Source organism: Bradyrhizobium sp. 191, from assembly GCF_023100985.1.
Taxonomy (GTDB): Bacteria; Pseudomonadota; Alphaproteobacteria; order Rhizobiales; family Xanthobacteraceae; genus Bradyrhizobium; species Bradyrhizobium diversitatis.
Genome location: NZ_CP064692.1, coordinates 8,110,916 through 8,223,663, shown reverse-complemented (window position 1 = coordinate 8,223,663; position 112,748 = coordinate 8,110,916). Strand labels below are relative to the sequence as shown.

At 64.6% G+C, this 112,748-nt stretch carries 106 protein-coding genes, 4 tRNA genes and 3 pseudogenes (2 of these 113 running past the window's edge); 45 read left to right on the top strand and 68 right to left on the bottom strand.

Translation table 11 applies throughout. The features are described from left to right. The 4 genes from IVB23_RS38880 to IVB23_RS38865 all read right to left on the bottom strand — a co-directional run. Window positions 1-554, bottom strand: the 5' portion of a protein-coding gene (locus IVB23_RS38880; RefSeq protein ID WP_247802096.1) for an NADH-quinone oxidoreductase subunit C. It extends 58 nt beyond the left edge of the window; only the first 554 of its 612 coding nucleotides appear in the window; the start codon lies at window positions 552-554; its stop codon lies beyond the left edge, outside the window. A gap of 11 nt (window positions 555-565) precedes the next feature. Beyond that, entirely contained in the window at window positions 566-1,147 is a 582-nt protein-coding gene (locus IVB23_RS38875; RefSeq protein WP_197966852.1) for an NADH-quinone oxidoreductase subunit B, read from the bottom strand. Next, window positions 1,144-1,509, bottom strand: a complete 366-nt coding sequence (locus IVB23_RS38870; RefSeq protein WP_008136158.1) for an NADH-quinone oxidoreductase subunit A — start codon at window positions 1,507-1,509, stop codon at window positions 1,144-1,146. Before IVB23_RS38870 ends, IVB23_RS38875 begins: the two co-directional genes overlap by 4 nt. A 744-nt stretch (window positions 1,510-2,253) precedes the next feature. After that, window positions 2,254-4,509 (bottom strand): TonB-dependent siderophore receptor, encoded by a 2,256-nt coding sequence (locus IVB23_RS38865; protein ID WP_247802095.1) that lies wholly within the window; start codon window positions 4,507-4,509, stop codon window positions 2,254-2,256. Between the two features lie 539 nt (window positions 4,510-5,048). On the opposite strand from IVB23_RS38865, the gene IVB23_RS38860 reads away from it, so the two are divergent. The 4 genes from IVB23_RS38860 (at window position 5,049) to pepT (ending at window position 7,358) form a co-directional block, all read left to right on the top strand. Continuing rightward, a complete protein-coding gene (locus tag IVB23_RS38860) occupies window positions 5,049-5,252 on the top strand; it encodes a hypothetical protein (protein WP_061877859.1) in 204 nt (67 codons plus the stop codon). Between the two features lie 160 nt (window positions 5,253-5,412). Further along, window positions 5,413-5,489: transfer RNA gene (locus tag IVB23_RS38855), tRNA-Asp, on the top strand. Window positions 5,490-5,674: 185 nt separating this feature from the next. Then, on the top strand, window positions 5,675-6,004 hold the full coding sequence (locus IVB23_RS38850) for an HU family DNA-binding protein (RefSeq protein ID WP_247802094.1): 330 nt from the start codon (window positions 5,675-5,677) through the stop codon (window positions 6,002-6,004). Between the two features lie 103 nt (window positions 6,005-6,107). Continuing rightward, window positions 6,108-7,358, top strand: coding sequence for a peptidase T (pepT, locus tag IVB23_RS38845; RefSeq protein ID WP_061877832.1), 1,251 nt, complete (start codon window positions 6,108-6,110; stop codon window positions 7,356-7,358). Between the two features lie 61 nt (window positions 7,359-7,419). On the opposite strand, the gene IVB23_RS38840 is transcribed toward pepT, so the two are convergent. After that, window positions 7,420-8,310 carry a hypothetical protein gene (locus IVB23_RS38840; RefSeq protein ID WP_197966819.1) on the bottom strand — a complete coding sequence of 297 codons (891 nt, stop codon included), beginning with the start codon at window positions 8,308-8,310 and terminating at the stop codon, window positions 7,420-7,422. Window positions 8,311-8,705: 395 nt separating this feature from the next. On the opposite strand from IVB23_RS38840, the gene IVB23_RS38835 reads away from it, so the two are divergent. Genes IVB23_RS38835 through IVB23_RS38815 form a run of 5 tightly spaced genes read left to right on the top strand, consistent with a single transcriptional unit; the run spans window position 8,706 to window position 15,557 of the window. Next, window positions 8,706-9,068 (top strand): hypothetical protein, encoded by a 363-nt coding sequence (locus tag IVB23_RS38835; protein ID WP_247802093.1) that lies wholly within the window; start codon window positions 8,706-8,708, stop codon window positions 9,066-9,068. Between the two features lie 55 nt (window positions 9,069-9,123). Then, complete coding sequence (gene ihpA, locus IVB23_RS38830) at window positions 9,124-10,398, top strand: divalent metal ion exporter subunit IhpA (protein ID WP_247802092.1); 1,275 nt, start codon at window positions 9,124-9,126, stop codon at window positions 10,396-10,398. After that, window positions 10,395-11,369 (top strand): divalent metal ion exporter adaptor subunit IhpB, encoded by a 975-nt coding sequence (gene ihpB / locus IVB23_RS38825; protein WP_247802091.1) that lies wholly within the window; start codon window positions 10,395-10,397, stop codon window positions 11,367-11,369. Before ihpA ends, ihpB begins: the two co-directional genes overlap by 4 nt. Then, on the top strand, window positions 11,362-14,580 hold the full coding sequence (locus tag IVB23_RS38820) for a CusA/CzcA family heavy metal efflux RND transporter (protein WP_247802090.1): 3,219 nt from the start codon (window positions 11,362-11,364) through the stop codon (window positions 14,578-14,580). The genes ihpB and IVB23_RS38820 overlap by 8 nt, the downstream gene beginning before the upstream one ends. A gap of 2 nt (window positions 14,581-14,582) precedes the next feature. Next, the gene (locus IVB23_RS38815) at window positions 14,583-15,557 is read left to right on the top strand and encodes a cation diffusion facilitator family transporter (RefSeq protein WP_247802089.1); all 975 of its coding nucleotides are present in this window, start codon (window positions 14,583-14,585) and stop codon (window positions 15,555-15,557) included. A gap of 222 nt (window positions 15,558-15,779) precedes the next feature. Here the strand turns inward: IVB23_RS38815 and IVB23_RS38810 are convergent, their stop codons facing one another. Then, window positions 15,780-16,640 (bottom strand): methyltransferase domain-containing protein, encoded by an 861-nt coding sequence (locus tag IVB23_RS38810; RefSeq protein WP_247805032.1) that lies wholly within the window; start codon window positions 16,638-16,640, stop codon window positions 15,780-15,782. A 252-nt stretch (window positions 16,641-16,892) separates the two neighbouring features. Here IVB23_RS38810 and IVB23_RS38805 point away from each other — a divergent pair, with 252 nt between their 5' ends. Continuing rightward, window positions 16,893-17,252, top strand: coding sequence for a hypothetical protein (locus IVB23_RS38805; protein ID WP_247802088.1), 360 nt, complete (start codon window positions 16,893-16,895; stop codon window positions 17,250-17,252). A 205-nt stretch (window positions 17,253-17,457) separates the two neighbouring features. Here IVB23_RS38805 and IVB23_RS38800 read toward each other — a convergent pair. From IVB23_RS38800 to IVB23_RS38770, 7 genes are all read right to left on the bottom strand, one after another. Then, window positions 17,458-17,534 (bottom strand) — tRNA-Val (locus IVB23_RS38800). Window positions 17,535-17,581: 47 nt separating this feature from the next. Then, on the bottom strand, window positions 17,582-17,986 hold the full coding sequence (locus IVB23_RS38795) for a GFA family protein (protein ID WP_247802087.1): 405 nt from the start codon (window positions 17,984-17,986) through the stop codon (window positions 17,582-17,584). Between the two features lie 68 nt (window positions 17,987-18,054). After that, window positions 18,055-20,478 (bottom strand): endopeptidase La, encoded by a 2,424-nt coding sequence (gene lon / locus IVB23_RS38790; protein WP_028181341.1) that lies wholly within the window; start codon window positions 20,476-20,478, stop codon window positions 18,055-18,057. 320 nt (window positions 20,479-20,798) lie between these two features. Continuing rightward, complete coding sequence (gene clpX / locus IVB23_RS38785) at window positions 20,799-22,070, bottom strand: ATP-dependent Clp protease ATP-binding subunit ClpX (RefSeq protein WP_008547851.1); 1,272 nt, start codon at window positions 22,068-22,070, stop codon at window positions 20,799-20,801. A 445-nt stretch (window positions 22,071-22,515) separates the two neighbouring features. Continuing rightward, a complete protein-coding gene (locus tag IVB23_RS38780) occupies window positions 22,516-23,151 on the bottom strand; it encodes an ATP-dependent Clp protease proteolytic subunit (protein ID WP_061877822.1) in 636 nt (211 codons plus the stop codon). A 281-nt stretch (window positions 23,152-23,432) separates the two neighbouring features. Beyond that, window positions 23,433-24,794: a trigger factor gene (tig, locus tag IVB23_RS38775; protein ID WP_247802086.1), complete on the bottom strand. Its 1,362-nt coding sequence runs from the start codon at window positions 24,792-24,794 to the stop codon at window positions 23,433-23,435. 171 nt (window positions 24,795-24,965) lie between these two features. After that, window positions 24,966-25,050, bottom strand: a tRNA-Leu gene (locus tag IVB23_RS38770). 154 nt (window positions 25,051-25,204) lie between these two features. Here IVB23_RS38770 and IVB23_RS38765 point away from each other — a divergent pair. Next, window positions 25,205-26,509 (top strand): multicopper oxidase domain-containing protein, encoded by a 1,305-nt coding sequence (locus IVB23_RS38765; RefSeq protein ID WP_247802085.1) that lies wholly within the window; start codon window positions 25,205-25,207, stop codon window positions 26,507-26,509. A gap of 4 nt (window positions 26,510-26,513) precedes the next feature. Here IVB23_RS38765 and IVB23_RS38760 read toward each other — a convergent pair whose 3' ends face one another. After that, entirely contained in the window at window positions 26,514-26,951 is a 438-nt protein-coding gene (locus tag IVB23_RS38760) for a GNAT family N-acetyltransferase (protein ID WP_247802084.1), read from the bottom strand. Then, entirely contained in the window at window positions 26,951-28,450 is a 1,500-nt protein-coding gene (locus IVB23_RS38755; protein WP_247802083.1) for an NAD(P)H-hydrate dehydratase, read from the bottom strand. The genes IVB23_RS38760 and IVB23_RS38755 overlap by 1 nt, the downstream gene beginning before the upstream one ends. A 380-nt stretch (window positions 28,451-28,830) precedes the next feature. Between IVB23_RS38755 and IVB23_RS38750 the strand changes: the two genes are divergently transcribed. Both IVB23_RS38750 and glnA read left to right on the top strand, forming a co-directional pair. After that, a complete protein-coding gene (locus IVB23_RS38750) occupies window positions 28,831-29,169 on the top strand; it encodes a P-II family nitrogen regulator (RefSeq protein WP_007603495.1) in 339 nt (112 codons plus the stop codon). Between the two features lie 152 nt (window positions 29,170-29,321). Next, window positions 29,322-30,731 (top strand): type I glutamate--ammonia ligase, encoded by a 1,410-nt coding sequence (glnA, locus tag IVB23_RS38745; protein ID WP_247802082.1) that lies wholly within the window; start codon window positions 29,322-29,324, stop codon window positions 30,729-30,731. Window positions 30,732-30,812: 81 nt separating this feature from the next. Here the strand turns inward: glnA and IVB23_RS38740 are convergent, their stop codons facing one another. After that, window positions 30,813-31,574, bottom strand: a complete 762-nt coding sequence (locus IVB23_RS38740; RefSeq protein WP_061877817.1) for a slipin family protein — start codon at window positions 31,572-31,574, stop codon at window positions 30,813-30,815. Further along, on the bottom strand, window positions 31,571-32,953 hold the full coding sequence (locus tag IVB23_RS38735) for a nodulation protein NfeD (RefSeq protein WP_247802081.1): 1,383 nt from the start codon (window positions 32,951-32,953) through the stop codon (window positions 31,571-31,573). The genes IVB23_RS38740 and IVB23_RS38735 overlap by 4 nt, the downstream gene beginning before the upstream one ends. A 38-nt stretch (window positions 32,954-32,991) precedes the next feature. Here IVB23_RS38735 and IVB23_RS38730 point away from each other — a divergent pair, with 38 nt between their 5' ends. After that, window positions 32,992-33,321: a helix-turn-helix domain-containing protein gene (locus IVB23_RS38730; RefSeq protein WP_247802080.1), complete on the top strand. Its 330-nt coding sequence runs from the start codon at window positions 32,992-32,994 to the stop codon at window positions 33,319-33,321. 301 nt (window positions 33,322-33,622) lie between these two features. Here the strand turns inward: IVB23_RS38730 and IVB23_RS38725 are convergent, their stop codons facing one another. After that, window positions 33,623-34,156, bottom strand: coding sequence for a transposase (locus IVB23_RS38725; protein ID WP_197966811.1), 534 nt, complete (start codon window positions 34,154-34,156; stop codon window positions 33,623-33,625). Window positions 34,157-34,311: 155 nt separating this feature from the next. Next, window positions 34,312-35,085, bottom strand: coding sequence for a gamma-glutamyl-gamma-aminobutyrate hydrolase family protein (locus IVB23_RS38720; RefSeq protein WP_061877814.1), 774 nt, complete (start codon window positions 35,083-35,085; stop codon window positions 34,312-34,314). A 279-nt stretch (window positions 35,086-35,364) separates the two neighbouring features. On the opposite strand from IVB23_RS38720, the gene IVB23_RS38715 reads away from it, so the two are divergent. Then, window positions 35,365-36,516, top strand: coding sequence for an AI-2E family transporter (locus IVB23_RS38715; RefSeq protein WP_197966810.1), 1,152 nt, complete (start codon window positions 35,365-35,367; stop codon window positions 36,514-36,516). Window positions 36,517-36,606: 90 nt separating this feature from the next. Here the strand turns inward: IVB23_RS38715 and IVB23_RS38710 are convergent, their stop codons facing one another. From IVB23_RS38710 to IVB23_RS38685, 6 genes and pseudogenes are all read right to left on the bottom strand, one after another. Further along, window positions 36,607-36,903 (bottom strand): antibiotic biosynthesis monooxygenase family protein, encoded by a 297-nt coding sequence (locus tag IVB23_RS38710; protein WP_028155908.1) that lies wholly within the window; start codon window positions 36,901-36,903, stop codon window positions 36,607-36,609. Window positions 36,904-37,018: 115 nt separating this feature from the next. Further along, window positions 37,019-37,254, bottom strand: a pseudogene (locus IVB23_RS38705) (hypothetical protein). A gap of 56 nt (window positions 37,255-37,310) precedes the next feature. Then, window positions 37,311-38,531, bottom strand: coding sequence for a GGDEF domain-containing protein (locus IVB23_RS38700; protein ID WP_061877811.1), 1,221 nt, complete (start codon window positions 38,529-38,531; stop codon window positions 37,311-37,313). A gap of 230 nt (window positions 38,532-38,761) precedes the next feature. Next, window positions 38,762-39,241, bottom strand: coding sequence for a 30S ribosomal protein S9 (rpsI, locus tag IVB23_RS38695; protein ID WP_028178828.1), 480 nt, complete (start codon window positions 39,239-39,241; stop codon window positions 38,762-38,764). Between the two features lies 1 nt (window position 39,242). After that, on the bottom strand, window positions 39,243-39,707 hold the full coding sequence (gene rplM / locus IVB23_RS38690; RefSeq protein ID WP_018642440.1) for a 50S ribosomal protein L13: 465 nt from the start codon (window positions 39,705-39,707) through the stop codon (window positions 39,243-39,245). A gap of 155 nt (window positions 39,708-39,862) precedes the next feature. Then, entirely contained in the window at window positions 39,863-40,291 is a 429-nt protein-coding gene (locus IVB23_RS38685; protein WP_061877809.1) for a PaaI family thioesterase, read from the bottom strand. A gap of 86 nt (window positions 40,292-40,377) precedes the next feature. On the opposite strand from IVB23_RS38685, the gene IVB23_RS38680 reads away from it, so the two are divergent. The 4 genes from IVB23_RS38680 to IVB23_RS38665 all read left to right on the top strand — a co-directional run bounded on the left by IVB23_RS38680 (window position 40,378) and on the right by IVB23_RS38665 (window position 43,897). Continuing rightward, window positions 40,378-41,202 (top strand): enoyl-CoA hydratase, encoded by an 825-nt coding sequence (locus tag IVB23_RS38680; protein ID WP_061877808.1) that lies wholly within the window; start codon window positions 40,378-40,380, stop codon window positions 41,200-41,202. 142 nt (window positions 41,203-41,344) lie between these two features. Beyond that, entirely contained in the window at window positions 41,345-41,929 is a 585-nt protein-coding gene (locus tag IVB23_RS38675; RefSeq protein ID WP_197966807.1) for a CoA-binding protein, read from the top strand. A gap of 138 nt (window positions 41,930-42,067) precedes the next feature. Beyond that, the gene (locus IVB23_RS38670) at window positions 42,068-43,348 is read left to right on the top strand and encodes an O-acetylhomoserine aminocarboxypropyltransferase (protein WP_247802079.1); all 1,281 of its coding nucleotides are present in this window, start codon (window positions 42,068-42,070) and stop codon (window positions 43,346-43,348) included. Between the two features lie 201 nt (window positions 43,349-43,549). Continuing rightward, window positions 43,550-43,897: a hypothetical protein gene (locus tag IVB23_RS38665; protein ID WP_247802078.1), complete on the top strand. Its 348-nt coding sequence runs from the start codon at window positions 43,550-43,552 to the stop codon at window positions 43,895-43,897. Between the two features lie 7 nt (window positions 43,898-43,904). Here IVB23_RS38665 and IVB23_RS38660 read toward each other — a convergent pair whose 3' ends face one another. Next, a complete protein-coding gene (locus IVB23_RS38660; RefSeq protein WP_247802077.1) occupies window positions 43,905-44,987 on the bottom strand; it encodes a COX15/CtaA family protein in 1,083 nt (360 codons plus the stop codon). A 93-nt stretch (window positions 44,988-45,080) separates the two neighbouring features. Here IVB23_RS38660 and IVB23_RS38655 point away from each other — a divergent pair, with 93 nt between their 5' ends. Then, complete coding sequence (locus IVB23_RS38655) at window positions 45,081-45,302, top strand: DUF2842 domain-containing protein (protein WP_061877803.1); 222 nt, start codon at window positions 45,081-45,083, stop codon at window positions 45,300-45,302. Here the strand turns inward: IVB23_RS38655 and IVB23_RS38650 are convergent. Next, window positions 45,299-46,345 (bottom strand): polysaccharide deacetylase family protein, encoded by a 1,047-nt coding sequence (locus tag IVB23_RS38650; RefSeq protein ID WP_247802076.1) that lies wholly within the window; start codon window positions 46,343-46,345, stop codon window positions 45,299-45,301. The genes IVB23_RS38655 and IVB23_RS38650 overlap by 4 nt on opposite strands. Before the next feature lie 129 nt (window positions 46,346-46,474). Here IVB23_RS38650 and IVB23_RS38645 point away from each other — a divergent pair, with 129 nt between their 5' ends. Continuing rightward, window positions 46,475-47,656: a GNAT family N-acetyltransferase gene (locus tag IVB23_RS38645; protein WP_247802075.1), complete on the top strand. Its 1,182-nt coding sequence runs from the start codon at window positions 46,475-46,477 to the stop codon at window positions 47,654-47,656. Between the two features lie 248 nt (window positions 47,657-47,904). Here IVB23_RS38645 and IVB23_RS38640 read toward each other — a convergent pair whose 3' ends face one another. After that, window positions 47,905-50,190: an exopolysaccharide transport family protein gene (locus tag IVB23_RS38640; RefSeq protein ID WP_247802074.1), complete on the bottom strand. Its 2,286-nt coding sequence runs from the start codon at window positions 50,188-50,190 to the stop codon at window positions 47,905-47,907. A 200-nt stretch (window positions 50,191-50,390) separates the two neighbouring features. On the opposite strand from IVB23_RS38640, the gene IVB23_RS38635 reads away from it, so the two are divergent. From IVB23_RS38635 to IVB23_RS38625, 3 genes are all read left to right on the top strand, one after another. Further along, window positions 50,391-51,524: a glycosyltransferase family 4 protein gene (locus IVB23_RS38635; RefSeq protein WP_247802073.1), complete on the top strand. Its 1,134-nt coding sequence runs from the start codon at window positions 50,391-50,393 to the stop codon at window positions 51,522-51,524. 118 nt (window positions 51,525-51,642) lie between these two features. After that, entirely contained in the window at window positions 51,643-53,193 is a 1,551-nt protein-coding gene (locus tag IVB23_RS38630; RefSeq protein ID WP_247802072.1) for an undecaprenyl-phosphate glucose phosphotransferase, read from the top strand. Between the two features lie 166 nt (window positions 53,194-53,359). Continuing rightward, entirely contained in the window at window positions 53,360-54,616 is a 1,257-nt protein-coding gene (locus tag IVB23_RS38625; protein WP_247805031.1) for an O-antigen ligase family protein, read from the top strand. A gap of 100 nt (window positions 54,617-54,716) precedes the next feature. On the opposite strand, the gene IVB23_RS38620 is transcribed toward IVB23_RS38625, so the two are convergent. Beyond that, a complete protein-coding gene (locus IVB23_RS38620) occupies window positions 54,717-55,190 on the bottom strand; it encodes a MarR family winged helix-turn-helix transcriptional regulator (RefSeq protein WP_247802071.1) in 474 nt (157 codons plus the stop codon). 341 nt (window positions 55,191-55,531) lie between these two features. Here IVB23_RS38620 and IVB23_RS38615 point away from each other — a divergent pair, with 341 nt between their 5' ends. Then, window positions 55,532-55,972: a hypothetical protein gene (locus tag IVB23_RS38615; protein WP_247802070.1), complete on the top strand. Its 441-nt coding sequence runs from the start codon at window positions 55,532-55,534 to the stop codon at window positions 55,970-55,972. Window positions 55,973-55,985: 13 nt separating this feature from the next. Here IVB23_RS38615 and IVB23_RS38610 read toward each other — a convergent pair whose 3' ends face one another. The 3 genes from IVB23_RS38610 to IVB23_RS38600 are packed head-to-tail and all read right to left on the bottom strand — an operon-like array spanning window position 55,986 to window position 58,781. Then, the gene (locus IVB23_RS38610) at window positions 55,986-57,164 is read right to left on the bottom strand and encodes a saccharopine dehydrogenase NADP-binding domain-containing protein (protein ID WP_247802069.1); all 1,179 of its coding nucleotides are present in this window, start codon (window positions 57,162-57,164) and stop codon (window positions 55,986-55,988) included. A 9-nt stretch (window positions 57,165-57,173) separates the two neighbouring features. Then, window positions 57,174-57,956 (bottom strand): DUF169 domain-containing protein, encoded by a 783-nt coding sequence (locus IVB23_RS38605; RefSeq protein WP_247802068.1) that lies wholly within the window; start codon window positions 57,954-57,956, stop codon window positions 57,174-57,176. Between the two features lie 57 nt (window positions 57,957-58,013). Further along, window positions 58,014-58,781, bottom strand: coding sequence for a YdcF family protein (locus IVB23_RS38600; protein WP_246515483.1), 768 nt, complete (start codon window positions 58,779-58,781; stop codon window positions 58,014-58,016). Between the two features lie 168 nt (window positions 58,782-58,949). Between IVB23_RS38600 and IVB23_RS38595 the strand changes: the two genes are divergently transcribed. The 3 genes from IVB23_RS38595 to IVB23_RS38585 all read left to right on the top strand — a co-directional run bounded on the left by IVB23_RS38595 (window position 58,950) and on the right by IVB23_RS38585 (window position 60,855). Continuing rightward, window positions 58,950-59,891, top strand: a complete 942-nt coding sequence (locus tag IVB23_RS38595; RefSeq protein ID WP_061877792.1) for an acetamidase/formamidase family protein — start codon at window positions 58,950-58,952, stop codon at window positions 59,889-59,891. A 200-nt stretch (window positions 59,892-60,091) separates the two neighbouring features. Further along, window positions 60,092-60,289, top strand: a complete 198-nt coding sequence (locus IVB23_RS38590) for a hypothetical protein (protein WP_024341172.1) — start codon at window positions 60,092-60,094, stop codon at window positions 60,287-60,289. Window positions 60,290-60,363: 74 nt separating this feature from the next. After that, the gene (locus tag IVB23_RS38585) at window positions 60,364-60,855 is read left to right on the top strand and encodes a GcrA family cell cycle regulator (RefSeq protein WP_061877857.1); all 492 of its coding nucleotides are present in this window, start codon (window positions 60,364-60,366) and stop codon (window positions 60,853-60,855) included. Between the two features lie 274 nt (window positions 60,856-61,129). Here the strand turns inward: IVB23_RS38585 and IVB23_RS38580 are convergent, their stop codons facing one another. Beyond that, window positions 61,130-62,653, bottom strand: coding sequence for a porin (locus IVB23_RS38580; RefSeq protein WP_247802067.1), 1,524 nt, complete (start codon window positions 62,651-62,653; stop codon window positions 61,130-61,132). 404 nt (window positions 62,654-63,057) lie between these two features. Here IVB23_RS38580 and IVB23_RS38575 point away from each other — a divergent pair, with 404 nt between their 5' ends. Then, the gene (locus tag IVB23_RS38575) at window positions 63,058-63,564 is read left to right on the top strand and encodes a MarR family transcriptional regulator (RefSeq protein WP_028178807.1); all 507 of its coding nucleotides are present in this window, start codon (window positions 63,058-63,060) and stop codon (window positions 63,562-63,564) included. A gap of 27 nt (window positions 63,565-63,591) precedes the next feature. On the opposite strand, the gene IVB23_RS38570 is transcribed toward IVB23_RS38575, so the two are convergent. Continuing rightward, complete coding sequence (locus tag IVB23_RS38570; protein WP_061877790.1) at window positions 63,592-64,704, bottom strand: alpha/beta hydrolase; 1,113 nt, start codon at window positions 64,702-64,704, stop codon at window positions 63,592-63,594. 250 nt (window positions 64,705-64,954) lie between these two features. Beyond that, entirely contained in the window at window positions 64,955-65,926 is a 972-nt protein-coding gene (locus IVB23_RS38565; protein WP_247802066.1) for an SDR family NAD(P)-dependent oxidoreductase, read from the bottom strand. A gap of 580 nt (window positions 65,927-66,506) precedes the next feature. On the opposite strand from IVB23_RS38565, the gene IVB23_RS38560 reads away from it, so the two are divergent. Further along, window positions 66,507-66,746 (top strand): hypothetical protein, encoded by a 240-nt coding sequence (locus IVB23_RS38560; protein ID WP_028178804.1) that lies wholly within the window; start codon window positions 66,507-66,509, stop codon window positions 66,744-66,746. Window positions 66,747-66,874: 128 nt separating this feature from the next. Here IVB23_RS38560 and IVB23_RS38555 read toward each other — a convergent pair whose 3' ends face one another. Further along, entirely contained in the window at window positions 66,875-67,849 is a 975-nt protein-coding gene (locus tag IVB23_RS38555; protein WP_061877788.1) for an alpha/beta fold hydrolase, read from the bottom strand. 184 nt (window positions 67,850-68,033) lie between these two features. Here IVB23_RS38555 and IVB23_RS38550 point away from each other — a divergent pair, with 184 nt between their 5' ends. Then, complete coding sequence (locus tag IVB23_RS38550) at window positions 68,034-68,591, top strand: TetR/AcrR family transcriptional regulator (RefSeq protein WP_245311926.1); 558 nt, start codon at window positions 68,034-68,036, stop codon at window positions 68,589-68,591. Between the two features lie 39 nt (window positions 68,592-68,630). Here IVB23_RS38550 and IVB23_RS38545 read toward each other — a convergent pair whose 3' ends face one another. Then, window positions 68,631-69,383 carry a GntR family transcriptional regulator gene (locus tag IVB23_RS38545; protein WP_082821959.1) on the bottom strand — a complete coding sequence of 251 codons (753 nt, stop codon included), beginning with the start codon at window positions 69,381-69,383 and terminating at the stop codon, window positions 68,631-68,633. A gap of 125 nt (window positions 69,384-69,508) precedes the next feature. Here IVB23_RS38545 and IVB23_RS38540 point away from each other — a divergent pair, with 125 nt between their 5' ends. From IVB23_RS38540 to IVB23_RS38530, 3 genes are read left to right on the top strand one after another with little or no spacing between them, the layout of a single operon-like run. After that, a complete protein-coding gene (locus IVB23_RS38540; RefSeq protein ID WP_247802065.1) occupies window positions 69,509-70,897 on the top strand; it encodes an MFS transporter in 1,389 nt (462 codons plus the stop codon). Continuing rightward, window positions 70,894-72,003, top strand: coding sequence for an FAD-dependent oxidoreductase (locus IVB23_RS38535; protein ID WP_197966788.1), 1,110 nt, complete (start codon window positions 70,894-70,896; stop codon window positions 72,001-72,003). The genes IVB23_RS38540 and IVB23_RS38535 overlap by 4 nt, the downstream gene beginning before the upstream one ends. Continuing rightward, window positions 72,000-72,527 carry a hypothetical protein gene (locus IVB23_RS38530; protein ID WP_061877783.1) on the top strand — a complete coding sequence of 176 codons (528 nt, stop codon included), beginning with the start codon at window positions 72,000-72,002 and terminating at the stop codon, window positions 72,525-72,527. The genes IVB23_RS38535 and IVB23_RS38530 overlap by 4 nt, the downstream gene beginning before the upstream one ends. Window positions 72,528-72,762: 235 nt before the next feature. Here IVB23_RS38530 and IVB23_RS38525 read toward each other — a convergent pair. The 7 genes from IVB23_RS38525 to IVB23_RS38495 form a co-directional block, all read right to left on the bottom strand. Continuing rightward, window positions 72,763-72,840 (bottom strand) — tRNA-Pro (locus IVB23_RS38525). 121 nt (window positions 72,841-72,961) lie between these two features. Next, a complete protein-coding gene (locus tag IVB23_RS38520) occupies window positions 72,962-73,540 on the bottom strand; it encodes a MerR family transcriptional regulator (protein WP_247802064.1) in 579 nt (192 codons plus the stop codon). 23 nt (window positions 73,541-73,563) lie between these two features. Then, on the bottom strand, window positions 73,564-73,908 hold the full coding sequence (locus tag IVB23_RS38515) for an integration host factor subunit alpha (protein ID WP_028136003.1): 345 nt from the start codon (window positions 73,906-73,908) through the stop codon (window positions 73,564-73,566). A gap of 133 nt (window positions 73,909-74,041) precedes the next feature. After that, window positions 74,042-75,022: a beta-ketoacyl-ACP synthase III gene (locus tag IVB23_RS38510; RefSeq protein WP_247802063.1), complete on the bottom strand. Its 981-nt coding sequence runs from the start codon at window positions 75,020-75,022 to the stop codon at window positions 74,042-74,044. After that, the gene (gene plsX / locus IVB23_RS38505) at window positions 75,019-76,080 is read right to left on the bottom strand and encodes a phosphate acyltransferase PlsX (RefSeq protein ID WP_061877780.1); all 1,062 of its coding nucleotides are present in this window, start codon (window positions 76,078-76,080) and stop codon (window positions 75,019-75,021) included. The genes IVB23_RS38510 and plsX overlap by 4 nt, the downstream gene beginning before the upstream one ends. A 296-nt stretch (window positions 76,081-76,376) precedes the next feature. Further along, the gene (locus IVB23_RS38500; protein ID WP_247802062.1) at window positions 76,377-76,946 is read right to left on the bottom strand and encodes a DUF177 domain-containing protein; all 570 of its coding nucleotides are present in this window, start codon (window positions 76,944-76,946) and stop codon (window positions 76,377-76,379) included. Next, window positions 76,943-77,506, bottom strand: a complete 564-nt coding sequence (locus IVB23_RS38495; RefSeq protein WP_061877778.1) for a ubiquinol-cytochrome C chaperone family protein — start codon at window positions 77,504-77,506, stop codon at window positions 76,943-76,945. The genes IVB23_RS38500 and IVB23_RS38495 overlap by 4 nt, the downstream gene beginning before the upstream one ends. A 98-nt stretch (window positions 77,507-77,604) precedes the next feature. Here IVB23_RS38495 and IVB23_RS38490 point away from each other — a divergent pair, with 98 nt between their 5' ends. Together IVB23_RS38490 and IVB23_RS38485 are read left to right on the top strand one after the other, a co-directional pair. Further along, entirely contained in the window at window positions 77,605-78,090 is a 486-nt protein-coding gene (locus tag IVB23_RS38490) for an outer membrane protein assembly factor BamE (protein ID WP_061877777.1), read from the top strand. A gap of 216 nt (window positions 78,091-78,306) precedes the next feature. Further along, window positions 78,307-79,308, top strand: coding sequence for a tripartite tricarboxylate transporter substrate binding protein (locus IVB23_RS38485; protein WP_247802061.1), 1,002 nt, complete (start codon window positions 78,307-78,309; stop codon window positions 79,306-79,308). A 174-nt stretch (window positions 79,309-79,482) separates the two neighbouring features. Here IVB23_RS38485 and IVB23_RS38480 read toward each other — a convergent pair whose 3' ends face one another. The 12 genes from IVB23_RS38480 to IVB23_RS38425 all read right to left on the bottom strand — a co-directional run bounded on the left by IVB23_RS38480 (window position 79,483) and on the right by IVB23_RS38425 (window position 90,269). Then, complete coding sequence (locus IVB23_RS38480; RefSeq protein WP_247802060.1) at window positions 79,483-81,603, bottom strand: sodium-translocating pyrophosphatase; 2,121 nt, start codon at window positions 81,601-81,603, stop codon at window positions 79,483-79,485. Window positions 81,604-81,842: 239 nt separating this feature from the next. Continuing rightward, complete coding sequence (gene thiL, locus IVB23_RS38475; RefSeq protein ID WP_247802059.1) at window positions 81,843-82,883, bottom strand: thiamine-phosphate kinase; 1,041 nt, start codon at window positions 82,881-82,883, stop codon at window positions 81,843-81,845. A 143-nt stretch (window positions 82,884-83,026) separates the two neighbouring features. Beyond that, window positions 83,027-83,524 (bottom strand): transcription antitermination factor NusB, encoded by a 498-nt coding sequence (gene nusB, locus IVB23_RS38470; RefSeq protein WP_061877773.1) that lies wholly within the window; start codon window positions 83,522-83,524, stop codon window positions 83,027-83,029. A 4-nt stretch (window positions 83,525-83,528) separates the two neighbouring features. Further along, entirely contained in the window at window positions 83,529-84,020 is a 492-nt protein-coding gene (gene ribH / locus IVB23_RS38465; protein WP_061877772.1) for a 6,7-dimethyl-8-ribityllumazine synthase, read from the bottom strand. 167 nt (window positions 84,021-84,187) lie between these two features. Continuing rightward, on the bottom strand, window positions 84,188-84,811 hold the full coding sequence (locus tag IVB23_RS38460; protein WP_247802058.1) for a riboflavin synthase: 624 nt from the start codon (window positions 84,809-84,811) through the stop codon (window positions 84,188-84,190). Further along, the gene (ribD, locus tag IVB23_RS38455) at window positions 84,811-85,959 is read right to left on the bottom strand and encodes a bifunctional diaminohydroxyphosphoribosylaminopyrimidine deaminase/5-amino-6-(5-phosphoribosylamino)uracil reductase RibD (RefSeq protein WP_247802057.1); all 1,149 of its coding nucleotides are present in this window, start codon (window positions 85,957-85,959) and stop codon (window positions 84,811-84,813) included. Before ribD ends, IVB23_RS38460 begins: the two co-directional genes overlap by 1 nt. Next, window positions 85,956-86,438 carry a transcriptional regulator NrdR gene (nrdR, locus tag IVB23_RS38450; RefSeq protein WP_061877769.1) on the bottom strand — a complete coding sequence of 161 codons (483 nt, stop codon included), beginning with the start codon at window positions 86,436-86,438 and terminating at the stop codon, window positions 85,956-85,958. The genes ribD and nrdR overlap by 4 nt, the downstream gene beginning before the upstream one ends. Window positions 86,439-86,466: 28 nt before the next feature. Next, entirely contained in the window at window positions 86,467-87,765 is a 1,299-nt protein-coding gene (gene glyA, locus IVB23_RS38445) for a serine hydroxymethyltransferase (protein ID WP_061877768.1), read from the bottom strand. A gap of 267 nt (window positions 87,766-88,032) precedes the next feature. Beyond that, window positions 88,033-88,254, bottom strand: coding sequence for a hypothetical protein (locus tag IVB23_RS38440; protein ID WP_247802056.1), 222 nt, complete (start codon window positions 88,252-88,254; stop codon window positions 88,033-88,035). A gap of 37 nt (window positions 88,255-88,291) precedes the next feature. Continuing rightward, complete coding sequence (locus IVB23_RS38435) at window positions 88,292-88,528, bottom strand: hypothetical protein (RefSeq protein WP_061877855.1); 237 nt, start codon at window positions 88,526-88,528, stop codon at window positions 88,292-88,294. Between the two features lie 201 nt (window positions 88,529-88,729). Continuing rightward, window positions 88,730-89,248, bottom strand: a complete 519-nt coding sequence (locus IVB23_RS38430) for a MarR family winged helix-turn-helix transcriptional regulator (protein WP_025036696.1) — start codon at window positions 89,246-89,248, stop codon at window positions 88,730-88,732. A gap of 517 nt (window positions 89,249-89,765) precedes the next feature. Next, a complete protein-coding gene (locus tag IVB23_RS38425) occupies window positions 89,766-90,269 on the bottom strand; it encodes a DUF6163 family protein (RefSeq protein WP_035674874.1) in 504 nt (167 codons plus the stop codon). Between the two features lie 136 nt (window positions 90,270-90,405). Between IVB23_RS38425 and hemB the strand changes: the two genes are divergently transcribed. The 3 genes from hemB (at window position 90,406) to IVB23_RS38410 (ending at window position 93,225) form a co-directional block, all read left to right on the top strand. Further along, complete coding sequence (gene hemB, locus IVB23_RS38420; RefSeq protein WP_247802055.1) at window positions 90,406-91,467, top strand: porphobilinogen synthase; 1,062 nt, start codon at window positions 90,406-90,408, stop codon at window positions 91,465-91,467. Window positions 91,468-91,786: 319 nt separating this feature from the next. After that, window positions 91,787-92,329, top strand: a complete 543-nt coding sequence (locus tag IVB23_RS38415; RefSeq protein ID WP_247802054.1) for an RDD family protein — start codon at window positions 91,787-91,789, stop codon at window positions 92,327-92,329. A 119-nt stretch (window positions 92,330-92,448) separates the two neighbouring features. Then, complete coding sequence (locus IVB23_RS38410) at window positions 92,449-93,225, top strand: arginyltransferase (protein WP_061877765.1); 777 nt, start codon at window positions 92,449-92,451, stop codon at window positions 93,223-93,225. 71 nt (window positions 93,226-93,296) lie between these two features. On the opposite strand, the gene IVB23_RS38405 is transcribed toward IVB23_RS38410, so the two are convergent. Further along, window positions 93,297-94,649, bottom strand: a complete 1,353-nt coding sequence (locus IVB23_RS38405) for an Nramp family divalent metal transporter (protein ID WP_247802053.1) — start codon at window positions 94,647-94,649, stop codon at window positions 93,297-93,299. A 170-nt stretch (window positions 94,650-94,819) separates the two neighbouring features. Here IVB23_RS38405 and IVB23_RS38400 point away from each other — a divergent pair. Next, a pseudogene (locus IVB23_RS38400) lies at window positions 94,820-96,066 on the top strand (MFS transporter). A gap of 19 nt (window positions 96,067-96,085) precedes the next feature. Here the strand turns inward: IVB23_RS38400 and IVB23_RS38395 are convergent. Beyond that, window positions 96,086-97,345 carry an adenylate/guanylate cyclase domain-containing protein gene (locus IVB23_RS38395; RefSeq protein ID WP_197966777.1) on the bottom strand — a complete coding sequence of 420 codons (1,260 nt, stop codon included), beginning with the start codon at window positions 97,343-97,345 and terminating at the stop codon, window positions 96,086-96,088. Between the two features lie 171 nt (window positions 97,346-97,516). Here IVB23_RS38395 and IVB23_RS38390 point away from each other — a divergent pair, with 171 nt between their 5' ends. Next, complete coding sequence (locus tag IVB23_RS38390; RefSeq protein ID WP_247802052.1) at window positions 97,517-98,674, top strand: MFS transporter; 1,158 nt, start codon at window positions 97,517-97,519, stop codon at window positions 98,672-98,674. A 31-nt stretch (window positions 98,675-98,705) separates the two neighbouring features. Beyond that, window positions 98,706-98,897, top strand: coding sequence for a hypothetical protein (locus IVB23_RS38385; RefSeq protein WP_061877761.1), 192 nt, complete (start codon window positions 98,706-98,708; stop codon window positions 98,895-98,897). Here IVB23_RS38385 and IVB23_RS38380 read toward each other — a convergent pair. The 6 genes and pseudogenes from IVB23_RS38380 to dmeF all read right to left on the bottom strand — a co-directional run bounded on the left by IVB23_RS38380 (window position 98,894) and on the right by dmeF (window position 106,439). Next, window positions 98,894-99,772 (bottom strand): DMT family transporter, encoded by an 879-nt coding sequence (locus IVB23_RS38380; protein WP_247802051.1) that lies wholly within the window; start codon window positions 99,770-99,772, stop codon window positions 98,894-98,896. The two genes, IVB23_RS38385 and IVB23_RS38380, sit on opposite strands and share 4 nt — an antisense overlap. Before the next feature lie 99 nt (window positions 99,773-99,871). Further along, window positions 99,872-100,087: pseudogene (locus IVB23_RS38375) on the bottom strand (cation transporter); the annotation flags it as partial. 56 nt (window positions 100,088-100,143) lie between these two features. After that, window positions 100,144-102,144 (bottom strand): hypothetical protein, encoded by a 2,001-nt coding sequence (locus IVB23_RS38370; RefSeq protein WP_247802050.1) that lies wholly within the window; start codon window positions 102,142-102,144, stop codon window positions 100,144-100,146. A 39-nt stretch (window positions 102,145-102,183) separates the two neighbouring features. Beyond that, window positions 102,184-103,197 (bottom strand): hypothetical protein, encoded by a 1,014-nt coding sequence (locus IVB23_RS38365; RefSeq protein ID WP_197969638.1) that lies wholly within the window; start codon window positions 103,195-103,197, stop codon window positions 102,184-102,186. Between the two features lie 159 nt (window positions 103,198-103,356). After that, window positions 103,357-105,189: a tetratricopeptide repeat protein gene (locus tag IVB23_RS38360; RefSeq protein ID WP_197969637.1), complete on the bottom strand. Its 1,833-nt coding sequence runs from the start codon at window positions 105,187-105,189 to the stop codon at window positions 103,357-103,359. A 290-nt stretch (window positions 105,190-105,479) separates the two neighbouring features. Then, on the bottom strand, window positions 105,480-106,439 hold the full coding sequence (gene dmeF, locus IVB23_RS38355; protein ID WP_197969636.1) for a CDF family Co(II)/Ni(II) efflux transporter DmeF: 960 nt from the start codon (window positions 106,437-106,439) through the stop codon (window positions 105,480-105,482). Between the two features lie 196 nt (window positions 106,440-106,635). On the opposite strand from dmeF, the gene IVB23_RS38350 reads away from it, so the two are divergent. Beyond that, window positions 106,636-107,454, top strand: a complete 819-nt coding sequence (locus tag IVB23_RS38350) for a chromate resistance protein ChrB domain-containing protein (protein WP_247802049.1) — start codon at window positions 106,636-106,638, stop codon at window positions 107,452-107,454. Then, window positions 107,455-108,840 carry a chromate efflux transporter gene (gene chrA, locus IVB23_RS38345; RefSeq protein ID WP_061883125.1) on the top strand — a complete coding sequence of 462 codons (1,386 nt, stop codon included), beginning with the start codon at window positions 107,455-107,457 and terminating at the stop codon, window positions 108,838-108,840. Between the two features lie 57 nt (window positions 108,841-108,897). Here chrA and IVB23_RS38340 read toward each other — a convergent pair whose 3' ends face one another. Then, a complete protein-coding gene (locus tag IVB23_RS38340; protein ID WP_197969634.1) occupies window positions 108,898-109,791 on the bottom strand; it encodes an AraC family transcriptional regulator in 894 nt (297 codons plus the stop codon). A 214-nt stretch (window positions 109,792-110,005) separates the two neighbouring features. On the opposite strand from IVB23_RS38340, the gene IVB23_RS38335 reads away from it, so the two are divergent. After that, the gene (locus tag IVB23_RS38335) at window positions 110,006-110,761 is read left to right on the top strand and encodes an SDR family oxidoreductase (protein WP_247802048.1); all 756 of its coding nucleotides are present in this window, start codon (window positions 110,006-110,008) and stop codon (window positions 110,759-110,761) included. A 10-nt stretch (window positions 110,762-110,771) separates the two neighbouring features. Here IVB23_RS38335 and IVB23_RS38330 read toward each other — a convergent pair whose 3' ends face one another. The 3 genes in view from IVB23_RS38330 to IVB23_RS38320 are tightly spaced (each overlapping or abutting the next) and all read right to left on the bottom strand, a layout consistent with a single transcriptional unit that may run on beyond the window. Then, window positions 110,772-111,431, bottom strand: coding sequence for an NrsF family protein (locus IVB23_RS38330; RefSeq protein ID WP_247802047.1), 660 nt, complete (start codon window positions 111,429-111,431; stop codon window positions 110,772-110,774). Further along, on the bottom strand, window positions 111,428-112,054 hold the full coding sequence (locus IVB23_RS38325; RefSeq protein WP_247802046.1) for a sigma-70 family RNA polymerase sigma factor: 627 nt from the start codon (window positions 112,052-112,054) through the stop codon (window positions 111,428-111,430). Before IVB23_RS38325 ends, IVB23_RS38330 begins: the two co-directional genes overlap by 4 nt. Continuing rightward, window positions 112,044-112,748 carry the 3' portion of a hypothetical protein gene (locus IVB23_RS38320; protein WP_082822287.1) on the bottom strand. 39 nt of this gene lie beyond the right edge of the window, so the window shows 705 of its 744 coding nt (coding positions 40-744); the start codon falls outside the window, past its right edge — the gene reads right to left on this strand; the stop codon is at window positions 112,044-112,046. The genes IVB23_RS38325 and IVB23_RS38320 overlap by 11 nt, the downstream gene beginning before the upstream one ends.

Sequence of the window (112,748 nt, the reverse complement as noted above, 5' to 3'; positions counted from 1 at the left end):
GGTGAGAGGAAATCGAACTTGCGGAATTCCTGATTGAGCCGGACTGGCTCGTAGACCACGCGCTTCTCCTGGTCGTCGTAGCGGACCTCGACGAAACCGGTCGTCGGGAAATCCTTGCGCAGCGGATGGCCCTCGAAGCCGTAATCGGTAAGGAGGCGGCGCATGTCGGGATGACCGACGAAGAACACGCCATAGAGGTCGTAGGCCTCGCGTTCGAACCAGTCCGCACCCGGGAATACGTCGATCAGCGACGGCACCTGCGTGGTCTCGTCCGCCTGGGCACGGAGCCGGATCCGCGTGTTCAGCGTCGGCGACAGGAAGTGATAGATCACGTCGAAACGCTTCTCACGATCGGGATAGTCCACTGCCGTGATGTCAGTGATGTTGACGAAACGGCAGCTCGGATCGTCGCGGAGGTACTTGACCACCTCGACGATCTTGACGGCCTCGACATCAACCGTGAGCTGGTTGAAGGCCACCGAATGACCGGTGGCGGCGCCCGGAAGCGCGCTAACGATCGTCTGCCCCAGGGCGTCGAGCTTGGCGTCGTCCATGACGTAAAACCTTAGCGTTCGATGGTGCCGGTGCGCCGGATCTTCTTCTGCAGCAGCAGCACGCCGTAGAGCAGCGCTTCCGCCGTGGGCGGGCAGCCCGGCACGTAGATGTCGATCGGCACGATGCGGTCGCAGCCGCGCACGACCGAGTAGGAATAGTGATAGTAGCCGCCGCCATTGGCGCAGGAGCCCATCGAGATGACGTAGCGCGGCTCGGGCATCTGGTCGTAGACCTTGCGCAGCGCCGGCGCCATCTTGTTGGTCAGGGTTCCCGCGACGATCATCACGTCGGACTGGCGCGGCGAGGCGCGCGGCGCGAAGCCGAAGCGCTCGACATCGTAGCGCGGCATCGACACCTGCATCATCTCGACCGCGCAGCAGGCGAGGCCGAAGGTCATCCACATCAGGGAGCCGGTGCGCGCCCAGGTGATGAGATCGTCGGTCGCTGCCACGAAGAAGCCCTTGTCGGACAGCTCGTGGTTGACCTCGAGGAAGAACGGATCGTTGGCGCCGACCGGCCTGCCGGTCGACGGATCCAGAATGCCCTTCGGGGCCGGCGCAATGACCGGACCGGCGGACGGTGCAGGGGTCAATCCCATTCCAGTGCTCCCTTCTTCCACTCATAGGCGAACCCGACCGTCAGCACGGCGAGGAACACCACCATGGACCAGAAGCCGGTCGCGCCAAGCTTGCCGAACGCCACCGCCCAGGGAAACAGGAACGCCACCTCGAGGTCGAAGATGATGAAGAGGATGGCGACCAGATAGAAGCGGACGTCGAACTTCATGCGGGCGTCGTCGAAGGCGTTGAAACCGCACTCATACGCCGACAGCTTTTCCGGGTCCGGCTGCTGAAACGCCACGATGAAGGGCGCGATCAGCAGCACCAGGCCAATGAGGCCCGCTACCCCTATAAAGACGACGAGTGGTAGATAGTTCTGAAGAATGCCGCTCATTGACGAGCCCTTTTTCCCGCAGCCTCAGGACAGCCACGGATTCGTCCGATTTGGAATTATTCTGAGCCTTAGCGCAGTGCACCAATGGGCGCAAGACACGCTCTTTTCAGGCCCTTTGCCGCTCTCAGAACGGTGAAAATCCCGGAATCACCCCGCGGCTGGTATGGAGCAGATCGCCTGACCCAGCAAGGGCAGTCACGGCTTCGCAGGTCAGCAGTTCTGAGATTGCGGCGCAGGGCCCAAGGCAGCTATCGGCTGCGCCTTGACCGAGCAAAATGTACGGTTTTTCCCGGTGCGGCGGAGCGTCCAACCCCGGCAACGACCGGCGCAGGCACCCTCCGCCGCCTCTTGACATAATTTGCCGAGGGTCGTTTTGCCAGGGGTCCCTAGAGCAGTGCAGCCAAGGAGTCATTGAGGGCGCCACCGCGATCAGGACAGGTGCAGCAAAGCACACCTATCCACAGCTGCGCACGATCACAGAGCCATGCGCCACGAAGGGGCCGGGGTTCGTCTGGCGAATGCGTCGGCGGTCAGCTGCAAACCGGCCGCGAGCGCGGCGACGGCGACTTGCTGGTTGGTCGCTCGCGCCGCGCTCGGATGAGCTTCGGGCCGGGGGGCATAGCCCATGAGCTCATCGATCTCCTGAGGGAAGATCAGTGGCGGTCCGGTCAGGCGAAGCAGATGATCGTCGCGATCGGCCGCCCCCAGAGCCGGCCCGCCACGAGGTCCTGCCCTCGCCTGTCCTCACCATTTGTAGGAGACGCTGGCGGTGACGCGCCGGCGGTCGCCGTAGAAGCAGGATGTGGCTGATGCGCAGCTCGCCACATAGATCTTGTCGGTCAGGTTGATCACGTTCAGGGCCGTGCGCCAGTTCTGCCATTCGTAGTGGACCGCGAGATCGCCGAGCACGACCGCGGGAACTTCGAGGGTGTTGGCCTGGTCGGCCCAGGACGAGCCGACATAGCGCACGCCGCCGCCGAAGCCGAAGCCAGTCAGCGGCCCTTCCTTGAAGGTGTAGTCCGCCCAGCCCGACACCAGCATCTCGGGCGTGTTGGTCGGCGTCTTGCCCACCAATGCCGGATTGAGATCCTTGCTGGTGAAGAGATGATAGGCCGTGAAGGCGCCGATGAACTTCAGCTCCTTCGTGGCGTTGGCCACTGCTTCGAGCTCGATGCCGCGCGAGGTCACCTCGCCGGTCTGGTTCTGCAGCGTGGAGATCACCGGATCGGTCGTCGGTATGTTCTGGCGCTTCAGGTCGAACACCGAGGCCGTGAAATAGCCGTCGAACCCCTTCGGCGCGACCTTCACACCGATTTCGGTCTGTTGGCCGCTCTCAGGCTGGAACAACCGGTTCTGCGCATTGAGGCCGATGATCGGATTGTAGCTGGTTGAATAGGAGACGTACGGGGCGATGCCGTTATCGAAATTGTAGATCAACCCGGCACGGCCGCTGAACCGGCTGTCGTTGATACTGGCCAACGTCGCCCCCGTGTCGCGCGCTTCCTGCGTGGTCTCCACCCAGTCATTGCGCCCGCTCAGGACCAGCGTGAAGTTACCGAGCTTCATCTGGTCCTGAAGGTAAGTGCCGGCCTGCTTCTGTGTGATCAGGAAGTTGCGGAACGGAGCGCCCGCGAGCGGAATGTTAATACCGTAGGCGGGATTGAAGACGTTGATCGGGGGAACGGTCCCGAAATTGAAAGCCTGATAGTCGTCGATCTGGTACCCTCTCAGGTCAACTCCAAACAGCATCGTGTGCCTGACTGCACCGGTGTCGAAGCGGTACTCGAGCTGGTTATCAAGATTGGCTTGGTTCGCGGTGTTCTTCGCATACCAGTTATAGCGGCCCATCGTGGCCGTATTGATGTTGTCCCAACCGTTGCCGATATAGCCGCGATAGCTGATATCGACATGCGCGAAGCGGGCGTTCTGACGAAACGTCAGATCGTCGGTGAGATTGCGTTCGAACTGATAGCCGAGCATCTCCTGCTCGCGCGTGAACTTGTCGACGCTGGGATCGCCGACGAAGAAGCTGGTCGGGATCTTGCCGAACGGCGCATTGGTCACCGTGCCCTGGTAAGGCAGGAAGTTGATGCCGCGGGTGTCCTGCTTCGAGGCCGAGGCCAGCACCGTGAACGTCGTGTCGGCATCCGGCTTCCAGGTGAACGACGGTGCGATGAAATAGTTGTTGTCGGGCGTAAAATTTACCTGGGTGGGGCCATTCTGGACTTGGCCGACGAAGCGGTAGAACAGCTTTCCGTCCTGGGGCTGCGTTGCAACCGGTCCACCGACATCGAAGCTGACATAGGCGTTGCCGAAATTGTTGACGCCGGTCTCGATGTAGCGGATCGGCTCGGCCGGCGGCATCTTGCTGATGACGTTGACGATGCCGCTCGGGCTCGATCCGCCATAGAGCACCGCTGACGGACCGCGCAGCACCTCGACGCGCTCCATGTTGGGCGTCTGCAGCTTCCAGCTCGCATAGGACGTGTAGAACAGCTGCATGCCGTCGAGAAACAGTCCGATGTCCTCGGACTTGAAGCCACGTATCAGCCACCAATCATTTCGTGTATCCGTGCCGAAGGTCCCTGCCCGCACGCCGGCGGTGTAGCGCAAGACCTCATCGAGCTTGTTCGGCTTCTGGTCGCGGATCTGCTCGGCGCCGATGACGGACACCGATTGCGGTGTTTCCATAATCGGCGTGTTGGTCTTGGTGCCCGAGGAGCTGCGGTTTGCGACATAGCCGTGCACTGGGCCGCGCGGCGTCTCGACGAAGCCGACGTCACGCTGCGGCTGGGGCCTGTTCCTGTCGGCGGTCTGCACCGACGATGACCGCGGCGCGCGGCGCTGAGGGGTCGCGGCCGCGCGGCGGCGCACTTCCGGCGCGGTGACGGTCACCGCCGGCAGGTTCTGCGCGCCACTCTGCGTGGACGATTGTGCGAGCGATGCCTGCGGCATCAAGACCAAAGCGGATGCGGTCGCCAACACGGCCGACCGCAGCATTCCAACACTATTCAACGCGCCACCCCAAAACTGCATGTTTGATGCAACATGCCGCCTGTCCCAGAACGGCATGCGCTTGCGATGACGATTATGTGAGAGCGCGCGGAATCCCTAATTGAAAGCTTCTTAGAAAAACTCTTAGAAGCGCTCCAACATTTCCCGTTATTGCAGCGAGATCAGCGCGCATTCTCCTCGCTCTCGAACATCCCGGCGGCGATCGCCGTGAGCTCATGGACCTGTCGCAGCAGTGCAGGGAGCTCTGTGCGCTGAGGCCACCGTGATCAGGGAGGTCAGGTTCTCGCCGCAACTTCGGACTTCGGATTTCACGATCAGCCTGCGCGTCAATGGATCTGCGAACGTGGGGCTGATCTGTTCCTGTCCTGGCCGACGGCCTAAACGCCGCTGTTCGTCCGGTCCCCGGACGAAACCGGCCGGGCGGAGAGATGAAACCATTTTGCGGAACCCGCGAAACGATCCGGAAACAGATCGTCCTTAAGACAAAGCCCATAGACGGCGGCAAAGCCCGTCGGGAGGCTCAGATGAACCACTCAATTCACTCCGCTGATCGTGCGACCCACCTGAAAATCGTGGTGGTGGCGCTGGTGGCCGGTATCGTCGTGGCCGGCTTCGGGATCGCAGCCCGCACCCATGCCGATTACGGCCAGACGGCCCAGTCGACGCCTGTGATCAAGGCCGGCAAGCCGGTGGCGGTCACGAGTGCGGGGACGTCGGAGATTCGCTGATACGTGCCTCTTCCGGGCTGACCAATGGCCGCCCCCGGGCGGCCTTTTTGTTTTCCAGGGCAATGCTTAGCCGAGACAGACAGGTAGAGCGCAACGTCCTTGACTTCACCATGTCCCCCCTTTAAGTCCCCCCTCGTTCCGCGCGCGTCGAGCGAACCACGCGGGAGTAGCTCAGTTGGTTAGAGCGCCGGCCTGTCACGCCGGAGGTCGCGGGTTCGAGCCCCGTCTCTCGCGCCATTTTGGCAATCCCTTCATAGCCTTAGCCCGAATTTCTCCACGCCTGTCGCATCTGCCGGCGTCCGGCGGGAACTCTCGGCATAGTCAGTCCACGTCCGAATCGTCTACGCCTTCCGAGACTTGGAGGGATCCCCCACGCGTTTCCGGCTTTTCCGGGGCTTCCTGTGGAATCGAGGAGGCCTGTCATGGCTAAGAAGGATTTGGCTAAGAAGGATTCGGCGAAGAAGGCAGCCGCTGCCGCGACCATCACGCTCAAGCACCTCGCTGCCGACATCGCGGAGCGCCAGGACCTCTCAAAAAAGCACGCCGAAGCTGTCCTGACCGATATGGTCGAGCTGATCACCAAGTACCTCAAGAAGGGCGACCGTGTCCGTATCGTGGGCCTTGGCATCCTCCAGGTCCGCAAGCGCGCCGCCCGCACCGGCCGCAATCCCGCCACCGGCGAAGCGATCCACATCAAGGCCAGTCGGAAGGTCGCGTTCCGCCCGGTGAAGGAACTGAAAGAGGCGATCTAGCGCTTACGATTCATTAGGCCTGATCGGAGCTCGTTCGGCCGCATCGCGGCCGGCTTTTCTGGTATACCGCCTGCTTCCCTCAATCTCGGCGGTTCGACCAGAAATGTCCTCTCTCACCTTTTCGCACACCGTGACCGAGCGCTTCCTGCGCTATGTCACGATCGACACCCAGTCCGATCCGGAATCCCCCAGCTCCCCCTCGACCGAGAAGCAGAAGGATCTCGGCCGCGTGCTCGCCGCCGAGCTGAAGGCCATGGGCGTCGAGGACGCGCATCTCGACGATTACGGCTATGTCTACGGCACCATCCCGGCCAACACCGACAAGAAGGTGCCGACGATCTGCTTCTGCTCGCACATGGACACATCTCCCGACGTCACCGGCAAGGACGTCAAGCCGCAAATGGTGAAGAACTATCGCGGCGGCGACATCGTGCTGCCCGGCGACACCAGCCAGGTGATCCGCCTTGCCGAGCACCCGGCGCTGAAGAACCAGATCGGCAACGACATCATCACCACCGACGGCACCACGCTGCTCGGGGCCGACAACAAGGCCGGCGTCGCCGAGATCATGGATGCCGCACATTTCTTCCTCAACAACCCCGATGTGAAGCACGGCACCATCAAGATCCTGTTCACGCCGGACGAGGAGATCGGCCGCGGCGTCGACAATGTCGACATGAAGAAACTGGGCGCCGATTTCGGCTACACCATGGACGGCGAGAGCGCCGGCTGCGTCGAGGACGAGACCTTCTCGGCCGACGGCGCCACCATCACCATCAACGGCGTCAGCGCCCATCCCGGCTACGCCAAGGGCAAGATGGAGCACGCGATCAAGATCGCCGCCGCCATCGTCGAGCGGCTGCCGAAGGAAGGCTGCTCGCCGGAGACGACCTCAGGCAAGCAGGGTTTTCTGCATCCGATCGGCATCGAGGGCGCGTTGGAACAGGCGACGCTCTCCTTCATCGTCCGCGACTTCACCGAGGAAGGACTGAAGGAGAAGGAGGTTCTGCTCGAGGGCATCGTCAAGGACGTGATGAAGGACTATCCGCGCTCGACCTACACATTCGAGGTCAAGGAGCAGTACCGCAACATGAAGCAGGTGATCGATCGTCACCCGCACGTTGTCGAGTACGCCGTCGAAGCCATCCGACGCGCCGGCCTGCGTCCGATGCGCACCGCCATCCGCGGCGGCACCGACGGCTCCCGCCTGTCCTTCATGGGCCTGCCCTGCCCCAACATCTTCGCTGGCGAGCACGCATTTCATTCGCGGCTCGAATGGGTCAGCCGGCAGGACATGGAAAAGGCGGTGCAGACCATCGTCCACCTCGCCATGATCTGGGAGGAACGGGCCTAGCGCCCCTCACCATCGTAAATATTGAAACGGCCGGGCTCATGCCCGGCCATTTGCTTCGAGACTACGGCACCGGCATCGCGCGCGGAGTGCGGTGGAAGCGATTTGAACTCGCCATCCAGTTCGGCAGCGGTGCGCCGTCGCGGTGCCGCCCACCGGCGGCCGCCGCCGCCCAGGCCACCACCGCTCCGATCAGGGTCGCGGCTGCGACCGAGAACGCGACGATGATCGAGTTGCGCCGCGCCCGGTTGATGGCCGTCCTGGACTCCGCGATCAGCGCATCGACCCGTTTTTCGGAATCGGGCGCCGCAAGACCCGTGAGCGCGGCCACCTGCTGCACGAGATAGGCCCTGTCGTCGCTGGTGACGCCGCTGTGGCTGGACGACGTCATCAGGATGCGTCCCGCTTCGGCGCGCGGTTCGCGAAGGTCCGTGTTAGGCGGACGCCGCGGCGCACGGAACAGCTTGTCGAGCTCATAGCTCAACAGAGGTTCGGCCACGGACGTGTTGCCGGCCGAGCTGCGCAACGGCGAACGGTCAACCGCAGATGCGCCGAGCAGCGCGAGCAGAGCGGCTCCGAGCAGCACGGCGAGCGCCCAGGACGTCAGCCCATGCAGCCCGTCCCGCCGCTCGCCGTCGTCCTCGATGGTCGCCAGCGCGGGTGCCGGCCGCGTTGTTCGTCCAGCGATGTAGCCGCCGAAACCGAAGCTGATGACCGCCTGGATGATCAGATACAGCCCGGAGAGCAGCGCAAGCGCAGCCGAGGCATCGCGCCAGGTCGGCGAGGCCGAACTGACACCAAGGCCGATCGCAACACCAAAGCCCAGCAGAATGAACGACATTGCGCCCGCCGCAAGCGCGCCTGCGAACACCGAGCTCCACTGGATGGTTCGAGGAGTCTCGCCCTCGATGCCGCCTTCCATGATCTCTTCGCGCATCAGCGTTTCGATCGTCATCGCGGCGCTCTTAGCGCAGGCCGAAGAACGACAGGATCGCCATGATGACGACGATCAAGCCGATCAAATAAATCAGTCCGTCCATTGTTGATCCTCCTCGGTTTCTTCCGGTCCGCTAATCGCGAGGTGTGAGGAACGTTCCTAATTGGACGGAGCGGCGGGAACGAACTGCGGAATGGATGGTTATCGGCTCAAGTCCCAAGGATAGAGATTGTGAGCACACAAGGCCTCAGCCGGTTCGTTCGGGCTGGGGCCTTTTCGCGTTGCAACCAGCTGCCCGTGCCTGTCCTATGCATGCGCCGCGGCAATTGTTCCAGTGACGTAACAATGTTGCGGGTCGACACTGTTCCCGCGCTTATGCTAGGCCGGGCTCAGACCGCAACCAGAGAGACGTCGTGCTCGCAAACCGCCAGCCCTCAGGATCCTGCCGCCCGCGCAACTGGCGCGGGCTGCTGTCCGTGCTGATCGCGGCCGTCTATCTGCTCGCGAGCGCGCTGCACGGCTCGCATGACATCGACGTCACCACGCCCGGCGGCGGCTCCGAGATCGTGGCGGCCCTTGATGGCCCCGCAGGCCATGGCGACCACAAGTTCATCGGCAGCCACCATTGTCATGGCTGCTTCTCGCTCACGGTGACACAGCCGGCACCGTCGACCGCATCGGTCGCGCTTGTTTCGGCACCGAGCCCGCAACATGCACCCCGGCTCGCCGGAATTGTCCCCGACACCGACTCGCCGCCTCCCAAACATATTGCCTGAACGGATTGGTCGGGCGCCCCGCGCCCATTGGGTTCATCCTTTACAGGTCGGCTTGATGTTGTTCAGAGGAATGGCCGCGCGCCTGGCGTGCGCGGCGGCGTGTCTGATTGCCGGACTCGCGATTGCGCCGTCTCACGCCCAGACTTTGACGATGCGGAGCGCGTTGTCGCGCGCGCTGGCCGCAAGCCCGCGGTTGACGGCGGCCGAGCGCGACGTCGGCATCGCCACGGGCCAGCGCATCCAGGCAGGCGCCCTCTTCAACCCGGAACTGTCCTACGAACAGGACGATTCCTTCGGCTCCGGCAAATATCGCGGGACGCGATCGGCCGAGACCACGCTGCAGATCAGCCAGGCCTTCGAGCTGTTCGGCAAGCGCGATGCGCGGATTGCCGCAGGCGTCGCCGGCGTCGAAGTGGCCGCGATCCAGCGCAAGGCCGTCAGGCTGGAGCTGCTGTCGGAGACCGCGATCGCCTTCCTCAGCGTGCTCGGCGCGCAGCGGCGCATTCAGATCCTCGACGAGCAGGTTGCCGCCATCGACCGCCTGACGCCGCTGCTGCGCCGCCGCGTCGAGGCCGGCGCCTCCTCGCCCGCCGAGACCGGCCGTGCCGAGGTCGCCTCCGCGTTGGTGAAAGCCGACCGCGAGCGCCTCAAGGCGACGCTGGCCAGCGCCCGGCGCGAGCTTGCGGTGCTGATGGGCGATCCAGCCGCGAAATTCGGCGAAGTGTCCGGCAGGCTCGATACCACGGGACGGCCGCCCACCTTCCAGGCGGTGGTTGCCGCCATCGATGCCAATCCGCAACTGGTGCGCTGGACCGCCGTTTACGCGCAGCGCAATGCCGAGCTGCTGCTGGCGCGGCTCAAACCCTATCCCGACGTGCGGATCGCCGCCGGCTGGCGCCACTTCAACGAAACGGGCGACGATGCGGCGCGCCTGACCGTCTCCGTGCCGATCCCCGTGTTCGACCAGAACCAGGGCAACATCCTCTCGGCGCAGGAAAGCCTTGCCAAGACCAGGGCCGAGCGCGAGGCCAACCGCAACACGCTGATCGTGATTGCCGGCCGCGCCTATGACTCGGTCCAGGGGTCGCTGCGCGAGCTCGCCGTGCTGCGTGAGACCGCGATCCCCAAGGCCGTCGAGGCGTCCGAGGCGATCTCGCAGGGCTACGGCCAGGGCCGCTTCACCCTGCTCGAGGTACTCGACGCCCAGGCCAGCGTCACCCAGGCGCGGCTGCGCGAGCAGGAGGCGCTGCAGAATTTCCATGCCGGCGTTGCGATCATCGAGGGCCTCGTCGGCAATCCCTTCACGCTGGCGCGGGAGAGCGCACGATGAGGACGTCCTCTACCATCGTCGTTGCCATCGTTGCCGCCGCGCTGGGTGCTTACGGCTATTCCCTGCTCGCCCCGGACAAGCTCGCACACACCGAGCATGCCGAGCATTCCGAAAAGAAGCCGAACGACCATGTCGAGCAGGACGAGCACGGCGCCGACCGCATCCGGATCTCCGACGTCAAGCTCGCGGCCGCGGGCGTCACGCTGGCCGAAGCCGCGGGCGCCACGCTGACCGACACGCTCGCCTTCAACGGCATCCTGCGCGCCAACCAGGAAGCCGTGGTGCAGGTGACGCCGCGCTTTCCGGGCGTCGTCAAATCCATCCTGAAGCGCATCGGCGACAAGGTCGCCAGGGACGATCTGCTCGCGGCGATCGAGAGCAACCAGAGTCTCACCGTCTACGAGCTCAAGGCGCCGATCGCCGGCACCGTCATCGAGCGGCAGATCTCGCTCGGCGAATACGCCTCCGAGCAGAAGCCGGCCTTCGTCGTCGCCGACCTCTCCACCATCTGGGTCGATCTGTCGATCTATCGGCAGGACTTGAGGCGCGTCCGCATCAACGACGAGGTGCTGATCGATCCCGACGACGGCCGCGGCGAGATCAAGGGCACGATCTCCTACATGGCCCCGATCGGCAGCAGCGAGACCCAGACCGCGCTGGCGCGCGTGGTGCTGGCAAATCCGGACGGACGACTGCGTCCCGGTCTGTTCGTCGCGGCGCGGCTGATCCTCGCGGCGCGCAACGTCGCGGTCGCCGTGCGCCGTAGCGCGATCCAGACGCTGGAGAACAGGACCATCGTGTTCGTGCGCGAGGACGGCGACAAGATCGAGGCGCGTCCGGTCGAAACAGGGGATTCCGATCCGAGGTTCGTCGAGATCAAGGCTGGGCTCGCGGCCGGCGAGCACTATGTCGCGGAGAACAGCTTCGTCGTGAAGGCGGAGATGGGCAAGGGAGAGGCCGAGCATGATTGAGCGTCTCATCGCCGCCTCGCTGCATCAGCGCTGGCTGGTCCTCCTGCTCGCGCTCGGCGCCGTCGCCTTCGGCGCCTGGAATTTCCAGCGCCTGCCGATCGACGCCGTCCCCGACATCACCAACGTCCAGGTCCAGATCAACACCCGCGCGCCCGGCTACTCGCCGCTCGAGACCGAGCAGCGCATCACCTTCCCGGTCGAGACCGCCATGAGCGGGCTGCCGAAGCTCGACTACACCCGCTCGCTGTCGCGCTACGGCCTCAGCCAGGTGACGATCGTCTTCAAGGACGGCACCGACATCTATTTCGCCCGCCAGCTCGTGGGCGAACGTATCCAGCAGGTGAAGGACCAGCTCCCGGCGGGCGTCGAGGTCGCGATGGGGCCGGTCTCGACCGGGCTGGGCGAAATCTTCATGTACACCGTCGAGGCCAAGGTGGGCGTAAAGACCCAGGGCGGCCACGACTATTCGCTGACCGATTTGCGCACTGTGCAGGACTGGATCATCCGGCCGCAGCTCCGCAACGTGCCGGGCGTGGTCGAGGTCAACACCATCGGCGGCTTCGAGCGGCAATTCCACGTGCTGCCGGACCCCGGCAAGCTGATGGCCTACCGGCTCGGCTTTCGCGACGTCATGACGGCGCTGGCCGCCAATAACGCCAATGTCGGTGCCGGCTATATCGAGCGCAATGGCGAGCAATATCTGGTGCGCTCGCCGGGGCAGGTCGGCAACATCGCCGAAATCCAGGACATCGTGATCGGCTCGCGCGGCGGCAATCCCGTCAGGATCAGGGACGTCGCGACCGTCATCGAAGGCCGCGATCTGCGCACGGGCGCGGCGACGCGAGACGGCGAGGAAACCGTGCTCGGCACCGCCATGCTGCTGATCGGCGAGAACAGCCGCAGCGTCGCCCGCCGGGTCGCAGCCCGCATCGAGGACATCGCCAAATCGCTGCCCGAAGGCGTCGTGACGCGGACTGTCTACGATCGCACCGATCTCGTCGAGGCCACCATCCGCACGGTCAGGAACAATCTGCTGGAAGGCGCGGCGCTGGTGGTGGCCGTGCTGTTCCTGATCCTCGGAAACATCCGCGCCGCACTGGTCACCGCCTGTGTCATTCCGCTCTCGATGGCGATGACGATCACCGGCATGGTCGAGACCAAGGTCAGCGCGAACCTGATGAGCCTGGGTGCGATCGACTTCGGCATCATCGTCGACGGCGCCGTCATCATCGTCGAGAATTGCCTGCGCATGCTGGCCGAGGCCCAGCGCGAGAAGGGTCGCCTGCTCACGCTCCCGGAGCGGCTGCGGGCGATCCAGCGCGGGTCGAGCGAGGTCATCAAGCCGAGCCTGTTCGGAACACTGATCATCGCCGTGGTCTACCTGCCCGTGCTGACGCTGACCGGCGTCGAAGGCAAGATGTTCACGCCGATGGCGCTGACCGTGCTGATGGCGCTGGGCGCCGCCGTGCTGTTCTCCATCACCTTCGTGCCGGCGGCCGTTGCAATCTTCGTCACCGGCAAGGTGTCCGAGCACGAAAACCTGTTCATGCGGGTCGCCAAGCGCGCTTATCTCCCCCTGCTCCGTTTTGCCATCGACAATCGCGCCGCGGTCGCCATCATGGCCGTGGTCATCGTGGTTGCGAGCGGCATCGCCGCCGCGCGCATGGGTGGCGAGTTCATCCCGAGCCTCGACGAAGGCGACGTCGCGCTGGCCTCGATCCGGATTCCCGGCACCAGCCTCACCCAGTCGCTGGACCTGCAGAAGGCCTTGGAGAAGCGCATCAAGCAGATCCCGGAGGTGAAGGAGTTCTTCACCCGCATCGGCACCGCGGAGATCGCGACCGACCCGATGTCGCCGGCGCAAACCGACGGCTACATCATGCTCAAGCCGCGCGCCGAATGGCCCGACCCGGACAAGCCGAAAGCCGACGTGATCGAGGCGATCGATCATGCTGCTGACGAGATTCCGGGTAGCGCCTACGAGATCTCCCAGCCGATCCAGTTCCGTGTCAACGAGCTGATTTCCGGCGTGCGCAGCGATGTCGGCATCAAGGTCTTCGGTGATGACCTCGACATCCTGCAAGGCGCCGCAAGACAGGTGGAGGCCGCGATCCGGGGAATCCGCGGCGCCAGCGACATCAAGATCGAGCAGGTCGCTGGCCTGCCGATCCTCACCGTGCGGCTCGATCGCCAGGCACTCGCCCGCTACGGCCTCAGCGTCGCCGAGGTGCAGGGCATCGTCGAGATCGCGGTCGGGGGCAAGTCGGCCGGCAAGCTGTTCGAGGGCGACCGCCGCTTCGACATCGTCGTGCGCCTGCCCGAGCATCTGCGCGGCAATCTCGAGGCGATCCGAGCCATCCCGATCCCATTGCCGCCCGGTGAGGAGGCCACGGCCAACACGCCGCTTCGAACAGCATTGTCCGCCTCTTCCCTCACCCAGATGCGCTATGTGCCGCTGTCGTCGGTCGCAACCGTCGATGCGACGCCCGGGCCCAACCAGATCAGCCGCGAAAACGGCAAGCGGCGCATCGTCGTCACCGCCAATGTCCGCGCCCGCGACCTCGGCTCCTTCGTGGCCGAGGCCGAGGCGGCCGTGGCCGAGAAGGTCAAGCTGCCGCCGGGCTACTTCATCGGCTGGGGCGGACAGTTCGAGCAGCTGGTCTCCGCGACCAAGCGGCTCACCATCGTCGTGCCGGTGGCGTTGCTGCTGGTGTTTCTGCTGCTGTTCATGGGCATGGGATCGGCGGCGGATGCGGCGCTGGTGTTTTCAGGGGTGCCGCTGGCGCTGACCGGCGGCGTCGCGGCGCTGCTGCTGCGCGACATTCCCTTGTCCATCAGCGCGGGCGTCGGCTTCATCGCGCTGTCGGGCGTCGCCGTGCTCAACGGGCTCGTGATCATCGCCTTCATCGAGCGTCTGCGCAGCGAGGGACGATCCGTTGCGGAGGCCGTTCGCGAAGGCGCACTGACGCGGCTGCGGCCTGTGCTGATGACGGCCCTCGTCGCCTCCCTCGGCTTCGTGCCGATGGCGCTCGCCACCGGTGCCGGCGCAGAGGTGCAGCGGCCACTCGCGACCGTGGTGATCGGCGGCATCATCTCCTCCACCATGCTCACCCTCTTGGTGCTGCCCGCGCTCTATGTGTTGTTCCGTCGTGACGTAGCGCGGGAAGCGCCTACAATGGGGCCCGACATGGCAGCTTCCGGGGAGCGCTAGAGGTGGGAAGCCACGACCATCACGGCCATCACCACCATGACCATGCCGGCCACGCCCAAGATCATGATCATGGCCTTGGCCTTGGCCATGCGCATGTCCACGCGCCCGCCAGCTTCGGCAAGGCGTTCGCGATCGGCATTTCGCTCAACATCGCGCTGGTCGTGGCCGAGGCGGTCTACGGCTATCTCGGCAACTCCACCGCCCTGCTCGCGGACGCCGGTCACAATCTGTCCGACGTGCTCGGCCTGGTGGTGGCCTGGGGCGCCTCGATCGCAGCGCGCCGCGCCCCGAGCGGCCGCTTCACCTACGGCCTGCGCGCCTCCACCATCCTCGCGGCCCTTGCGAACGCGGTGTTCCTGCTGGTCGCGACCGGCGCGATCGGCTGGGAGGCGATCCTGCGCCTGCAGCAGCCGGAGCCCGTCGCAGGCGTTACGGTGATGGTGGTCGCCGGCATCGGCATCCTCATCAACGGGTTTACCGCCATGCTGTTCGCGAGCGGACGCAAGGACGACATCAACATCGAAGGCGCGTACCTGCACATGGCGGCCGACGCCGCGGTGTCGCTCGGCGTCGTGGTCTCGGCGGCGCTGATCATCTGGACGGGCTGGCTCTGGCTCGATCCCGTCACCAGCCTCGTCATCTGCGCCACCATCCTCTGGAGCACGACGAGCCTCTTGCGCGGCTCCATCGACATGTCGATGGCGGCCGCGCCCAAAGGCACCGACCTCGCCGCGATCAGGGCCTTCCTGCTGGCGCGGCCCGGCGTGTCAGGGATCCACGACCTCCACGTCTGGCCGATCTCCACCACCGAGACCGCGCTGACCTGCCACCTCGTCATGCCAACAGGCGCGGACGACGCATTCCTGATGCAGACGGCGCAACTGCTCAAGACATCCTTCCGCATCGGCCACACCACACTCCAGGTGGAAACGCATCCCGACAACGGCTGCGCGCTGGCGCCGGATGACGTGGTGTGAGGGGCACACAACGGCACGCCTTAATCTCTGCTGTCGTCCCGGACAAGCGCGCCTAAAGCGCGCGCTGATCCAGGACCCATAACCACAGGGAATGGTTTGGCGAAGACTCGGAGTTACCAGCTTCGCGCCAAAGTTCTCCCTGTGGTATGGTTCCCCGCGTTCGCGGGGACGACACCGAGGGTGTGGCAACGACGTGTGCCACAATGCCCCTTAGTCGTGAACTTACGCCGCCTTCGCCGTCACGATCCAGATCGCACCTTGCAACTCGACGCTCTGCCCGTTCAGGAACGGCGCGAGCGTCTCGCGAATCGAAGCCTTGGCGGCCTCATACGTCTCGGGCGGATGGCCCTGGAGCGCGCGGCTGGCCGGGCCGATCTGCAGCGAGCCGTCGACAGCGGCATCGAGGCCGCCGCCGATCGCGATGTCCATTGCGAGATTGTGCGGCTCCATCGCCACGTCCACGAAGCCTGCGCCTTTCAGAATGCGCATCACGCGCTCCTCCGAGGCGAAGGCGAACGGGCCCGGCTCTTCCGGCCCGACCGGCGGCATTTTCGGCACATGCTTGTAGACCGCCATCAGCGGCGCCATCATCCAGGGATTTTCCTTCGGCTCGCGCCAGCAGACGAAGGCGAGCCGCCCGGATGGCTTCAGCGCGCGGCGAAGATTGGTGAAGGACGCGGTGGGGTCGGCGAAGAACATCACGCCGAAGCGGGAGGCCAATAGATCGAAGCTCGCCGGCTCGAACGGATAGACGGTCGCATCCGCCAGCACGAAATCGAGCGGCAGGCCCTTTGGCGCGAACGCGCGCGCCTGCGACAGCATCGGCTCGGACACGTCGAGGCCGAGCGCAAGGCCATCGGGAGCCACCGCCTTCGCGAACGCAAAGGTCGTCGCACCGGAGCCGCAGCCGACGTCGATCACACGCTCGCCCGGCTTCGGCCTGGCACGGTTGATCAGGAGATCGGCAATGGGCCGGAGCAGCTTCTCCTGCACCCCGTGGCGATCGGCCCAGCGCTGCCCGCTCGGGCCGTTCCAATAGGCGATCTGGTCGGCGTTGAGTTCGTGTCCGCTCGGCTGTTCCATCGGGTCCATGATCCCTAGCATTTGTCGATCCGCCGCTCCCGCCATTGCGGGGGTTCACCCTGCGTCGGGTCCCTGGCCGGATCGTAACGCAGTTTTCTGCAAGGACCACAGCCGCTGCTGCGAGAATTGGCTGCGGTTCCGGCGGGAGTGCTCGCATTGTGGCCGCATAGCTTTCACCGAACGGCCGCATCGGAAGCAGACGACAACCAGATTTCGTGGCTAGCGTTTTCAGGTTGCTCACCTTGGAAAGGCATGACCATGCGCAGCTTCATGGCACCCCTCATTATCGCAACCCTCTCCTTCGGGACGCCGACTCTCGTGCAGGCGCAGGGAACATCGTCGCAACCGGGAGCAGAATCGCCGCCCGCTCAGAGCACCGTCATCCGACAGATCCAGGTTGTCGACATTAAGGACTTGCAGCCAGCGGTGCGCTCGAAGGTCGATGAGATCGTCGCACAGACAAGCGATGACGATATTCAATCGCTCCGGAAGACGATTGACGCTACTCCCCAGGCGGCATCCGCGCTCAAGGCGAAGGGTCTGACCTCGTCGCAGGTCGTTGCGATCAACATTGCCGAAGGCGTCCTGACACTATTCACCAAGACGGCCTGATACGTCCATCAGGAATGACGACGCGCCACTGTGGGGCAGGTGACCGCTCCACGGTGACTGTCGGCATGCCCGGCCGAGGGTTTGCAGGGTGATGTGCCCTTCGAACGAACCAGCCAGCCCCGACCGAATGGAGGCTTTGCGATGATGCCATGCACCAATTGGTCTCCCAGGCATGGCAGCCTGCTTGGCCCCGCCAAGCGAAAAGTGGTGGGCGGTCACGGATTCGAACCGCGGACCCTCTCGGTGTAAACGAGATGCTCTAACCAGCTGAGCTAACCGCCCTTCGCCGCCTCTTTAGCCCTACGTGCCCTTGCTGAGCAAGCCCGACCTCAATCCCCCGGCCTTCCCGGCAGCAGCGGCACGGCGTCGATCCACACCGCCGCCGACTGGCACCAGATCTGCCTGACGGGGCGTAACTTGTCGCGCTGGCGGATCGCGCCCCAGCGGACGCCCCAATCGTCGGCCTGGTCGCCCTCGCCGCTCGTGAACAGCGGGGAACCGCATTCGGCGCAGAAGTGCTGGAAGCGCATCCGGCCGTTGTCGCCGCGCTTGCCGTAGATCTTTGGCGTGCCGGCGGTCAGGCGGACATCGGCCGCGGAACAGATCGCGGTGACCCGGAACGGAGAGCCCGTCAGCGTCTGACAGTCCCGGCAATGGCAGACCGAGACGGCCTCGGGGTCGATCTCGGCTTCAAAGGTGATCTGCCCACAATGGCATTGCCCGTCGATGTGCATTGCCTCCTCCCCTTCCCCCAAACAAAAACGGCGCCCGAAGGCGCCGTTTTATCATCTTTCGCCTGATCTCAGTGAGCGGTCAGGCCGCCGGCGGCCTCGTCGCCATCAGGCTTCACCGTCACCTTGGTGTCCTCTTCCCAGACGATCGGCACCGGCTTTCTCACCAGCGCCTTGGCGATGACGTCGTCGAGGCGCGAGACCGGGATGATCTCCATGCCGCCCTTGATCGCATCGGAAATCTCCGTGAGATCTTTGGCGTTGTCCTCGGGGATCAGCACCGTCTTGATGCCGCCGCGGGCCGCCGCCAGCAGCTTCTCCTTCAGGCCGCCGATCGGCAGCACGCGACCGCGCAGCGTGATCTCGCCGGTCATCGCGACATCGTGGCGGACCGGGATGCCGGTCATGACCGAGATGATCGCGGTGGCCATCGCGACACCCGCGGACGGGCCGTCCTTCGGCGTCGCGCCCTCCGGCACGTGCACGTGGATGTCGCGCCGGTCGAACAGCGGCGGCTCGACGCCATAGTTGATCGCGCGCGAGCGGACGTAGGACGCCGCGGCCGAGATCGACTCCTTCATCACGTCACGCAGATTGCCGGTGACCGTCATCTTGCCCTTGCCGGGCATCATGACGCCTTCGATCGTCAGCAGTTCGCCGCCGACATCGGTCCAGGCAAGGCCGGTGACGATGCCGACCTGCGGCTCACTCTCGATCTCGCCGAAGCGGTACTTCGGCACGCCGAGCAGCTCTTCCAGAGTCTTCTCGGTGACCTTGACCGACTTCTTCTTGGAGATCATCAGCTCCTTCACCGCCTTGCGGGCGAGTGTCGAAAGCTCACGCTCCAGATTGCGCACGCCCGCTTCGCGGGTGTAGCGGCGGATCAGAAGCAGTAGCGCGTCGTCGTCGATCGAGAACTCCTTGGAGTCCAGGCCGTGCTTGGACACCGCGTTCGGGATCAGGTGCTTGCGCGCGATCTCGACCTTCTCGTTCTCGGTGTAGCCCGCGATCCGGATGATCTCCATGCGGTCCATCAGCGGGCCGGGAATATTCAGCGTATTCGCGGTCGTGATGAACATCACGTTGGATAGATCGTAGTCGACCTCGAGATAGTGGTCGTTGAACGTCGCGTTCTGCTCGGGGTCGAGCACCTCGAGCAAGGCCGAGGACGGATCGCCGCGGAAATCGGCGCCCATCTTGTCGATCTCGTCCAGCAGGAACAGCGGATTGGACGACTTCGCCTTGCGCATCGACTGGATGATCTTGCCGGGCATCGAACCGATATAGGTGCGGCGGTGACCGCGGATCTCGGCCTCGTCGCGCACGCCGCCGAGCGAGACGCGCACGAATTCGCGCCCCGTCGCCTTCGCGATCGACTTGCCGAGCGAGGTCTTGCCGACGCCGGGAGGTCCGACGAGGCACAGGATCGGGCCCGTCAGCTTGTTGGCGCGCGACTGCACCGCGAGATACTCGACGATGCGTTCCTTGACCTTCTCGAGCCCATAGTGATCCGAATCCAGGATGGCCTGTGCAGCCTCCAGATCCTTCTTCACCTTGGACTTCTTGTTCCACGGAATCGACAGCAGCCAATCCAGATAGTTGCGCACGACGGTCGCTTCCGCGGACATCGGCGACATCTGGCGCAGCTTCTTCAATTCATGCTGCGCCCGCTCGCGCGCTTCCTTGGAGAGCTTGGTCTTGGAGATCTTCTCTTCGAGATCGGCGAGCTCGTCGCGACCATCGTCGTCGCCGAGTTCCTTCTGGATCGCCTTCATCTGCTCGTTGAGATAATACTCGCGCTGGGTCTTCTCCATTTGTCGTTTGACACGAGAACGAATCCGCTTCTCGACCTGCAGCACCGAGATCTCGCTCTCCATCAGGCCCAGCACCTTCTCCAGGCGCGTGGTGACGGACAGCGTCTCCAGGATGCCCTGGCGGTCGGCGATCTTGACTGCGAGATGCGAGGCAACGGTGTCGGCGAGCTTGGCGAAGTCGGTGATCGCCTGCACGACGCCGACGACCTCGGCCGAGATCTTCTTGTTGAGCTTCACATAGCTCTCGAAATCGGACACGACCGAGCGCGCCAGCGCTTCCGCCTCGACCGACTTCGCATCGGTGTCGGCGAGCGCGACCGCGGTCGCCTCGTAATAGTCGGCGCGATCGGTGTACTTCGCCACACGCGCACGCTCGAGCCCTTCGACCAGCACCTTCACGGTGCCGTCCGGAAGCTTCAAGAGCTGGAGCACGCTGGCAAGCGTCCCGGTCTCGTAGATGGCATCGGGCGCCGGATCATCGTCGGACGCGTTCTTCTGCGTCGCGAGCATGATCAGCGCATCGTTCTTCATCACCTCTTCGAGCGCGCGGATCGACTTCTCGCGGCCGACGAAGAGCGGCACGATCATGTGCGGGAAGACGACGATGTCGCGCAACGGCAGCACGGGATAAGCGTGCGTTTCGCCATGGACGATGGTTGGCCGGGGTTTGGGATTGGTCATGGCCTTTTCCTTTTGCTTTGCCCCCTTGCACGCAGCCCGCTGATCATGCGCAACCGCCACAAGGTGCCGAGGTGATCCGCAGAACCGATCGGTCCTCTACGAGTTGGACCGGCTAGCCGGATGGACTGAGGCGAATCTTGAAGAGAATTTTCGCTCGCCGCCGACATTAGGTGGCTATCGACCCGGGGGGTGTCAAGTCATTGAAAAACGCGCGCCATCAGGCGCTTACGCACGCAAACAAGCGACGCAACACCGGCTGCGGAGATACAGTTCCGCAGCCCATCTTGAGAAGAGGATTGGAGCGCTCCAGCGCCGCCAGATCAGGCGCTGGCGTTCTCGACGGCGCGATCGGATCGATCGGCATAGATGTAGAGCGGACGCGCCGTTCCTTCCACCACTTCGCGGGAAATCACGACTTCTTCCACACCTTCCAAGCCCGGCAGGTCGAACATGGTCTCGAGCAGGATCGCCTCGAGGATCGAGCGCAACCCACGCGCGCCGGTCTTGCGCTCGATCGCCTTGCGGGCGACCGCACCAAGCGCCTCGTCGGCGAAGGTCAGCTCGATGTTCTCCATCTCGAACAGCCGCTGGTATTGTTTCACCAGCGCGTTCTTCGGCTCGGTCAGGATCTTCTTCAGCGAGGTCTCGTCGAGGTCCTCGAGCGTCGCCACGACCGGCAGACGGCCGACGAACTCGGGGATGAGGCCGTACTTCAGGAGATCCTCAGGCTCGACGTGACGGAAGATCTCGCCGGTACGGCGGTCCTCCGGGGCGAGCACCTGGGCGCCGAAGCCGATCGAAGTCGACCGCCCGCGCGCCGAGATGATCTTCTCGAGGCCGGCGAAAGCGCCGCCGCAGATGAAGAGGATGTTGGTGGTATCCACTTGCAGGAACTCCTGCTGCGGATGCTTGCGGCCGCCCTGCGGCGGGACCGAAGCCACCGTGCCTTCCATGATCTTGAGCAGCGCCTGCTGCACGCCCTCACCCGACACATCGCGCGTGATCGAGGGATTGTCGGACTTGCGGCTGATCTTGTCGATTTCGTCGATGTAGACGATGCCGCGCTGGGCGCGCTCGACATTGTAGTCGGCGGCCTGGAGCAGCTTCAGGATGATATTCTCGACGTCCTCGCCGACATAGCCGGCTTCGGTCAATGTCGTCGCATCCGCCATCGTGAACGGCACGTCCAGGATACGGGCGAGCGTCTGCGCGAGCAGCGTCTTGCCCGAGCCGGTCGGACCGATCAGCAGGATGTTCGACTTCGCGAGTTCGACGTCGTTGTGCTTGGTCTGATGGTTGAGGCGCTTGTAGTGGTTGTGCACCGCGACCGACAGGACCTTCTTCGCATGGCTCTGGCCGATCACGTAATCGTCCAGCACCTTGCAGATTTCCTTCGGCGTCGGAATCCCGTCGCGCGACTTGACCAGCGAGGATTTGTTCTCCTCGCGGATGATGTCCATGCAGAGCTCGACGCACTCGTCGCAGATGAAGACCGTGGGACCCGCGATCAGTTTGCGGACTTCGTGCTGGCTCTTGCCGCAGAACGAGCAATACAGCGTGTTCTTGGAGTCGCTCGTGCCGACCTTACTCATTCCTGTCTCCGTCCGCGGTTCGATCCCGTTCCGCTCGATCGCTCCATTCCGACACGATGGCCGGCATGAAGCTTAAGTAGAGCAAATTCCGTACCAAAAAAGACCCTACGCATTACATCCCGTGCGAATCACGGTCACTCGATTCTCCCGCGATCATAGCCGATCAGTCGTAGCCAACCATGCTGTCACCCGACTATCAAGAATTCGCTAATCGGACGCCGCCGGCTACCCGTGACAATACCGTGATTTCCGGTCTTGGCACGGACGAAGTGATCGAAATCACCCCGGCGTTGCTGGATTGCCACGAAAAGAGCACGAAAGCGGAACTTTCTGCGTGTCGCAGCGCGCAAAAGCGCGTTTTGCGACGCGTGCACCCGCACCTAGCGTGGACGCACCCCGACGGGTCCACGGCGATCTGGGGGACCGCCGTGACGAGCCCGTAGTGCTACGGAGCCTTGGCCTGCGCCGGCTCCTCGGCGCGCTTGTCGATGACCTTGTCCACCAGGCCGAACTCCTTGGCGTCGTTCGCGGTCAGGAACTTGTCGCGTTCCAGCGCATCCTCGATCGACTTGTAGGTCTGGCCGGTGTGCTTGACGTAGATCTCGTTGAGCCGCTTCTTCAGGTTCAGGATTTCCTGGGCGTGCAGCATGATGTCGGTGGCCTGGCCCTGGAAGCCGCCGGAGGGCTGGTGGACCATGATGCGTGCATTCGGCAGCGAAAAGCGCATGTCCTTCTCGCCGGCGCAGAGCAGCAGCGAGCCCATCGAAGCAGCCTGCCCGGTGCACAGCGTCGAGACCGGCGGGCGGATGAACTGCATGGTGTCGTAGATCGCAAGGCCCGACGTCACCACGCCGCCCGGCGAATTGATGTACATCGAGATTTCCTTCTTCGGATTTTCCGCCTCAAGGAACAGGAGTTGCGCGACGATCAGCGTCGACATGCCGTCCTCGACCGGGCCGGTCACGAAGATGATGCGCTCCTTCAGGAGGCGCGAGAAAATGTCGTAGGCGCGCTCGCCACGGTTGGTCTGCTCGACCACCATGGGCACGAGGTTCATGTAGGTTTCAACCGGATCGCGCATGAGTCACCTAGTGTTTCGGAGACGGACATCGCCGGGCAGGCTTGCCAAAGTTTGGCTGGATTGCCGGGAGGCGAATGGACGTCCTGTGATGCAGGAACTTGGTAAGAAGTAAAAGGCGTAGCGACAGATATAGCCCATTTCGCTTCTGACAAGTACGCAGCGCATTAAGGCTTAATCCGTAGGGGCAGTTGAAGCTGATTCGCACAAAGAGGCCCAGCCGGCCACCTGGCTAGCTGGGCCTCTTCGTTGATCATCATTAATAGATGGCTGCCTCAAACCCTTCAGGCTGCGGTCTTTTCCGCGTCGTCGTCCTTGTAGAGGTCCTCGCGCGAGACCTTCTTCTCGGTCACGTTGGCGAGTTCGAGGATGAAGTCGACGACCTTGTCCTCGTAGATCGGTGCACGAAGCTGGGCCAGCGCCTGGGCGTTGTTGCGGTAATAGTCCCAGACCTCCTTCTCGCGGCCGGGCATCGAGCGCGCGCGCTCGATCACGGCGCGGCCGACCTCGTCGTCGGTCACGGTGATCTTGTTCTTCTCGCCGATCTCGGAGAGCACGAGGCCAAGCCGCACGCGGCGATCGGCGATCTTGCGGTACTCTTCCTTGGCGGCGTCCTCCGTGGTGTCCTCGTCGGCGAAGGTCTTGCCGGCGGAATCCATCTCGGCCTTGACCGAGTTCCACATCAGATTGAACTCCTCGTCGATCAGCGAGGGCGGCGCCTCGAAGCGATGCGCCTCGTCGAGGCGGTCGAGCAGCGCGCGCTTGACGCGCTGGCGCGTCGCGGTCGCGAACTCGGCGGAAAGGCGCTCGCGCGCGGCTTCCTTGAGCTTGTCCAGCGAGTCCAAGCCGAGCGACTTGGCGAACTCGTCGTCGATCGCGAGGTCCTGCGGCGCCTCGATCAGCGTCGCGGTGGTCTCGAACTCCGCCGGCTGGCCGGCGAGCTTGTCGTTCATGTAGTTCTTCGGGAACGACACTTTCAGCGTGCGGGTCTCGTTCGCGCCGATGCCGATCAGCTGCTCCTCGAAGCCCGGGATGAAGGTGTTGGAACCGATCAGGACCTGGATGCCTTCGCCGGTGCCGCCCTCGAAGACTTCGCCGTTGATGCGGCCCGTGAAGTTGATGGTGACGCGGTCGCCCGAGGCAGCCTTGGCACCCTCGCCCTTGTCGGCAAAGGTGCGGTTGGTATCGGCGATGCGCTTGATCGCTTCGTCGACGTCGGTGTCGGTGACGTCGGCGACGGGCTTCTCGACCTGGAAGGTCTTGAAGTCGGCGAGCGCGATCGCCGGCACGACTTCGATCGCGACCGTGTAGGTCAGGTCGGTCTTGCCGCTCAGCAGCTCCTCGACATCCTTCTGCTCCGTCGGCATGGTGATCTTCGGCTCGGTCGCGAGGCGGAAGCCGCGCTCGGAGAACAGCTGCGTGTTGGTGTCGCGAATGGTCTGGTCGATGGTTTCGGCCATCACGGAGCGGCCATAGACCTTCTTCAGGTGCGCGACCGGCACCTTGCCCGGACGGAAGCCGTTGATGCGGACCTTGTCCTTGAGGTCGACGAGCTTGGCGCCGGCCTTGGCATCGAGATCAGACGCGGGAACGCTGATCTTGAACTCGTGCTTCAAGCCTTCCGAGAGGGTTTCTGTGACCTGCATGGCGTCCAATCTTCTTCTCGTTCGGTCCCGGCACGTCGCGCGTCGGGACGCTGTCATTAATCGATCCGGCGCGAGGCGAACGCCTCACCACCGGTGTTCATCGGACCGGCTCCAGACGGACGATCGTCCGCAGAAGCAGGTCTCGTAATCCGTGCAAACGCGATAAGCGCTTGGTGCGGGCGGAGGGACTCGAACCCCCACAACTTTCGTCACTGGAACCTAAATCCAGCGCGTCTACCAGTTCCGCCACGCCCGCGTGAATTTGCATCAAGACCGGCCGCGATGCCGCGGGCGGCCGGGCTTATAGCATGTGCCTGACTGTTCGCAGCAAAAAAATGGCCGGTTGGAGGCATGCTTGAAGTAGGCACGATGGCTGGACTTATCCAGCGCGTCATGATCCGGATCGCCCCATGAAACCGCGAATTCTCGACCCGACCCGACGTGAGGTTTTGACCGGTCTCGGGGCCTCGGCGGCCGGGTTGATGACCGGCGGCGCAGGGCCGCTTGTGACCGCCCAGCTCGCGCTTCTGGCAAGGCCGGCAACCCTGGCTTCGAAGGCGGGGCAACCAGCTACAGCAATCTGGGAGCTGGCCGCCATAAGCCATCTCGGGACCGTCCGTCTCAAGCGCGGCGACCGATGCGAAGTGGTGTTTCGCAACGACCTGCCTGTGCCACTTGCGCCGGTCTGGTACGGCCTCAATGGCGCGACTGCCGCCGACCCGCTGCGAGGGCGCGCGCCCGCCGCACCGGATACGACCGAAACATCAATTATTTCAACACCAAACGCGGGAACCCTGCTGGCGGACTTCCGCCTCTTCGAGGGCAGCCTGAAGCAGCCCGCGCGCCCGCTCCCGATCATCGTGGCCGAGACCAGCCGGGTTGCCGCCGACCGTGACGAGGTCCTGTTGATCGAGGAATGGCGTCTGCGGCCGGATGGCACCGCGGTCCCGCCGGGCCAGGACCCCAAGGACGCGACACCGCTCTACACGGTCAATGGCAGAACTTCATTCGAACTCTCAGCCTTGGGCGGCCAGCGGCTGCGACTGCGCATTATCAACGGCTCGCAACGCTCTGTTCTCGCAATTAAATTGGAGAATCACGAAGTTAATGTCCTGGCCTTGGACGGCCAGCCGGCCGAGCCGTTTCCGGCCCGCAACGGCGCCCTCGTCCTGGCTCCCGGCGCGCGGGCCGACGCTTTCTTGGATGTCGAGATCTCGGCTCCCTTCATGCTGCACGACGGCAAGTCGGCCCGCCAGATCGGAACCCTTTCGATCTCCGGCGGAATCCGGCGGCGCGCGGCGCTGCCGCCGCTACAGCCGCTGCCTCCGAACGATCTGCCCGACCACCTCGACTTGAAAGGCGCCCTGCGGTTCGATGTCGCGCTCGGCGGAGCCGACGCCGCCTGGGCACGGCCCGCAAATTTCTCCACGGCCTCCGCCCCGGCCTTCCGCGCCAAGGCCGGCCGCACCGTCGTGCTGGCCCTGAAGAACCCCGCCCCCGTCACGACCGTGTTCCATCTGCACGGCCACCCTTTCCGCCTGCTCGACACGCTCGACGATGGCTGGAAGCCCTACTGGCTCGACACGCTCGCGATCGAGCCCGGCCAGACCCAGCGCATCGCATTCGCGGCAACCGCGCCCGGGCGATGGCTGCTCGAATCCGTGGTGACCCATTGGGCCGCACCACGTCTGGTGCGCTGGTATGGGGTGGAGTGAACGCCTACTGGCGCGTCCAGAGGTAGCGGGCGTCGGGCTCTCGCTCCTCATTCCGCGCCCCGTCGGTCTCCTCGGTCAGCATGAACCCGCGCGCCTCGTAGAAGCGTCGCGCGAGCATATTGCGCTGGAAGGTCCAGAGCTCCAGCCGTCCGCTGGCGCCTTTGGCAATGTCGAGGAGTTCGGTGCCGACGCCGCGGCCCTGCGCAACCGGAAGCACGTAGAGCTGTTCGACCCAGCCGTCGCGGAAGGCGATGATCCCGCTCAGGACGTCATCAGCGAACCATCCCCATACTTGGCATATCGAAAAGATGCGTTCGCGATAGAACCAGCGATCCTCCTCCGGCGTGTGCAGCCCGACCAGCCACGGCATCGCCTGGTCGAACGCGATCCGATGAACCTGCGCCGTCGCGCCCATTTCCGTGAGCGCGAGCTGCCTGAGCATCAGTATTCCACCCCCAGCACATCATAGATCCGCCGGTGCACCGCCGGCAGCGTCTCGGTCAGGTCCTCCGCGATCAGGCCCGGCCCGGCTTCGCTCGCCGCCTCGCCATGCATCCAGACGCCGATGCTGGCGGCTTCGAACGCCGGCACGCCCTGCGCCAGCAGCCCTGCGATGATGCCGGACAGCACGTCGCCGGCGCCGGCGGTGGCAAGCCAGGGCGGCGCGTTGGCGGCGATGGTGGCGCGGCCGTCAGGGGCGGCGATGGTGGTGTCCGGGCCTTTCAGGAGCACGACGGCGCCGGAGCGCTCGGCGGCAGCGCGGACGCGCTCGAGCTTGGAGCGGCCGGGATGCTTGTTACTGAGATCGGAGAACAGGCGCGGAAACTCGCCCTCGTGCGGGGTCAGCACCACCGCGTTGTCCTGCGAGGACTTGATCGATTCGAACAGGCGCTCGGGGGTCGCGGCGAAGCTCGTCAGCGCATCCGCATCGAGCACCAGATGCCGCTGCGCGTTGAGAGCGGTGTGAACGAGGTCGCAGGTGCGCTCACCGATGCCCGCGCCGGGACCGATGATGCAGGTATTGTAGCGCTTGTCGCCGAGCAGCTCGCCGAACTCGATCGCGGTATCGACGGGGCGAACCATCACCGCAGTCAGCGCGCCCGCATTGATCGCGAGCGCATCGCGCGGGCTCGCCAGCGTCACGAGGCCCGCGCCGGCGCGCAGTGCTCCGCGCGCAGCAAGCCGCGCAGCGCCTGTCGCTGCCGCATCGCCGGACACCGCCAGCACGTGACCCCGCGCGTATTTGTGGCCATCGATGCGCGGCACCGGAAAGGCGGCGCCCCAGAGGTCCGGATCGTTCTCGAAGGTCTGCGGCGCGATCTCGTCCAGCACCTGCGCATCGATGCCGATGTCGGCGACGCGCACGCGGCCGCAATGCATGCGCCCGGGCAGAAGCAGATGCGCCGGCTTCTTGCGGAAGAAGGTGACGGTCTCGGTGGCGTTCACCGCCGCCCCCATCACGGCCGCGCTGGTGCCGTTGATGCCGCTCGGCAGGTCGACCGCGAGCGCCGGGGCACCGTTGGCGTTGATCGCCTCGATCATTTCGCGGGCCTCGCCGTCGACGGGACGGCTGAGACCGGCACCGAACAGCGCATCGACGATCAGCGCAGGCTTTCCGATTGCCTGGGGGTTGAACGGAAGCACCGGATGCTTCCAGCCGCGCGCCGCGGAGGCCGCATCGCCCTGGAGCTGGTCGCGCTCGCACATCGGGATCACCGAGACCTCCCGCCCCTGGGCGGCGAGCTCGGCGGCCGCGACAAAGCCGTCGCCGCCATTGTTGCCCGGGCCGGCCACGATCAGGATCGGCCCCTCCTCCGCCAGCGCATGGGCGGCCTTGGCGACCGCCTGGCCCGCGCTCAGCATCAGCTTGAAACCGGGCGTACCGGCCGCAATGGCAAGCTGGTCGGCGCGCTGCATTTCGGCGTTGGTCAGAACTTCCATGCCACTTCCTAGTACAATCGCCTCTTCAACAGGCACCTTCCGTGCCGATCCGACGACGAAAACATTGATTTGCACATATATTGCACCATTTGCCTATTTCGTAGTCTTCGGTATTTTGTGCAGATCGGCGCCACCACCCAGGATGCTCGTTAAAAGGCTGATAACGCTCCAATAACCAGGGCATTTGCAACTTGGCATAGACCCTGCTTTCGAGGAAGCCGCTTCGGTTCGTCGTGCTCACTGGCATCTTACAGAGTGTGGCCGACCGTTGTTGCCGGACTGGTCAGGGATCCCGGCATAGAGAGGACAAGATCGTGCGTTGAGAAATGCGCATCCTGACGAAGACGTTGCTATTTGATCGAGAGGCCGGGAGTCGCGCAGTGAAGAAAATCGAAGCCATCATCAAGCCATTCAAGCTCGACGAGGTGAAGGAAGCGCTTCAGGAAGTTGGTCTTCAAGGCATCACCGTCACCGAAGCCAAGGGCTTCGGCCGGCAGAAGGGTCACGCCGAACTTTACCGCGGCGCAGAATACATCGTCGACTTCCTGCCGAAGGTAAAAATCGAGATCGTGATCGGCGACGATCTGGTCGAGCGCGCCATCGACGCGATCCGCCGCGCCGCGCAGACCGGCCGCATCGGCGACGGCAAGATCTTCGTCTCCAACATCGAAGAGGCGATCCGCATCAGGACCGGCGAATCCGGGCTGGACGCTATCTGAGCCGGGTGCTATCCCGCGTTTTGCGACACTCCGACAAGAAATAAGGCTGCTTCGGCGGCCTGATTTCGTTTGTGCAGTCGCGCAAAACTCGCCCAAAGCGAGAACGAGTTTGCTCATCTGGAAACCGATCCGCAGAGCCAAAAGGGGTATGCATGAAGACCGCCAAAGACGTCCTGAAATCGATCAAGGACAACGACGTCAAGTACGTCGACCTGCGCTTCACCGATCCGCGCGGCAAGTGGCAGCACGTCACGTTCGACGTCAGCATGATCGATGAAGACATCTTCGCCGAAGGGACGATGTTCGACGGGTCCTCGATCGCCGGCTGGAAGGCGATCAACGAGTCCGACATGTGCCTGATGCCCGATCCGGTGACCGCGACGATCGATCCGTTCTTCGCCGAGACCACCATGGTCATCACCTGCGACGTGCTCGAGCCGACCACCGGCGAGCCCTACAACCGCGACCCCCGCGGCATCGCCAAGAAGGCCGAGGCGATGGTGAAGTCGATGGGCGTGGGCGACACCGTGTTCGTCGGCCCCGAGGCCGAGTTCTTCGTGTTCGACGACGTGCGCTTCTCGTCCACCCCCTACAACACCGGCTTCCGCCTCGACTCCTCGGAGCTGCCGACCAACTCCGACACCGAATATGAAGGCGGCAATCTCGGCCACCGCGTCCGCACCAAGGGCGGCTATTTCCCGGTTCCGCCGCAGGATTCCGTGCAGGACATGCGCTCGGAGATGCTCGGGGCCATGGCCAAGATGGGCGTCAAGGTCGAGAAGCATCACCACGAGGTCGCTTCCGCCCAGCACGAGCTCGGCATGAAGTTCGACACGCTGACGCTGATGGCCGACCACCTCCAGATCTACAAATACTGCATCCACCAGGTCGCGCACATCTACGGCAAGACCGCAACCTTCATGCCGAAGCCGGTCTACGGCGACAACGGCTCGGGCATGCATGTGCACCAGTCGATCTGGAAGGACGGCAAGCCGGTGTTCGCCGGCAACAAATACGCCGACCTGTCGGAGACCTGCCTCCACTACATCGGCGGCATCATCAAGCACGCCAAGGCGATCAACGCCTTCACCAACCCCTCGACCAACTCCTACAAGCGTCTGGTCCCGGGCTATGAGGCCCCCGTGCTGCTCGCCTATTCCGCGCGCAACCGCTCGGCCTCCTGCCGCATCCCCTACACCGCTTCGCCGAAGGCCAAGCGCGTCGAGGTGCGCTTCCCCGATCCGCTGGCCAATCCCTATCTCGGCTTCGCCGCGATGCTGATGGCCGGCCTCGACGGCATCAAGAACAAGATGGATCCGGGTCCGGCGATGGACAAGGACCTCTACGACCTGCCGAAGGAAGAGCTGAAGCAGATCCCGACGGTATGCGGCAGCTTGCGCGAGGCGCTCGAAAACCTCGACAAGGACCGCGCCTTCCTCAAGGCCGGTGGCGTGTTCGACGACGACTTCATCGACGCCTATATCGAGCTGAAGATGACCGAGGTCGAGCGCTTCGAGATGACGCCTCACCCGATCGAGTTCGACATGTACTATTCGGGCTGATCGGCTCGAACGCTTTCCGACAGGCAAGAGGCGCTCCGAAAGGGGCGCCTTTTCGTTTTGGACGTTGCGGCAAGCCTATCGCTACGGGTTATTTGGCCGCGGCATAAAGTGGTCGAGCAGGCCCGTCGGCAGCGGAAACACGACCGTCGACGACCGCTCGCCGGCGATGTCGTGCAGGGCCGCGAAGTAACGCAGCTGCATCGCCTGGGGCTCCTGCGCGAGGATCCTGCCTGCTTCGACCAGCTTTTCGGCCGCCTGCTGCTCGCCCATCGCGTTGATCACCTTGGCCCGCCGCAGGCGTTCCGCCTCGGCCTGTTTGGCAATCGCGCGAACCATGGTTTCGTTGATATCGACGTCCTTGATCTCGATGCCGGTGACCTTGATGCCCCAGACGTCGGTCTGCTTGTCGAGGATCTCCTGGATGTCGGCGTTCAGCCTGTCCCGCTCGGCAAGCATCTCGTCGAGCTCGTGCTTGCCGAGCACCGAGCGCAGCGTGGTCTGGGCGAGCTGGCTGGTCGCCGCCATGTAGTCGCCGACCTTGATGATTGCCCGCTCGGGATCGACGATGCGGAAGTACAGAACGGCATTGACCTTGACGGACACGTTGTCCCGCGAAATCACGTCCTGCGGCGGCACGACCTGCACCATGACCCGCAGATCAACCTTTACGAGCTGCTGCACGATCGGCACGAGGATGATGAGACCCGGGCCCTTCACGCCGGTAAAGCGGCCGAGCGTAAAGATCACGCCACGCTCATATTCGCGCAGGATTCGAATAGCCTGGGACAGAAACACGACGACGAGCAGCGCAAGCGCCGCATATGTCAGATATTCGAGCATCATGACGTACCTCCCTCGCCTGTTCGGGCGGGTGTGCGGCGTATCAGCAGCGTCAGGTCGATGATGTTGGCGACTTCGACGATCTCTCCGGGCCTGAACGTCTCGGCGCCGCGCGCCTGCCAGCGCTCACCATGGGCGAAGACATGACCTTCGTTCCCGTTCCAGTCGAGAATTTCGGCGGGCAAGCCGCGCATGGCCTGCGCGCCGACCAGCGCAGGAGCTTTGCGGACGCGCCGAAGCGAACCAAGCACGATCAGCGCAAAGCCGCTGAACACTGCCGCAGTGGCGCCGATCACCCACCACGACACTTGGTAGCCAGGCGCCTCGCTCCTGAAAAGCATCATCGCTCCCAGCACGAAGGCGATGATCCCTCCGAAGCCGACCACCACGGTCGGGTTGAAGGCTTCGACGGTGAGAAGCACCAGTCCGACTAACATCAAGGCGAGACCGGCATAATTGATCGGCAGCAAATTGAGTGCGTAGAGGCCGGTCAGCAGGCAGATCGTGCCGACGACTCCCGGCGCGACCGCACCGGGAGATACGAACTCGAAGATCAGGCCGTAAATGCCGACCATCAGGAGAATGAATGCCACGTTCGGATTGGTGATGACTGCCAGGAAGCGGGATATCCATCCCGGCTCGATGGCTTCGACGACAGCATCCTTCGTCGCGAGGCGTTGCGTCCTGCCGCCGGCAACCTCCACCACACGGCCATCGAGCTGCCGCAGCAATTCAGCCTGATCGCGCGCGACGAGATCGATGGCATGTGCCTCCAGCGCGCCGTTGGCAGTGAGTGTTGCAGCCTCACGGACCGCCTTCTCCGCCCAGTCCGCATTGCGGTTACGCAGTTCGGCGAGGCTGCGGATGAAGGCGACGGCATCGTTCGTGGCCTTCGCCGTCATCGCGTCCTTCGGCTCATCCTTCTTGTCCTTGCCATCCTTGTCCGGTGTACCGCTTGGCAGGCCCGGCAGCGGCCCGCCGATCTGGACCGGCGTCGCCGCACCGATATTGGTGCCTGGTGCCATCGCCGCGATGTGGGTCGCATAAAGGATATAGGTCCCGGCACTCGCCGCGTGGGCGCCGGAAGGAGCGACGTAGCCGACAACAGGAACGGGCGACGCGAGCACATCAGCGATGATCTCGCGCATGCTGGAATTGAGACCGCCGGGGGTGTTCATTCTCAGAAGCACGACCTCAGCGCGCCGTTCGCTGGCCTTGGCCAAAGCCTCCCGCACGTAGCTGGCCGACGCAGGGCCAATCGCCCCGTCGATCGTAACAACAACTGCAACACGGCTGCTCTCCTCCGCTGAGCTGGGAAGGAGGCAGCAGATCAAAGCCACGACGGTGATCGCCGCAACGAGGGCCGCCTTCATGGTCTGCACGGCAAGGGCTCCCTTTCAGAACATATGGTATTCTTCTTATGAACCTCAATGCTGCGCGTGGAGATCAACGTTGCGATTGTGCATCGCAACGGGAGTGTCCATGCAGGATTGCCGACGCGCTCGGTCTCAGCGAGCGTACGCTGAGCCGCAAATTCCAGGAGCTCACGCACGAGCCGCCGCATTCCTTCATCATGCGCCGCCATGTCGAGCACGCGCGCACCCTGCTGGAATCGACGCTGCAGCCGATCAAGACCATTGCGCGCGCTGCCGGCTATGAGTATGAGAGCAGCTTCCGCGAGGCGTTCCGCAAGCTGACGCTGATGTCACCGCAAGCCTATCGCGCACGACGGATGGAGCGGGCGGTGTGAGGCTGGTGTCGGTGGCATGACCGATGGACGCAGTCTGGTCGCGACGCTCTCGCTGAGCACAGCCTGAGTGCATCTACGATTCAACACGGTAGAGAAACCCTGCGCCACGGAGTCGCCATCAGCTTTCGTTCCGCATCTGACTCCAGTTCGTTCTCGGAGAACAAATCAGAGCCGAAAAAATCTGAGCGGACCAATTCCTACCGATCAGTTTATTCCGTCGGAAATTTGGGATGCACCTTGGATAGCCAGTCCTCGTAGGGCGGATTAGCCGAAGGCGTAATCCGCCAACTGCGTGCGACGCTCACGCACGTTCGCCAAAGTTACCATCCGCGTTGCTATCTCCCGCCCAATCCGCCGGAAACAGTCCGGCCTCGACATCTCGGTGAAATGACGAATGCGGCCAATCCAACACGCGGGTCACATATCCGTGCTTGACTGGGTTGATGTAGCAATACTCGACATGGCGTGCGTAGTCGGTTTCGTCGCGGATGAGGTGCTCCCAGAACCGGTTCTGCCATACGCCACGCTCCCGTCTTGCGATCTGTACAGCGGTTAAAGGCTCTGTCTTCGGCAGGGACTTCGCGAAGCGCGTTTTGATCGATCTCCACCGCATCGAAAAGTCGGCATCGCCGCCGGGAAGCGTCCAGACCGCATGAAGGTGGTCCGGAAGAACGACAAACGCATCGATAGTGAACGAATAGTCCCGACGCGTCGCTGCAACGGCCGCGCGCAGCGCTGCGATGTGCTCGACGAGCAGCCGCTGCCTACGATCAAGAAGATTGACCGTGAAGAACCAGCAGCCACCTGGAACAAGTGCACGGCGGTAGTTCGGCATTTGCGGCCGCCCCATGAAGTAAAGATGGCGGATTACGCCTTCGGCTAATCCGCCCTACTCAGTCCAAGCCGAGTGTGCAACGTGGCAGAAGCTGGCTTCCCGGCTCTGCGCCGCAACGCTCCCGCGTTGCAGCGCGTCCGGGACACGAGCGCGAGCTACGCCGCCGCCTTCTGCCGCTCGACCAAGGCTTCGCCAAAGGCCTCGAACAGCTTGCGGTTGATCGGGTTGTGCTGCGGATCGTACTCCGCATGCCATTGCACGCCGAGCGCAAAGGCCGGGGCTTCGGCGATGCGGATCGCCTCGATCGTGCCGTCCTCGGCGACGCCCTCGATCAGGACGCGCTTGCCGGGTTCGAGAATGCCCTGGCCGTGCAGCGAATTCACCCGGATCTTCTCGCAGCCGAGGATTCTCGCGAACGCCCCGCCCGGCGTCAGGTCGACGTCATGGCGATCGGCGAACACCACCGTCGGATCGGGATGGATCTCGCCGTTCTCGAGCCGGGGCATGCGATGGTTCATGCGACCCGGGATCTCGCGGATCTCGGGATGCAGCGAGCCGCCGAAGGCGACGTTCATCTCCTGGAGACCGCGGCAGATGCCGAACAGGGGGATGCCGCGGGAGACGCAGGCGACGGAGAGCGCCAGCGCCACCTCGTCGCGGTGGATGTCGTAGGGCTCGTGCTTCTCGCAAGGATCGACGTTGAAACGGGTCGGGTGCACGTTCGCGCGGGCGCCGGTGAGAATGATGCCGTCCACGGTATCGAGCAGCGCCGCGATATCCGTGATGTCGGGCGAGCCCGCGAACATCACCGGCAAGCCGCCGGAGACCTCAGCCACGGCGCGCAGGTTTCGCTCGCCGACCATCTGGACCTGAAATCGATTTTCGACGCGATGGGAATTCCCGATCACGCCGACGACCGGCTTTCTCATCTGTCGTTCCGCGCCTCCAGGTAAGAAGATTCCGTCAACATGCCCCTCCGATGGAACAAATTCAACAGAAGGGATCGCGGGACGGCAATGCTATTTTCGCGCAAATACCCGGACTGGAGCGCCGTGGCAGGCCGGGCGGCGGCGAGTCCGATCGCTCGGAGGGGACTTACAGCCCCGCGTTGGCGACCAGCGCGCCGATCCGGCCCGTGTCCCGCTTGATCCGCGCCAGGATTTCGCGAAAGAGTGCGCAAGCGCCGCCGCCCTCGAAAAGGATCCAATGTGACGATTCCCAGAGATGAACGCCTCCGGACCCGCACCGACCTGGCTCGGGATCAGGCCTGGGCGATTTCGATCGGAGGCATCGGCGTCGTGCTGTTCACCGCACTGCTCGCCTTCACATGGTATTTTGCAGCCACCCTGCTGCTGATCTTCACGGGCATGCTGCTCGGACTCGGCCTCAACGCGCTGGTCCATGCGCTCGGCCGCCGGGTTCACCTGCCTCATACGGTCCGACTTGCGATCGTCTGCGTCGCGCTCGCCCTGCTTCTGGCGGGCATCGCCTATCTGGGCGGCGCCACCATTGCCGAACAGGCCTCGCTGCTGAGCAAGACCATCAAGTCGCAGATCGTGAATGTCAGGTCCTTCCTGGAAACCCACGGCATCGACACCAGCTTCTTCGATCTCGGCAACGCTGCGTCGGACGCCTCGGCCATGACGTCGCCGGACGCAACGCCCGCGCCAGCGGCGCCATCGCGCGGGCCCTTGCCCGGTGCCGGCGCGCTCGCCTCCAGCGGCGGGGCGATCGTGAGCCAGACCTTCAAGCTGCTGCTCGGCACCATTCACGGCGTCGGCAACATCTTCATCGTGCTGTTCCTGGGCCTTGCCTTCGCCGCCCAGCCGGGCGTCTATCATGACGGCCTGCTGTTCCTGGCACCGGCGAGGCACCGCACGCGTGTCGCCCTCGTCATCGACCGTATCAGCGAAACGCTGGAGCGCTGGCTGATCGCCCAGATCGTCGTCATGATCGCGGTCGGTGTCGTGACCTGGATTGGCCTCGCGATCATCGGCATCCCCGGCGCGTTCATCTTAGGGATCCAGGCGGGTCTGCTCGCCTTCATCCCCACCGTCGGAGCCATCATCGCCGGCGTCATCGTGGTGCTGGCAAGCCTCGCCTCGGGCTGGATCCCGGCCTTGTCGGCCTTTCTCCTCTTCATGGGCGTTCACGCCATGGAGAGCTACGTGCTGACGCCGATCCTGCAGCGGCAGGCGCTCGACATCCCGCCGGCCACGCTGTTCGCGTTCCAGATCCTGCTCGGCGTCGTGTTCGGCATCTGGGGCCTCGCGCTGGCGCTGCCACTGGTCGCCATCGCCAAGGTCATGATCGACCACTTCAAGACCTATGAGGCGCCGCCTCTCGCTGAGGCGGCGTAGAGCATGATCCGGAAACGTGCGCAGCGGTTTTCCTTCGCGACAAACGCGGAACGCGTTTTCGCGGAGATCATGCTCCAGAAATAGAGCCGCTCAGGTCGTCAGCACGGTCTCGGTGTGCTCGACCTCGGGGGGCGAGGCAAAATACTGGCCGACGAGGCCGCGCCATTCGGTGAAATTCTCCGAGCCGCGGAAGTCGACGGTGTGGTTCTCCAGCGTCGCCCACTTCACCATCAGCCGGTAGCGCTGCGGCTTCTCGATGGATTTGTGCAATTCGAAGCCGTGAAACCCCTTGGAGCCGCCGAAGGCGGCCTTGGCCTTGGCGACGGCCGCCTCGAAATCCTTCTCGCTGCCCGGCTTGACGTCGATTTGCGCGATCTCGGTGATCATCGGTTTCCACCTTTTCGTTCGATCGGCGTGTCTACCGCAGACGGCGACAAAGAAAAAGGCGCCGAAAACGGCGCCTGGCTCCCTGGAATATGCAGGTCTCTTGAATGCAGGCCTGTCAGGCGAGCAGCAAAACGGTGCCCGCAACGATGAACACGCAACCGGCGAACATTGCGAACGGCCAATAGCTGTGGTGCTGGCCATAGCGCCCCTGCGCGCGACGCTCGGCGATCAGCGCCGTCTCGTATTCATCGGCGGTCGAGAACAACAGGCGAAGCCTCCGCGTGCGGAGGCCGCGGCTGCTTCGAGCGACATCAGGGTGATTTGCGGATTCTGTCGACGGATCGATTCCATGCCCGCGATGGTAGGAATCGAACGGTAAACAGAGGATTACCGCAAGGCCCCTGCGATCAGGCGGTGGCCGGCCGCGCCCGCGGCGCGCCGATCCGTGCCGCGCTCTGGCGGCGCCAGTTCTCCAGCGACAGTGGCAGCTCCTCGGCCGCCTCGACGCGGTTACGGCCGCCGCGCTTGGCCTGGTAGAGCGCGGTGTCGGCCGAGGCCAGCAGCACTTCGAGCTCGGTGCCGGCCGGACCGCCGGCGACGCCGATGCTGACCGTGGTGTCGACCGGGCCCTCGTCGACCACGACGCCGGAGGTCTCGAACGCTTCGCGCACGCGCTCGGCGACCAGCACGCCCTCCTCCAGCGAACACGGCAGGAGCGCGGCGAACTCCTCGCCGCCGATGCGGCCCGAGAGGTCGGAGATGCGCAAATTGCTGACGACGACGGTGGAGAAAAGCTTCAGCATCTCGTCGCCGGCAGGATGGCCGAAGCGGTCGTTGATCGACTTGAAGTGGTCGATGTCGAAGATCATCACGGTCACGGGACGCCCGGCCTTGGCCTCGCGCTCGATCACGCGCGCGCAGGCCTCCGAGAAGCCGCGGCGGTTGAGCATGCCGGTCAAAGGATCGGTGGACGCCGCGGTCCGATGCGCGGTGACGGTGCGTTCCGACACCAGCATGAAGATCACGAACACGGTGCCGACGGAATAGAGTATGAGCTCGACCGCGAACACGGTGACCCAGATGCTCGAGGAGAAGCCGGCATCATGCGGGCGCAGGAAGCTGCCGATCAGGATCGGCAGCATCAACACGCAGCCGTGCATCACCGGAATCACGAAGGCGGGCCAGCGCCGTTGCACGCTCTTGCGCCGTTCGGTCCAGAGCTCGCTCGCGGTCAGCGCCGCATAGATCGAGACGATACCGGCACCGAGGAGCATGCGCAGCATGGACGCGGCGGGATCGAGCAGCGTCGCAGCAGTGACCCAGGCGAGCGCACCAAGCACGAGACCGGGCCAGTTCGGCTTGCGGCCGTGGAAGACGCGCGCCGCATTCCACACCATGCCGCAGGCGACGAAACCGACGGCGTTCAGCGCAAGATAAATATGGGGACCCAGCCTGTCGCCCGCCGCGGTCCACAGCGCGACCGAGGCGGCACCGAGCAGATAGGCGGTGCCCCACCATTTCAGCGCGGGGCTGTTCTCCTGCTTGCCGAAAAACACCATCATGGCGCCGAGCAGTGCGGCAACCATGGTGGCGACCAAATAGAGCGTGATGCTATCGAGCGACATCATGTCGGCCCCCTCTAGAACATAGCAGTTACGCGATCGGAACATCCGATTTGCGCGCCCTTCCGAAAGGCGACGCTAGGTCCGGCGAGTTCCATTCAGGTTTTCGCGGATCCCTAAGTTTTCGGGAAACACGCCATCAATTTGCATACAAACGAACAGCAAAAAGGGCGCTGAAATCAGCGCCCTTTTGCATCTCATTGAAGCCGCTTTCGCGGCGAATGCGACAAAAGCGATTAACGCTTCGAGAACTGGAAGGAGCGGCGGGCCTTGGCCTTGCCGTACTTCTTGCGTTCGACCACGCGCGAGTCGCGGGTGAGGAAGCCGCCCTTCTTGAGCACGCCGCGCAGCTCCGGCTCGAAATAGGTGAGCGCCTTGGAGATGCCGTGACGGACCGCGCCGGCCTGGCCGGACAGGCCGCCGCCGGCGACGGTGCAGATCACGTCGTACTGGCCCGAACGCTGCGCCACCGAGAACGGCTGCTCGATCATCATGCGCAGCACGGGACGGGCGAAATAGACCTCGACCTCGCGCGAGTTGACGGTGACCTTGCCGGCGCCCGGCTTGATCCAGACGCGGGCGACCGCGTCCTTGCGCTTGCCGGTGGCATAGGCGCGGTTGAACTTGTCGACCTTCTTCTCGTGCTTGGGCGCCTCGGGCGCTGCCGCCGTCTTGAGCTGCGAGAGCTGGTCGAGCGACTGGATGGATTCGGCCATGTTATGCGGCCCTCGTGTTCTTGCGGTTCAACTTGGCGATATCGATCTTCTCGGGCTGCTGCGCCTCGTGCGGATGATCGGCCCCGCCGTAGACGCGAAGGTTGCCCATCTGCACGCGGCCGAGCGGACCACGCGGGATCATGCGCTCGACGGCCTTCTCGAGCACGCGCTCGGGATGACGGCCCTCGAGGATCTGGCGCGCGGTGCGCTCCTTGACGTGGCCGACATAGCCGGTGTGCTTGTAGTAGGTCTTCTGCTCGCGCTTGCGACCGGTGAGGACCGCATGCTGCGCGTTGATGATGATGACGTTGTCGCCGCAATCGACGTGCGGGGTGTAGGTCGGGAGGTGCTTGCCGCGGAGCCGCATGGCGACGATGGTGGCGAGACGGCCGACGACCAGACCCTTGGCGTCGATCAGCACCCACTTCTTCGTCACCTCGGCCGGCTTTGCCGAAAAGGTTTTCATGTCAGAATTTCCGTGAGGGAGACATCGGCGCGAACACCGCACCGGACTGCGCGGTTTCTAGAGAAGAGACGCGCAACGGTCAATGCCCAAGGACGGAAATTACATTCGTAAAATCAGTCACTTACAAATATGGTGCCATATTACCTGCAAAAACATCAAACATTTGGAATGGAATAGGTGGAGGTGACATGGGCAATCGGGTCGGGTGAGGTTCCCGACAGCAGGTTCACCTCCCCGACCGCGAGGCGCTTGCCGAGCTTGAGCAGCCGCGCCTCCGCCAGCACGTCCTGCCCGGGTTGGCCCTTGCGCAGGAAATTGATGTTGAGATTGGTGGTGACCGCGAGCCCGATCGGCCCGATCGCCGACAAAAGCACCACGTACATCGCGAAATCGGCCAGCGCCATCAGCGTCGGGCCGGACACGGTTCCACCCGGCCGCAGCATCCGTTCGCTGTAGCGCTGGCGCAGGAGGCAGGTCTGGCCGTCCGCGCTCTCGATCGTGATGTCGTCACCGCTGAAGGCCTGGGGAAATTCATCACGGAGGAACAGCTCAAGCTCCGCCACGCTCATCCTCGCTACCGCCATGCCGTTCCCCACCCTCGCTTCGCTTGCTTTGTTACATTAAGTTATCTGTGTCATCCAATTGCAATCATTTAGCGGAAATCGCGTCAATGTCCGTCCAGGCCGCCCGCACCCCCTCCCCGCAACCACAGATCCTGCTGCGCGAGACGATCGGCAGCATCGCGGTCCTGACGCTCAACCGCCCGGCCGCGCGCAACAGCCTGTCGGAGGCGATGATCGCGGGCCTGCATGCCGAGCTCAATGATATCAGCAGCGACAAGGCCGTCCGCGGCGTGGTGATCGCGGCCCACGGCCCCGCCTTCTCCGCCGGCCACGACATGAAGGAACTCACCGCGCGCCGCGCCGATCCGGATCGCGGCCGCGCCTTCTTCGCCGAGATGATGAACGCCTGTAGTGCGATGATGCAGGCGATCGTGCACCTGCCGAAGCCGGTGGTCGCCGCTGTCCAGGGCATCGCGACCGCGGCCGGCTGCCAGCTCGTTGCGAGCTGCGATCTCGCGATCGCCTCCGAGGCAGCGAGCTTTGCGACGCCCGGCGTCGACATCGGCCTGTTCTGTTCGACGCCGATGGTGGCGCTGTCGCGCAACGTCCCGCGCAAGCAGGCGATGGAGATGCTGCTGACGGGCGAGCCGATTCCGGCCGCGCGTGCCCGCGAGATCGGGCTCGTCAATCGCGTCGTTCCCGCCGGCACCGAGCGCGACGCCGCGATTGCATTGGCGCAGAAGGTCGCGTTGAAATCCGCCTACACGATCAAGCTCGGCAAGGAGGCATTCTACCGCCAGGCCGAGATGAGCCTTGCAGACGCCTATCGCTATGCGGCAGAGGTGATGACCGAGAACATGATGGCGCGCGACGCCGAGGAAGGCATCGGCGCCTTCATCGAGAAGCGCACGCCGACATGGCGGGATGAGTGAAATCGTCATTGCGAGCCAACGGGTCCGCGCGAAGTGCGGCCCGATGACAGGCTCCGCGAAGCAATCCAGAATTCCCTCCTCTGCGACAGACTGGATTGCTTCGTCGCTTCGCTCCTCGCAATGACAAGGAAAAAGACGAGCCATGAACCACGACGCCTATCCCGACAACTATATCCGCGGCATCCTCAACAGCGTGAAATCGATCGCGATGGTCGGCGCCTCGCCGGTCAACGTGCGGCCTAGCTATTTCGCGTTCAAATATCTGGCACAGCGTGGTTACGACATGATCCCGATCAACCCCGGCCATGTCGGCAAGGAGCTGCTCGGAAAGCCGTTCGTCGCCTCGCTCTCCGATCTCGGGCGTCCCGTCGACATGATCGACATCTTTCGCAACTCCAGCCACATCATGCCTGTCATCGAAGAGGCGCTCACGCTCGATCCGCTGCCGAAGGTGATCTGGATGCAACTCGGCGCGCGCGACGATGCCGCGGCGGCAAAGGCGGAGTCGGTCGGCATCAAGGTGGTCATGAACCGCTGCCCGAAGATCGAGTATGGCCGACTGTCGTCCGAAATCTCCTGGATGGGCGTGAATTCGCGCACGCTCAGTTCGAAGCGGGCGCCGGTACCGACGCAGGGCATGCGGCTATCCCTCAATCGGACGAGTGTCGGCGGCGGCGATACCGCAGCATCGGATCGCGCCGCGAAAAACAAGAGCGAACAGAGCTGACGCACTTGCGAAGGATTTCTTTCGCGAACGCGACAATGCGCAGCACGATCATTCCGATGTGAAGCCGCGCCTTGACGGCGAGCGCGGCGCCGATCAGCATGCCGCGCGATTTCAGACAACGAGAAACAGGACGCCCAAATGAGCGATCGCCTTCCGGGATTTTCGACTCTTGCCGTGCATGCCGGTGCGCAGCCCGACCCCACCACCGGTGCGCGCGCAACGCCGATCTATCAGACGACGTCCTTCGTCTTCAACGACGCCGACCATGCCGCCTCGCTGTTCGGGCTGCAGGCGTTCGGCAACATCTATACCCGCATCGGTAACCCGACCAATGCCGTGCTCGAAGAGCGCGTCGCCGCGCTTGAAGGCGGCACGGCCGCGCTTGCAGTGGCCTCGGGCCATGCCGCGCAGGTCGTGGTGTTGCAGCAATTGCTGCAGCCCGGCGACGAGTTCATCGCCGCGCGAAAGCTCTATGGCGGCTCGATCAACCAGTTCACGCACGCCTTCAAGAGTTTCGGCTGGAACGTGGTGTGGGCCGATCCCGACGACATCGCGAGCTTCGAGCGCGCGGTGACGCCGCGCACGAAAGCCATCTTCATTGAGTCCATCGCCAATCCCGCCGGCAGCATTACCGACATCGAGGCGATCTCGACGGTCGCACGCAAGGCGGGTGTGCCGCTGATCGTCGACAACACGCTGGCCTCGCCCTATTTGATCCGCCCGATCGACCACGGCGCCGACATCGTCGTGCACTCGCTGACGAAATTCCTGGGCGGCCACGGCAATTCGCTCGGCGGCATCATCGTCGATGCCGGCACCTTCGACTGGTCCACGGGCGGCAAATACCCCATGCTGTCGGAGCCGCGGCCGGAATATCACGGCATCCGCCTGCAGGAGACCTTCGGCAATTTCGCCTTCGCGATCGCCTGCCGCGTGCTCGGCCTGCGCGACCTCGGACCGGCACTGTCGCCCTTCAACGCATTCATGATCCTCACCGGAATCGAGACGCTGCCGCTGCGCATGCAGAAACACTGCGACAACGCCAAGGCGGTTGCCGAATTTCTCGCCGGCCATCCGGCGGTGGCTTCGGTCAGCTATGCCGGCCTTCCGAGCGACAAGTACAACCAGCTCGCCCGCAAATATGCGCCGAAGGGCGCCGGCGCGGTGTTCACCTTCAGCTTGAAGGGCGGCTATGACGCCGGTGTCAGCCTGGTGTCGAAACTGCAGCTGTTCTCGCACCTGGCCAATGTCGGCGACACCCGCTCGCTGGTGATCCATCCGGCCTCGACCACGCACAGCCAGCTCGACGACGCCGCCAAGGTGAAGTCCGGCGCCGGCCCCGACGTGGTGCGGCTCTCGGTCGGCATCGAAGACAAGGAAGACCTGATCGCGGATCTGGAACAGGCGCTGGGGGCTTGAACTTGGGGTCGTTCCGGGGCGGTGCAAAGCACCGAACCCGGAACCTCGAGATTCTCAGGTGCGCAATTGCGCACCATAGTTCGGTGCTTCGCATCGCCCCGGAATGACGGCGGCCGTCTTGGCCGCCGTCAGTTAACAGTCATTAACCACATCTGCCCCATACATCGTCTTTGGATCGCCCCTTTTGATTCGGAGCCGACGATGCTGCGCTGGATGGTGCCTGCCCTTGCGGCGATGCTGACGGTTTCAGGCGCGCTGGCCGCCGATCTGCCGGCGACGCCGAAGCGGCGCGGCGCCGTGCCGCCGCCGCAGGATCCGCCGCAGGTCTATGTCGAAACCGATCCGGATGCGCTGATCTCGCCGGCCTATGGCATCGGCAGCTACATCCGCAACCTGCCGGGCACGCCGCTGCTGCCGGGCTCACACGCGCTGCCGGGCTATTACGGCCGCCCCTGGAGCTACGATTATCAGGGCGCGTATTACGGCGGGAAGCAGGTCGATTATTTCTGGCGCCTGCCCTACGCGTGCGGCGTCTACGGCTATTGCTGATCTCCGATCAGCCGGGCTGACTGACCGGAACCGCGCGCGGCTGGGCCTGCGCTGATTGCCGCGGCGCCAGCCGTTCGACCTGCATCACCGCAAGCGTCAACACCACGATCGCGACCGCCTGGTGGGCGAGCGCGAGATCGATCGGCACCTGGTTGAGCAGCGTGAGGATGCCGAGCACCGCCTGCAGGCTCACCGCTGCAAGCAGCCACAGCGCGCCGCTCGCCGCCGACCCTGCGCGCGAGCGCACCGCATCGATTGCGTGCAGCGCCGCCAGGACGAACAGCAGGTAGGCGGTCATGCGGTGCTCGAACTGCACCGTCAGCACGTTGTCGAACATGTTGCGCCACCACGGCGTCTCGAACCACAACCGCTCCGCCGACGGGATGAACGCGCCGTCGATCTGCGGCCAGGTGTTGTAGGCGCGCCCGGCGCGCAGGCCCGCGACCAGCGCGCCGAAATAAATCTGCACGAAGGTCACGGCGAGAAGCAGCGCGCTCGTGAGCCGAAGCCGTGCCGGCGCCGAGATCTGCGGCCGCTCCTTGAGCCGCCGCACCGTCCAGACGATCCCGGCGAAGATCAGAAGCGCCAGCACCAGATGTGTCGCCAGCCGGTATTGCGAGACCTCGACCCGCCCGGTCAGGCCCGAGGCGACCATCCACCAGCCGACCGCACCCTGCAGACCGCCGAGCGCGAACAGCAGCCACAGCCGCCGCTTCAACTCGCCTGACAGGCCGCCGCGCCAGAGGAAGAACAGGAACGGCAAGAGATAAGCGAAACCGATGAAACGCCCGAGCAGCCGGTGGCTCCACTCCCACCAGAAGATCTCCTTGAACTCGGACAGGCTCATCCCGGCGTTGAGCTCGCGGTATTGCGGGATCTTCTTGTAGGCCTCGAATGCTTCGGTCCACTGCGCCTCCGAGAGCGGCGGAACACTGCCCGTGACCGGCTTCCATTCGACGATCGAGAGGCCGGATTCCGTCAGCCGCGTCGCGCCACCGACCAGCACCATCAGTGCGATCAGCGCGGCCACTGCGATCAGCCACCAACGCACGGCGCGATGCGGTTCGGACGGGGTGGACATCGTCGTCATCAGGAGCAAAAACCAGGCTTGAACCGGACTGCGTGCCCCTTATAGTCCCCCGCTCCCGCAGCGCAAGTTACGCCAAGACCGCGACATTCCGCCATGACGATCCGCACCCGCAAGTTCCTCGGCGCCATCCTGCTCCTGGTGCTGGCCACGGTCTGGTCCCTGCTCGGCATGGCGGCCGCGCAGATGCCGTGGATCGCCGAGTCCGGCTGGCGACAGGCGATCTACTATGTCGTGGTCGGCATGGGCTGGGTGCTGCCCGCGATGCCGATCGTCAGCTGGATGCAGCGGCCCGACCGCGTCAAGTCCACGCGTTAGGTCTGGGCCATCACGCTGCCGGTCGGTTTCACCGGCGCAAAGGCGACACCCGACGCCAGCACGCGCATCATCCGCAGCGAGCGCACTCGTCCGTCCCAGGAAATCCGCGGCAGCGCGCGCAGATTGGTGCGCCCCTCTGCGTCCACGATACCCGGGATCGTCGAGACTGCGCTGGCAAATCCGGCCTCCTCCGCCATCACGACGTGGCTGCGCCGAAACGAAGAGCGATAGCCGAACGGGAAAGCGAAATGCCTGATCTCGCGGCCAAAAGCCGCTTCCGCGACGGCCTTGCCCATCGTCATCTCGCGCAGCGCGCCGGCATCCTTCATGTTGGCGAGAACGGGATAGTTGACGGTGGCGCTGCCGATCGTGACGAGCGGATCGGCGGCCAGCTGTGCCAGGTCCTCCCAATCCATCGACGCCTCGCGCGAGACCGCGGCGAGATCGATCCTGTAGCGCGTGCAGAGATCGGCAATCGCGGCCGACAGCTCCGCGGGCGGCAACGAGCGCAGCCAGCTCTCGAGATACGAAAACAGTGCCTGCTTCTCGGCATTGCCGGTGACGGTGAAACGCTGCTCCCGGTCGCCCACCATCAAGCTGATCCGGCTCTCGCGCGCGATCACCTGCTCGAGACCGAGCCACCAGGCTTCTCCGACGCCGTCGGGAAAGGCGGTGGGCACATAGATTGTGAAGGGCACGGCATGGCGCGTCAGCACCGGATAGGCGAAGTTGATGAAATCCTTGGGTGCGCCATCGAAGGTCAGCGCCACGAAACGACGCTTCTCCGGCAGCGTCACCGCGCGCCGGCAGACCTCGTCCATGCCAAGGAAATCGTACCTCCACCGCTTCAGCGCGCGAATCGCGCGGTCAAGAAATTGCGGCGTGATCTCGTTGGCGCGCAGCGGCTGAAATCCGCGCCGCCGCGGCCGCACATGCGCAAAGCGCAGGATGACGCCGGCACCGCGACTGTGCAGCATGGCCCGGCCAGTGAACCAGGCCAGTTCAAGGCGCAGCCGTTCCAGCCATCTGTCGTCGGATGCCAAGTTCCCGCCCTTCGCGCTCGCCGGCGCCCGTTCCCCTCTCCCATCGTCATTACCCTTTGTTGACCTTTGTTTGCAAAGGTCGGCCACAGGCCGAAATACGTATTCTGGATTTCTCGACAGGTTTCGCGAATGACCATGGCTGCGGCGATGCAAAGCCGGACGGCAGAAGCGCCAGCGCGGTCGAAAGCGAGCCGTATCGCGCAGGTCGATATCGTCACCGATCTCGCCGAGGTTGAGGCGATCTGGCGTGCCTTCGAGGCGAACGGCCATCTCTTCACGCCCTACCAACGCTTCGACCTGCTCAGCCCGTGGCAACGCCTCGTGGGCGCCCATGAAGGCGCCCGGCCGTTCATCGTGATCGCCCGCGACGCCGAGCGCCACCCGCTGCTGCTGCTGCCGCTCTCGCAACGCCAAAGCCACGGCGTGCGCACGGCCTGCTTCATGGGCGGCAAGCATACGACCTTCAACATGGCCCTGTGGAATGCCGAGTTCGCGGCACAGGTCGCCATCGCCGATCTCGATGCACTGCTTGCGCCGCTGCGAGACCATCTCGACGTGCTCGTGCTGACGCAGCAGCCGCAGAGCTGGCATGACCAGCAGAACCCGTTTGCGCTACTGCCGCGACAGAGCGCGATCAACGGCTGTCCGCGGCTGGTGATGGAGCCCGGCGGCCCGCCGGCATCGCGGATCAGCAATTCGCTCCGCCGCCGCCTCAAGAGCAAGGAAAAGAAGCTTCAGTCGCTCGCCGGCTACCGCTATCACCAGGCAACGTCGGACGCGGACATCACCCGGCTGCTCGACTGGTTCTTCCGCGTCAAGCCGGTACGGATGGCGGAACAGAAGCTCCCGAACGTCTTCGCCGAGCCCGGCGTCGAACAGTTCGTCCGCAGCGCCTGCCTTGCGCCGCGCAGCGAAGGCCGCGTCATCGACATCCACGCGCTGGAATGCGACGAGGAGGTGATCGCGATCTTCGCCGGCGTCGCCGACGGCGAGCGCTTCTCGATGATGTTCAACACCTACACGATGTCCGAGCACGCCCGCTACAGCCCCGGCCTGATCCTGATGCGCTACATCATCGATCGCTGTGCCGAATTCGGCTACCGATCGCTCGACCTCGGCATCGGCTCGGATGAGTACAAGCGAATGTTCTGCAAGGACGACGAGGAGATCTTCGACAGCTTCGTGCCCCTGTCCTCCCGCGGCAAGCTCGCGGCGATGGCCATGTCCTCGCTCAGCCACGGCAAGCGGCTGGTGAAGCAGAACCAGATGCTGTTCGACATGGCCCGACGGCTGCGGCAGGCGTTCGGGTAGGTATTGCCATTTACATGACTGCTGCCCTGCCCTTCTCCCCTTGTGGAGAAGGTGGCATAGGCGGCCTTCGGCCGCCGTCTACTAGGGACGCCGATGCTTCGCATCGGCTATGGCGCCGGATGAGGGGTGTCTATCCGCGCGCTCGATGAACAGATGGACTCTCGGAGAGAGACCCCTCACCCGTCTCGCCGCTCCGCGGCGAGCCACCCTCTCCCACAAGGGGCCCACAAGGGGAGAGGGAAAAAGATCTACGCCGCAACGACGCGCGGCGCTTCGACCGCACCCGAAGCCTGCACCGGCTTGCTTAGCATCGTCACCTCGCTGAAGCCGACCGCCCTCAGCTGATCGCACATCAACGTGCGGGCATCAGCGGCCATCAACGCATCGGGCACCACGACGGCGCGGGCATGCGCCGTCAGCAGTTCGGCCGGAAGATCGGAGGCGCTGCCGGCATCGATCAGCACGTGGTCATAGGCGCGCAGCAGCGCGTCGATCGCGAGCGCCACGCGCGGCGATTGCAGCAGGCTGCGGTCGAATCCAGGACGGCCGGCCATGACCAGATGCAGCCGCGAGAGCTTGTCGCGGGTGATGATTTGGGTGAACGAGGCCTCGCCCTGCATCAATTCGGCAAGGCCCGGAGCCGACGCGTCGACGGACACCGCGGCAATGATCGGCGAGGCTGCGGCGAGATCGACGACGACGACGCGGGCATCGCGCGCCAGGTGCCGGGCGAGCGTCAAGGTCGACAGCGTGATGGCTGCGCCGGGCGCGGTGCCGAGCACCGTGACCTTCTTCGCCGCCGCGCCCGCGGCACGCAGGCGGTCGGCGAGATGTTCGATCTCGGCGAACTCCGTCACACCGGCATCGGCCGTGATCTCCGGCTGAAGCGGCGCCGGCTCTTCTGTGACGGGTTCGACGACCGGCTGCACCACCAATTCTTGCCGACCCAGCGCCGGCTCCCGCCGAACCGCCGCCGGCGTGAACATGGCTGCCGCGCGCGGCGAGGTCTGGCGCAAGAGTTCACCGGTGACGACGACACCGGACGACAGCAGCAGCGTCGCGATGGTCGCGATCAGCACGATCGGCAGCTTCTTCGGATAGGCCGGCGTGTTCGAAACGATGGCGCGCGAGATGATACGGCCGTCGGTCGGCGCGGTGTCGATGGTCTCGCGGGTGTTGGCTTCGCGATACTTGGCAAGGTAAGTCTCCAGCAGGTCGCGCTGCGCCTTGGCTTCGCGCTCCAGGGCGCGGAGCTGGACATCCTGGCCGTTGGTCGAGGCCGCCTGCTTCTTGAGCTGCTCGAGGCTCACGGTCAGGCCATCGACCCGGCCGCTGGCGATCCGCGCGTCGTTTTCGAGCGAGCGCGAGATCTTGGCCGCTTCGTCGCGGATTTGATTATCGAGGTCGCCAAGCTGCGCCTTCAGCTCCTTGATCCGCGGATGATTGCCGAGCAACGTGGATGACTGTTCGGCGAGCTGCGCGCGCAGGGTCACCCTCTGCTCCGACAGCCGGCGCATCAATTCGGAGTTCACGACCTCGGATGCCTCGATCGGCTTGCCGGTCTGGAGCATCTCCTTGATCAGCCGGGCCTTGGATTCCGCATCCGCCTTCATCGAGCGCGCATTGTTGAGCTGGGTGTTCACCTCGCCCATCTGCTGGTTCGACAGCGTGGTGTTGTTGGTTCCGACGAACAGGCTCGACTTGGAACGGAAGTCCTCGACCCTCGCCTCGGCGTCCGAGACCTTCTTGCGCAGGCTCTCGATCTCGCCGGCCAGCCACTGGCTGGCGTTCTTGGCCTGCTCCTGGCGCACGCTCTGCTGGAGCACGAGATAGCCGTCGGCGATCGAATTGGCGACGCGGGCGGCAAGCTCGGGATCGGCGGACTGGAATTCGATCACGATCACGCGCGACTTGTCGACCGCGTAGGCCTGGAGGCGTTCGTAATAGGCATCGAGCACGCGCTCTTCCGGCGTCATCGAGAACGGATCGCGGGCGATACCGATGAGCGCGGCAAGCGACTTCAGCGGCGAGATGCCTTGCAGCACCGGGTCGAATTCGGGGCGTTCCGCGAGCTTGTTCTTCCTGATGATCTCCCGCGCGAGATCGCGCGACAACACCAGCTGCACCTGGCTGGTGACGGCCTCGGCGTCGAGCGCCTGCCGCTCCTCGGTGCGGTCGCTGTTCGGGCGCAGGAACACGTTCTCGCGGCCGTCGATCAGGATGCGGGCTTCAGACTTGTAGCGCGGCGTGACGAGATTGACGACAGCAAGGGACGCAACGAGCGCCAGTACCGTCGGCACGATGATCCAGCTGCGCTTGCGCGCCAATGCCGCTCCAAGCGCGCGCAGGTCGATGTCGCCGGCTTCGACTTGTGCCTGCTTCGCGACGACGGGCGCAGGGCCCGCTTCAACCTCGGCCTCGATCTTAGGGCCGACCTTGGGCTCGACCTTGGGCGCAGGCTTGGGTCTGGACTTCGAGACTGCGCGCTCGATCACCGCCTTGGCCTTGCTGTCACGCCAGAACGCTAAACGCATCGAACACTCCCGCAGGGCAACGCTGCGACTCTACCTCAACCGGGGCGATTACACTCCATTAAGGTTGCCGCTGGGTTAATCGCGACGGACGGCGGCCGGCCACGCGCGCTCGTCACCGTTTGTTAACCACGAGGACCCTTAATCCCTCACGATAATTTCGTGAGAATTGTTCGGCAGTCGCCGTCGAGCTGGTTTCCATCATGTCCCCTTCTCCCGACCGGCCACTTCGCATCCTGCACGCCGTGCGTGCTCCGGTCGGGGGCATCTTCCGCCACATCCTCGACGTCGCCAACGGCCAGGTCGACCGCGGCCATCATGTCGGCATTCTCGCCGACAGCCTCACCGGCGGGGAGCGCGCCGACAAGGCGCTCGCCGAGCTCGCGCCTCGGCTGAAGCTCGGCGTGCACCGGCTCGCGATCCGCCGCGAGCCGTCGCCCGACGATGTCCTGGTATGGCTTCGCATGCGGCGCCTGATCGCCACGCTCAAGCCCGACGTGATGCACGGCCATGGCGCCAAGGCCGGCGCCTTCATCCGCATGCGGCGGCGCTCCGACGACACCATCCGCATCTACACCCCGCATGGCGGTTCGCTGCACTATCCCCTCAACACCCTCAAGGGCGAGTTCTACGCACGGCTCGAGCGCGCGCTGATGGATTCGACCGACCTGTTCCTGTTCGAGAGCGCATTTGCCCGCGACACCTATCAACGCATCGTCGGCACGCCCAAGGGCGTGGTGCGCTGCGTCTTCAATGGCGTCACCCCCGAGGAGTTCGAGCCTGTCGTAACGGCCGACGATGCCACCGACCTCGCCTATGTCGGCGAGTTCAGGCACATCAAGGGCGCGGATCTGCTGGTCGATGCCGTGGCGCAGCTGCATGCGGGCGGCAGGAAGGTCACGCTGACGCTCGGCGGCGACGGCGAGGAAACGGCGACGCTGAAAGCGCAGGTCGAGAGGCTGGGCCTCTCCGACGCCATCCGCTTCATCGGCCACGTCAAGCCGCGCTACGGCTTCTCCAAGGGGCGGCTGCTGGTCGTCCCCTCGCGCGGCGATTCCATGCCCTACGTCGTCATCGAGGCCGGTGCCGCCGGAATTCCGATGATCGCGTCCCGCATCGGCGGCATCCCCGAAATCTTCGGCTCCGACAGCCCCGCTTTGTTTGCACCGAGCAATCCCGAGGCCATGGCAGAGGCGATCGCCGCGGCGCTGGACGATCCGCAAACGACCGCACAGCGCGCGACGTCCTTGCGCGAGCGCATCTCGGCACATTTCTCGCAAGCCGCGATGGTTGAGGGCGTGCTCGCCGGCTATCGCGATGCATTTACCGAACACTAACCATTCTTAAGTCCCGCTTTAGAGAATCTTCCGATTTGTTCGATAGTCCAAGGTCCAGGGGATGCTCGCCCGGGCGCTCAACGCCGTGCCGCGGGCTTTGGAATGGACGTGGACGCCCGTGGAACCGCTCAACGCACGCTCGATGCTCGATGCCGCGACCAGTGCCGCGGCAAAACCTGCTGACCAGCCCTTCGTGGAGCGCCGTCGCCGGCTCTCGCCTGCCGCGCTCGACGTGGTCAACCAGAAGGTCGCCCGCGCCTATTCGCCGGTCGTGATTGCCGGATTCGTCCGTCTGGCCGACTTCGTGCTGCTGAGCCTCGTCGGCATTGCGCTCTATGTCGGCTATGTCATGCCGCTCTCCGGCGCCTTCAGCTGGATTTATCCCGCCGAGGTCGTCGCCGTCGCGGTCGCCGCCGTGGTCTGCTTCCAGGCCGCCGACATCTACCAGGTGCAGCTGTTCCGTGGTCAGCTCAGGCAGATGACGCGGATGATCTCGTCCTGGTCCTTCGTCTTCCTGCTGTTCATCGGCATCTCCTTTTTCGCCAAGTACGGCAGCGAAATCTCGCGGCTCTGGCTTGCCGCCTTCTACTTCCTCGGGCTAGCCGCGCTGATGGCTGAGCGTCTGGTGCTGCGCGCGCTGGTGCGTGGCTGGGCGCGCCAGGGCCGGCTCGACCGCCGGACCATCATCGTCGGCTCCGATAGCAACGGCGAGCAGTTGGTCGAGGCGTTGAAGGCGCAGGAAGACTCCGACATCCACGTGCTCGGCGTGTTCGACGACCGCAACGACAGCCGCGCGCTCGCCACCTGCGCCGGCGCGCGCAAGCTCGGCAAGGTCGACGACATCGTCGAGTTCGCCCGCCGCACCCGCGTCGACCTCGTACTTTTCGCGCTGCCGATCTCGGCGGAAACGCGCATCCTGGAGATGCTGAAGAAGCTCTGGGTGCTGCCGGTCGACATTCGCCTCTCCGCGCACAACAACAAGCTGCGCTTCCGTCCCCGCTCCTATTCCTATCTCGGCGAGGTGCCGACGCTGGACGTGTTCGAGGCGCCGATCACCGACTGGGACCTGGTGATGAAGTGGCTGTTCGACCGCCTCGTCGGCAGCCTCGCGCTGCTCGCAGCGCTGCCGGTGATGGGACTGGTGGCGCTGGCGGTGAAGCTCGACAGCCCCGGCCCGGTGCTGTTCCGCCAGAAGCGTTTCGGCTTCAACAACGAGCGCATCGATGTCTACAAATTCCGCTCGATGTACCACCATCAGGCCGATCCGACCGCTTCGAAGGTCGTGACCAAGAACGATCCGCGCGTCACCCGCATCGGCCGCTTCATCCGCAAGACCAGCCTCGACGAACTGCCGCAGCTCTTCAATGTGGTGTTCGCCGGCAACCTCTCGCTGGTCGGCCCGCGACCGCATGCGGTGCAGGGCAAGCTGCAGAGCCGTCTGTTCGACGAAGCCGTCGACGGCTATTTCGCCCGCCACCGCGTCAAGCCCGGCATTACCGGCTGGGCCCAGATCAACGGCTGGCGCGGCGAGATCGACAACGAAGAGAAGATCCAGAAGCGCGTCGAGTTCGATCTGTATTACATCGAGAACTGGTCGGTGCTGTTCGACCTCTACATCCTCCTGAAGACGCCGATCTCGCTGCTGACCAAGAACGAGAACGCGTATTGAGTTTCTTCGTCCTGCCCCGCCTTGTGCGCAATTGCGCACTGGGGCGGGGCATCCAGTACGCCGCAGCGCCAGCCGTTTTTCACGATAGGCGCCGCAGAGTACTGGATCGCCCGGTTAAGCCGGGCGATGACAGCCGTGTTTGTGGCGTACGGGTAGCGTGAGCGTAATGGCATATGCGGCGACAGCCGGTGAAGTGAACGTTGCCACACCGGCTGCCCCCGGCGTGCTGGCCCTGCAGCGCGCGCTGGTGTGGCTGGTCGGCGCCTCCGGCGCGATCGTCTTCATCGAGCCGAGCCCGTACGAGATCGCGACGCTGCTCGCGACCGTCACCTTCTTCGCCACCGGCCTGCGCCTGCGGCTCGCGCTGATGCCGCTCGTGCTGATGCTGGTCCTTCTCAATGTCGGCTATACGATCAGCGCGATCCCGCTGTTCGAGCAGTCCGCGGTGGTGACCTGGATCGCGACCTCCTGGTACATGGCGGTGACCGTGGTGTTCTTCGCGATGGTCATTTCGGAAGACACGGCGGCCCGGCTCGACATGCTCCGCCGCGGGCTCGTGGTCGGTGCGATGGTGGCCTCGCTGCTGGCGGTCGCCGGCTACTTCCACCTGGTTCCCGGCGGCAACGACCTCCTGACGCTCTACGGACGCGCGCGGGGCACGTTCAAGGACCCCAACGTGCTCGGCGCCTTCCTGATCCTGCCGGCGCTGTTCGCGCTTCAGAGCGTGGTCTCGGACAGGCTGGCCAAGGCGTTGCGCAACGTCATCGCCTTCAGCCTCATGTCGCTGGCGATCCTGCTCGCCTTCTCCCGCGCCGCCTGGGGCGGATTGGTGCTGACCTCGGCCTTCATGCTGGCGCTGATGGTGCTGACCAGCCACACCAATGCGCAGCGCTCGCGCATCATCGTCATGGCGATCGTCGCCGCAGTGCTGGGCCTCGCGCTGATCGCGGTGCTGCTGTCGTTCGATTCCACCGCCGAGATGTTCAAGCAGCGCGCGAGCTTCGATCAGAGCTATGACGAAGGCCGCTTCGGCCGGTTCGGCCGGCACATCCTCGGCGCGGAGATGGCGCTCGACCTGCCGTTCGGCATCGGCCCCCTGCAATTTCACCGCTACTTCCCCGAGGACACCCACAACTCCTACTTGAACGCCTTCATGTCCGGCGGCTGGCTTTCCGGCGTGTGCTATCCCGCGCTGGTCTTCACCACCGTCATCATGGGCTTCAGGCACATCTTCGTGCGGGTACCCTGGCAGCGCGCCTATCTCGCGGTCTTCTCCGCCTTCCTCGGCACCGTCGGCGAAAGCTTCGTGATCGACACCGACCACTGGCGGCACTTCTGGATGATGCTGGGCGCGATGTGGGGCATGATCGCGGCCGCGCAGGCCTACAAGATCAAGGCCGACGGCGAAGCGCCTTCAGCTTGAGATAGGGACGCTCTCTCGAGGCTGACAGCTTCTGGAGCGTCGCGGTTCGGCGCCGCATTGTCGTCCAGGATATTCAAATGGGCGCTGCGCAAAGGTCTGGTCAGGCATCTGCAATGCTCACTTCCTGTTCGAGCTTCTTGCGCAGCGCCTTGATGAGGCGGCCGGCGGTCTTGATCTCTTCAATCGGGAGACCTTGTACCAGCGAGTTGATCTTGGGGTCATACAGGCGGATGGCACCATCGTAGGTCTTCAGTCCCTTGTCGGTCATGACCACGAGATGGGCGCGGCGATGATGTGGATTGGGTTCAAAGGTGACGAGCCCTTCATGGGCCAGGTCATTGACGATACGCTGAACGTTCTGGCGGTTAGCGCCGAGGTCGCGGGCGAGCCAGGCGACCGGCTGCGCACGGTCCGCGCCAACGATCGCCCCCAGAATCTGCCAGCGGGCGCTGGTCAGTCCGAGTGGGGCGACCAAGCGATCGCCCCACGTCAAGGTCAGGTTATTGACCCTGAATAGGTCGAGAACGAGATCGGTCATGGCGTCACCCGCCGGAGATCGCTTGATAGCGCGCATAATGACTCCATAAATCTATATTGACATTATAATGTCAATTAGGCTATCGCTGGCGCCGACTTTCGACACCATGATGTCATATTGGACCAAACGCGAGAGTTTGTCATGCCCGTGATGCGCCACGCGATCCAGCCTACCCCACCGAATGCCGTTCTGAGGCCGCCGCTTCTCCGAGGGGCGGGCCCGATTTCTGCGTCGCACGAAGCGGTAGCAGCGGAAATCTTACGTCATGAAACGCGCCCCGCAGAGGGCCGGGTCACGTTCGCGGCGGTCGCATCGCGCCCACCAGTGTCGCCTCGGGGCTCGAACGATAACCATCATCCGGAGAAGGGAAACAGGCCGTGATCAAGATAATTCATCCCATTGCAGGCGGGACCGCGCTTCTCACGATCTCGACTTTCTGGCTCTCTACTGCGTTCAGCGAGCTCTTCGCGTCCCAATCCGCCATCACTGCCGTCAAGACTGCCATACCATGGGGCTTTCTCGTGCTGATCCCTGCGCTTGCGGCGACGGCCGGATCAGGCCTTGCGCTGTCACAGGGGCGGCGAGCCGGCCTGATCGGCGCGAAGATCAAGCGAATGCCGCTGATCGCGGCCAACGGCCTTCTCGTGCTTGTCCCCGCCGCTTTCTTTCTCGCACACAAGGCCAAGGCCGCCGAGCTCGATGCAGTCTTCTATGCGGTCCAGGCTCTTGAGCTTGTCGCTGGAGCTGCGAACATCACCCTGCTCCTGCTCAACGCGCGAGACGGCTTGAGAATGAAAGCCCGGTCCTGCAACAGGTGAGAAAGGCGACGGCTCACTTCTCCACCCTGAACGTCAACCCAGCGTGATCGACCAGCCGCTTGATCAGTCTGTGCTGCATCGCTGCGCCCGGCGTCCAGAAGCCGCCTGGAACATCGGTCGCATCACGCAGGAGGCAGATCGCGCATTCGGAGATCATCTTGGAGGTCGAGCCGTAGCCGGGATCGCGGTCGCCGGTGACACCGGCGCGGACCTGGCGCCCATCCGGTGCGATCGCGACATAGAGCAGATCGAACAAGCCGTTCTCGCGCTCCTCCTTCGACGGCCCTTCGCCCGGCTTCGGCGCGTTCGGGCCGGTCTTCCCGGCGTTGACCGCCATCACGCGCTTGGCGTTGGCCTCGCCCTTCTCGCCGGGACCGGTCAGGACCATCTCGTCGTAGACGAAGTCCTTGCCGTAGGGAAAGCCCATCAGCATGTTGGAGCGATGGACGTTGCGGGTGTTGATCAGCGCCATCATGAACGGCGCGGCCCAGGATTGCAGGTCCTCCTCGTAAGCCGCCCTGTTGCCTTTCGGCTGCTTCGGGCCGGTGAAATCAGGCGTCAGCGCAAAATGGTCGTTGAGAATGGCGACGAGGCTGAGGTCCTTGGCAACCGCATCGAAAGTCGCCTTCGCACTCGCCGCGGTGCCGCCTGACAGCGTGCCGCGCATGTCGCGCACGCGGCCCTTCACGCGCGCGGCCGGCGCGCCGAACACGCGCCTGGCCTCTTCCTGCACGAAGAACGTGCCGAGCTCGAACGGCACGGAGTCGTAGCCGCAGGAGAACACGATGCGCGCGCCGCTCACCTTGGCCGCCGCCTCGTACTTGTCGATCATCTGCCGCATCCAGACCGGCTCGCCGCAGAGATCAAAATAATCCGCCCCCGCAGCGACGCAGGCCGCGAGCAGGTCCTCGCCATAGAACTGATACGGCCCCACCGTCGTGATCACCGATCTCGTCTGAGCGACCATCGCCTTCAGCGACGCCGCATCCGACGCATCCGCCACGATCAGCGGCGTGTCCGCCGGCGCGCCGATCGCGTCGCGTACCGATTTCAGCTTGTCGAGGCTGCGGCCCGCCATCGCCCATTTCAGGGACTTGTCGTCCTTGTAGTGCGTCGTCAGATATTCGGCGACGAGCTGGCCGGTGAAGCCGGTCGCGCCGTAGACGACGATGTCGAATTTCGCAGAGCTCATGGTCGGCCTTTACTTCTTCGCATAACTCACGCCCATGCCGGCACGGACGTCGCTTTGAATGCCATAGGGCGGGATCGGATAGCGCAGGCCGTTCCTGGCCAGCGCCTTCATGCCTTCGACTGCCTTGGCGAGATGCGACGGCTTCAACGCCATCAGCATCTCCTCGTCCGGCACGCCGCCATAGCGCCGTTCAGCATAGCATGGCAAGGACAGGCTGGGCTCCCCGGTCTTGAGCGCCCGCCCCCAGGAATCCGCGCACGCGGTCTCGCCGACCACGCCCCATTCGAACTTCTTGTAGCCGGTATATTGCAGCCCGTTGATCAGGATGATCATCTGCCCCGGCGTCGCATAGACCAGGCAGATGTCGGGCGGATCGAGCCGGCCGCTCGCCAGCGGACTGACGGCGAGCGCCTGATATTGCCCGAACGGAACCACATCCAGCGCCGCCTGGCGCTTGCGCGCATCCTCTGCCGTACCGTGCCAGACCCCGACATAGTTTTCGCCGGCGAGCCATTTCTCGTCCTGCGGCGCAAGGCCGATCACCGCACGGCATTGCGCGCCGACGAGGTCGTCGGCGGTAATGCCGACGGTCCATCCGAGGCGCGCGGCCATGCTGACGATCTGATCGGTGGTGTGAATTGCGTTCGGACGCCGGATCTTCGGGATCGCCTCCATCTCCGCGGCCGTTGCGAACAGCCTCATGCCGATCACCGTCGTCTTCAGCCGCAGCAGGCTGTTGAGGTCGGCGACGAGGCCGGCAAGATCGATCCTCTCTGCGCTCTGCTCCTGCATGGCGGTCCTCCCGGCCGGCGATCGCGCGCCGTGTGTTGTTGTTTTGCGACCCTCGTTCTAGTCCTTGCCCGGTCCCGGAAGCAACTCGCCGGTCCGGCCCATCAGACGGTAGGCGACGAGGCCGATCCACTCGCGGACGGCGACTTCGGTTCGGCCCAGCCCGTCCGCTCCGACATTGGTGAAGGAAAACAGATCGTCTCGTCCCCCCATCCGCCAGTCCACGGGATAGGCCTCGACGTCAAATCCGGCCTTGCGGAAGATCCCCATCGAGCGCGGCATGTGGAAGGCCGACGTCACCAGGAGCCAGCGCTCGCCCGGCTTTGGCGATACCAATTTCTTGGTGAAGATCGCATTCTCCCAGGTGTTGCGGGAGTCGCGTTCGAGGATCAGGCGCTGCTTCGGTATGCCGAGATTCTCCAGGATCGGCGCAGAGTAGTCGGCCTCCTTCGCGTCGGTCGAAACCAGGTTCGCTGAGCCTCCGGTGAAGACGATACGCGCGTTCGGATAGCGCCGCGCGAGCTCGGCCGGCGCGAACAGACGATCGGCCGCGTGCGCGACGACCGGCGTGCGGTGCGCCGCCGACAGATCGGTGTCGACGGAGCCGCCGAGCACGATGATGCCGTCGGGCGCGCCGCGCGAGGCATCCCACGCCGGAAAGCGCGACTCCAGCGGATAGATCAGGAGATTGCCGAGCGGCGAGAACGCAGCGAGCCCCAGCACCACCAGCGTGATCACAGCAAGCCTGCGGCCGAGCGCGGCAAAGCGCGTCGCCATCAGCACGACGGACAGGATCCCGAGCTCGACCAGGAGATTGATCGGCAGCAGCGCGACGCCGAGGGTCTTGGAAAGAACAAAAAACAGGGGAGCCTCGCTGAAATCATCGTGCCTGTCTGTGCAGGGCTTGACCGGCCCCGCCATCTTCAGAAATCTTCTTGAAAGAGGATCGATCGTTGGGTCAAGCCCGCGGCCGATGAAACCAAGCGGACGCGGCAAATGACCCATCATCACCTGCATTCCAGCCCCGAAACCTGCCATTGGGGCTTCTTCGAAGCCGCGCTTCAGCCCGTCCTCACCATCGCCAGCGGCGACGAGGTGACGGTCGACACCATCAGCGGCGGACCGGACATGCTGCCCGACCGGGACAAATTTCACATTCCGCCCGAGATGCACGAGGTTCATGCGAAGAACGAGCGCATGCTGCCCGGCCACATCCTCACTGGTCCGATCGCGGTCGAGGGGGCCGAGCCCGGCGACGTGCTCGCGGTCGAGATCCTCGACGTCCAGCTCCGGCAGGATTGGGGCTGGAACATGATCAAGCCGCTGTCCGGGACCCTGCCCGACGATTTCCACGAGACGCGCATCCTCAACATCCCGCTCGACCGGTCGCGGATGACCGGCCGCATGCCGTGGGGCCTCGACCTTCCTCTCAAGCCGTTCTTCGGCGTGATGGGCGTTTCGCCGCCGCCGGCCTGGGGCCGCATCTCCTCGCTGATCCCGCGCGCGATGGGCGGCAATCTCGACAACAAGGAGCTCGGCGCCGGCGCGACGCTGTATCTGCCGGTGTTCGTTCCGGGCGCGATGTTCTCCTGCGGTGACGGCCATGGCGTGCAGGGCGACGGCGAGGTCTGCGTCACCGCGATCGAGACCGCGCTCCAGGGCCGCTTCCGCCTCACGCTGCGCAAGGACCTCAGGCTCGACTACCCCCGCGCCGAGACGGCGACGCACTACATGACCATGGCCATGGACCCCGACCTCGACCAGTGCGTGGTGCGCGCGCTGCGCGACATGATCGCGCTGCTCGGCGAGACGCGAAATCTGTCGCGCGAGGACGCCTACACGCTGTGCAGCCTGGCCGCCGATCTGAGGGTGACCCAGACCGTCAACGGCGCCAAGGGCATCCATTGCATGATCGAAAAGGCGATCGTGCACGGCTGAGCCCGCCGGGCCCTTCCCCGACCTGCCGACATCAAGCCGCCGCCCGGTCTTCCCCGCGGCGCGCCGCGGCGTGTTCGATTCCCAAGCGATTCCAACAAGGTGAGCGGCTGCCCCGGCGCTGATTTGACTTCCATCCCCGAACCTAAATAGAGTCTTAATCGTTACTTTTATGTACCCGAGTAAGAGGCTAGCGTTCGGCCATGGCCACCGAAAAAGCCGAGACTGACCGCATTCCCGTTACCTTGGCGCTCTCGACCATCGCCTATCTGGAGAAGCTGGTGAGACAGGGCACCCACGGCACCAGCGTTCCCGGCGTCGCACGGACATTGATCGAGGAAGGCATCCGTCTCGCCATCAAGGACGGGCTCTTGTCGATCCGCGACAATGGCAGGACGTGAGTGCGCGCAGGACGTGAGGCGGACGGATCTCGAGAGGGCGGATGGCCGACATCTGCAACCTGGGATCGTTACACATGCCTGTTCTCTCACCGACCACTTCGCCGACCTGGACCGACGAACGCATTGAACTGCTGAAGCGGCACTTCGAGGCCGGCCTCTCCTGCCGCGAGATCGCCGCCGACATCGGCGTCAGCCGCAACGCCGTGATCGGCAAGCTGTCCCGGCTGAATCTGACGCGCGGCCGGGCGGTCGACGACCGCAAGGACCAGGACAGGGGCTTTGCGCCGGCGCGCACGCGGAGGGCCGTGCCGCGGCTGCAATATGAGATGCTCGCCACGATCTATGGCGAGAGCGATGGCCCTGCGGCCGCGGGCCCCATCGATGAGGCCAATCGCTGCTCTCTGCTGGAGCTGTCCGCGAACCGCTGCCGATGGCCGATCTCGACGCCGGGCGAAGACGATTTCTGCTTCTGCGGCAACACGGCTCCCGACGGCCAGCCCTATTGCGCCGGTCACAGCCGCCTCGCCTACCGGCCGAACACGCGCGCTCGCGTGATGCGCGGCTGATGCCGCGCCGTGCTCCAGACAACAAAAAACCTCCGGCGGGGCATCACCGGAGGTTTCTGGAGGCTTAGCGTGAAGCTAAGAGCCGCAACTTTCGTATTTGGCTGATCGATATATAGCTTAGTAACTCAGGTAAGTAAATAAGTTTGAGGCGATCGGATCGCATGGCTCGTCTTCGTCCTCTGCAAAGGCCAGCCGATTTTCCGAATGCCCGTCCTTGCGAAAAAGCCCCGGCGGTTTTCCCGCCGGGGCTTCATCAAGTTCGAAAGCTTCGAGCTTACCAGTTGCGCTGGGCGCGCAGCAGGAGGCTGTAGGTGTCCTGGTCCTTCAGCTCGTAGGCCGCCGCCGGCTTGGCGACGCTCGTCAGCGCTGGGGTCGTGATCACGCCCGAATACTTCTGGTCGAGATGGCTGTAGACGAAGTCGGCCGAGAAGGTCAGGTTCTTCACCGGCGTCCAGCGGGTGATGACGCCCACCTGGCCGATGTTGAAGTCCGGATTGCAGGTGCCGGTCAGGGTCGCGAACGCGCCGCTGCCGCAGATCAGGCCCTTCGCCGTGCTGTTGTAGCTGACCGCAGCCCACGCGCCGTAGAGCGCCGTATTCCAGTACGGGCTCCAGTTGTGGGTGTAGGCACCACGGAAGCCGTAGGTCTTGGTCAGCTCGAGGTTGCCGCCGGGGCCGAACACCGCGTCAGAGACGCCGGCGAAGCCGATGCTCTGGTAGGCGGCGTTCGAGCTGCCGAACATCGAGTAGCTGGTCGCGGCCAGCTCCTGGAAGTTGTAGCGGCTCGCGCCTTCGGTGTAGACGCCCGAGACGTTGATCACGTCGCCGGCGCCGGTCGGAATGTTCTTGATCGAGAGAGCGAGCTGAACCGCCCAGCCCCACTTGTCTTCGGGATGACCGGTGACTTCGGTCGCACCGTAATAGCCGGTATGGTTGTCGTGCGCAGCGACCGACGCCTGGAACAGGCCCCAGGCCTGGTCGACCCGGACCGCGCCGACGATGTCGGGAGACCGGGTGCCGCCGAAATCGCTCGAGCCGTAGGCGCCGCCGAGAACGCCCGAGGTCGTCATGCCCGCGGTATTCCAGATGTTGGTCTGGAAGATCTGCGTCTGATCCTGCACCGAGAACGTCGCCGTCACGCCCTGGCCGAAATCGGCCGTGTAGGTGATCTGCGGTACGCCGTTGGTGGTGCCGCTGCCGCCGACGAGCTGGTCGAAGTTGTTGCCGGGGTAGTTGATCCAGGGCGCGTCGAACTGCGACACCGACTTGCCCAGGGTAAAGCCGGCGAACTGGATGAAGGCGTAGTAGACGCCGAGCGAACCGCCCGAGATGCCGCCGTCAGTCGGGTTGAGGTTGGACGTGCCGGCCGTCGTGGCACTGTAGGCGGTCGCGCCGGTGCCAGAGCCGGTGCCGACATAGCTGCCGGTCGTCCAGGTGAAGACCGCATCGAAATAGGTGCGGACCACGCCGTACTCGGTCGCGGTGCGCGTGTCGATGTTGAGATCTTCACGAGCGCGCATCGAGTAGTAGTTGGTCAGGCGATTGTTGGCCGCGAACACGCCGTTGTACTGGGCGCTGTAATTGCCGCCGGCGTTCAGCGCCACTTCGGCACGCAGATAGCCGCCCAGCTTGATGCAGGTGTCGCTGCCCGGGATGTAGTAGAAGCCCGCGCCGTACAGCGAGCAGATCTTGACGTACTCGACCGCCTTGGCCTTGACCGGAAGATCGGCCGCCTGGGCTCCACCGACGGCGATCAGACCCGCCGCAGTGCCGAGCAAAAGGCTCTTCACCACTTTCATTTAAAACCTCCAAGTTGCTCATTTTGCGGAGACCGGACCGTGAGGCCCCCCAGATCCCCGTCTCTCTCAAATCCGCTCGGCCGCTTTGCGCTTTCGGACACCCGCTTTCGAGGCGAGGGACGTGAGCGAACCACCTGTAACGGGACGATCGAGTACCCCCCACCGTCGTGGTCAATATGCCTGCGCTGTTCCGCTAATCAAAATAGTTTATTAGCTCAGGTTACTGGTTTCGCTAAACCTGTGCCCCGGCCGCAACACCCGGGCCGGGCAAATCTGCTGAGCCGGTCATCTTTGTGGTTTTGGTGACAAAATTACCCTGCTCTGCACTTGCGTCAGAGCAGGCTTGCGTGGACTATGACATTCCACGAACACTGATCTGAACAACCGGTTCACGGAGTGACGCTGTGTCCGCGACGAGGAAAGAGGGAGCGCGCCTGCGCACCATCGGCAACCTGGATATCATCAGGCGCTTCACCTGGGAGATATCGTCGATCAACCTGTATCTCGAGGAGCTGCGTCAGTTCTGGGCGAGGACGCTCGGCATCAGCGGCCCGCAATGGCTGATCCTGATGGCCATCTCCGACCTCGACAAGGACGACGGCATCCCGGTCAACGTCGTGTCCAAGCTCCTCCACGTCGATCCGTCCTTCGTCACCACCCAGTCCAAGCTGCTCGAAAAGAAGGGCCTGTTGCGCCGCCGCCCCTCGCCGACCGACGCCAGGGTGGTCCGGCTGTCCCTGACCGACAAGACGCAGAAGCACCTGGCGAGCCTCAACGAGCAGTACAAGACCATCAGGGAATTCGTCTTCCAGGAATTCGACGAGGCCGAGCTCACCGAATTCACCACCAAGCTCGCGACGCTGAAGAGCCGTCTCGAAAAGGCCTGCGTCCGCCTGAGCCTGGACTTCTGACGCCCGGCCCGATCCGGGCCACCGCCGCTAGATGCGCGCGGCGGCACCGAGCCGCGATTCGAGCCAGTCGAAGATGTATTCGTTGGCAAGGCTGGGATTGTCCGCATGGCTCTGTGCCGCGCCGGTCTCGGCCGCAGTGAACACCTTCAGCATGACGTCCGAACCGCCGAGCCTGGAGTTCCGGACGATCTGACGCGCCCGATCGGCCTTGAGCCAACCGTCCTCGCCGAGCGTGATCAGCACCGGGCACTCGGCGCTGGAGGCCATGAGCGGCGCATGCGGCACCGGGACGATGCTGACGTCGCTCATCGCGAATCGGCTGGCAAAGAAGGCCCGCTCGTGCAGGTCCCACAGGCCACCGTCGCAGACGGCGGCGGCAAGCCGCGGCTCCTGCAACACCGCGCGCGAGACGAAGGACGAGCCCCAGCCATCGGCGATGATGCCGACGCGCGCGAAGTCGACGTCACCGCGCGTCTCCAGATAGTCCATGACGCCAGGGATCGCGCTCTCGAGATCCCGGCGCCGCAACAGCGCGTCGAGAAAATCGTCGCGCTGGTCGCCGAAGAGGTCGATGGCCAGCATGGAGAAACCGCGCTCGCGCGCGTGCGGCACGAGCTTGATCAGGAACTCTTCCTTGCGGTGACCGGGCTCGCCGATGCAGATCACCGTCGGAGCCCGCCCGCCGGCTGACGGCGCAGGAACGAAGTAGCCCTGCAGCGAATGCCCGTCGAGCCAGGGTATCGTCACGACTTCGCCGGCCGGGCTGCGCGCGGCGAGGTAGCGCCGGGCGCAATCCTGCATCGCCAGCACCGCGACCCAGCGGCGCTCATCCGCCAGATCGAGCGGCATCGCCGCGGCACCATAGTAGTTCATCGCGCGCAGCCAATTGCGCTGCGCGCTCGCCCTGTGGCCCTCCGCGAACGCGGCCTCGGCGCGTTGCCGATTGGTTTGCGCCAGCTTCTTCCACTCGCGATGCCAGGACCGGTCGTCGCCCCGCTTCAGCTGTCGCGCGATCATGAGGCATTCCGCGATCGTGGCGCCGCCCTCCTGGGCCGCAGTGAGCAGCCGCGTGAACTCAGCGGAAATGTCCTCTCGTTCCGGGCAAAGGGTCCAGTCGTCGGAGAGGCATGCTGGTATCATCTGGAGCTACGCTCGATCGTCGCGTTACCTCCATCAATTAAACGATTTCAGTCCGCCAACCAAGCGGCCGTGCGCCCGATGAGAGGCGTTTCAGATCACCATCGCTTGAACATCGTCATGTCGCATGCGTGACATACCGACAGGTCATGGAGCGGGCGAACATTGGCAAGAGGTGGCACGCACGATTGCCCTGCGCATCTCTTGCCATGATGATCATCATGCTTACATTCGCACCCGCTCGGAGACCGTCTCAACCAAGCCGCCAGCCCACCTCCTGCACGAGACTTTCGTAGAAGGCGCGGTCGTAAGCCTGCTCCGGCGTGGCGCGCACGCGCTCGTCGAGACGTTTTGCGTCCTCGCCGACGAGGATGCGCCAGCGCTCCGCCTTGACGCCGTCGAGAATGATCTTCGCCGCCTGCGCGGCCGTCGTCGGCGCATCCTCCAGAAAGCTGCGAGCGCGCTCGGCGAACACCGCCTGGATGTCCTCGTCCGACATCTTGTCCGCATCCGGCACGCCGGCCGCCACCATGCGCTTGCGGGTCAGCGCCACCTCGTCGTCGCTAAGCCGTTCCGATCCATCGGCGCTCTGCACCTTGCGCGAATTGGAGACGATCGAGGTGCCGATGTGACCGGGCATCACCACCGAGCATTTGACGTGCGGCGCGTGCAGGCGGAGGTCGTTGATCAGCGCCTCGGTGAATCCCTTCACCGCGAACTTGGCCGAGCTGTAGGCGGTGTGCGCTTGATTCATGCCGATCGAGGCCCAGAAGCCGTTGACGCTCGCGGTGTTGACGATGTGGGCCTCGTCCGCCGCGACCAGCATCGGCAGGAAGGTGCGCACGCCGAGATAGACGCCGCCCCAGCAGATGTTGAAGGTGCGCTCCCATTGCTCGCGCGTGTTGGTGAACAGGCTGCCGCCCCCGCCGATGCCGGCATTGTTGAACAGCAGATGGATCTTATCCGTCTTCTGCTGCTCGGCGATCTCGTCACGAAAACGCTTCAGATGATCCTCGATCGCGACGTCGGCGACATGCGTCGTGACGCGCAGGCCCTGCGGCAGCTTCTCGGTCTCGCACAGCCGCCTAGTCTCGGCCATCGCGGCCTCCGAGACGTCGCACATCGCGACGTTGCAGCCTTCGGCGACGAGCTGCCGCGCGAGCTCGCGCCCCATTCCCGTGCCGCCGCCGGTGATGACCGCAATCTTTCCAGCAAAATCCTTCATGGGACTTCGGTCCCTCCCCTTGTCGGTATGTTTCTTCGTCGCGGCGCCGCTGACCGAGGCGCGCGCAAAACTGTAGCAGCGCGACATCCGCAAAAGAAAGCGGATCGGCGATGCAATCTTCGGCGTTATTTCGGCGCGCGGATTATCGTGATTCCAGGTACGGCCAGTGCACGGCTGTAGCTTTGTGACAGAGTCGCTTGCGGCGCATCCTTCGAGACGCCCGCCTGAGGCGGGCCCTCAGGATGAGGGCTGAGCATGGGGCCGCAATTTCAACGAGCACCACCGTTCCTTAGCCTCACCCTGAGGGACCGCTGGAAGCGGTCGTCTCGAAGGGCGAGGCGCTTGCTCCGTCGTCCCTCGAAGCCCCCGCTCGGAGCACGGGCAGCACCGAGCAGTACTGCGCCCGTCCCGTATTTGTCCGGCTTCGGTTTAGGGGCAATCTTTTTACAATCCGAATCGTCGAATGGACCCCGGACGCTGTGTCGAGTCGGCTAGGCCAGCGTGTTGTTTGCGTGTCACAGGCTCTGGCACTCCGCTTGCATCCTCCTCGTGGTCAGAAACAACCGATGAGGTGACAGGAATGTTCGTGACCGTCGTTGCCGTACTTTGCCGGCTTGGCGCAGCCAGCTCAGGCAGTTGCGTCGAGGAAATCGTGACCGACAGCAACATGACGCCCGAGATTTCGATGATGCAGTGCGCGGTCGGCGCACAGGCACCGCTCGCGAAATGGATGGGCGAACATCCGATCTATCACGCCAATTGGCGCCTCGAGCGCTACAAGTGCGTGCCGGGTCACTACGAGATCAAGGGCCACGCCTGAAGGCCCCGCAAAACTACTGATCCGAACACGACGGATCGAGGAAACGCCCGGGGGCGCCTTTTCCCTGAGCGGCTTGCAGCCCCAGCCCTATTGCGGCTGCGCTCTGTGACAACGGTCACGCCTTTCCTTCAAGCCACCGCTCGCAAGATGATCGCACGCGCCCGCCGCCCTTCCGGTGTCGGCATCAGCGCGAAGTTGTGCGGCTGCTCGCGCAAAAGATGCAGCTCGACCGGCACGCCCACCGCCCTCGCCTTTTCGGCGAGATCGATGCTGTCGGGATAGAGAAGATCGCGCGTCCCCGCGAAGATCGTCATCGGCGCGAGGGCGCGGAAGGCGCCGTTGAGCGGGCTGACAAAGGGATGGCCGACGTCGAGCTCGCCGGCATAGAGGCGTCCTGCCTCGACGATCCCCGGAATGTCCTGGATCGGATCGCGTGCGGCGATCGCCACCTGCTCTGGACGGCTGACCGAGGCATCGGCCGCCGGCGAGATCAGCACCATCCGGCTCGGCTGCGGATGGCCGTGATCGCGCAGCCACTGACACGCAGCGAGCGCGAGCCCCGCGCCGGCGGAATTGCCGACCACCGTCACCTTCGCGTCGCCTGCGTCTTCCAGCAGCATCCTGAGCAGCTCGGCCGTCGCCGGCACCACGTCCTTCGCAGTCGCCCGCGGCGCCAATGGATAGATCGGCACGACGCAACAGACGTGCGCCTTGCGCGTCATCTCGCCGACGAAGCGCCAATGCGCCGGCACGATCTCGTTGATGTAGCCGCCGCCATGCAGGAACATGACGTAGTTGCAGCCTTCATGGCCCGACGACGGCGCGGTGTAGTACACCGGCCATCCGCCCATCTTGGTCAGGATCACCTCGACGCCGCCGCCGAGATCTGGCGGCTCGAACGAGGCCGGCTCCAAGGCGAGCTTCTGCACATGCGCCTGCACGGCTTCGACTGAGGCCAACCGCTCCTTGTGCGGAAGCAGCCCGAGCAGCAGGTTGAAGGCGCGGCTCTGCAGGCTCGGCGCGGGATCGCGCGAGGCTCGCGCACCGAACACGCAGCCGCCCGGGCAGAACTGCAAGGCCGACACAAGTCTCGCAACGCTCATCGCCACATCCCTATCCGGCTGTTTCGACCCGGCGACGAAGAGGCTTGCCGACCCGCCGCCACTTGCCGATATAATGCGAGCATTCACTCGCTTTTCCTACTCGCATTCAGATCACAAAGCCGTGGCCCGCAAACCGCCCACAACACCCCGAAAAAATGCCTCGCAGGAGCGATCCCGCGCCACGGTGGACGCGCTGGTTGAGGCGACTGCTCGCATTCTGGTCAAGGAAGGCTTCGAGAAGGCCAGCACGAACCGCATCGCTGACGTCGCTGGCGTCAGCGTCGGCTCGCTCTATCAATATTTCCCCAGCAAGGAGGCGCTCGTCGCCGCCGTGATCGATCGTCACAACGAGGAGATCATGAGGCTCGTCCGCACCGTCTTCGCGGAAGTCGACGGCCTACCGATCGAGAAAGCCGTGCGCCGCCTCGTCACGGTGGCGATCGAAGCCCATCTCGTCGACCCGGACCTGCACCGCGTCCTCGCCGAGCAGATTCCGCGCTCCGGCCACCTTGCGGAGGTCGAGGCCTACAGCCAGGAAATCCACGCCCTCGTGCGCACCTATCTCGAACGCCACCGCAAGGAGATGCGCAAGCTCGACCCCGCGCTCGCAGCGTTCATGTGCGTGAGCACGATCGAAGCCATCGCGCACAACACGGTACTGAACGGAGAGATGCTGTCGGAGAAGATGGTGAAGGTGCTGGTGGACGAGACGACGCGGTTGGTGGTGGGGTATTTGAAGTAGGCGCAGTCGCCGAAGGATTGCCGGCTAGCGGCCGCACCATCATTGCTTCAACATCGTGATCGGATGATCGAGTGCGATATCCAGCGAATTGCTCACCCCTCTCGTGAGAACATCCTGAATGCGTTGCCGGCCGAGATCGGCGTGCGAACGTCCCAGGGCATCCGCCTTGTCGGCATCCCCGTCCCTGATCGCCGCGACCATTGCGATGTGCTCGGTCAGGATCGTGTTCATGTGCTTCTGATATGCGGCCTTCGAAGCAAAATGCTGGGCATCGTAGGCCAGATAGGCAATCCGCAGCCCGAGCGTGAGGAGGTGGAGATAGTTGCGTTCGATCAGCTTGTTGCCGCACGCGGCGGCGATCAGGGCATGAAACCGCCAGTTGCTCTCGTTCATCTCCTCCGCGCGACCCGCCGCTTCATGCTGTTCGAATGCAACCCGCTCGGCATCGATCTCGGCGAGCTGCGCATCGGTTCGGCGTAGCGCCGCCCACCTGGTGACGAGCCGCTGGGTGATATCGAGCGCCTCGAGCATCTCGCGGAGGTCATCCCAGTTGAGACTTGCGACGCTCGCGCCGCGGTTGGGCAGCAGCACCACCAGCGATTCCGAGGCGAGCCTGACGAGCGCTTCGTGCACAGGGGTTCGCGACAGCCCGAGCCTGGCAGCGAGGGCCGCCTCATCAAGCGGCGAGCCCGGTCGCAGGGTGAGCGACACGATCTCGCGCCGGAGCGCCGTGTACGCGAACTCGACGCCCTTCCCTTTGCCCGGCGGCGGAGGTGGTCTGCTGGCCATCATGAAATATCTTGCCTTGCTTTATTCATAGTGCATAAACTGTGCATGCACGGCCAATCCTATCACAGGTGCCGTGCGATGCGAGGGCGACTGCCGGGCCGTTTTCGCGCAGGCAAAGGATCTCGTCCATGAGCATCACTGCCCAAGGGCTCGTTGCCCGAATCGACCGGCTACCTCCCTCCCGTTTCCACATTCAAGTCCTTATCATTGCTGGGCTTTCACTGTTCTTCGATACGCTGGACACGGCCGTCACCGGCTTTGCCTTCGCAGCTTTTCGGACCGAATGGAACCTCGGCCCGCTCGCGCTCGGCGTCACCTCGGCGATCGGGTTGAGCGGCTACCTGCTCGGTTCCATCCTCGTCGGCTTCGTCGCCGACCGGTTCGGCCGCAAAGCCGTCATGACCTGGAGCCTCGGCCTCTACTCGCTGTTCTCGGCCTCCCGCGCGCTGGCCCCCGGCATCGAGGTCTTTTGCCTGCTGAACTTCTTCACGTGGATCTTCGTGGGGATGGAGAGCTGCGTGGTGCCGCCTTATCTGGCGGAGCTGTGGCCCTCGCGGCTTCGCGGCCGCTTCAACGGCTGGATGATGGCGTTCTTCGCGATCGGCATCGCCCTGTCCCCCGTTTGGGCCCTCCTCCTCATCCCGACCGTCGGCTGGCGCTGGACGCTCGCGCTCACCTTCCCGTTCGCGCTCCTGATCGGCCTGATGCGGACCTTCCTTCCCGAGAGCCCGCGATGGCTGGTGAGCCAGGGCCGAACCGAGGAAGCCGAGCGAATCGTCGCGTCCATCGAAGCGCGGGTGGCCCGGTCGAACGGTGGCACTCTGCCACCGATCGTTCCGATCCCGGCGCCCGTCACCCGTCCGGTCAGCAGGCGCGAGATTGTCGCCCCCGCCATCCTGCCTGTCACCCTCATGCTCTGGCTTGTCTGGTTCACCGAGTACGGCGTTCTCTATACCTTCCAATCCGTGCTTCCGACGTTGCTCGCCATGGATGGTTTCTCCATCGTGCGATCGACCGAGTTCACCGTGGTGATCTTCTCGGGCTTCATCCCCGGCTATATCGGCGCGGGCTACTTCCTCGATCTCGTCGGGCGGAAATACTGGCTGATGATCTGCTTCGCCGGGATCGGGATCTCCAGCACGCTGTTTGGCCTTGCGAATACGCCCGTGACGATCATGGCCTGTGCATGGTTCACCGCCTTCTTCCTCGGCAACGGTTCGACCTGCATCTACACCTACACGCCCGAACTCTATCCGACCGAGATTCGGACGACGGCGATGGGAATGGCCTCGGCCTGGGGACGCGTCGGTGGCATCCTCCTGCTGCTTGCGTTCGGAATCTTCGCCGTGCTGCACGGACGGCTCGCGCTCTTCCTGGTGAGCGACGGCCTGCTGATCGTCAGCATCATCGTGGTGGCGCTGGTTGGCCCCAATACGAAAGGCAAGACCCTCGAGGCGACGTCGTCGGCGCGCGACGTTGCAGCGCGGGCAAACGCCGTTGAGGCACCGGCCGAATGACGCGGACAGCAGTGATTGCCGGGGCCGGCTACGCCGGCCTCGCAGCGGCGGCCGTGCTCGCGCGCGCGGGATGGCGCGTCTCCGTGTACGAGGCCGATCCCGAGCCAAGAAGCGTCGGCGCCGGTCTCTATGTGCACGGTTTCGTCCATGACGCCCTTCGCAAGACCGGCGCCTACGACGATTTCATGCGTGGGGCATTCAAACCTGCCGCGCATTGCGTCTACATCGACGGCGCGCGGCAATCGAATGCGTCCACGGAAGGAAACATCGTCACCACGACCCGGGCGCTGCTTCATGTTGCACTGATCGATGCAGCAAGGCGCGCCGGCGTCAGCATCGTCGGCGGATCGCGGGCTGTTGCGGCTGACCCGAGCGGCGTCCTGATCCTCGCAGACGGCACGCGGCTCGAAGCCGATCTGGTCGTTGCCGCCGACGGCGTGCGATCGACCATCGCGAAAGCGCTGGATATTCCGATCACGCGCGTCGCGCACCAGGACGGCATCACGCGGATCCTTCTCGATCGCGACGGGCTGCGTGACGACAAATGGAGCAGCATTCACGACTACTATGATTACCGGGGACGTCCGTTGCGGGTGCTCTACACGCCGTGTGGCCCGGATGCCTTCTATTTCTGCCTGATGGCGCCCATCACCGATCTCGAGGCGACGTCCGTTCCGATCGCCGTCGTGCTTTGGACCGCGCGATTTCCGGATCTCGCACCGACATTGCAACGGGTCGGCAAAGCCGGCCGTCACGACCGCTACGCAACGACGACGCTCTCGACCTGGTCGAAGGGACGTGCAGCGATCGTCGGCGATGCGGCACATGCGATGCCATCGAGCCTGGGGCAAGGCGCCGGCGTCAGCATCGTCAACGCCGTCGCGCTCGCGGAGACCGTTGCGCACGCCGGCGACATCGAAGCCGCGCTCGGTACCTGGGAAGCTGCGATGCGTCCGATGGTCGAGGGCTGGCAGCGCCGGGTCGAAGATGTCGCAAGCCAACGCAGCCTTACTCGCGCCGTTCGCCCGTCCGAGCAGCGGCTCGTCGAGCTCTCGTCCGAGGATTCGGATCGCAAACACGCAAGACAAGAAGGGACCAACGCATGACGCTCGTTCCAAGCGCATCCTGGTACACTGACATCATCGCCGCCGTGGACCAGCAGCAGGCCGGCATCAAGGATCATCTCGGCCGACCCTGGGCGCAGCATTTTGAGCGCGTGGCGCTCCGTCTCATCTTCCGCAAGCCGGACGCGACCCGCGCCCATATCGAAGCTGCCCTCCTGCACGACGCGATGATGGAGCGCGGCGGCGGACGCAAGATGCTCGATGCTCTCGGGGTCAGCCGGGAAGCCCGCGAGATCATCGAGATCCAGACCCCTCCTCCGAACGCGGATTACTACCGCCGCTTCCAGGATGTCGGCCCCGCCGAATGCGCGATCTATCTCGACTACATCCGCAAACTCTGCGCCTCCGGCAATCAGCCCGCGATCCAGATGAAGCTCGCCGACATCACCGATACCATCGAAGCCTGCCGTACTGGGCGAACGCCCCTGCTGATCGATCAGTTCATCAATCGCTACGAGCCGAGCCGGAAGCTGCTCGAGCAGGCGTTGGGATCGGAGCTGGGTTAGCGGGGTGATGCGGCTGGCAGGATGACATCATGCCACTGTTTTGCCCGACGCGTCAAATTTTTTCGGAAAAACATTAACCGTCAATGACTTCGCTACTGTGCATGGGGTTGTTTTCGAAATTCTTGTCGTAGTCGGTCACCGAAGTAGCCGGCATGCGCTGATCACGCGCACGCCTCACCGGCGGGAGGAGACTCCACGCCGACGATCAATCCACCCGACAGATGATTTGAGAAAATGGTCGGAGCGAGAGGATTTGAACCTCCGACCCCTAGTCTCCCAGACTAGTGCGCTAACCGGGCTGCGCCACGCTCCGAATGCCGTTCCATTAGCTAGGATCGCTGCTTCGCGCAAGGCGAGGCAGACACCATTTTGGGCCTCTCCTCAATCAGCAGCCCAAAGCGCCCGGAACTGCCCACAAAGCCGGCTAAAAGGCCCTACCCGTCCTTCAGCGCCTGATCCAGCATCTCCCTCGCTGCGACGAGGTCGGCGAGCGCCCGGCCCAGGCGCTCCCGGTCTAGTGCGCTGGGGCCGGCGGGTGCGGCGGTGGCGCCGCCCTTGCGGAAGGTGGTGAGGATCTCCTCGTCGTCGACCTCCGTGAAGCGGAAGTCGATGCCTTCCTCTTCGTCGCCCTGGTAGTCGTCATCGTCGGTGTCGGTGATGCCCTTGATGGGCGCCTCGTCCTCGGGCTCCATCAGGCTCGCGCCGATGGCGTCCTCGATGGCGCCGAACGAGACCGCGGCCGCGCTGTCGGCGAGGCCCTGCACCGATTTGACGCCGTGCTCCTTCAGGATCCGCTGCACCCCGCGGATGGTGTAGCCCTCGCCGTAGAGCAGCCGGCGGATGCCCTTGAGCAGGTCGACGTCGTCGGGGCGGTAATAGCGGCGGCCGCCGCTGCGCTTCATCGGCTTGATCTGGGAGAACCGGGTCTCCCAGAACCGCAGCACGTGCTGCGGAATGTCGAGTTCCTGCGCTACTTCGCTGATGGTTCGGAACGCATCCGGCGCCTTGTCCAAATGCCAAATCCTTTGCGAAAGGGTTACGCCTCTTGCTGAGCCTTGCTGGTGGCGTCGCCATTGGCGCGGTGTTGGCCGTTGATCCGCTGCTTCAGGATCGCCGACGGCTTGAATACCATGACGCGGCGCGGCGAGATCGGCACCTCGGTACCGGTCTTCGGATTACGGCCGATGCGCTGCCCCTTCTTGCGCACCATGAAGGACCCGAACGAGGACAATTTCACCGTCTCGCCCTTTTCGAGGCAATCGGTGATCTCCTTCAGCACGAGTTCCACGAAAGCGGACGATTCCGTGCGCGATAGCCCTACCTTCTGGTAGACGGCTTCGCAGAGATCGACACGCGTTACGGTTTTACTTTGATCGGTCATCGCCCTGCCCCACATCACGGCGAACAATTGTTGTCTGAAATTATGAGGTTACGATACGGCGGTCAACAGCGCTCATCAATGCAGACGCATCGATAATCGGCACCGATTCCGGCAAAATTTTATCGACTGCGGCTTACCAGCGCAGCAGCGCGGAGCCCCAGGTGAAGCCGCCGCCCATCGCCTCCAGGAGAACAAGGTCACCCTTCTTGATGCGGCCGTCCTTGCGCGCCTCCGACAGCGCCAGCGGGATCGAGGCGGCGGAGGTGTTGCCGTGGCGGTCCACCGTCAGCACCACCTTTTCCGGCGCGATGTGCAGCTTGTGGGCGGAGGCGTCGATGATTCGCTTGTTGGCCTGGTGCGGCACGAACCAGTCGATGCTGTCGGCATTGAGCCCGGTCGCCTCGAAGGCGTCGACGATGACGTCGGTGATCATGCCGACCGCATGCTTGAAGACCTCGCGGCCTTCCATGCGCAGATGGCCGACGGTCTGGGTCGAGGACGGGCCGCCATCGACGAACAGCTTTGCCTTGTGGCGGCCGTCGGAGCGCAGATGCGTGGTCACGACGCCGCGGTCGGTCGCGGCATTGCCGGGCTGCTCCTGCGCCTCCAGCACCACCGCCCCGGCGCCGTCGCCGAACAGCACGCAGGTGCCGCGGTCGTTCCAGTCGAGGATGCGCGAGAAGGTCTCGGCGCCGATCACCAGCGCGCGCTTGAAGGCGCCGGTGCGCAGGAAATTGTCGGCAGTGGCCAGCGCGAACACGAAGCCCGAGCACACCGCCTGGAGGTCGAAGGCAGCGCCATGGTTGATGCCGAGCCCGTGCTGCACGGCGACAGCCGTCGCGGGGAAGGTGTTGTCCGGGGTCGAGGTCGCCAGCACGATGAGGTCGATCGACTGCGCGTCCATGCCGGCATCGCTGAGCGCGGCCTGCGCCGCCTTGATCGCCAGGTGCGAGGTGAACTCGCCCTCGGCCGCGATGTGCCGCTCGCGAATGCCCGTGCGCTGAACGATCCACTCGTCGGAGGTGTCGATGCGGGCCGCCAATTGGGCGTTGGTCACCACCTGCTCCGGCAGATATGAGCCGCAGCCGAGCACGACCGAACGAATTTGAGTCACGAAACATCCTCCGGCGCGGGCTGCACGAAACTGAGTGCACCACCCTCGCGGTTGAGCATCTGATTGATCTTGTTCAGGAGATCGTAGTGAGCCATCTCATAGCCAACATCGATCGCATAGGCAAAGCCTTCGGCGTTGGTTCCGCCGTGGCTCTTGACCACCACCCCCCTCAGTCCCAGCAGCACGCCGCCATTGGACTTGTTGGGGTCCATCTTGTCGCGCAGGGCCTGGAAGGCGCTGCGGGCGAAGACATAGCCGAGCTTGGAGAGCCAGCTCCGCTGCATCTCGTTACGGAGCAATTCCGCCATCTGCCGGGCGGTTCCCTCGGCGGCCTTGAGCGCGATGTTACCGCTGAAGCCCTCGGTCACGATGACGTCGGCCAGCCCCTTGCCGATGCCGTCACCCTCGACGAAGCCGATATAGTCGAGCTCCGGCAGGTTCCTTGCCCGCAGGATCTCGCTGGCCTCGCGGATCTCCTCGTGGCCCTTGATCTCTTCGGCGCCGATGTTGAGCAGCCCGACCGTCGGCCGCTTCTTGTTGAACAGCACGCTCGCTTTGGCTGCGCCCATGACCGCCATCGACACCAGATGGTGCGCATCGCCGCCGAGGGTGGCGCCGAGGTCGAGCACGACGGATTCGCCGCGCATGGTCGGCCATATCGCGGAGATCGCCGGGCGGTCGATGCCCGGCAACGTCCGCAGGTGGAAGCGCGCCATCGCCATCAGTGCGCCGGTATTGCCGGCAGAGATCGCGACATCCGCCTCGCCCTTCTTGACCGCATCGATCGCGAGCCACATCGAGGAGGACTTGCGGCCGCGCCGCAGCGCCTGGCTCGGCTTGTCCTCCATGCTGACGGCGACGTCGGTATGGACGATCCTGGAGGCGGCTTTCAGCTTCGGGTGCTTGTCGAGCTCGGGCTCGATCCTGGCGCGGTCGCCGACCAGCAGGAACTCGGTATCGCTATGCCTGCCTAGCGAGATGGCGGCGCCCGGAATGACCACGGCGGGGCCGACGTCGCCCCCCATGGCGTCCAGCGCGATGCGAACCTTGCTTGGCATGAAAGTCCTGGAAACCTGGTCTCGTGCGGTCTTGATCTAGCGGGGCCGCGAAATGGGTTCGCCACGGACATGGCGATCGGTCAGGCGCCTCGCCGCACCCGGACCGGGGCGCGACAATAGCGTTTTGTTACCCCGAAACAACCTCTTGCCCCCAGCCTTTTGCATTTGGGGCGATGCGGCCACGCCCCCCGGATTGAGCAGGAAAGACATTGAAATCAGGAGGATAAATGCTTCTTTCAAACCATCAAGGGAAATGCCTCGCGTCCTCTCGCAAGGCGGGCACAAGCGGAATTGCCCTATGGCCCCTTCTTCTTGTCGTGAAGCGCCTTCAGTGCCGCGAAGGGATGGTCCTCGGGATCGGGGGCGGCGACCTCAGCCTCGAACACGGCCCCCTCCTTGCGCGGATAGGGATCGATCGCCAGGAACAGGGCGTCGGTGGCGAGCCGGCCGAGGTCGATGATGCCGCCGGCGATCGGCTCGGGAGGATCGGCGACCGCCGGCGGCCCCTCATCGTCCTGCCCCTCCTCGATCAGATCGGCCAGGCGCCGTGCCTCTGCCTCCGGGGCGAACATCAGGTCGACCTCCTCCTCGATCTCGCTCTCGATCGGATCCAGCGTGACGACGCAGGTTTGGCCGATCCGGCCGCGAACAAGTCCCGTGACCTGGACCCGCCCACCGCTTTTCGGCACGACATCGAAGCTGGCATGCGCGGACAGGATCTCCCGCACGCCCGCGAGCGCCGCCATGGCCTGCCGCTCGGCCGCTGAGGCCTCGAGCTCGCGATGCAGGCCTGCTTCAGGGATCTGCGCAACGATGACGGGCACCCGCCAGGGATCGGGCTCGGATCCGGCATTCGGTCGACTCATGGCGTGACATCCTCAGGAAGCGCTGGAGGAAACTTGAAGGAGGCGCGCAGCAGCACGGCTTCGTCGGTCCGGCCAAGCTCGGCCTCACTGGCCCGGGCATAGGCCGCGAGCTGCTGCGCCTGGACGAAGCCGGTCCCATTCAAGATATTCTTGCAGATCGCCGATGCCAGCGCCTCGCCGCCGCCTTCCATGGCTTGATCATAGGCCTGGACGCGACCGTAGAACGCCTCGCCGAAGGCCCGCATCCGCTTCGGCACGGTCTGGTCGCCCACACCCATCTCGCGCAGATTGTCGTCCATGTCCTCGCAGAAGCGGTCGAACAGCGCCTGGGACAGCTCCGTGGCGCCGCCAGTGCCGCCTTGGACCGCGCGCAGGCGGCGCAGCAGCAGCCAGAGATGCAACAGCAACAGATCGAAACGCCCGTTAACCGTATCGGGCACGCCCAAGTCACGGTAAAATATGGGTTCTCGCGCCTGCGTCACGATCATGCCATAGATCGCTTCAATGGTGCTCGGCGGGGTCAGTCGGGGTTTCCTGAAGTGATTGAACGGCCAAAGCATTGTGGTTTCCGCAAGCGGGCGCGCGCGTGTTGCATTAAGACGCCCAGCCCGGTACTTCAGCGCCTCGCGCGACGCAAGGGGACGGAATCAGTTCCGCTATGACGACAACGAACAAGACCAGCCTGCGCGCGGATCAGCGGCGCGGCCTCCACGCATGCTGGCGCGGCTTGCGCATGCTCGCAGCTGCCGCCGTGGTCGGCGCGGCTCTTGCGGGCTGTACGGGCGAGCAGTTCCAGAAGGGTTACATCCTGCCGCCCGGCGCGCTCGAGCAGATTCCGATCGGCGCAAGCCAGGACCAGGTGCTGATCGTGATGGGTACCCCCTCCACGGTCGCGACCCTCGACGGTGAGGTGTTTTACTACATCTCGCAACGCTCGGAGCGCCCGGTCGCCTTCATGAACCAGAAGGTGGTCGACCAGCGCGTCATCGCCATCTATTTCGACAAGAACCGCCGCGTGCGCCGGCTTGCGAATTACGGTCTGCAGGACGGCAAGATCTTCGACTTCATCAGCCGTACGACGCCGACGTCGGGCCAGGAGATGAGCTACCTCACGCCGCTGTTCAAGCTGCTCAGCTTCAACTGAGACTCCAGAGCGCTTTCGCGCGGAGCCGATCACGGCTCGCGCGGAAAAAAATGCGTCCAACACGAATCCAAAGCCTTCCAATTCCGCCGGAAGGTAAATCGCTCTGAACTGCGGCGTCGTGCCGCTCTGCGCGCGCCACATGCCGTCGCACGCGACTTGCGGTCGCACGAGCTGTTCCCTACGGTCCCTGCAAAGTAAGAAGCAGGGAGTGGATTCGTGCCTAAGCCTTTGTTGTCCCGCCGTCGCGTGCTCACCGGCGCTGCCGGCCTTTCAGCCGCAGCCATACTGCCGCGATCGAGCCTCGCCGACTGGAAGCCCACCGAAAACGTCCGCCTCGTCGTACCGGCTGCGGCCGGCGGCTCGACCGACGTGATGGGCCGACTCCTGGCCGCGCATCTGCAAACCGCCTGGGGCCAGTCGGCGGTCGTGGAAAACCGCTCGGGCGGCGGCGGCACCATCGGAACCGCCGAGGTGGTCCGCGCCAAGCCTGATGGTCACACCATCCTGGTCGGCAATCCCGGTCCGAACGCGATCGCCTACAGCATCTTCAAGAACCTCACCTACAAGCCCGACCAGTTGCAGCCGGTCTCGAACATGATCCGGATCCCGAACATCGTCTCGGCGCATCCGAAGACCGGCATCAAGTCGGTCCCCGAGTTGATCGCCTACCTCAAGGCCAATCCGGACAAGCTCAGCTACGCCTCTTCGGGCGTCGGCCAGAGCCCTCACCTCACCGGCGCCTGGTTTCTCCAGCTCACCGGCCTGAAGATGACGCACATCCCGTTCCGCGGCGCCGGACCCGCGCTGCAAGCGGCCCTCGCCGGCGACATCCAGATCCTGTTCGACAACCTTTATCCGAGCCTGCCTCAGGTGCAGAACGGCACGCTCAACGGTCTATGCGTCACCACGACCGAGCGCAGCGACCTCGCGCCGAACCTGCCGACGATGCGGGAGAGCGCGCCGGAGCTGGCGAGTTTCGACATCTCGTCCTGGTTCGCGGTGTTCCTGCCGAAGGGGGTTTCACCCGAGGTGCTCAACGCGCTCAATCTCCAGGTCAAGGCGATGCTGGAGCGCGAGGACATCAAGAAGCAGATCGCCGGCATGGGTGCCCGCGCCGACTACGGCACCCCGCAGCAGTTCGCCGCCTTCGTGGAGGCCGAGACGAAGAAGTTCGCCGGCATCATCCAGAAGGAAGGGCTGCAGATGGACGTGCAGTAGGTCTCTCTTTCGTCATTGCCAGCGTAGCGAAGCAATCCAGTCTCTCTCCGTGGAAAGACCCTGGATTGCTTCGTCGTAAGAGCTCTTCGCAATGACGTGGTGAGAGGGTCCGGCCACCAAAACAAAACCCCGCGGCTCGCACCGCGGGGTTCTGTTTTGCAGAGTTGGCGCCGCTCAGTGCGCCAGGATCGCCAGCAGCAGCAGGGCCACGATGTTGGTGATCTTGATCATCGGATTCACCGCGGGGCCCGCCGTGTCCTTGTAGGGATCGCCGACGGTGTCACCGGTGACGGCCGACTTGTGGGCGTCAGAGCCCTTGCCGCCGAAATGGCCGTCCTCGATGTACTTCTTGGCGTTGTCCCAGGCGCCGCCGCCCGAGGTCATCGAGATCGCGACAAACAGGCCCGTCACGATCACGCCGAGCAGCATCGCGCCCACGGCCGAGAACGCCGCCGACTTGCCGGCCGCGCCGCCGCCCGCGATCGCGTAGATCACGAAGTAGACGAAGATCGGTGACAGCACCGGCAGCAGCGAGGGGATGATCATCTCCTTGATCGCCGCCTTCGTCAGCAGGTCGACCGCCTTGCCGTAGTCAGGCTTGTCGGTGCCCTGCATGATGCCCGGCTTCTCGCGGAACTGGCGTCGTACCTCCTCGACGATCGCGCTCGCCGCACGGCCCACGGCCGTCATGCCCATCGCGCCGAACAGATACGGCAAGAGGCCGCCGAACAAGAGGCCCACCACCACGTAGGGGTTGTTGAGCGAGAAGTCCGGATTGACGCCGGCGAAGTAGGGATGCTGCGCGGAGCCGGCAACGAAGAACTTGAGGTCCTGGTTGTAGGCCGCGAACAGCACCAGGGCGCCGAGACCGGCGGAGCCGATCGCGTAGCCCTTGGTCACCGCCTTGGTGGTGTTGCCGACCGCGTCGAGCGCGTCGGTCGATTTGCGTACCTCCTTCGGCAGGCCCGCCATCTCGGCGATGCCGCCGGCGTTGTCGGTGACGGGGCCGAAGGCGTCGAGCGCGACGATCATGCCGGCGAGCGCCAGCATGGTGGCGGTCGCGATCGCGATGCCGAACAGGCCGGCGAGGCTGTAGGTGACCAGGATGCCGGCGATGATCACGATCGCGGGCAGCGCGGTCGCTTCCATCGAGACGGCAAGGCCCTGGATCACGTTGGTGCCGTGACCGGTCACCGAGGCCTGGGCGATCGACTTCACCGGACGGTAGTCGGTGCCCGTGTAATATTCGGTGATCCAGATGATCAGCGCGGTGACGATGAGGCCGACCACGCCGCATTCGAACAGCGCCATGCCGGTGTAGTCGACGCCCTCGAGCTTGCCGAAGCCGATCAGGTAGTAGATCACCAGCGCGATGCCGATCAGGGACAGGATGCCGGTCGCGATCAGGCCCTTGTAGAGCGCGCCCATGATCGACTGGCTCGGCCCGAGCTTCACGAAGAAAGTGCCGATGATCGAGGTGATGATGCAGATGCCGCCGATCGCGAGCGGCAGCGTCATCATGTTGGCGAGGATCGCCGTCTTGGCGAAGAAGATGGCCGCCAGGACCATGGTGGCGACCGCGGTCACCGCATAGGTCTCGAACAGGTCGGCAGCCATGCCGGCGCAGTCGCCGACATTGTCACCGACGTTGTCGGCGATCGTCGCCGGGTTGCGCGGATCGTCCTCGGGAATTCCGGCCTCGACCTTGCCGACGAGGTCGCCGCCGACATCCGCACCCTTGGTGAAGATGCCGCCGCCGAGACGGGCGAAGATGGAGATCAGCGAGGCGCCGAAGCCGAGCGCCACCAGGGCATCGACCACGACGCGGCTATCGGGCGCGAGCTTCAGCGAGTGGACCAGGAAGCCGAAATAGAGGGTCACACCCAACAGCGCGAGACCCGCCACCAGCATTCCGGTGATCGCTCCCGCCTTGAAGGCGAGCTCGAGCCCGCCGGCGAGCGACTTCGTCGCGGCCTGGGCCGTGCGCACATTGGCACGGACCGAGACGTTCATGCCGATGAAGCCGGCAGCGCCGGACAGGATCGCGCCGATGGCAAAACCGATCGCGACATAGAGCCCGAGGAAATAGACAAGCAGCACGAAGATGACGATGCCGACGAGACCGATCGTGGTGTACTGGCGCCGCAGGTAGGCCTGTGCGCCTTCGCGCACGGCTCCTGCGATCTCCTGCATGCGCGGCGACCCCGCATCCGCGCCCAACACCGAAGACGTCGCCCAAATCGCGTAGACGACGGAAAGCACTCCGCAGAGCACTATCAACCATAATGCTGTCATGTGATTTTTGCCTCAGATCCTTGATGTACCCCCGGCGCCTTTTGTTGTCCGTCGTGCGGTGCGGCGCCTTGATTTCGAACAAGGCCGCCCCCTTGCCCAAAAAAAGAGGCGGCCTCAGTCGGTCGCGAGCTTGCCAAAATCAAATTGAGGGTGCAACGCCGGATAAGGCCGAAACCGTCGATCTCGGCAGGTATTTAGGACCAAGTGCTGAGAACTAAGATGCCGGTTTGGAGCAATTCCTAGAAGTGGCTGTAGGACAGTCGCGTCAAGAGCAGTTCCTGGCCCTGCCCATCCAGGAAGCGCGGCCGCTCCTGCCCCTCCACGATCGTGCCGATCATGGTCACCGCAAGGCCCCTGGCCCGCCCAGCGGCCATCAGCGCCTCGCTTTGCGCCTGCGGAACGGTGCATAGCACCTCGTAGTCGTCGCCCCCCGCAAGCAGCGTCTCGACGCAAACGACGTTGCGGGCGAGCAGTCCGGCCGCCGCGGCCGAGAGCGGCACGCTTGTCACGTCGACCGAAGCCGAAACCCCGGACGCTGCACAGAGCTTGGCCAGATCGCCAGCGAGACCGTCGGAGACGTCCATTGCTGCGGTCGCATGGTCGCGCACCGCCCGCGCCAGCACGTTGCGCGGCTGCGGCACCCGATAGCGTGAGACCAGGGCTTCCCTCGCGGTGGGATCGGACGCAAGCGCTGCGGCAGCGGCACCGCCTTTGAGCACGTCGAGACCGAGTGCGGCATCGCCGATCGTGCCCGTCACGAGGATGCAATCCCCTGGCTTTGCACCGGTGCGCCCGACCATTCGCCCCTGCGGCACGCGGCCGAAGGCAGTGATCGAGATCATCTGAGGCCCTGGCGTCGACACGGTATCGCCGCCGAGCAGCGGGCATGCGAATGTGCTGGCGTCCTCGCCGAGCGCGTCCGCAAACGGACGGAGCCAGGCATCCTCCTGGCTGCGCAGCGCCAGCGTCAGCACGAAGCCGGCTGGCACCGCGCCCTTGGCGGCGAGATCGGACAGGTTCACCCGCAGCGCCTTGCGCGCGATGGTGTCGGGCGGATCGTCGGCAAGATAGTGCACGCCCTCGACGACGGCGTCAGTGGTGACGACGATGTCCTTGCCGGATGAGGACAGGACTGCGGCGTCATCGACGAGCCCGAATGCGCCGGGATCAATCGCCAGCGGCTTGAAATAGCGCGCGATGAGGGAATCTTCGCCGGAGGGCTGTGTTCTGTCCTGTGTCACGATAGCCGACCCGTCATCCCTGCGCGATGGCGAAGCCATCGTCGCTGGAGGTGCGAGCCCTTGCGAGCCTCGAAGGATGGACGGCCGAGGTGCGACCTCAGCGGCACGCCGCCGTCCTTCGAGGCCTTCGCTTCGCTACGGCACCTCAGGATGACGGCTACTGCAAGGGCCATCGACTGATCCTACCCTCGCCCGAACTCGTCGCCGCGAAACTGCCGGCCGATCTGGTCGAGCACGGCGTTCACCATGCCAGTCTCCTCGCGGTCGACGAAGGCATTGGCGACGTCGACATATTCGGAGACCACCACCCGGCCCGGCACGTCCTTGCGGTGCTGAAGCTCATAGGCCCCGGCCCGCAGCACCGCGCGCAGGATGGCCTCGATCCGCTTCAAGGGCCAGCCCTTCGACAGCGCCTCGTCGATCAGCGGATCGAGCTTCTTCTGGTCCCGCACCACACCCGAAACCACGTCGCGGAAGAACGCCGCCTCGGCCGGCAGATACGTCTCGCCCTCGACCTCGTTGCCAAGCCAGTGGCTCTCGAACTCGGCAAAGATGTCGTTGATGCCGGCACCGGCGATATCCATCTGGTACAGCGCCTGCACGGCTGCGAGCCGTGCCGCACCGCGCCGGTTCGCTTTCTTCTCGGTGCCGAGCGGCGGCTTTCTGGTGTTGTCGGCCATGGCTTCAGGCCTGCGCCAGTCGGCGTTTGATGCGCAGCATCGCAAGCGCGGCGCGCGCGGCATCGCCGCCCTTGTCGAGCTCGCTGGCGCGCGCCCGCGCCCAGGCCTGCGCCTCGGTGTTGACGGTGAGGATGCCGTTGCCGAGCGGCAGCTTTCGCGCCACGGCAAGGTCCATCAGCGCGCGCGAGGATTCCTGCGACACGATCTCGAAATGAATGGTGTCGCCGCGGATCACGCAGCCGAGCGCGATCACCACGTCATAGGGCTTGCCGTTCGCCGCCGCGGCATCGACCGCGATGGCGACAGCCGCCGGGATTTCCAGCGCACCGGGAACCGTGATCACGTCATGGGTCAGGCCGGCCGCCTTCAGTTCAGTCACCGCGCCATCCAGAAGCGCGTCCTGGAGATCGTCATAGAACCGCGCCTCGACGATCAGCGCGCGCGCGCCGGAAATGTCGGTCTGGTCTTTCAGGGGTGCGCGCCGCGCGTCTGCCATCGTTCAATCCGTTTCGAAAGGGGTCGGCGCTATGTAGTCGCCGGAAGCATGTAAGCCAAGTTAGAAACCGTCATTCCGGGGCGGCTCGAAGAGCCGAACCCGGAATCTCGAGATTCTCTGGTGCGCAATTGCGCACCTTCGCGCCCCGGAATGACCGGCTTTGCCGGTCACTTCATCTCCGTCAGCCGCGCCGCGTAGCGGGCCATCAGGTCGACCTCGATGTTGACCTCGTCCCCCGCCTTCCAGTCGCCGATCGTCGTGACCATCAGCGTGTGCGGGATGATCAGCACCGAAAAGCTCACGTCCTTGACCGTATTGACCGTGAGCGACACGCCGTCGAGCGTGATCGAGCCCTTGGTGGCGATGAACCGCGCCAGCTCCCGCGTGGTGGAGAGCTCGAACCGCGCCATGTCGGGCAGATCCTCGCGGCTGAGAAGGGTCGCGATGCCGTCGGCATGGCCGGCGACGATATGGCCGCCAAGCTCGTCACCGATCTTGAGCGCGCGCTCGAGATTGAGCCTCGTGCCCAGCTTCCAGTGCTTTGCCGTCGTCAGCGCCAGTGTCTCGGCGGCCGCATCGACGTCGAACCAGGTCCTTTGAGCAGAGCCCTTGCCGCCTTCCACGCCCGAGGCAACCACAGTCAGGCAGACGCCGTTGCAGGCGATCGAGGCGCCGTCGGCAATCGTGCCCTGATCGTAGCGGCAGGCGATGCGCAGGCGATGCAGCTGCCCCTGCGCCGTGGGCGTGAAGCTGACGATCTCGCCGATATCGGTGACAATGCCGGTGAACATTAGGCGCGCTCGTAGATGGTGAGAGTATCCTTGCCGAAGGTCTCGCTAGCATGAACCTTGTAGGCCGGCGAATGCGTGATTTTCGACAGGGGCAATGCATCGAGCGCATCGACACCGCCGGAGCCCACCGTTTCCGCCCCGCGGAACAGCCAGATCTCGTCGACGAAATCGGCCGCAACGAAGGACGCGGCGACACGGCTGCCGCCCTCGACCATCAGCCGCGTGATCCCTTTCTCGGCCAGCGCGTGCAGCGCGGCCGCAAGATCGAGCCCGGACGCGCCCCCCGGCGACACGCGAATGAGCTGCGCACCGGCCGCGCCAAGCCGCATGGCGGCAGCAGCCTCGGCGAGCTCGGACCCCACCACCCAGAGCGGCGTCTCGCGCGCGGATCGCACGAGCTGGCTCGATGCGGCAATGCGCAGGCTCTGGTCGAGCACCACGCGCACCGGCGAGCGCGCCGCCATGCCCGGCAGGCGGCAGGTGAGGAGCGGATCGTCCGCCAGCACCGTTCCGATGCCGACCAGGATCGCATCACTGCGCGCGCGGAGAAGATGCACGCGGTCGCGCGCGGCTTCACCCGTGATCGCAAACGGCTTGCCGCCAGCCGCGCCGATCTTGCCGTCGGGCGAAACCGCGAGCTTGAGGATCACATGAGGGCGGTGATCCCTGATGCGGCGGAAATGGCCGGTATGGTCGAAGGCAGCCTCCGCCGAGCAAAGACCCACATCCACATTGATGCCGGCAGCGCGCAGACGCGCATGTCCCTGGCCTGCGACCTCAGGATTGGGATCCTCGATCGCCGCCACCACCCGCTTGATGCCGGCAGCGATCACCGCATCTGCGCAGGGCGGCGACTTGCCGAAATGCGAGCATGGCTCCAGGGTGACATAGAGCGTGGCGCCCCGCGCCGCCTCGCCCGCGCGCCGCAACGCTTCAGGCTCGCCATGCGGCCGTCCTCCCGGCTGCGTCCAGCCGCGGCCGATGATGACGCCGTCCTTGACGATGACGGCGCCCACGGCCGGATTGGGCCAGGTCCGCCCCTGCCCGCGCCTGCCCAGCGCCAGCGCAAGCTCCATGAAGCGGCGATCGGCCTCCTTGGCCTCGCGGGCCTTCTGCGCGAACTGGTCTTCCAGGATGCGGAAGATCATTTGCGGATCGCGGCGAGCCGCGCTTCCTCCTCGCCGGAGAGCTCGCCGAGCACGTCGGCGAAATCCTTGGCCTCGCGGAAATTACGGTAGACCGAAGCGAAGCGCACATAGGCGACGTCGTCGAGCGTGCGCAGATGCTCCATCACGGTCTCGCCGATCACCTCGGAGGAGATCTCGGCTTCGCCCCCGGTCTCGAGCTCGCGCACGATGGTGGAGACCATCTTCTCCACCCGCTCCGGCTCGACCTGCCGCTTGCGCAACGAGATCTGTACCGAGCGCATCAGCTTGTCGCGATCGAACGGCACGCGGCGGCCGTTGCGCTTGATCACCGTGAGCTCGCGCAGCTGCACGCGCTCGAAGGTGGTGAAGCGGAAATTGCAGGCGACGCACACGCGCCGCCTGCGGATCACGGCCGAGTCCTCGGTCGGACGCGAGTCCTTTACCTGCGTATCGAGACTGTTGCAGTTCGGGCAGCGCATCCGTTTGCCTTGATCAGTTTTCTTGGCCTTACTGGTAGATCGGGAACCGGTCGGTGAGCGCCTTGACCCGCTCCTTGATCGCAGCTTCCACCAGCGGCGCCTTGCCGTCGGAGGATTGCGCGATCGCGTTGAGAACCTCGGCGATCATGCCGCCGACCTGCTGGAATTCGGCCACCCCGAACCCGCGGCTGGTCGCGGCCGGCGTGCCGAGCCTAATCCCTGACGTGACGAAGGGCGATTCCGGGTCGAACGGAATGCCGTTCTTGTTGCAGGTGATGGCCGCGCGGACCAGCGCCTTCTCCGAGACGTTGCCCTTCAGACCCTTCGGCCTGAGATCAACCAGCATCAGATGGTTGTCGGTGCCGCCCGAGACGATGTCGAAGCCGTGGCTCTTCATCGCTTCCGCCAGCGCCTTGGCGTTCTCGACGACATTCTTGGCGTAGACCTTGAAGTCCGGCCGCAGCGCCTCGCCGAGAGCGACCGCCTTCGCCGCGATCACATGCATCAGCGGACCGCCCTGCAAGCCCGGGAAGATCGCCGAGTTGAGCTTCTTGGTCAGCGTCTCGTCATTCCACAACATGAGGCCGCCGCGCGGACCGCGCAGAGACTTGTGCGTCGTGGTCGTGGTGACGTGCGCATACGGCACCGGCGAGGCATGCACGCCGCCGGCGACGAGGCCGGCGAAATGCGCCATGTCGACCAGGAGGTAGGCGCCGACGCTGTCGGCGATCTCGCGGAAGCGCTTGAAGTCCCAGGCGCGCGAATAGGCCGAGCCGCCGGCGATAATCAGCTTCGGCTTGACCTCTTCGGCCTGCTTGGCCACCGCATCCATGTCGATGATCTGGTCCTCGCGGCGCACGGTGTAGTGCGCGGCCTTGAACCACTTGCCGCTCATGTTGACGGGCGAGCCGTGGGTGAGATGGCCGCCGGCGGCGAGATCGAGCCCCATGAAGGTGTCGCCGGGCTGCAGCAGCGCCAGGAACACTGCCTGGTTCATCTGGCTGCCGGAGTTCGGCTGCACATTGGCAAAGCCGGCGCCGAACAGCTTCTTGGCGCGATCGATCGCAAGGTTCTCGGCGACGTCGACCCACTCACAACCGCCGTAATAGCGCGCGCCCGGATAGCCTTCCGCGTATTTGTTGGTCATCACCGAGCCCTGCGCTTCCAGCACGGCCCGGCTGACGATGTTCTCGGAGGCGATCAGCTCGACCTCGTGGCGCTGCCGGCCGAGCTCGCCCTTGATGGCGGCGGCGATTTCCGGATCGGCCTGCTCGAGCGAGGCGGTGAAAAACGAATCGGGCGCGGAGGCGGTTTTGGGTGCGGTCATCTTGCGAATATCTCCACCCCCGCAGCCTTTTGGCGGGCTACGGACGGGTCTGGTGTGGCGATCGGAAGCGGCGAGCGCGATCTACCACATCGCCCGCAACAGGCCAAGTAGTTGCGGGTCGAGACTGATATTTATGCAAGATGTGGTGGGGGATTGGAGGTTTTCGGCGCGGGAGCGGTTCTATGGAACCATTCCTCTGCAATATCTCGACAGGGCCGCTGGGGCCTCATCTCACGCCGAGAGCCACCGGCCCGACCCAGTGCCGTCTCACAGCCCCGTATAGCCCGCCTTCACCGGATCCACGCTGCCGTCGAGCTGGCGCAGATAGGTCAGGCCGCAAACCGTCAACCTCTGAGGGTCCTTCTCGCCGGCCTCCATCAACGTATTGAGATAGTTCGTGACCTTGGCCCGGGCCTCCTCGCTGGCCGCGGCGGTGCGGTTGGCAAGCAGGTCATAAGTCTGCATGATGCGGTCGATGGCAGCTTCCATGGCATCCTCTGGTTGGTCGCGATTTTGGGAGTTTCGATCAGGCAACCGCCCTGGCCTCGATCTGCGCCTGGAACCGGGCAATCGCCTTGTTGGCCAGCCTGATCTTGTTGAATTCGCCTTGCTGGAGCAGCTTGACGATGACGCCGAGCAGGCGTTCGTCAGTGACGAGCGTGTCGGGGATCGCGCCGGAACGGCGAAGGTAATTCGCGGCGATGCCATAGGCCTCGCTGACGAGTTCCACGTTCATCGCCCGAAGCCCGCGCTCGACCAGCATCGACATCTCTCCGATCCGAAGGAGATAAGCGCCCAGCCCGGAACTGGTTCCTCAGGGGCCGGCACATTTTTTCGCAGGTGCGAGAACACAAAACGCACCGGTCCGGAAGATCCGGGCCGGCGCGCTTGGGGAGGTCAGGCACGTTCGGGAAGGCTGCCGGTCTTGTTGCGGGCCGGCTTGGCCTTGATCCCTTCGGAAAGCTCAGAGGCGATAGAGGATCTGGTCGGTCCAGAACCGCTCGAGGCGGTGCAGCGACTTGTTGAGGGTCGCAAACTCGTCGCCGGAGATGCCGCCGACCTGCTCCACCGTCTTGACGTGCTTCTGGTAGAGCGCGTCGACGATGCGGCGGACTTCCTGGCCCTGCGGGGTCAGGCGGATGCGCACCGAGCGGCGATCAACGCGCGAGCGCTGATGATCGAGGAAGCCGAGCTCGACGAGCTTCTTCAGATTGTAGGAGACGTTGGAGCCGAGATAGTAACCGCGCGTGCGCAGCTCGCCCGCGGTCAGCTCCTTGTCGCCGATGTTGTAGAGCAAGAGCGCCTGGACCGAGTTGATGTCCGCACGGCCGCGGCGATCGAATTCATCCTTGATCACGTCGAGGAGCCGGCGATGCAGCCGCTCCACCAGAGTCAAAGCTTCCAGATAGAGCGACTGCACCGAACCCTGCTGGCCGGAGACGCGCTCTGCGGTATCTGCCGCAGTTGCGACGGCTTTCATCATGACACTTCCCCTGTTGTCGTTTTTATCGACACTTATTCGACGAAACTTGTGTCCCGCCTGATAGGTGCAACTTAAGGGGGCCGTTTGAAGATCGGCTTAAATAAGAGAATAAAGAGATCATGAATTTAAGACAGTGAATTGCGGATTAAGCCTGTGCCACAAGGGCTTTTCGCAACCGTCTGTTGACCTTCGCAAGGTCCTGTTCACCCTCCGTCCGCGCCCGTTGTCGCATTCCAGAACAGCCCCGCCCCGTTTCGAAACGGGCGCGTAACAGCTGTGGCGGAACCGGCTGGTTAGCGAAAACTTACGTCGAATTTTACGCAACCAACGGTCAACCAAACGCGCACAACGCCGTTGACGCTACTCTCGTGTCCCGGACGAGCGAAGCGAAGATCCGGGATCCAGAGCTGCAAGCGAGATGTTGGAGAGATGGGCCCCGGCTCTGCAACGCATCACGCCGCAAGTGCGGCGCGCTGCATTGCGTCCGGCGCACGAGAATTTGCGCGCGACGCGACGCCTACGGTGGCCGTTCGCGCGCGGCCATCCAGGCGAGCGCGAGATAGGCGGCGAGCATGAAGACCTCGACGCCGACCACGACGAGGCTGCCGCCGTAGATGCCGGGGAACATCAGCTCGATCACGGCCATCGACACCACGGTCGTGAGCCACACCACCGCGCCCCAGGGCGTGGCGAGCCAGAGGCCGACCGCGGCCACGAGCTCGATCACGGCGAAGTAGACGGTCGCGGCCTGCCAGGCCATCGACTGGTTCTCGAACGCCTCGTCCTCGCCGCCGACGAAGCCCGTCACTTGGGCCCAGTGATAGAGACCCTTCAGGATCGAGAGCAGCGCCATCACCCGCAGGAACAGCACCAGCCGGCGCGTCCAGACATTATCATCGGACTGGGTGCGCTCCGAGGAGATCGCCGCCACCGACAACGCGCTCTCTCTGGCATTGTCTCGGGCGGCGTCCCTGGCCTGGGCGCCGTCGCGGGCCGCATCGCGGGTGGAGATCTCGGACATGGCCCCTTCTGGCTGCTTCGCGCCGCAAAATCAATCGGCTGCCAAGTCAGTTCAATTCTGCCTTGCGGCAGGTCAAGCCGCGGTGACGGGAACCGTGCGAGCTGGTATAAGAATAATTCCAGCCGGAGGAAGAGTGATGGCGATCAAATACGGACGTCCGATCGAATTGCGCGAGGTTTCGCGCCGGGATAGCACGGCAGTGCCCCATGCCCTCGATCTGACCGTCCGTCCGCGCCGTAACCGCAAGGCCGAGTGGGCCCGGCGCATGGTGCGCGAGAACGTCCTCACCACCGACGATCTGATCTGGCCGCTGTTCCTGATCGACGGCCACAACAAGCGTGAGCAGGTCGCCTCGATGCCGGGCGTCGACCGCCTCAGCGTCGACCAGGCCGTGCGGGAGGCCGAGCGCGCGATGAAGCTGACCATCCCCTGCATCGCGCTGTTTCCCTACACCGACCCCTCCTTGCGCGACGAGGAAGGCTCGGAAGCCACCAACCCGGACAACCTGGTCTGCCAGGCGGTGCGCGCGATCAAGAAGGAGTTTCCGGAGATCGGCATTCTCTGCGACGTCGCGCTCGATCCCTTCACCAGCCACGGCCATGACGGCCTGATTTCCGACGGCAAGATCCTGAACGACGAGACGGTGGCGGTGCTGGTGCGCCAGGCGCTGGTGCAGGCCGAAGCCGGCTGCGACATCATCGCCCCCTCCGACATGATGGACGGCCGCGTCGCCGCGATCCGCGAGGGGCTGGATCGCTCAGGTCTGCTCGATGTGCAGATCATGGCCTATGCAGCCAAATATGCCTCCGCCTTCTACGGCCCGTTCCGCGACGCGATCGGCTCGGCCAAGACGCTGACCGGCGACAAGCGCACCTATCAGATGGACAGCGCCAACACCGACGAGGCGCTGCGCGAGGTCGAGCTCGATATCGCCGAGGGCGCTGACATGGTGATGGTGAAGCCCGGCATGCCCTATCTCGACGTGGTCCGCCGCGTGAAGGATACATTCGCGATGCCGACCTTCGCCTACCAAGTCTCAGGCGAATACGCGATGATCGCGGCCGCCGCGAACAACGGCTGGCTCGACGGCGAACGTGCCATGATGGAGAGCCTGCTCGCCTTCAAGCGCGCCGGCGCCGACGGCGTGCTGAGCTATTTCGCGCCGAAGGCAGCGGAGAAGCTGCGGACACAGGGGTAAGCTCAAGCTCCATCTTCGGTGTCGTCCCTGCGGAACGCAGGGACCCATACCGCGTGATCCATCTATGGTACACGCTGGTCGTACAGACGAAGGATGAACTGCGAGTCTTCGCCAAACTCCTCCCTGTGGTTATGGATTCCCGCGTTTCGCGGGGACGACACCGAGGATGTGGCGCCGATGTCGGCCCCCGACCGTCAGGCCTCCCCCGCCCCCGAATCGCCGGAATATTTCGGTTTGCTGGCGCCCGCGCGCCCTTGGCACGGGCATGGTCTGCTCCCATGTCGTGACACGAGGGGTTTTCCTCGCGGGAGGACGGACGATGTCGTATGACTCGAGCGATTCAGGCGTCTGGCGCAATGACGGCGGGGTGCAGCCGCACGCCTACGATCCCTACCTGCATCCGGAACTGTTCCGCGGCGTGGCGACGCGGCGGGTGTTCGCGTTCCTGATCGACATGGTCGTGATCTCGGTGCCCGTGATCCTCGGCTACGTCTTCATCGCATTGTTCGGCGTGGTCACCCTCGGCATCGGCTGGGCCCTGTTCTGGATTGCCTGGCCGGCCTCCGTCGTCTGGGCCATCGTCTATTACGGCGCCTGCATCGGCGGTCCGTCGTCGGCGACGATCGGGATGCGGGTCATGGACCTGGAATTGCGCACCTGGTACGGCGCGCCCGGCTACTTCGTGCTCGGCGCCACCCATGCCGTGCTGTTCTGGGTCACGGTCTCGTTCCTGTCGCCCCTCGTGGTGCTGGTCGGCCTGTTCAACGGCCGCCGTCGCCTGCTGCACGATTTCGTGCTGGGCACGGTCGTGATCAACAATTCCGTCCGCGCGCCCGTGCCTCAAGCGGCAAGACCGTATTGATCAAGAACCTGTCAACCAGGATCGACTAAGCTGAGTGATCTGACCTGCCGAGCAGACCGATTGACCAGGGGCTTCCGTAGCGCGATGCTGATGCTCAGTTCGGAGGCCCACGACGTCCCTTGACCCAGCACTCGCGCGACACCCCCCAATTTTACCTCACGGCGCCCTCGCCCTGCCCCTATTTGCCCGGCCGGCACGAGCGCAAGGTGTTTACGCACCTCGTCGGTGACCGCGCCGGCGACCTCAACGACCTCCTGACCCATGGCGGCTTCCGCCGCAGCCAGTCGATCGCCTACCGGCCGGCCTGCGACCAGTGCCGCGCCTGCGTCTCGGTCCGGGTGATCGCCAACGAGTTCCGGCCCTCCCGCAGCTTCCGGAAGGTGATGGCACGCAACGCCGATATCATCGGCGAGCAGCGCAGCGCGGTGCCCACCTCCGAGCAATATTCGGTGTTCCGCGCCTATCTCGACGCCCGCCACCGCCACGGCGGCATGGCCGACATGACCGTGCTCGACTACGCCATGATGGTCGAGGACAGCCACGTCGAGACCCGCATTATCGAGTACCGCAAGCGCGGCCCCGACAGCGGCATCACCGGCCGCGGCGAGGAGCTGATCGCGGTCGCCCTGACCGACGTGCTCAGCGACGGTCTGTCGATGGTCTATTCGTTCTTCGAGCCGAGCCAGGTCGGCCGCTCGATGGGCACCTTCATGATCCTCGACCACATCGCGCGCGCCCGCCGGCAAGGCCTGCCTTACGTCTATCTCGGCTACTGGATCGAAGGCTCCAAGAAGATGGACTACAAGGCCCGCTTCCTGCCGCAGCAGCGCCTGGCCCCCTCAGGCTGGCTGCGCATCGACGCGCAGGGCGATGCCGCGTCCGAGCCGCAGGATTGAAAAGGCGAATGGTGAGTGGCGAATAGGGATTAGAACTCCATTCGCTATTCGCCAATCACCATTCGCGCTCCTCACCCGAACAGCGTATCGGCGAGCAGCTTCAGATTCAAAACCACAATGACACCCGCCACGATCCACGCGATCGCCGCGACCGATCTCGGTATCGCGAACTGACCCATCTTGCGGCGGTCGGAGACGAAGCGCACCAAAGGAATCACGGCGAAAGGCAGCTGCATCGACAGCACGACCTGGCTGAACACCAGCAGATCCGCCGTGCCGCGCTCGCCATAGATCGCCGTGACGATGATCACGGGAATGATGGCGATGCCACGCGTCAGCAGGCGGCGCGCCCAGCTTGGCAGGCGCAGGTCGAGGAAACCTTCCATCACGATCTGGCCGGCGAGCGTCGCCGTCACCGTCGAGTTCAGGCCGGAGGCGAGCAGCGCCACCGCGAACAGCGTCGAGGCGATGCCGAGGCCGAGCAGCGGCGACAAGAGCTCGAAGGCCTGGCCGATCTCGGCGACATCGGAATGGCCGCTCTTGTGGAAGGTCGCAGCGGCCACGACGAGGATCGCGGCGTTGATGAACAGCGCCAGCATCAGGGCGATGGTGGAATCCGCCGTCGCCCATTTGATCGCCTCGCGCCGGCCGGTGTCGTTGCGCTCGTAGGCACGCGTCTGCACGATCGAGGAGTGCAGGTAGAGATTATGCGGCATCACGGTCGCGCCGATGATGCCGATCGCGATGTAGAGCATGTCGGAATTGGTGAAGATCTCGGTCTTCGGCACGAAGCCGCGCAGGACCTCCGCCACCGGCGGGGCCGCAGCCACGATCTGGACCGCGAAGCAGACCGCGATCACCGCCAGCAGCGCGATGACGAAGGCTTCCAGGAAGCGGAATCCGCGGTTCATCAGGAGCAGCAGCAGGAAGGCGTCGAGCGCGGCGAGCAATGCGCCGCCGATCAGGGGAATGCCGAACAGGAGTTTCAGCGCGATCGCGGTGCCGATCACCTCGGCGAGATCGCAGGCGATGATCGCCGCCTCGCAGGCGATCCAGAGCAGGAAGTTCACCGCCGGCGAATAGGTCGCGCGGCACGCCTGCGCGAGGTCGCGGTCGGTGACGATGCCGAGCCGCGCGGCCAGCGACTGCAGCAGGATCGCCATCAGGTTCGAGAGCAGGATGACCGAGAGCAGCGTGTAGCCGAACTTCGACCCGCCGGCGAGGTCGGTCGCCCAATTGCCGGGGTCCATGTAGCCGACCGAGACGAGATAGCCCGGACCGACAAAGGCGAGCAGCCGCAGCGACCAGTGGCCGGCTCGCGGAACCGCGACCGTGGCATTGACCTCGGCGAGGCTCTTGGTGGTGGGCGCGTCGGCACGCCAACCGGCGGATTCGGGGTTCAGGTGGGGCGATAGGGCATCCATGCCGGCACAATACCCAAGTTCTTTCTTATTGCAACTCATTTGCAACTGCATCTAGCCGCACCGTTCACGCCCAGGCCTGTTGCTGGTCGCGCCTGTTGTCGGGAAGCGGGTGGGCCCAGTGGTCGTCAGGGTGAACAATGGCGCCAATTCGCCTTTGCAGGATATGAGCCATGTCAACGCCCCCTCGCCTCCCTGACACCTTCAGTCGCCTTGCCTGGTCGAATCTCGCGGCGCAATCGGCCGAGCAGATCGCGCTCGCCGCTGCGCCCATCGTCGCCGTGCTGACGCTCGGGGTGGCCGAAGGCCAGACCGGCCTGCTGCAGACCGCGCTCACTCTGCCCTTCGTCCTGTTCGCCATTCCCGCCGGCGTGCTCGCCGACCGCATCTCCCGGCGCAGGCTGATGGCGAGCGCCGAGGCGTTGCGGGCCGCAGCGCTCGCCGCCATCGTGCTCCTGCTGGCGCTGGGGGCCCTCGACCTGCCGCTGCTGGCCCTGCTCGGCTTCGCTGCCGTGTGCGGCACCGTCGTCTTCAGCGTCGCGGCGCCGGCGCTGGTGCCCTCGCTGGTGAGCTCGGAGCTGTTGCCCGCGGCGAATGCGCGGATCGAGCTCGCGCGCACCATCGCCCCTTCGCCAGCGGCCCTGCGCTCGGCGGCGCGCTGGTGGGATGGTGGGGCGCGAGCCCGGCCTTCGGCTTTGCCGCAGCGCTCTCGGCCATGGCCGTCGTGCTGCTCTCCGGCATCTACGAGCCCGCGCGCGGGCCGGCGCCGCGACGCCATCCGCTCCAGGAAATCCGCGAAGGCGCGGCCTTCGTGTTCCACCATCCGCTGCTGCGGCCGGTGTTCATCACCCAGTTCATCTTCAACACCGGCTGGTTCCTGCAGATCGCGGTGTTCGTGCCCTATGCCGTGCGCCATCTCGGATTGACGGCGGCCGGTGTCGGCGCGGTGCTGACGATGTACGGTGTCGGCATGGTGATCGGCGCGCTCCTCGCCACGCGCGTGATGCAGCGCATTGCCTTCGGCACCGTGGTCGGACTCGGCCCGGTCACCGGCTTCGTCGCCGCCTTGGTGATGGCGCTGACGGTGCCGCTGCCCTCGCCGTGGCTTGCGGCCTTGAGCTTCTTCCTGCTCGGGGTCGGTCCGATCCTGTGGGTGATCTCGACCACGACGCTGCGCCAGTCGGTGACGCCGCCGCGCCTCCTGGGACGCGTCTCCGCCATCAACATCATGAGCTATGGCGCCCGTCCGCTCGGCTCGGCGCTGGGCGCGATCGTCGGCGGCCTCTGGAGCGCGGAAGCGTGCCTCTATCTCGCCGCCGCCGTCTTCGGCCTGCAGGCGCTGGTGATCCTGCTGTCACCGGCGGTGGCGCTGGACCGGCAGCCGGACATGGTAGGGGACGAAGCTGCGGCGCAATGCTAGCTAGATCGTCGCCGCGAGTTCAATTCGCCAGGTAGCGCTCGTAGCTCCCCGTCACCGGCTCGTTCGCGTCGACCTCCGGATCCAGCGTGTACAGATCCTGCGCGCGTCCGATGCCGCGCAGGGCGTAGCGGCCGGTGGAGACGAGATAGCGCCGGCCGGCGGCATCGAGGCCACCATAGAACTCGGATGAGGCCAGCAGTTCGCGGTCGACCGAGCGGCTCATCGAGGCGATGCGGCTGACCTCGTTGACGGTCGGGCCGACCACGGTGAAATCAAGCCGGTCCTCGCTGCCGATATTGCCGTAAAAGACCTCGCCGACATGCAGGCCGACATAGGCCGACGTGGTCGGACGGCCCTCCGCCGCCCGCCGCTTGTTCAGCGCAGCGACATTCTTGCGGAACAGGTGCTCGGCCCGCAGCGCGGCCCGCCGCGCATCCGCCATATCCTCGCCCCAGAACATCGCCAGCACGCCATCGCCGATCAGCTTCAGCACGTCGCCGCCGGCGTGGTGGATCGCGTCGATCACGGTCTGCGCATAGTCGTTCAGGAACGGAATGATCTCGTCGGGGCCGATGCTCTCGCTGATCCCGGTCGAGCCGCGCAGGTCCGAATACCACAGCACCGCGTTGATGCGCTCGGTGACGCCGCGGGAGATGCGCCCGCGCAGCACCTGTTCGGAGGCATCGCGGCCGAGATAGACCCGACCGAGCGTGCGCACGATGTCGACCTGCTGGGCCGACTTGATCGCGAGCCCCAGCACCGGCACGAGATCGCGCAGAGCCTCCAGCTCCAGTCCGGAGAACCCGCTCTCGCGGCGGGTGGTCCAGCAGGAGTAGAGGCAATCCATCAGGCCGAGCGCACCATTCTCGCCGAAGCGGTGGACGAAGGCGAGATAGTGCTTGTGGCCCTTTTCGGCGAGTTCGCTGATCTGCGAGAAATCCATCGACGGCGCATCGGCGAGATCGATCACCATCTCGTCGTGGCCATTCTCTAGCATGTGGAAGAACACCGAGCGGCGCCAGCTCCTGGCGGCGTCGCCGTCTGCGGTCGAGCCGTATTCGAACGCATCGCTCTCGTTGCTGGGACGATCGCTCCAGCGGAAACCCCGGCCCTCATAGATCGGATGCAGCGTGTCGATGACGACGAGGCCACGCGACAGTTCCAGCCCCTCGGCGCAGCAGCGCTCGCAGAAGCCGCGGAGCAGCTCGTTTTCAGGCAGGCCCGTGAGCCCCTGGCCGGTCAGCCAGTTCATCAGCGCAAGGCGCGAGGTCAATTGCATGCGCCATTATGGCGTGCATTCGTGACGAGCGAAAGGCGCAGGCTCGCGTGTGCACCAGGCTCCCGTCCCCTGCAGGTCGAATATGTCGCAGCGCCGGTTGACGCCCTCGCCGCCCGAACGGCAAATGTCGGCGATGATGACTTCGTCGGCCGAAATCGGAAGCCCGCGCGGATGACCCAGCGCCAGCTTCCGATCATCCTGGCGCTCGGCACCACGCAGACCCTGGCCTGGGCTTCGAGCTATTATGTGCCGGCGCTGCTCGCCGATCCCATGGCACACGACCTCGGCGTCTCCTCCAACTGGATCTTCGGCGCGTTTTCGGCCGCGCTGGTGATCTCGGCCATGCTCGGCCCGCGCATCGGACGGCAGATCGATCTCGTCGGCGGCCGTCAGGTGCTGTCGGCCTCGAACCTGATCATCGCTGCCGGCCTCGTGCTCCTTGGGTTCTCGCAATCGATCGCGGTGATGGCGATCGCCTGGCTCGTGCTCGGCATCGGCATGGCGATGGGGCTCTATGACGCCGCCTTCGCAGCTTTGGGGCGCATCTACGGCACCGAGGCGCGCCGGCCCATCACCGGCATCACGCTGATGGCGGGCTTCGCTTCCACCGTCGGCTGGCCGCTTACCGCCTGGGGCATCGCCCATATCGGCTGGCGCGACACCTGTTTTGCATGGGCCGCCGCCAACGTCCTGATCGGCCTGCCGCTCAATTTCTTCATGCTGCCGGCGATCAAGGGCGCGAAGCAGGCCGCGGCCGCGACCGCGAAGCCGCATTTGCCGCTCGACCGCACCATGTTCCTGCTGGCCTTCATCTTCGCGGCGGTCTGGACCGTCACCGGCGCGATGGCCGCGCATTTCCCGCGCATCCTGGAGGCGACGGGGGCCACGCCGGCCGAAGCCATCGCGGCCGGCGCACTGATCGGCCCGGCCCAGGTCGGGGCGCGCATGCTCGAGGCCGGCTTCCTCAGCCGCTTCCATCCGCTGTGGTCGACGCGCCTCGCCTGCCTCACCCACCCGCTCGGAGCCGTGATCGTTGCGATCTTCGGCGGCGCTGCGGCGAGCGCGTTCGCGCTGTTCCACGGTTCCGGCAACGGCATCCTGACGATCGCGCGCGGCACGTTACCGCTGTCGATCTTCGGCCCGAAAGATTTCGGCTATCGTCTCGGCATCATCGGCGCCCCGGCACGGATGGCGCAGGCGGTGGCGCCGCTCGCCTTCGGCCTGCTGATCGACCTCATGGGCGCCAAGGTGCTGATCGTCTCGTCTGCGCTCAGCCTCTCGGCACTCGTGGCGCTGTTCCTGATCCGCCCCGAGCGGCCGCCGGATTGACGGCGCAGCCGCTTTCGCGCAGAAGCGAGCCATGAGCGATGATGCCGGCCCGCCCCGCACATTCAAAGGCCTCCTGCGCTGGGCGACCACGCCGCCGCAGGCCTGGGGCGTCTACCTCCTCGCCCTCCTTCTGGTCTGGCTGCTGTCGTTCTATGCCGGCACGCTGAAGCCGAAGAAGACGCCGGAGGCGAGCCCGCCGACGGCGACCGCGCCGCGGAGCTAAGCCGCCTTTGCCTCGCTGGTCGCAATCCAGATACCGGCGAACACCGCGACCAGCCCGACCAGAAGATTTCCCGTGATCGGTTCGCCGATCAGCAGCGCCGCCAGCAGAGCCGCGGCGATCGGATTGACCGTCATCGTATTGGCGACCCGGGTCGGCGTCGCCCGCGCCAGCGCCATGACCCATAGGATGAAGGCGAGCGCGCCGCCGCCAATGCCCAGATAGACGCCGGCAATCCACTGCGCCGCCGTGAAGCGCGAGAGCGCCGCAAAGCTGCCGTTCGCCAGGCCCACAAGCACCAGCATCCCGGCACCCGCGCCCATGCCGACGGTGAGAAAGCCGAGCGCGCTGGAGCGCTGCATCAGCGGACGTGACAACACGTTGTAGAACGCCATGCAGAACACGGCGCCGGTCATGATCAACTCGCCGCGCCAGGCGCCGGGCGGGCTCTGCGCGAGGCCCGCGGCAAGCGCCGCCGCCACGCCGAGCACGGCGATGCCGACGCCCGTGACCTTGCGCGTGGACAGGCGCTCCACGCCGAGCAGCGCGCCGACCATCATGGTGTGGAGCGGCAACGTCGCCAGCGCGAGACTGGCGCGCGCGGCGGTCGTGTAGGAGACCGCGATGTTATAGAGGATGAAGAACAGGCCGAAGAAGCAGATGCCGAGCAGCATCACCACAGGCCAGTCGGCCCGCTGCGGCCACCGCACGCCGAGCAGAAGCGCGCAAGGCAACAAGCAGAGAAAGCCGATCCCCCAGCGCAGGATCGCGAGCAGGACGGGATCGGCGCCATCGACAAGATAGCGCGTAATGGCCGCAGCGGTCCCACCGAAGCTGCTCGACGCCAGCGCGATCGCAACTCCGGCCCACTCGCCCACCGCCATCTCCCGTCACGGAGTTCCTCCGAGGCGTTAGCACGTCGCTGCTGCCAGCCTGGTGGCAGCAGCACAACGCGGCGGGTCCGTTCGCACGGCCCGTCAATGCGGGCAGGTCTCGACCTCGACCGTGACGTGGCTGAGGCCCTTCAGCCCCGCGAGCCGCCGCTTGTAGACGGCCGGCGGCTTCGGCTTGTCCGACACCACCGAGAGCAGCACGGCACAATGGCCGGGGCCGACCTGCCAGAGATGGAGGTCGGTCACGCGATCGTCGCCCACCTCCATGCGGGCCCGGATCACCCGCTCCACCTTCTCGTCGGGACGCTTACCCCGAAGGGAGTGCGCTTCCCGTTGGCGCGCTCTTCGCCCACACATCACGGCGAATCGAGATCGCCATCGCCTCGCTTCTCGTCCGGAGGATTGGTTGGCGGATCGTGTGCCGTTAACGACATCCCGTCCGCAACCAGTCGCGCGAGTTGGGGCGCGGCGGCGCTGGTGCCGACGAGGCGAAACACGGCGCCGCTTCGATTGCCTCCGGCGCGTACGCCCTGGAGAGCATCCGACTCGTCGCAGAACAGCGCGTAGTCGGGACCGACTCGCAGTGGGTAGGGCCCGGGTCGTGCAGGACCCGCCGACGAATAGGGCGACTTGCGTTTTGGCGCCGAAAGAATGTAGCCGCCGGCCACGTGCACACCCGCGACGCTGTCCGTCGCAATCCCGTTAAGGGTGCCCAGGCGAGAAACAAGCGATCCGCTCTTGTCGAACTCCCCACCGGCATACATGCAGCCGGCCTCGGCCGCGCGGCCCGCCTCCCATCCGGCATCGACAAAATACGAGCGCTTGGCGCCGGTGCGCATGTTCATGTTCGGATCGGTACGTGCCACATAGGCATGAACCTCGTGCCCCACCTCGATGCCCTCGACCTTGATTTTCCAATTCCCATGTTCGGGCACCATGCCGGCTCCCGCGATGGTGGGCTCGACCGCAATCAGCCACACCCTGTTGTCACCCCAGTCAACCGGGGCATACGCGCCGGTGTAGGGCGGAAGCGCTGGTACAGCGGGCGGCGGGGGTGGTGGGCCGGGGGGCGCAGGTCCGGTGGTCGACGAGGAGCTGCGACCGCCGGGCGAGGTGAGCGTAACGATGACATTGTCCGCGTGGTTCTTCTTCATCCAGACTTCGGCGAAGCAGAGCACGGTGTTGTCGGGAGGAAGACGCCACGTCCATTCGACATGGTCGGGGTCTGCCATGGTTTGCCTGACGAAACGGACGTGCCCCTCGCCCAGATACGCGTTGCCGGCGGACAGAAAAATATCAAGTTTTGGATTTCCGGAACTGCCGTCGTAATAGGTGACAAGCTCCCTCAGCTTGTTCTCAAGTTCCGAGGTGCCATCGTGAGGTCCGGTCGTCGGTCCGTAGCTGACATTGATCACCACGTTCGTTATGCGGGAATCGACAAACGACATGATGTATTCGATCCCATCCGCGACGTAACCCTTCAGCCAAACACCGGTCGCATCACGAAGGCAGCTCTCCGGAAATTGCACGAACACGATATCAGCTTCGCAAGCGGGATCCGTTAAGGGATCCCCGGGATTCCAACTCGGCGGATCGCGCCGCGCGATGCGTGCCGAGGGTGGAATGCGTCCTGCGAGGACGTCCGTCACGTGTGCGCCATGCGAACGCCGATGCTTGAGCGTCTTGAAACCCGCATCCGCATAGCAGCCATCCTCGTCGATCGTGTTCGCCCTCTTATGCAACTGGATCCAGTCGTCGAGCCCAATCACGCCAGCTCCGGACTCTCGGAAGAACTCGAGGCCGTAATTGAAGTCGAACGGCTTCTCGCCAAAGACGTCGGCGCCGACCGGGATCGGGGCTCTGGCTGGATCCTCGTTCTGATCCCAGATGCCGAGCACGCGCGTCCCGGTCGCAACACCCGCGGTCCATTTGACGAACTGAGCGGCGGCGAACGGACAGCCATCGTCGATCACGCCAATGAGGAGCGATGTCGGTGCTGCTGCGCTCGCGGACCTGTTGCGGAACGCGCCCTTCTCGATGGCCGTCGGCTTCAACGGCAGAGACAGCTCGACCCGGGATACGTTGTCGTTCCATGCCTGGTAACTTTCCTCCGCGACGGCCGCCCGGTAAGCCCGCATGGTCAGATGTCGCGAATTCGGACTGGTCAGTCCGAATTCGGCGCCGAGGCCGTGACGGCTCATTGCGGTCTTGAAGTCATCGGCCAGCTCGGCCGTCTTGAGCTCCACGAACAGGAACAGCTTCGAATTCTGCTCGTCGAAAAACTCGAAGTTCTTGAAGTCGCTCCCGATCGCGTACCGGAGATACGGGTCGAAGGATTTCGGCAATTCCTTGGCCATGGAAGGTCCTCCGCTGCATCACGCTGAACGAAGCCTCGCCTAGGTGAATTTGTACCAATCCGTCCACTCCGTCCTGGCCTTTCCCCAAAGCTCATTCATTATGAGGGATTGTGTGATCGGCCCTTCCGGAGATTCCGAATAAAACTTGTTCGCAGCGAACTGCTGGTCCGGGCTGAACGGATTGAAGTCCGTCCCAGCATTGCTGTCGATGTAGCTGGCATTGAACGTGCGGCTCTTCGATGCTGTGCTCCCCAGACAACGTCCGACGAAATACTCGCCCAGCGTCACGCCCAACATGCGCCCTGCCATGCTGTCGACCGGAAAATGGAGGCCCGCCACGACACGATTGGTCACAATGCGCGCCGCCTGACGGTCGAGCTGCTCGATCACCGTCGGGTATCTCGGTGCGAGATTGAGCAGTGCCTTCAACACTTGAGCCACCGCGTAGGTCTGCGTAGCGTGTCCCATCGGGAAGGTGCCGTGACCCGGCGTCGTGATCATCGGCTGCACTTGCGCGTTGTATTCGACCGGGCGCCAGCACGCCAGCGCGTGCTTGAAGCGCATTTCCACATAGACGCAGAACTGCAGCACCATGTTGATGAGTTCGAACGTACGCCTCGTGCGATCTGGGTGCAGATTGACGATCGACGACCAGAAGGCGTACTGGGGATCAATCTGCGCCATGATCTCAGTGGCTCGTTCGCTGCGCAGCTCGGCCCAACTGAGAACCATCGGGATCTGCGCCACGAATGTTGCCGGCGCCGGACGTTGGATTTCCGCGACCAACGATCCGGACGACCAAACCTGGAACGCGGTGCCGGCTCCCGTCCCGACTTTCGCAAAGCTGATTCCCTGCAGCATTTCGCCGACGGCTACAAAGGCACGAACCCAGGGTTCCCAGCGCTCTATTTGCACCGGATCTTCAATGCTGGGCAATCCCGGAGCGTAGCAAACTGGCGGCGGCCCCTCGGGAACGGTGATCCCTTCACGCTCGAGGATGAGTGCATCCACCATGATAGGATTGGCCCAGACGTCGCCGAGTGTGCCAAGCATCGCCCCTCCGGCCCCTCCGGCGCCGCCCGCTCCGCCTGCACCTCCTGCCCCCCCTGCGCCGCCGGCTCCGCCAGCACCACCTGCGCCGCCTGCTCCTCCCGCTCCGCCTAGTTGAGCCATTGCCTGTCTCCTTGTGAAAACAAGTCGGTATGAGGTTCGTCAGCCTGTCGTCGGTAATCCTGCCACTCCCAGGCAGCGGGCCCAGTGCCTGCCTGTTTCGAGCTGCGCATTCGGAAGGCGCCCGATATATCGATCCACGGTCAATTGCGGCTCGAGTTCGCGCATCTTGCCCAGGGCTTCGCGGGCCTCCGCTATCCGTCCCTGCGAAACCAGTGCGATGGCAAGGACCCGCCAGGTGGACGGATGCATGCGATTGAGAACGAGAGATGAGCGCGCGAGCCTTTCCGCCTCCTCGTATCGATGCGCAGATAGGAGCGCCGTGGCGCCGAGAGACTCGAAATAATAGCGCTGCGGATCGAGCGGCGAGAGCCCCAGAGCGCGCCGCGTTGCTTCCACGGCCGCCTCGCCCTCGCCCTTAAAGGCATTGACGGTGCCGCGGTAGAGCCAGCCCAGCGCGTGGCTGGGGTTTGCTTCGACGGCCTGCTCACACCGCCTTCGGGCAGCGTCCAGGTCCTTCAACATGTGACAATAGACGAAGCCTTCGGTCGCAAGCGCAAGCGCGTCGGACGGGTCGCGGTCGAGCGCTGCGCGAGTGGCGCTCAAGGCCTCGGTGGCTTCGCGTTTGCGGTCCTCAGACCAGCCGCGCGTCATGCGCAGGATGTACCAGTTAGCGAGCCAGGCGCGTGGGGCAGCTATCCGGCTGTGGCGATTGATCAGTTCGTCCAGAACCTTGCGTGTCTGGAGAAACTCCTCCCTGCTCGACCGGTGCATCAGGCGGATGCTGCCAAGCAGCAGCGAATAGCTCTCCAGCGTCGGCAACGGCTGGGTCAGGATATGCTCGACCTCGGTATCGAAGACCGACAGATGAACTGCAGCGGCGATGCGGTGAGCCAGTTCGCTCTCCGGCTGCAGCAGGTCGCCGATATTGCCGCCCAGGCGGTCGGTCCAGACGACCCGGTTGGTTCGCGCCGCCGACAGTTCCGCTGTCACCAATATCCGGTCGGCATCGACCACATAGCTGCCGCTGAGAATGTAGGTGGCACCGAGATGCGCCGATACTTCCGCCACATCGCTGACCCTGCCGCGGAATATATTGGTCGACAGACGCGAGATCACTTTGAGGTTCGCCGATTTGGATAGGCGCCAGATCACGCTGTCCGCGATCAGGTTACCGATGTCGAGATGTTCCTCCGCGTCCTTGCGTGCGTCGAACGGTATGACGGCGATCGTCGGCTCCATGGGAGTACCATAGTCTCGCCGAGCGGCGAGGGTCGGATGTGGACTGGCCGGACCAACGCGGTAGGCGCGAACCGGCTTGTCAAAGTGCTTGAGGATACAGTCGCCCAAATCTTCGCACAGCGCATCCACCCCGTGCGTCAGCTCGTCGCGCGCCGCAGCGCTCCCAATCGTCTCCCCCGGTTTGGCCAGGCTGGCAAGAGCTGCCGCTAGTTGCTCATGCGCGGCCTCGCTGGCGATCGTTTCACCGGGACCGGCAAGGGTTGCGAGCCGGGCCGCAAGGTTGATACCGGTGCCATAGAAGTCAATGCCGTCGCTCCAGGCGGTGGAAGCGTTGATCCCTGCACGAAGCTGGAAGTGTTGATGTTCGGGACGCCCGCTATTCTGAACAGCGATACTCCGGTGCATGTCGGCCGCGGCATTGACGGCATCAGCCACCGACTCGAAGCGGGCCATCAACCCGTCTCCAAGGCTTTTCACGAGGCCGCCGCGATAACGCGGCAGAATCTGGCTGGTGGCAAGTTGGACGAAGTCGGTCCATCGACGCACCGCGGATGCCTCGTGCTCTCGCATCAGCCGCACGGACTCGACGAGGTCGACCAAGAGGACCACAGTGTCCTGCTGTACGAGGCCCATTGCTCGTCTCTCCGAAGCCCGCCACTGACCGGACTCTCAGGTGAATGGCCCTTAAGGCCGATGCCTTCCACTTCCTTGATGTTGACCGGACCTTGCCCGGCAGTTGCCAATTCGGCGGCAGCCCCCATCGAGCGCACGTGACTCCATACCGCGCACACGGCCGCTCGGTTATGATCCAGATCACGATTTCCGAAATGCCTGACGGGGTCGCATCCGCGGCATATATGCACAACTCACAATAAATAATACGAACGTCTTCTCGTGATGCGAGAATTCACGTTCATTCGCCGCTAATGCGGACAGGTCTCGACCTCGACCGTGACGTGGCTGAGGCCCTTCAGCCCCGAGAGCCGCCGCTTGTAGACGGCCGGCTGCTTCGGCTTGTCCGACACCACCGAGAGCAGCACGGCACAATGGCCGGGGCCGACCTGCCAGAGATGGAGGTCGGTCACGCGGTCGTCGCCGACCTCCATGCGCGCCCGGATCACCCGCTCCAGCTTCTCGTCGGCGCGCACGTCGAGCAGCACCGCCCCAGATGACTTGATTAGGCCGAACGCCCAGCTCGCGATCACGACGCTGCCGATCAGGCCCACCGCCGGATCGGCCCAGACCCAGCCCGAATACATGGCGACGGCGAGCGCGGCGATTGCCAGCACAGAGGTCGCGGCATCGGTCATGACATGGACATAGGCCGCGCGAAGGTTGTTGTCGTGGTGATGATGATGGCCGTGATCATCGTGGTCATGATCGTCGTGGTCATGCGCATGGCCATGGTGGTCATCGTGATGATCGTGGCTATCGCGCAGCAGCCACACGCTGGCGAGATTGACGCACAGGCCGAGGGCAGCCACGGCCATGGCCTCGCCATAGACGATCGGCACCGGCGTGAACAGCCGCAGCACGCTCTCATAGGCGATCTCGACCGCAATCAGGCCCAGGATGATCGCGCTGGCGAAGGCGGCAAGATCCCCGAACTTCCCGGTGCCGAAGGCGAAATGCGCATTCCCCAGGTGCCGGCGCGCGAAACGATAGGCGAAGGCGGCAATGCCGAGCGCCGCCGCATGTGTGCCCATGTGCCAGCCGTCGGCCAGCAGCGCCATCGAGCCGAACAGCGAGCCTGCCACGATCTCGCCGACCATCATGACCAGCGTGAGGACGACCACGAACCAGGTGCGGCGTTCATTCTCGTCGTGCTTCTCGCCCAGGAACGCGTGGTCATGGGTCCATTGTTCGATGGAATGGGAATGCATCGAATTCTCCCGAAGATTCAGGTCTGTCGGCGCGCAATATAGACGGCGGGCATCAATTTTCTAAGGTCCAATCGTCCCGCGGATTGACAGTGCTACTTAGTTTCGCTGTAATCTGCGCCATGGGGATTTGAGCGATCTCCCCACGAGGCGACAGGCCCAAGCATCGCGTCCCGTTCGTTTCTTGCGAGGACGCATCATGTCTACATTCACGACCATTTCGTCTGACAAAATGGCACGGCTGATCGGCACGGCGAACGCGCCGGCACTGATCGATGTGCGCACCGAGGAGGATTTTGCCGCCGACCGGCGGCTGATCCCCGGCTCCATCAAGCTCAGCCACGACAATGTGACGGATTGGGGCGGCGCCTTCGCCGGCCGCCGCGCCGTCGTGTCCTGCTTCCGCGGCGAGAAGCTCGCGCAAGGCACCGCGGCCTGGCTGCGCCAGCTCGGGGTGCAAGCGGAGACGCTGGAGGGCGGCTTCGAGGGCTGGAAGGCGGCCAAGCTGCCGCTGGTCGATGCCCGCAAGCTGCCGCCACGCGATGCCGAGGGCCGCACCGTCTGGGTCACGCGGGCGCGACCGAAGGTCGATCGCATCGCCTGCCCGTGGCTGATCCGCCGCTTCGTCGATCCCAGCGCGGTGTTCCTGTACGTAGCGCCGTCGGAGGTAGTCGGCGTCGGCGAACGCTTCGGCGCGGCCCCTTTCGACATCGAGAACGTGTTCTGGAGCCACCGTGGCGAGCTCTGCACCTTCGACGTGATGATCGAGGAATTCGGGATCGCAACGCCGGCCCTGCTTCACCTCGCGACGCTGGTGCGCGGCGCCGACACCGCGCGGCCGGATCTGGCGCCGGAGGCACCGGGCCTGCTCGCGGCCTCGCTCGGGTTGTCCCGGATGTACGACGACGACCTCGAACAGCTCGAGGCCGGCATGCTGCTCTACGACGCCTTCTACCGCTGGTGCCGCGACGCCATCACCGAGACGCACAACTGGCCGACCAACAAGGTGAAGGCGTAAATGGACATCCGTAACGTTCAAGCAGGAGCTGACGCCGGTCACGGCGTCAGCTTCAACGAGGCCTTTCGCGTCTGGCTGCGCGTCGCCTGTCTGAGCTTTGGCGGGCCCGCGGGCCAGATCGCGGTGATGCACCGCATCCTGGTCGAGGAGAAGAAGTGGATCTCCGAGAGCCGGTTCCTGCATGCGCTGAATTACTGCATGCTGCTGCCGGGACCTGAGGCGCAGCAGCTCGCGACCTATGTCGGCTGGCTGATGCACCGTACCGCCGGCGGCCTGATGGCGGGCGGCTTGTTCATCTTGCCCGGCATCATCGCCATCATGGGCCTCAGCTACATCTATGCCGCCTTCGGCAATGTCAGCTTCGTCGAGGCGCTGTTCTTCGGCCTCAAGGCCGCCGTGCTCGCCATCGTGGTCGAGGCCGTGGTGCGCGTCGGCAAGCGGGCGCTGAAGAACCGCGTCATGATCGCGCTCGCGGCCGCGGCCTTCGTCGCGATCTTCTTCTTCGCGATCCCCTTCCCGATCATCATCATCGCCGCCGGCATCATCGGCTATGCCGGCGCGCGGGCTGGCCGTCCGGAGTTCGCGCCGGCCGGTCACGGCCCTGGCGGCAGCGGCGCCGCGATCGACAGCATGCTCGGCGAGGCCGTGCCCGATCATGTCCGTCCCAATACGGCACGGACGATCCGCGTCGGCGCGCTGTGGCTGGCGCTCTGGCTTGTTCCGGTGATCGCGCTGCTGTCAGTCCTAGGACAGGCCAATGTGTTCAGCCAGATCGCACTGTTCTTCTCGAAGATGGCGCTGGTCACCTTCGGCGGCGCCTATGCGGTGCTGGCCTACGTCGCCCAGCAGGCGGTCGAACACTATCACTGGCTGAAGCCGCACGAGATGCTCGACGGCCTCGGCATGGCCGAGACCACGCCGGGCCCGCTGATCATGGTGCTGCAATTCGTGGGCTTCATGGCGGCCTATCGCGACCCGAGTGGCCTGTCGCCGATGCTCGCGGCCACGCTCGGCGGACTGCTCGCGACCTGGGTCACCTTCACGCCCTGCTTCCTCTGGATCTTCGTCGGCGCCCCCTACATCGAGCGCCTGCGCGGCAACACGGGCCTCGCCGGCGCGCTCAGTGCGATCACCGCCGCAGTGGTCGGCGTGATCCTCAACCTCTCGATCTGGTTCGCGCTGCACATCCTGTTCCGTGAGACCGTGCCGGTGCATGCGTTTCCGCTGAACTTCGACATGCCGGTGCTGACGAGCGTGGACATTCCCGCGCTGGTGCTGGCGATCGCGGCGGCGACGGCGATCTTCCGCTTCAAGCTGGGCATGCTGACGGTGCTGGCTGGCAGCTGTGCCGCGGGCGTGGCGCTAAGGTTGGCGGGAATGATCTAGTGAGAGGAGAGCGCCGTTACCTTGCATGTCCCGGGTGGTCGATGATCCGGCTTAGCGTCAGGCTGCGGTGTCCAGTTGACCGAGCGCGGCCTTGATATCCTTGGCAGGCGACAGCCCGAACAAGCGACCATATTCTCTCGTGAATTGCGAGACGCTTTCGTAACCTACTCCGAAGGCCGCGCTGCTCACGTCAGAGCCCTCCGACAACATCATCCGACGCGCCTCGATGAGCCGCAGCTGCTTCTGAAATTGCAGGGGACTGAGTGATGTAATCGCGCGGAAGTGCTGGTGAAACGAGGAAGGACTCATGGCAGCAGCTTCCGCCAGGCGTTCGATCCGCAGCGGCTTTGCATATTCGGAACGAATGATCGCGACGGCGCGCGCGATGCGTTGCGCATGGCTGTCGGCGACCCCGAGAGCCCTTATCGCCGCGCCGTGTCGCCCCGCCAGCAGCCAATAGTGAATTTCGCGAACGAACTGAGATCGCAGAACCCGCAAAGAAGACGGACGCTCGAGCAGCCGCATCAAGCGGAGCGCGGCATCGGCAACCTCCGATTCGGTCGGATCGACGCGGACGGGAATGCCTTGCTGCTCGGGAGCAAGGTTCATCTCCACGATCAGGCTCGCGATCACCGCCGGGTCGAGCTCGACGACCAGGGAAAAATATGGGAGCTGCGCACTGGCGCGGGTAATCTGGCTCACCGTCGGCACATCCGCCGAGATCAGGAGCGACTCTCCCGCGCCGAAATCGAAGGTATGCGCTCCCATCGTCACGCGTTTTCGGCCCTGCAGGACGAGCGCAACGAGCGGCCGGTTGATTGCGTATTGGAGCTGGCCCCGCGTCGCTGCCCGTATGGCCGTAAGGCCCGGAATCGGCGTCCTGGCCGTGCCGTTTTGGTCGGAATGCAAGTCCGCATAGCGGCGAACAGTTTCGAGCAAGGTCGTTGTCATTCCGCGAATTTATACCAGCCGCGGGCTCCGGCAACCGGACACGGTCGGACTGCTCCAACTTTGGGCATGTGAATTGATCGTTCAACGCAGCGAGGGCCCGGCCTGAGCGGCGCTCGCGGTCATTTGGAGGAATAGGCAAGAAGGCTCAAGGATCCGGCAACTCGAATGCCGCGGTGTCTGCCACCTTCGCCGTGTCAAACGTAGGAGACATCACATGGCAAAAATTGCAATCGTCACCGGTGCGAGCCGCGGCCTTGGCCGCAACATGGCCGTCAACATCGCGCGCAAGGGCAGCGATGTCATCATCACATACCGAAGCCGTGCGGACCTTGCGGAGAGCGCCGTTTCCGAGATCAAGGCGCTGGGACGCCGGGCCGTGGCCTTTCAGTTGGACAGCGCCGACGTCACCAGATTCCCCTCCTTCGTGCGAGGTCTGGGCCAGACGCTGAAGGAGACATTTGGTCGCGAGAGCTTCGACTACCTCGTGCACAATGCCGGCGACGGCCTCTTTGCCCCGCTCGGCGAGACCACCGAGGCTCAGTTCGACCAGCAGATGAACCTGCATGTCAAAGGCGTATTCTTCCTTACCCAGGCCTTGTTGCCGTTGATGGCAGACGGTGGCTCGATCGTCACCATCGGCAGTGGCTTGACGCGTGTCACCTATCCGGGCTTCGCCGTCTACACCATGGCGAAAGCCGCCGCTGACATGATGGCGGTCTGCATGGCCAGGGAACTCGGGCCGCGTGGCATCCGCGTCAATAGCGTTGCGCCCGGCGCGATCGAAACCGACTTCGGCGGCGGCCTGGTGCGTGACAATGCCGACGTGAACAAGCAATTCGCCGGCATGACCGCGCTGGGCCGGGTGGGTGTCCCGGACGATATCGGCCCGATGGTCGCGAGCCTGCTGAGCGAGGACAATCGCTGGGTTACGGGGCAACGGATCGAAGTATCAGGCGGGCAGATGATCTGAACGAGCGAGTTCAGCTCAACCGTCTTGCGGCCCATCCCATGGCCGATCCCCCAAAGGCCGCTCCCAGTGCGGCAAACATCGCCGCGGTGCCCACGTTCCACATCAGGATCATCGCCGATGCATCGATGGTGTGGAACAGAGAGAGCGCCGTGGCCGTGAGCGCACCGACGCTGAGACTGCCCGTGATCGCGACCGCTGCCGGCCGCAGCACGGCCGCATAGCGCAACATGATGCAGAGCAGAAGTGAGAGCGGCAGGCCGGTCAGTGCGAGCGTGGAGAAGCAGCGAACGGCTTCACCCGGACTGATCCCCTCCGGTCCAATCACGACCCAATGAGTCAGGCACTGATAGCCGACATTCGACAGCCACAGGATGAGCGCGGGCACGGGAAGGAGCAGCCAGAGCCTCGATCGGTCCGGCAGGCTAACAATGAACGCCGCGACCGCGGCAAGAATGCCGGTGGCAAGGGCCGCGGCCATGCTGGTCGCAAAGGCGGCATCCTGCATCCGCTCGGCAAGGTCGGGACGTATGCCGCGATTGATTGCAATCAGCGCCAGCAGCACGGCGGCAAATCCAAGCCAGCCAGCCGCGCGCAGCAAAGGCGGCTGCAGCCGCCTGACCGGCTTCATGTCCGACGACAGCGAGGTGATGAGGTCCGGTGTATCGATCATGACTGGTCCCGGTCGGAAAACAGTTTCTGCAGGGTCTTGAGCGCCCGGTGTACGTTCACCTTGAGCGCGGAGATCGACATGCCGCTGGCATGCGAAGCGTCCTTCAGGGACATCTCCTGCAATTTGACGAGGCGCAGCGCCTGTTGCTGGGCCGGCGGCAGGCTGTCGACCGCGGCCTGCAGATGATGCCCGTCAAGTCCCGTGTCATGTTGAGGCTCCGCAACAGCTTCATGTTCGGGCTCCATCACCACCTCGCGGCGGCGGATGCGACCCTGCCGGCGCAGGCGGTCGATCAGTCGCCGCTGGGCGATGGTGACGAGCCACGGTGCGAACGGACGCGCGGGATCGTAGGTGTGCCTGATGGCATGCACCGTCAGCAGGATGTCCTGTACGGCGTCTTCGATGTCGGCGCCGTTCCAAAGCCGCCTGGTCGCCAGCGAGCGCAGATACGGTGAGATTTCCGTCAACAGCCGGTGATAGGCGGCGCGATCGCCATCCTGCGCCCGCGCCATCAGGATCGACCAGTCGAGCTCGCGCAGCCGCGGCATCTCCCTGTCATCGGGGCCGGCACCCTCGACCACCCGGAGGACGACCGCTCGCTCGCCGAGATCCCTAGCCGTCAAGCTGCTGCTCCAGCCAGGCGATATGCTGCATCAGTGAAATGCTCATGGATGACGTGACGTCCAGCGTCCGGTTGTCCAGCACGTCCGCGTCAGGCTCGCGCGCCCGCCACAGGGCGATGGTGCGATCGCGATCCCTCAAGAGGTCCTCGATCTGCGGCCTGAACAGCCTGATCATGGCCGTCAGCCAGCGATTGAGCGGACGCGAGGGCTGGTCTCCGGTCATGGCGAAGCGGTCGAGCAGAGCAATGACGTCTTCGGCACCATGCCAGCTCTCATCCGTCACCCAGCGATTGGTGGTGAACAGCCGTGCAGGCATGCCGTCCGGCGTCATCGAGATCGCGACCAGATGCACCGGCCGGTCCCCGTCGGATCTGCAATTGCGCCGAAGATGGTCCGGCAGGCCGCCCTGCCCCATGAAGACGTGGAAATGCGCATAGTCTGGCTGCTCGCGGTCATCGGGCGAATGGGCGTGCAGATAGTACTGGCCATGCGTCACGGGATCGCGAGCGTCATCGGCCGGATAGTGCTCCCATTCGGTGAACTCTCCGCCGTGCCGCAACGCTTCGAGCACCACATTGCTGCCAGCCGCGTGCAGTTCGCCGATGCAGTCGACCACCTCGTTTGCGGCCTCTGCCATGCGCAGCAGGCGTTCCCGAGTCTGAGTATGATCAGGGACGACCACCGCCGCAGGCGC

Coding starts and splice junctions, on each gene's coding strand:
- chrA (WP_061883125.1), top strand. CDS start 107,455: ATGGACATCCGTAACGTTCAAGCAGGAGCTGACGCCGGTCACGGCGTC.
- IVB23_RS38635 (WP_247802073.1), top strand. CDS start 50,391: ATGTCCCCTTCTCCCGACCGGCCACTTCGCATCCTGCACGCCGTGCGT.
- plsX (WP_061877780.1), bottom strand. CDS start 76,080: ATGCCAAGCAAGGTTCGCATCGCGCTGGACGCCATGGGGGGCGACGTC.
- IVB23_RS38495 (WP_061877778.1), bottom strand. CDS start 77,506: ATGCTTTGGCCGTTCAATCACTTCAGGAAACCCCGACTGACCCCGCCG.
- ihpA (WP_247802092.1), top strand. CDS start 9,124: ATGTTGTTCAGAGGAATGGCCGCGCGCCTGGCGTGCGCGGCGGCGTGT.
- IVB23_RS38720 (WP_061877814.1), bottom strand. CDS start 35,085: ATGAGAAAGCCGGTCGTCGGCGTGATCGGGAATTCCCATCGCGTCGAA.
- IVB23_RS38330 (WP_247802047.1), bottom strand. CDS start 111,431: ATGATCGATACACCGGACCTCATCACCTCGCTGTCGTCGGACATGAAG.
- IVB23_RS38585 (WP_061877857.1), top strand. CDS start 60,364: ATGCCTGTTCTCTCACCGACCACTTCGCCGACCTGGACCGACGAACGC.
- IVB23_RS38605 (WP_247802068.1), bottom strand. CDS start 57,956: ATGCAGGAGCAGAGCGCAGAGAGGATCGATCTTGCCGGCCTCGTCGCC.
- dmeF (WP_197969636.1), bottom strand. CDS start 106,439: ATGCATTCCCATTCCATCGAACAATGGACCCATGACCACGCGTTCCTG.
- IVB23_RS38530 (WP_061877783.1), top strand. CDS start 72,000: ATGACGCTCGTTCCAAGCGCATCCTGGTACACTGACATCATCGCCGCC.
- IVB23_RS38595 (WP_061877792.1), top strand. CDS start 58,950: ATGACCCATCATCACCTGCATTCCAGCCCCGAAACCTGCCATTGGGGC.
- IVB23_RS38620 (WP_247802071.1), bottom strand. CDS start 55,190: ATGCGCGCTATCAAGCGATCTCCGGCGGGTGACGCCATGACCGATCTC.
- pepT (WP_061877832.1), top strand. CDS start 6,108: ATGTCCTCTCTCACCTTTTCGCACACCGTGACCGAGCGCTTCCTGCGC.
- IVB23_RS38805 (WP_247802088.1), top strand. CDS start 16,893: ATGACCATGCGCAGCTTCATGGCACCCCTCATTATCGCAACCCTCTCC.
- IVB23_RS38360 (WP_197969637.1), bottom strand. CDS start 105,189: ATGGGCCTCGTACAGCAGGACACTGTGGTCCTCTTGGTCGACCTCGTC.
- IVB23_RS38430 (WP_025036696.1), bottom strand. CDS start 89,248: ATGATGAAAGCCGTCGCAACTGCGGCAGATACCGCAGAGCGCGTCTCC.
- IVB23_RS38435 (WP_061877855.1), bottom strand. CDS start 88,528: ATGCTGGTCGAGCGCGGGCTTCGGGCGATGAACGTGGAACTCGTCAGC.
- IVB23_RS38370 (WP_247802050.1), bottom strand. CDS start 102,144: ATGGCCAAGGAATTGCCGAAATCCTTCGACCCGTATCTCCGGTACGCG.
- ribD (WP_247802057.1), bottom strand. CDS start 85,959: ATGATCTTCCGCATCCTGGAAGACCAGTTCGCGCAGAAGGCCCGCGAG.
- IVB23_RS38670 (WP_247802079.1), top strand. CDS start 42,068: ATGAGCGATCGCCTTCCGGGATTTTCGACTCTTGCCGTGCATGCCGGT.
- IVB23_RS38740 (WP_061877817.1), bottom strand. CDS start 31,574: ATGATGCTCGAATATCTGACATATGCGGCGCTTGCGCTGCTCGTCGTC.
- ribH (WP_061877772.1), bottom strand. CDS start 84,020: ATGGCAGACGCGCGGCGCGCACCCCTGAAAGACCAGACCGACATTTCC.
- IVB23_RS38680 (WP_061877808.1), top strand. CDS start 40,378: ATGTCCGTCCAGGCCGCCCGCACCCCCTCCCCGCAACCACAGATCCTG.
- IVB23_RS38730 (WP_247802080.1), top strand. CDS start 32,992: ATGAACCTCAATGCTGCGCGTGGAGATCAACGTTGCGATTGTGCATCG.
- glyA (WP_061877768.1), bottom strand. CDS start 87,765: ATGACCGCACCCAAAACCGCCTCCGCGCCCGATTCGTTTTTCACCGCC.
- IVB23_RS38640 (WP_247802074.1), bottom strand. CDS start 50,190: ATGCGTTTAGCGTTCTGGCGTGACAGCAAGGCCAAGGCGGTGATCGAG.
- rpsI (WP_028178828.1), bottom strand. CDS start 39,241: ATGGCCGAATCCATCCAGTCGCTCGACCAGCTCTCGCAGCTCAAGACG.
- IVB23_RS38660 (WP_247802077.1), bottom strand. CDS start 44,987: ATGACGACGATGTCCACCCCGTCCGAACCGCATCGCGCCGTGCGTTGG.
- IVB23_RS38335 (WP_247802048.1), top strand. CDS start 110,006: ATGGCAAAAATTGCAATCGTCACCGGTGCGAGCCGCGGCCTTGGCCGC.
- clpX (WP_008547851.1), bottom strand. CDS start 22,070: ATGAGTAAGGTCGGCACGAGCGACTCCAAGAACACGCTGTATTGCTCG.
- IVB23_RS38850 (WP_247802094.1), top strand. CDS start 5,675: ATGGCTAAGAAGGATTTGGCTAAGAAGGATTCGGCGAAGAAGGCAGCC.
- IVB23_RS38570 (WP_061877790.1), bottom strand. CDS start 64,704: ATGATACCAGCATGCCTCTCCGACGACTGGACCCTTTGCCCGGAACGA.
- IVB23_RS38625 (WP_247805031.1), top strand. CDS start 53,360: ATGGCATATGCGGCGACAGCCGGTGAAGTGAACGTTGCCACACCGGCT.
- IVB23_RS38480 (WP_247802060.1), bottom strand. CDS start 81,603: ATGACAGCATTATGGTTGATAGTGCTCTGCGGAGTGCTTTCCGTCGTC.
- IVB23_RS38685 (WP_061877809.1), bottom strand. CDS start 40,291: ATGGCGGTAGCGAGGATGAGCGTGGCGGAGCTTGAGCTGTTCCTCCGT.
- IVB23_RS38545 (WP_082821959.1), bottom strand. CDS start 69,383: ATGATGGCCAGCAGACCACCTCCGCCGCCGGGCAAAGGGAAGGGCGTC.
- IVB23_RS38860 (WP_061877859.1), top strand. CDS start 5,049: ATGAACCACTCAATTCACTCCGCTGATCGTGCGACCCACCTGAAAATC.
- IVB23_RS38675 (WP_197966807.1), top strand. CDS start 41,345: ATGAACCACGACGCCTATCCCGACAACTATATCCGCGGCATCCTCAAC.
- IVB23_RS38490 (WP_061877777.1), top strand. CDS start 77,605: ATGACGACAACGAACAAGACCAGCCTGCGCGCGGATCAGCGGCGCGGC.
- IVB23_RS38395 (WP_197966777.1), bottom strand. CDS start 97,345: ATGCAATTGACCTCGCGCCTTGCGCTGATGAACTGGCTGACCGGCCAG.
- IVB23_RS38440 (WP_247802056.1), bottom strand. CDS start 88,254: ATGGAAGCTGCCATCGACCGCATCATGCAGACTTATGACCTGCTTGCC.
- IVB23_RS38865 (WP_247802095.1), bottom strand. CDS start 4,509: ATGCTGCGGTCGGCCGTGTTGGCGACCGCATCCGCTTTGGTCTTGATG.
- IVB23_RS38405 (WP_247802053.1), bottom strand. CDS start 94,649: ATGGATGCCCTATCGCCCCACCTGAACCCCGAATCCGCCGGTTGGCGT.
- IVB23_RS38725 (WP_197966811.1), bottom strand. CDS start 34,156: ATGCCGAACTACCGCCGTGCACTTGTTCCAGGTGGCTGCTGGTTCTTC.
- IVB23_RS38610 (WP_247802069.1), bottom strand. CDS start 57,164: ATGAGCTCTGCGAAATTCGACATCGTCGTCTACGGCGCGACCGGCTTC.
- IVB23_RS38765 (WP_247802085.1), top strand. CDS start 25,205: ATGAAACCGCGAATTCTCGACCCGACCCGACGTGAGGTTTTGACCGGT.
- IVB23_RS38540 (WP_247802065.1), top strand. CDS start 69,509: ATGAGCATCACTGCCCAAGGGCTCGTTGCCCGAATCGACCGGCTACCT.
- IVB23_RS38780 (WP_061877822.1), bottom strand. CDS start 23,151: ATGCGCGATCCGGTTGAAACCTACATGAACCTCGTGCCCATGGTGGTC.
- nrdR (WP_061877769.1), bottom strand. CDS start 86,438: ATGCGCTGCCCGAACTGCAACAGTCTCGATACGCAGGTAAAGGACTCG.
- IVB23_RS38590 (WP_024341172.1), top strand. CDS start 60,092: ATGGCCACCGAAAAAGCCGAGACTGACCGCATTCCCGTTACCTTGGCG.
- IVB23_RS38340 (WP_197969634.1), bottom strand. CDS start 109,791: ATGACAACGACCTTGCTCGAAACTGTTCGCCGCTATGCGGACTTGCAT.
- nusB (WP_061877773.1), bottom strand. CDS start 83,524: ATGGCCGACAACACCAGAAAGCCGCCGCTCGGCACCGAGAAGAAAGCG.
- IVB23_RS38560 (WP_028178804.1), top strand. CDS start 66,507: ATGTTCGTGACCGTCGTTGCCGTACTTTGCCGGCTTGGCGCAGCCAGC.
- IVB23_RS38810 (WP_247805032.1), bottom strand. CDS start 16,640: ATGGAACAGCCGAGCGGACACGAACTCAACGCCGACCAGATCGCCTAT.
- glnA (WP_247802082.1), top strand. CDS start 29,322: ATGAAGACCGCCAAAGACGTCCTGAAATCGATCAAGGACAACGACGTC.
- IVB23_RS38365 (WP_197969638.1), bottom strand. CDS start 103,197: ATGCTTGGCACACTCGGCGACGTCTGGGCCAATCCTATCATGGTGGAT.
- IVB23_RS38535 (WP_197966788.1), top strand. CDS start 70,894: ATGACGCGGACAGCAGTGATTGCCGGGGCCGGCTACGCCGGCCTCGCA.
- IVB23_RS38385 (WP_061877761.1), top strand. CDS start 98,706: ATGAGCGATGATGCCGGCCCGCCCCGCACATTCAAAGGCCTCCTGCGC.
- hemB (WP_247802055.1), top strand. CDS start 90,406: ATGGCGATCAAATACGGACGTCCGATCGAATTGCGCGAGGTTTCGCGC.
- IVB23_RS38655 (WP_061877803.1), top strand. CDS start 45,081: ATGACGATCCGCACCCGCAAGTTCCTCGGCGCCATCCTGCTCCTGGTG.
- IVB23_RS38515 (WP_028136003.1), bottom strand. CDS start 73,908: ATGACCGATCAAAGTAAAACCGTAACGCGTGTCGATCTCTGCGAAGCC.
- IVB23_RS38755 (WP_247802083.1), bottom strand. CDS start 28,450: ATGGAAGTTCTGACCAACGCCGAAATGCAGCGCGCCGACCAGCTTGCC.
- thiL (WP_247802059.1), bottom strand. CDS start 82,883: ATGGCTTCGCCATCGCGCAGGGATGACGGGTCGGCTATCGTGACACAG.
- IVB23_RS38390 (WP_247802052.1), top strand. CDS start 97,517: ATGACCCAGCGCCAGCTTCCGATCATCCTGGCGCTCGGCACCACGCAG.
- ihpB (WP_247802091.1), top strand. CDS start 10,395: ATGAGGACGTCCTCTACCATCGTCGTTGCCATCGTTGCCGCCGCGCTG.
- IVB23_RS38700 (WP_061877811.1), bottom strand. CDS start 38,531: ATGATGTCGCTCGATAGCATCACGCTCTATTTGGTCGCCACCATGGTT.
- IVB23_RS38500 (WP_247802062.1), bottom strand. CDS start 76,946: ATGAGTCGACCGAATGCCGGATCCGAGCCCGATCCCTGGCGGGTGCCC.
- IVB23_RS38425 (WP_035674874.1), bottom strand. CDS start 90,269: ATGTCCGAGATCTCCACCCGCGATGCGGCCCGCGACGGCGCCCAGGCC.
- IVB23_RS38350 (WP_247802049.1), top strand. CDS start 106,636: ATGTCTACATTCACGACCATTTCGTCTGACAAAATGGCACGGCTGATC.
- IVB23_RS38415 (WP_247802054.1), top strand. CDS start 91,787: ATGTCGTATGACTCGAGCGATTCAGGCGTCTGGCGCAATGACGGCGGG.
- IVB23_RS38820 (WP_247802090.1), top strand. CDS start 11,362: ATGATTGAGCGTCTCATCGCCGCCTCGCTGCATCAGCGCTGGCTGGTC.
- IVB23_RS38870 (WP_008136158.1), bottom strand. CDS start 1,509: ATGAGCGGCATTCTTCAGAACTATCTACCACTCGTCGTCTTTATAGGG.
- IVB23_RS38565 (WP_247802066.1), bottom strand. CDS start 65,926: ATGAAGGATTTTGCTGGAAAGATTGCGGTCATCACCGGCGGCGGCACG.
- IVB23_RS38795 (WP_247802087.1), bottom strand. CDS start 17,986: ATGCACATCGACGGGCAATGCCATTGTGGGCAGATCACCTTTGAAGCC.
- IVB23_RS38555 (WP_061877788.1), bottom strand. CDS start 67,849: ATGAGCGTTGCGAGACTTGTGTCGGCCTTGCAGTTCTGCCCGGGCGGC.
- IVB23_RS38665 (WP_247802078.1), top strand. CDS start 43,550: ATGCTGCGCTGGATGGTGCCTGCCCTTGCGGCGATGCTGACGGTTTCA.
- tig (WP_247802086.1), bottom strand. CDS start 24,794: ATGCAGGTCACAGAAACCCTCTCGGAAGGCTTGAAGCACGAGTTCAAG.
- IVB23_RS38645 (WP_247802075.1), top strand. CDS start 46,475: ATGACCATGGCTGCGGCGATGCAAAGCCGGACGGCAGAAGCGCCAGCG.
- IVB23_RS38460 (WP_247802058.1), bottom strand. CDS start 84,811: ATGTTCACCGGCATTGTCACCGATATCGGCGAGATCGTCAGCTTCACG.
- IVB23_RS38580 (WP_247802067.1), bottom strand. CDS start 62,653: ATGAAAGTGGTGAAGAGCCTTTTGCTCGGCACTGCGGCGGGTCTGATC.
- IVB23_RS38710 (WP_028155908.1), bottom strand. CDS start 36,903: ATGATCACCGAGATCGCGCAAATCGACGTCAAGCCGGGCAGCGAGAAG.
- lon (WP_028181341.1), bottom strand. CDS start 20,478: ATGACCAATCCCAAACCCCGGCCAACCATCGTCCATGGCGAAACGCAC.
- rplM (WP_018642440.1), bottom strand. CDS start 39,707: ATGAAAACCTTTTCGGCAAAGCCGGCCGAGGTGACGAAGAAGTGGGTG.
- IVB23_RS38760 (WP_247802084.1), bottom strand. CDS start 26,951: ATGCTCAGGCAGCTCGCGCTCACGGAAATGGGCGCGACGGCGCAGGTT.
- IVB23_RS38840 (WP_197966819.1), bottom strand. CDS start 8,310: ATGACGATCGAAACGCTGATGCGCGAAGAGATCATGGAAGGCGGCATC.